General features: G+C 71.0%; 98 protein-coding genes (1 of these 98 only partly in view). 52 read left to right on the top strand and 46 right to left on the bottom strand.

Going from position 1 to position 115,343, the window contains the following annotated elements; all coding sequences use genetic code 11:
- The first annotated feature begins 31 nt into the window (after positions 1–31).
- Both ACZ6TB_RS23245 and ACZ6TB_RS23240 read left to right on the top strand, forming a co-directional pair.
- A complete protein-coding gene (locus ACZ6TB_RS23245; RefSeq protein ID WP_465556826.1) occupies positions 32–430 on the top strand; it encodes a winged helix-turn-helix transcriptional regulator in 399 nt (132 codons plus the stop codon).
- Positions 431–470: 40 nt separating this feature from the next.
- On the top strand, positions 471–1,220 hold the full coding sequence (locus tag ACZ6TB_RS23240) for a hypothetical protein (protein WP_465556824.1): 750 nt from the start codon (positions 471–473) through the stop codon (positions 1,218–1,220).
- 6 nt (positions 1,221–1,226) lie between these two features.
- Here ACZ6TB_RS23240 and ACZ6TB_RS23235 read toward each other — a convergent pair whose 3' ends face one another.
- The gene (locus ACZ6TB_RS23235) at positions 1,227–2,861 is read right to left on the bottom strand and encodes a glycoside hydrolase family 27 protein (protein ID WP_465556822.1); all 1,635 of its coding nucleotides are present in this window, start codon (positions 2,859–2,861) and stop codon (positions 1,227–1,229) included.
- Between the two features lie 155 nt (positions 2,862–3,016).
- Between ACZ6TB_RS23235 and ACZ6TB_RS23230 the strand changes: the two genes are divergently transcribed.
- Complete coding sequence (locus ACZ6TB_RS23230; protein ID WP_465556820.1) at positions 3,017–3,895, top strand: NADP-dependent oxidoreductase; 879 nt, start codon at positions 3,017–3,019, stop codon at positions 3,893–3,895.
- A gap of 6 nt (positions 3,896–3,901) precedes the next feature.
- Here ACZ6TB_RS23230 and ACZ6TB_RS23225 read toward each other — a convergent pair whose 3' ends face one another.
- Positions 3,902–7,354 (bottom strand): PQQ-dependent sugar dehydrogenase, encoded by a 3,453-nt coding sequence (locus tag ACZ6TB_RS23225; RefSeq protein ID WP_465556818.1) that lies wholly within the window; start codon positions 7,352–7,354, stop codon positions 3,902–3,904.
- A 127-nt stretch (positions 7,355–7,481) separates the two neighbouring features.
- On the opposite strand from ACZ6TB_RS23225, the gene ACZ6TB_RS23220 reads away from it, so the two are divergent.
- Both ACZ6TB_RS23220 and ACZ6TB_RS23215 read left to right on the top strand, forming a co-directional pair.
- Entirely contained in the window at positions 7,482–9,593 is a 2,112-nt protein-coding gene (locus tag ACZ6TB_RS23220) for an MMPL family transporter (protein ID WP_465556816.1), read from the top strand.
- Positions 9,594–9,661: 68 nt separating this feature from the next.
- A complete protein-coding gene (locus tag ACZ6TB_RS23215; protein WP_465556814.1) occupies positions 9,662–10,453 on the top strand; it encodes a SigB/SigF/SigG family RNA polymerase sigma factor in 792 nt (263 codons plus the stop codon).
- Here ACZ6TB_RS23215 and ACZ6TB_RS23210 read toward each other — a convergent pair.
- Positions 10,450–11,580, bottom strand: a complete 1,131-nt coding sequence (locus tag ACZ6TB_RS23210; protein ID WP_465556813.1) for an alkane 1-monooxygenase — start codon at positions 11,578–11,580, stop codon at positions 10,450–10,452. The two genes, ACZ6TB_RS23215 and ACZ6TB_RS23210, sit on opposite strands and share 4 nt — an antisense overlap.
- A 163-nt stretch (positions 11,581–11,743) precedes the next feature.
- On the opposite strand from ACZ6TB_RS23210, the gene ACZ6TB_RS23205 reads away from it, so the two are divergent.
- Both ACZ6TB_RS23205 and ACZ6TB_RS23200 read left to right on the top strand, forming a co-directional pair.
- Positions 11,744–12,766 carry a glycoside hydrolase family 5 protein gene (locus ACZ6TB_RS23205; protein WP_465556811.1) on the top strand — a complete coding sequence of 341 codons (1,023 nt, stop codon included), beginning with the start codon at positions 11,744–11,746 and terminating at the stop codon, positions 12,764–12,766.
- Between the two features lie 83 nt (positions 12,767–12,849).
- Positions 12,850–14,589 carry a M28 family peptidase gene (locus ACZ6TB_RS23200; protein WP_465556809.1) on the top strand — a complete coding sequence of 580 codons (1,740 nt, stop codon included), beginning with the start codon at positions 12,850–12,852 and terminating at the stop codon, positions 14,587–14,589.
- A gap of 49 nt (positions 14,590–14,638) precedes the next feature.
- Here the strand turns inward: ACZ6TB_RS23200 and ACZ6TB_RS23195 are convergent, their stop codons facing one another.
- On the bottom strand, positions 14,639–15,049 hold the full coding sequence (locus ACZ6TB_RS23195) for a GlcG/HbpS family heme-binding protein (protein ID WP_465556807.1): 411 nt from the start codon (positions 15,047–15,049) through the stop codon (positions 14,639–14,641).
- Between the two features lie 98 nt (positions 15,050–15,147).
- Here ACZ6TB_RS23195 and ACZ6TB_RS23190 point away from each other — a divergent pair, with 98 nt between their 5' ends.
- Both ACZ6TB_RS23190 and ACZ6TB_RS23185 read left to right on the top strand, forming a co-directional pair.
- On the top strand, positions 15,148–15,762 hold the full coding sequence (locus ACZ6TB_RS23190; protein ID WP_465557241.1) for a TetR/AcrR family transcriptional regulator: 615 nt from the start codon (positions 15,148–15,150) through the stop codon (positions 15,760–15,762).
- Between the two features lie 10 nt (positions 15,763–15,772).
- Positions 15,773–16,234, top strand: a complete 462-nt coding sequence (locus ACZ6TB_RS23185; protein ID WP_465556805.1) for a BON domain-containing protein — start codon at positions 15,773–15,775, stop codon at positions 16,232–16,234.
- Between the two features lie 39 nt (positions 16,235–16,273).
- On the opposite strand, the gene ACZ6TB_RS23180 is transcribed toward ACZ6TB_RS23185, so the two are convergent.
- Positions 16,274–16,774, bottom strand: coding sequence for a hypothetical protein (locus tag ACZ6TB_RS23180; RefSeq protein ID WP_465556803.1), 501 nt, complete (start codon positions 16,772–16,774; stop codon positions 16,274–16,276).
- 265 nt (positions 16,775–17,039) lie between these two features.
- On the opposite strand from ACZ6TB_RS23180, the gene ACZ6TB_RS23175 reads away from it, so the two are divergent.
- Positions 17,040–25,283 carry a DUF7507 domain-containing protein gene (locus ACZ6TB_RS23175; protein ID WP_465556801.1) on the top strand — a complete coding sequence of 2,748 codons (8,244 nt, stop codon included), beginning with the start codon at positions 17,040–17,042 and terminating at the stop codon, positions 25,281–25,283.
- Positions 25,284–25,356: 73 nt separating this feature from the next.
- Here the strand turns inward: ACZ6TB_RS23175 and ACZ6TB_RS23170 are convergent, their stop codons facing one another.
- The 3 genes from ACZ6TB_RS23170 to ACZ6TB_RS23160 form a co-directional block, all read right to left on the bottom strand.
- Entirely contained in the window at positions 25,357–27,270 is a 1,914-nt protein-coding gene (locus ACZ6TB_RS23170) for a DUF4153 domain-containing protein (RefSeq protein WP_465556799.1), read from the bottom strand.
- Positions 27,271–27,563: 293 nt separating this feature from the next.
- Entirely contained in the window at positions 27,564–28,763 is a 1,200-nt protein-coding gene (locus tag ACZ6TB_RS23165) for a pectate lyase (RefSeq protein WP_465556797.1), read from the bottom strand.
- Between the two features lie 121 nt (positions 28,764–28,884).
- Positions 28,885–30,081, bottom strand: coding sequence for a M20 metallopeptidase family protein (locus tag ACZ6TB_RS23160; protein WP_465556795.1), 1,197 nt, complete (start codon positions 30,079–30,081; stop codon positions 28,885–28,887).
- A gap of 171 nt (positions 30,082–30,252) precedes the next feature.
- Between ACZ6TB_RS23160 and ACZ6TB_RS23155 the strand changes: the two genes are divergently transcribed.
- The 8 genes from ACZ6TB_RS23155 to ACZ6TB_RS23120 all read left to right on the top strand — a co-directional run bounded on the left by ACZ6TB_RS23155 (position 30,253) and on the right by ACZ6TB_RS23120 (position 37,437).
- Positions 30,253–30,825, top strand: a complete 573-nt coding sequence (locus tag ACZ6TB_RS23155) for a hypothetical protein (RefSeq protein WP_465556794.1) — start codon at positions 30,253–30,255, stop codon at positions 30,823–30,825.
- Positions 30,826–30,843: 18 nt separating this feature from the next.
- Positions 30,844–31,425, top strand: coding sequence for an RNA polymerase sigma factor (locus tag ACZ6TB_RS23150; RefSeq protein WP_465556792.1), 582 nt, complete (start codon positions 30,844–30,846; stop codon positions 31,423–31,425).
- A gap of 4 nt (positions 31,426–31,429) precedes the next feature.
- A complete protein-coding gene (locus ACZ6TB_RS23145; RefSeq protein ID WP_465556790.1) occupies positions 31,430–32,200 on the top strand; it encodes a hypothetical protein in 771 nt (256 codons plus the stop codon).
- Positions 32,197–32,583 carry a hypothetical protein gene (locus ACZ6TB_RS23140; RefSeq protein ID WP_465556788.1) on the top strand — a complete coding sequence of 129 codons (387 nt, stop codon included), beginning with the start codon at positions 32,197–32,199 and terminating at the stop codon, positions 32,581–32,583. Before ACZ6TB_RS23145 ends, ACZ6TB_RS23140 begins: the two co-directional genes overlap by 4 nt.
- Before the next feature lie 2 nt (positions 32,584–32,585).
- Complete coding sequence (locus ACZ6TB_RS23135; protein ID WP_465556787.1) at positions 32,586–34,673, top strand: bifunctional polysaccharide deacetylase/glycosyltransferase family 2 protein; 2,088 nt, start codon at positions 32,586–32,588, stop codon at positions 34,671–34,673.
- A 78-nt stretch (positions 34,674–34,751) separates the two neighbouring features.
- Positions 34,752–35,675: a helix-turn-helix domain-containing protein gene (locus tag ACZ6TB_RS23130; RefSeq protein WP_465556785.1), complete on the top strand. Its 924-nt coding sequence runs from the start codon at positions 34,752–34,754 to the stop codon at positions 35,673–35,675.
- A 9-nt stretch (positions 35,676–35,684) separates the two neighbouring features.
- Positions 35,685–36,188, top strand: a complete 504-nt coding sequence (locus tag ACZ6TB_RS23125; RefSeq protein ID WP_465556784.1) for a hypothetical protein — start codon at positions 35,685–35,687, stop codon at positions 36,186–36,188.
- Positions 36,181–37,437 (top strand): APC family permease, encoded by a 1,257-nt coding sequence (locus tag ACZ6TB_RS23120; RefSeq protein WP_465556782.1) that lies wholly within the window; start codon positions 36,181–36,183, stop codon positions 37,435–37,437. The genes ACZ6TB_RS23125 and ACZ6TB_RS23120 overlap by 8 nt, the downstream gene beginning before the upstream one ends.
- A gap of 123 nt (positions 37,438–37,560) precedes the next feature.
- Here the strand turns inward: ACZ6TB_RS23120 and ACZ6TB_RS23115 are convergent, their stop codons facing one another.
- From ACZ6TB_RS23115 to ACZ6TB_RS23080, 8 genes are all read right to left on the bottom strand, one after another.
- Positions 37,561–38,511 carry a hypothetical protein gene (locus ACZ6TB_RS23115; protein ID WP_465556780.1) on the bottom strand — a complete coding sequence of 317 codons (951 nt, stop codon included), beginning with the start codon at positions 38,509–38,511 and terminating at the stop codon, positions 37,561–37,563.
- 93 nt (positions 38,512–38,604) lie between these two features.
- Complete coding sequence (locus ACZ6TB_RS23110) at positions 38,605–39,573, bottom strand: alpha/beta fold hydrolase (RefSeq protein ID WP_465556778.1); 969 nt, start codon at positions 39,571–39,573, stop codon at positions 38,605–38,607.
- An 88-nt stretch (positions 39,574–39,661) separates the two neighbouring features.
- Positions 39,662–40,336 carry a Crp/Fnr family transcriptional regulator gene (locus tag ACZ6TB_RS23105; protein WP_465556776.1) on the bottom strand — a complete coding sequence of 225 codons (675 nt, stop codon included), beginning with the start codon at positions 40,334–40,336 and terminating at the stop codon, positions 39,662–39,664.
- Between the two features lie 220 nt (positions 40,337–40,556).
- On the bottom strand, positions 40,557–41,171 hold the full coding sequence (locus ACZ6TB_RS23100) for a DUF5317 family protein (RefSeq protein WP_465556774.1): 615 nt from the start codon (positions 41,169–41,171) through the stop codon (positions 40,557–40,559).
- Between the two features lie 126 nt (positions 41,172–41,297).
- The gene (locus ACZ6TB_RS23095; protein ID WP_465556772.1) at positions 41,298–42,452 is read right to left on the bottom strand and encodes a zinc-binding dehydrogenase; all 1,155 of its coding nucleotides are present in this window, start codon (positions 42,450–42,452) and stop codon (positions 41,298–41,300) included.
- A gap of 120 nt (positions 42,453–42,572) precedes the next feature.
- Entirely contained in the window at positions 42,573–43,271 is a 699-nt protein-coding gene (locus tag ACZ6TB_RS23090; RefSeq protein ID WP_465556770.1) for a TetR/AcrR family transcriptional regulator, read from the bottom strand.
- Positions 43,258–43,776, bottom strand: coding sequence for a CocE/NonD family hydrolase C-terminal non-catalytic domain-containing protein (locus ACZ6TB_RS23085; RefSeq protein ID WP_465557239.1), 519 nt, complete (start codon positions 43,774–43,776; stop codon positions 43,258–43,260). Before ACZ6TB_RS23085 ends, ACZ6TB_RS23090 begins: the two co-directional genes overlap by 14 nt.
- Entirely contained in the window at positions 43,757–44,251 is a 495-nt protein-coding gene (locus tag ACZ6TB_RS23080; protein ID WP_465556768.1) for a CocE/NonD family hydrolase, read from the bottom strand. The genes ACZ6TB_RS23085 and ACZ6TB_RS23080 overlap by 20 nt, the downstream gene beginning before the upstream one ends.
- Between ACZ6TB_RS23080 and ACZ6TB_RS23075 the strand changes: the two genes are divergently transcribed.
- The gene (locus ACZ6TB_RS23075; protein ID WP_465556766.1) at positions 44,222–44,935 is read left to right on the top strand and encodes a TetR/AcrR family transcriptional regulator; all 714 of its coding nucleotides are present in this window, start codon (positions 44,222–44,224) and stop codon (positions 44,933–44,935) included. The genes ACZ6TB_RS23080 and ACZ6TB_RS23075 overlap by 30 nt on opposite strands.
- 165 nt (positions 44,936–45,100) lie before the next feature.
- On the opposite strand, the gene ACZ6TB_RS23070 is transcribed toward ACZ6TB_RS23075, so the two are convergent.
- From ACZ6TB_RS23070 to ACZ6TB_RS23050, 5 genes are all read right to left on the bottom strand, one after another.
- The gene (locus ACZ6TB_RS23070) at positions 45,101–45,544 is read right to left on the bottom strand and encodes a nuclear transport factor 2 family protein (RefSeq protein ID WP_465556764.1); all 444 of its coding nucleotides are present in this window, start codon (positions 45,542–45,544) and stop codon (positions 45,101–45,103) included.
- Between the two features lie 70 nt (positions 45,545–45,614).
- A complete protein-coding gene (locus ACZ6TB_RS23065) occupies positions 45,615–46,118 on the bottom strand; it encodes an NUDIX hydrolase (RefSeq protein ID WP_465556762.1) in 504 nt (167 codons plus the stop codon).
- Positions 46,119–46,140: 22 nt separating this feature from the next.
- Positions 46,141–47,118 (bottom strand): ArsR/SmtB family transcription factor, encoded by a 978-nt coding sequence (locus ACZ6TB_RS23060; RefSeq protein ID WP_465556760.1) that lies wholly within the window; start codon positions 47,116–47,118, stop codon positions 46,141–46,143.
- Between the two features lie 150 nt (positions 47,119–47,268).
- Entirely contained in the window at positions 47,269–48,345 is a 1,077-nt protein-coding gene (locus ACZ6TB_RS23055) for an N-acetylmuramoyl-L-alanine amidase (RefSeq protein ID WP_465556759.1), read from the bottom strand.
- Between the two features lie 18 nt (positions 48,346–48,363).
- Positions 48,364–48,810 carry a DUF2690 domain-containing protein gene (locus ACZ6TB_RS23050; RefSeq protein WP_465556757.1) on the bottom strand — a complete coding sequence of 149 codons (447 nt, stop codon included), beginning with the start codon at positions 48,808–48,810 and terminating at the stop codon, positions 48,364–48,366.
- Positions 48,811–48,984: 174 nt separating this feature from the next.
- Between ACZ6TB_RS23050 and ACZ6TB_RS23045 the strand changes: the two genes are divergently transcribed.
- Positions 48,985–52,905 carry an endonuclease/exonuclease/phosphatase family protein gene (locus ACZ6TB_RS23045; RefSeq protein WP_465556755.1) on the top strand — a complete coding sequence of 1,307 codons (3,921 nt, stop codon included), beginning with the start codon at positions 48,985–48,987 and terminating at the stop codon, positions 52,903–52,905.
- Here ACZ6TB_RS23045 and ACZ6TB_RS23040 read toward each other — a convergent pair.
- Entirely contained in the window at positions 52,872–53,573 is a 702-nt protein-coding gene (locus ACZ6TB_RS23040; protein ID WP_465556753.1) for a DedA family protein, read from the bottom strand. The two genes, ACZ6TB_RS23045 and ACZ6TB_RS23040, sit on opposite strands and share 34 nt — an antisense overlap.
- A gap of 133 nt (positions 53,574–53,706) precedes the next feature.
- Here ACZ6TB_RS23040 and ACZ6TB_RS23035 point away from each other — a divergent pair, with 133 nt between their 5' ends.
- A complete protein-coding gene (locus ACZ6TB_RS23035) occupies positions 53,707–54,999 on the top strand; it encodes a sensor histidine kinase (RefSeq protein WP_465556751.1) in 1,293 nt (430 codons plus the stop codon).
- Positions 54,996–55,670 carry a response regulator gene (locus tag ACZ6TB_RS23030; protein ID WP_465556749.1) on the top strand — a complete coding sequence of 225 codons (675 nt, stop codon included), beginning with the start codon at positions 54,996–54,998 and terminating at the stop codon, positions 55,668–55,670. Before ACZ6TB_RS23035 ends, ACZ6TB_RS23030 begins: the two co-directional genes overlap by 4 nt.
- 22 nt (positions 55,671–55,692) lie before the next feature.
- Here the strand turns inward: ACZ6TB_RS23030 and ACZ6TB_RS23025 are convergent, their stop codons facing one another.
- Together ACZ6TB_RS23025 and ACZ6TB_RS23020 are read right to left on the bottom strand one after the other, a co-directional pair.
- Entirely contained in the window at positions 55,693–56,238 is a 546-nt protein-coding gene (locus ACZ6TB_RS23025; RefSeq protein ID WP_465556747.1) for a GtrA family protein, read from the bottom strand.
- Positions 56,239–56,251: 13 nt separating this feature from the next.
- Positions 56,252–58,405: a hypothetical protein gene (locus ACZ6TB_RS23020; protein WP_465556746.1), complete on the bottom strand. Its 2,154-nt coding sequence runs from the start codon at positions 58,403–58,405 to the stop codon at positions 56,252–56,254.
- 290 nt (positions 58,406–58,695) lie between these two features.
- Between ACZ6TB_RS23020 and ACZ6TB_RS23015 the strand changes: the two genes are divergently transcribed.
- Complete coding sequence (locus ACZ6TB_RS23015) at positions 58,696–59,412, top strand: class I SAM-dependent methyltransferase (RefSeq protein WP_465556744.1); 717 nt, start codon at positions 58,696–58,698, stop codon at positions 59,410–59,412.
- Between the two features lie 53 nt (positions 59,413–59,465).
- Positions 59,466–60,230: a glycosyltransferase family 2 protein gene (locus tag ACZ6TB_RS23010; protein ID WP_465556742.1), complete on the top strand. Its 765-nt coding sequence runs from the start codon at positions 59,466–59,468 to the stop codon at positions 60,228–60,230.
- A 22-nt stretch (positions 60,231–60,252) separates the two neighbouring features.
- On the opposite strand, the gene ACZ6TB_RS23005 is transcribed toward ACZ6TB_RS23010, so the two are convergent.
- Both ACZ6TB_RS23005 and ACZ6TB_RS23000 read right to left on the bottom strand, forming a co-directional pair.
- The gene (locus ACZ6TB_RS23005; RefSeq protein WP_465556740.1) at positions 60,253–62,988 is read right to left on the bottom strand and encodes a cation-translocating P-type ATPase; all 2,736 of its coding nucleotides are present in this window, start codon (positions 62,986–62,988) and stop codon (positions 60,253–60,255) included.
- Positions 62,989–63,118: 130 nt separating this feature from the next.
- Positions 63,119–64,177 carry a glycoside hydrolase family 26 protein gene (locus tag ACZ6TB_RS23000; protein ID WP_465556738.1) on the bottom strand — a complete coding sequence of 353 codons (1,059 nt, stop codon included), beginning with the start codon at positions 64,175–64,177 and terminating at the stop codon, positions 63,119–63,121.
- Positions 64,178–64,372: 195 nt separating this feature from the next.
- Between ACZ6TB_RS23000 and bglS the strand changes: the two genes are divergently transcribed.
- Together bglS and ACZ6TB_RS22990 are read left to right on the top strand one after the other, a co-directional pair.
- Positions 64,373–65,143 carry a beta-glucanase gene (gene bglS / locus ACZ6TB_RS22995; protein WP_465556736.1) on the top strand — a complete coding sequence of 257 codons (771 nt, stop codon included), beginning with the start codon at positions 64,373–64,375 and terminating at the stop codon, positions 65,141–65,143.
- A 75-nt stretch (positions 65,144–65,218) separates the two neighbouring features.
- Positions 65,219–66,232 carry a LacI family DNA-binding transcriptional regulator gene (locus ACZ6TB_RS22990; RefSeq protein WP_465556734.1) on the top strand — a complete coding sequence of 338 codons (1,014 nt, stop codon included), beginning with the start codon at positions 65,219–65,221 and terminating at the stop codon, positions 66,230–66,232.
- A gap of 85 nt (positions 66,233–66,317) precedes the next feature.
- On the opposite strand, the gene ACZ6TB_RS22985 is transcribed toward ACZ6TB_RS22990, so the two are convergent.
- The 3 genes from ACZ6TB_RS22985 to ACZ6TB_RS22975 are packed head-to-tail and all read right to left on the bottom strand — an operon-like array spanning position 66,318 to position 70,681.
- Positions 66,318–67,937, bottom strand: a complete 1,620-nt coding sequence (locus ACZ6TB_RS22985; RefSeq protein WP_465556732.1) for a glycoside hydrolase family 27 protein — start codon at positions 67,935–67,937, stop codon at positions 66,318–66,320.
- Positions 67,938–67,958: 21 nt separating this feature from the next.
- Complete coding sequence (locus tag ACZ6TB_RS22980; RefSeq protein ID WP_465556730.1) at positions 67,959–69,464, bottom strand: arabinofuranosidase catalytic domain-containing protein; 1,506 nt, start codon at positions 69,462–69,464, stop codon at positions 67,959–67,961.
- Positions 69,465–69,505: 41 nt separating this feature from the next.
- Positions 69,506–70,681, bottom strand: a complete 1,176-nt coding sequence (locus tag ACZ6TB_RS22975) for a cellulose binding domain-containing protein (RefSeq protein ID WP_465556728.1) — start codon at positions 70,679–70,681, stop codon at positions 69,506–69,508.
- Positions 70,682–70,930: 249 nt separating this feature from the next.
- Between ACZ6TB_RS22975 and ACZ6TB_RS22970 the strand changes: the two genes are divergently transcribed.
- Positions 70,931–72,367 carry a glycoside hydrolase family 10 protein gene (locus ACZ6TB_RS22970; protein WP_465556726.1) on the top strand — a complete coding sequence of 479 codons (1,437 nt, stop codon included), beginning with the start codon at positions 70,931–70,933 and terminating at the stop codon, positions 72,365–72,367.
- A 49-nt stretch (positions 72,368–72,416) separates the two neighbouring features.
- Here the strand turns inward: ACZ6TB_RS22970 and ACZ6TB_RS22965 are convergent, their stop codons facing one another.
- Positions 72,417–75,467, bottom strand: coding sequence for a glycoside hydrolase family 9 protein (locus ACZ6TB_RS22965; RefSeq protein WP_465556724.1), 3,051 nt, complete (start codon positions 75,465–75,467; stop codon positions 72,417–72,419).
- A 274-nt stretch (positions 75,468–75,741) separates the two neighbouring features.
- Between ACZ6TB_RS22965 and ACZ6TB_RS22960 the strand changes: the two genes are divergently transcribed.
- The 6 genes from ACZ6TB_RS22960 to ACZ6TB_RS22935 all read left to right on the top strand — a co-directional run bounded on the left by ACZ6TB_RS22960 (position 75,742) and on the right by ACZ6TB_RS22935 (position 82,916).
- Positions 75,742–78,141, top strand: a complete 2,400-nt coding sequence (locus ACZ6TB_RS22960; protein WP_465556722.1) for a non-reducing end alpha-L-arabinofuranosidase family hydrolase — start codon at positions 75,742–75,744, stop codon at positions 78,139–78,141.
- A 436-nt stretch (positions 78,142–78,577) separates the two neighbouring features.
- Positions 78,578–79,867, top strand: a complete 1,290-nt coding sequence (locus ACZ6TB_RS22955; protein ID WP_465556720.1) for a vanadium-dependent haloperoxidase — start codon at positions 78,578–78,580, stop codon at positions 79,865–79,867.
- A 48-nt stretch (positions 79,868–79,915) separates the two neighbouring features.
- On the top strand, positions 79,916–80,509 hold the full coding sequence (locus ACZ6TB_RS22950; protein WP_465556718.1) for an RNA polymerase sigma factor: 594 nt from the start codon (positions 79,916–79,918) through the stop codon (positions 80,507–80,509).
- Complete coding sequence (locus tag ACZ6TB_RS22945; protein WP_465556716.1) at positions 80,506–81,189, top strand: QcrA and Rieske domain-containing protein; 684 nt, start codon at positions 80,506–80,508, stop codon at positions 81,187–81,189. The genes ACZ6TB_RS22950 and ACZ6TB_RS22945 overlap by 4 nt, the downstream gene beginning before the upstream one ends.
- 171 nt (positions 81,190–81,360) lie before the next feature.
- Positions 81,361–82,290 (top strand): SPFH domain-containing protein, encoded by a 930-nt coding sequence (locus ACZ6TB_RS22940; protein ID WP_465556714.1) that lies wholly within the window; start codon positions 81,361–81,363, stop codon positions 82,288–82,290.
- The gene (locus ACZ6TB_RS22935) at positions 82,290–82,916 is read left to right on the top strand and encodes a hypothetical protein (RefSeq protein WP_465556712.1); all 627 of its coding nucleotides are present in this window, start codon (positions 82,290–82,292) and stop codon (positions 82,914–82,916) included. The genes ACZ6TB_RS22940 and ACZ6TB_RS22935 overlap by 1 nt, the downstream gene beginning before the upstream one ends.
- Here the strand turns inward: ACZ6TB_RS22935 and ACZ6TB_RS22930 are convergent.
- A complete protein-coding gene (locus ACZ6TB_RS22930; RefSeq protein ID WP_465556710.1) occupies positions 82,815–83,912 on the bottom strand; it encodes a LacI family DNA-binding transcriptional regulator in 1,098 nt (365 codons plus the stop codon). The two genes, ACZ6TB_RS22935 and ACZ6TB_RS22930, sit on opposite strands and share 102 nt — an antisense overlap.
- Before the next feature lie 167 nt (positions 83,913–84,079).
- Between ACZ6TB_RS22930 and ACZ6TB_RS22925 the strand changes: the two genes are divergently transcribed.
- From ACZ6TB_RS22925 to arfA, 6 genes are read left to right on the top strand one after another with little or no spacing between them, the layout of a single operon-like run.
- Positions 84,080–84,892: an AfsR/SARP family transcriptional regulator gene (locus ACZ6TB_RS22925; RefSeq protein ID WP_465556708.1), complete on the top strand. Its 813-nt coding sequence runs from the start codon at positions 84,080–84,082 to the stop codon at positions 84,890–84,892.
- A gap of 50 nt (positions 84,893–84,942) precedes the next feature.
- Positions 84,943–85,149, top strand: coding sequence for a hypothetical protein (locus ACZ6TB_RS22920; protein WP_465556707.1), 207 nt, complete (start codon positions 84,943–84,945; stop codon positions 85,147–85,149).
- 26 nt (positions 85,150–85,175) lie between these two features.
- Positions 85,176–86,492, top strand: coding sequence for an extracellular solute-binding protein (locus ACZ6TB_RS22915; RefSeq protein ID WP_465556705.1), 1,317 nt, complete (start codon positions 85,176–85,178; stop codon positions 86,490–86,492).
- A 13-nt stretch (positions 86,493–86,505) separates the two neighbouring features.
- Positions 86,506–87,453, top strand: coding sequence for a carbohydrate ABC transporter permease (locus ACZ6TB_RS22910; protein ID WP_465556703.1), 948 nt, complete (start codon positions 86,506–86,508; stop codon positions 87,451–87,453).
- Positions 87,453–88,340: a carbohydrate ABC transporter permease gene (locus ACZ6TB_RS22905; protein WP_465556701.1), complete on the top strand. Its 888-nt coding sequence runs from the start codon at positions 87,453–87,455 to the stop codon at positions 88,338–88,340. The genes ACZ6TB_RS22910 and ACZ6TB_RS22905 overlap by 1 nt, the downstream gene beginning before the upstream one ends.
- Positions 88,341–88,344: 4 nt before the next feature.
- Positions 88,345–89,856 carry an arabinosylfuranosidase ArfA gene (gene arfA, locus ACZ6TB_RS22900; protein ID WP_465556699.1) on the top strand — a complete coding sequence of 504 codons (1,512 nt, stop codon included), beginning with the start codon at positions 88,345–88,347 and terminating at the stop codon, positions 89,854–89,856.
- Here arfA and ACZ6TB_RS22895 read toward each other — a convergent pair.
- From ACZ6TB_RS22895 to ACZ6TB_RS22880, 4 genes are read right to left on the bottom strand one after another with little or no spacing between them, the layout of a single operon-like run.
- Positions 89,836–90,696 carry an RNA polymerase sigma-70 factor gene (locus ACZ6TB_RS22895; protein WP_465556697.1) on the bottom strand — a complete coding sequence of 287 codons (861 nt, stop codon included), beginning with the start codon at positions 90,694–90,696 and terminating at the stop codon, positions 89,836–89,838. The two genes, arfA and ACZ6TB_RS22895, sit on opposite strands and share 21 nt — an antisense overlap.
- Before the next feature lie 9 nt (positions 90,697–90,705).
- Positions 90,706–91,620, bottom strand: coding sequence for an NAD-dependent epimerase/dehydratase family protein (locus tag ACZ6TB_RS22890; protein ID WP_465556695.1), 915 nt, complete (start codon positions 91,618–91,620; stop codon positions 90,706–90,708).
- A gap of 55 nt (positions 91,621–91,675) precedes the next feature.
- Positions 91,676–92,155 (bottom strand): MarR family transcriptional regulator, encoded by a 480-nt coding sequence (locus ACZ6TB_RS22885; protein WP_465556693.1) that lies wholly within the window; start codon positions 92,153–92,155, stop codon positions 91,676–91,678.
- A 7-nt stretch (positions 92,156–92,162) separates the two neighbouring features.
- Positions 92,163–93,410, bottom strand: coding sequence for an FAD-dependent oxidoreductase (locus ACZ6TB_RS22880; RefSeq protein WP_465556691.1), 1,248 nt, complete (start codon positions 93,408–93,410; stop codon positions 92,163–92,165).
- Between the two features lie 75 nt (positions 93,411–93,485).
- Here ACZ6TB_RS22880 and ACZ6TB_RS22875 point away from each other — a divergent pair, with 75 nt between their 5' ends.
- Entirely contained in the window at positions 93,486–93,947 is a 462-nt protein-coding gene (locus ACZ6TB_RS22875; protein ID WP_465556689.1) for a DUF427 domain-containing protein, read from the top strand.
- A 76-nt stretch (positions 93,948–94,023) separates the two neighbouring features.
- A complete protein-coding gene (locus ACZ6TB_RS22870) occupies positions 94,024–95,256 on the top strand; it encodes a low temperature requirement protein A (protein ID WP_465556688.1) in 1,233 nt (410 codons plus the stop codon).
- A 57-nt stretch (positions 95,257–95,313) separates the two neighbouring features.
- On the opposite strand, the gene ACZ6TB_RS22865 is transcribed toward ACZ6TB_RS22870, so the two are convergent.
- Positions 95,314–95,886: an RDD family protein gene (locus ACZ6TB_RS22865; protein ID WP_465556686.1), complete on the bottom strand. Its 573-nt coding sequence runs from the start codon at positions 95,884–95,886 to the stop codon at positions 95,314–95,316.
- 148 nt (positions 95,887–96,034) lie between these two features.
- On the bottom strand, positions 96,035–96,409 hold the full coding sequence (locus ACZ6TB_RS22860; protein WP_465556684.1) for a TetR/AcrR family transcriptional regulator: 375 nt from the start codon (positions 96,407–96,409) through the stop codon (positions 96,035–96,037).
- Between the two features lie 65 nt (positions 96,410–96,474).
- Here ACZ6TB_RS22860 and ACZ6TB_RS22855 point away from each other — a divergent pair, with 65 nt between their 5' ends.
- On the top strand, positions 96,475–96,612 hold the full coding sequence (locus tag ACZ6TB_RS22855) for a hypothetical protein (RefSeq protein WP_465556682.1): 138 nt from the start codon (positions 96,475–96,477) through the stop codon (positions 96,610–96,612).
- Between the two features lie 2 nt (positions 96,613–96,614).
- Entirely contained in the window at positions 96,615–97,019 is a 405-nt protein-coding gene (locus tag ACZ6TB_RS22850; protein ID WP_465556680.1) for a DUF2269 domain-containing protein, read from the top strand.
- Positions 97,020–97,108: 89 nt separating this feature from the next.
- Here the strand turns inward: ACZ6TB_RS22850 and ACZ6TB_RS22845 are convergent, their stop codons facing one another.
- The 3 genes from ACZ6TB_RS22845 to ACZ6TB_RS22835 all read right to left on the bottom strand — a co-directional run bounded on the left by ACZ6TB_RS22845 (position 97,109) and on the right by ACZ6TB_RS22835 (position 100,425).
- Positions 97,109–97,750, bottom strand: a complete 642-nt coding sequence (locus ACZ6TB_RS22845) for a DUF305 domain-containing protein (protein ID WP_465556678.1) — start codon at positions 97,748–97,750, stop codon at positions 97,109–97,111.
- A gap of 88 nt (positions 97,751–97,838) precedes the next feature.
- Positions 97,839–98,261, bottom strand: a complete 423-nt coding sequence (locus ACZ6TB_RS22840) for a DUF6153 family protein (protein ID WP_465557237.1) — start codon at positions 98,259–98,261, stop codon at positions 97,839–97,841.
- A 100-nt stretch (positions 98,262–98,361) separates the two neighbouring features.
- On the bottom strand, positions 98,362–100,425 hold the full coding sequence (locus ACZ6TB_RS22835; RefSeq protein WP_465557235.1) for a heavy metal translocating P-type ATPase: 2,064 nt from the start codon (positions 100,423–100,425) through the stop codon (positions 98,362–98,364).
- 269 nt (positions 100,426–100,694) lie between these two features.
- On the opposite strand from ACZ6TB_RS22835, the gene ACZ6TB_RS22830 reads away from it, so the two are divergent.
- Together ACZ6TB_RS22830 and ACZ6TB_RS22825 are read left to right on the top strand one after the other, a co-directional pair.
- A complete protein-coding gene (locus tag ACZ6TB_RS22830; RefSeq protein WP_465556676.1) occupies positions 100,695–101,105 on the top strand; it encodes a hypothetical protein in 411 nt (136 codons plus the stop codon).
- A 144-nt stretch (positions 101,106–101,249) separates the two neighbouring features.
- Positions 101,250–102,023, top strand: a complete 774-nt coding sequence (locus ACZ6TB_RS22825) for an alpha/beta fold hydrolase (protein ID WP_465556674.1) — start codon at positions 101,250–101,252, stop codon at positions 102,021–102,023.
- A gap of 25 nt (positions 102,024–102,048) precedes the next feature.
- Here ACZ6TB_RS22825 and ACZ6TB_RS22820 read toward each other — a convergent pair whose 3' ends face one another.
- A complete protein-coding gene (locus ACZ6TB_RS22820) occupies positions 102,049–103,089 on the bottom strand; it encodes a methyltransferase (RefSeq protein ID WP_465556672.1) in 1,041 nt (346 codons plus the stop codon).
- 129 nt (positions 103,090–103,218) lie between these two features.
- Positions 103,219–105,159 carry an APC family permease gene (locus ACZ6TB_RS22815; RefSeq protein ID WP_465556670.1) on the bottom strand — a complete coding sequence of 647 codons (1,941 nt, stop codon included), beginning with the start codon at positions 105,157–105,159 and terminating at the stop codon, positions 103,219–103,221.
- Between the two features lie 205 nt (positions 105,160–105,364).
- Between ACZ6TB_RS22815 and ACZ6TB_RS22810 the strand changes: the two genes are divergently transcribed.
- Genes ACZ6TB_RS22810 through ACZ6TB_RS22780 form a run of 7 tightly spaced genes read left to right on the top strand, consistent with a single transcriptional unit; the run spans position 105,365 to position 113,390 of the window.
- Positions 105,365–105,517 (top strand): hypothetical protein, encoded by a 153-nt coding sequence (locus ACZ6TB_RS22810; RefSeq protein ID WP_465556668.1) that lies wholly within the window; start codon positions 105,365–105,367, stop codon positions 105,515–105,517.
- Positions 105,514–105,603: a K(+)-transporting ATPase subunit F gene (gene kdpF / locus ACZ6TB_RS22805; RefSeq protein ID WP_465556667.1), complete on the top strand. Its 90-nt coding sequence runs from the start codon at positions 105,514–105,516 to the stop codon at positions 105,601–105,603. The genes ACZ6TB_RS22810 and kdpF overlap by 4 nt, the downstream gene beginning before the upstream one ends.
- Positions 105,603–107,249: a potassium-transporting ATPase subunit KdpA gene (gene kdpA, locus ACZ6TB_RS22800; protein WP_465556665.1), complete on the top strand. Its 1,647-nt coding sequence runs from the start codon at positions 105,603–105,605 to the stop codon at positions 107,247–107,249. The genes kdpF and kdpA overlap by 1 nt, the downstream gene beginning before the upstream one ends.
- On the top strand, positions 107,246–109,381 hold the full coding sequence (kdpB, locus tag ACZ6TB_RS22795; RefSeq protein ID WP_465556663.1) for a potassium-transporting ATPase subunit KdpB: 2,136 nt from the start codon (positions 107,246–107,248) through the stop codon (positions 109,379–109,381). Before kdpA ends, kdpB begins: the two co-directional genes overlap by 4 nt.
- A gap of 1 nt (position 109,382) precedes the next feature.
- Entirely contained in the window at positions 109,383–110,231 is an 849-nt protein-coding gene (locus ACZ6TB_RS22790; RefSeq protein WP_465556661.1) for a potassium-transporting ATPase subunit C, read from the top strand.
- A gap of 1 nt (position 110,232) precedes the next feature.
- Positions 110,233–112,716 (top strand): DUF4118 domain-containing protein, encoded by a 2,484-nt coding sequence (locus ACZ6TB_RS22785; RefSeq protein ID WP_465556659.1) that lies wholly within the window; start codon positions 110,233–110,235, stop codon positions 112,714–112,716.
- Positions 112,713–113,390, top strand: coding sequence for a response regulator (locus tag ACZ6TB_RS22780; protein ID WP_465556657.1), 678 nt, complete (start codon positions 112,713–112,715; stop codon positions 113,388–113,390). Before ACZ6TB_RS22785 ends, ACZ6TB_RS22780 begins: the two co-directional genes overlap by 4 nt.
- Here the strand turns inward: ACZ6TB_RS22780 and ACZ6TB_RS22775 are convergent.
- The 4 genes from ACZ6TB_RS22775 to ACZ6TB_RS22760 all read right to left on the bottom strand — a co-directional run.
- Positions 113,372–113,779, bottom strand: coding sequence for a hypothetical protein (locus ACZ6TB_RS22775; RefSeq protein ID WP_465556655.1), 408 nt, complete (start codon positions 113,777–113,779; stop codon positions 113,372–113,374). The two genes, ACZ6TB_RS22780 and ACZ6TB_RS22775, sit on opposite strands and share 19 nt — an antisense overlap.
- 164 nt (positions 113,780–113,943) lie before the next feature.
- Entirely contained in the window at positions 113,944–114,249 is a 306-nt protein-coding gene (locus ACZ6TB_RS22770) for a hypothetical protein (RefSeq protein WP_465556653.1), read from the bottom strand.
- Positions 114,250–114,980: 731 nt separating this feature from the next.
- Entirely contained in the window at positions 114,981–115,301 is a 321-nt protein-coding gene (locus ACZ6TB_RS22765) for an STAS domain-containing protein (RefSeq protein WP_465556651.1), read from the bottom strand.
- Positions 115,302–115,338: 37 nt separating this feature from the next.
- A protein-coding gene (locus tag ACZ6TB_RS22760) for an ATP-binding protein (protein WP_465556649.1) crosses the window boundary here: on the bottom strand, positions 115,339–115,343 show its 3' end. Its footprint extends 451 nt past the window's final position; the window shows 5 of its 456 coding nt (coding positions 452–456); the start codon falls outside the window, past its right edge; its stop codon occupies positions 115,339–115,341.

Here is a 115,343-nt window from a genome sequence, read left to right as displayed (position 1 = left end):
AAAGTGCCTAGGGAACCCGAAGGAGGGCGCGATGGCGACAACGACCGCAGCGGAACGCCGTGAGCAGGCCAAACGTGACTACGACGCCTTCCTGAACGGCTGTCCGACCCGTGAGCTGCTGTCCCGGCTCACCGACAAATGGGTCGCCCTGGTGATCCCGGCGCTCGCCGGCGGCCCGCAGCGGCACGGCGAGCTCGCCCACCGGATCGCCGGCGTCAGCCAGAAGATGCTGACCCAGACCCTGCGAACGCTGGAGCGGGACGGCCTGATCACCCGCACGGTGACCGCCTCGGTGCCGGTCCGGGTCGACTACGCGCTCACCCCGCTCGGCCACGAGCTGTTCCCGGTCATGGTGGCGATCAAGGACTGGGCGGAGACGCACATGGACCGCGTCTTCGAGGCCCGCGCGGATTTCGACGCCCGCTCCTGAAAAACGCATCCCGCCGGGCGACCGGCTCGTTGATCACGGCGTGGATCTTCGCCTCGGAACGTCGCTACCCACGCTGCCGGCACCGACGGCCCGGTGGTGGGGGAGTGTGCTCGCGGCGCTGGGCGGCGCGGCGGCCGCTCTTCTCGCCACGCCGGCCAGCTGGAGCGATTACCCCGCGGGCCATCAGGGCCCGGCTCAGCTGACGCCGTACCCGCCGATGTTGCCGGTTCTGATCGCGGTGATCGCCGTTGCCGGGGTGGCCGGCGCCGTAAAGGTGGCCGCGGCGCGCGTCGCGGCGGTGGCGGCCGGGCTCGCCGCCCTCCAGGTGGGCGGCATCGCCGTGGTCGCCCACCGCGACTGGTGGAACTTCGCCGGGGCGGACGGCGCGAGCCACGAACGGGCGGCCACCGGATCGTCGGCGGCCGTGATCCTGGGCGCGGTGGCGGCCGCCGCCGTCGTGGTCAGTGTGCTGCTGTACCGCACCGGACGGGGTGGGCAGCGACCGCGGACGGCTCAGGTCGTCGGCAGCATCCCCGCGAGCGCGGCGGTCGCCGTCCTGGTGCCGGCTCTGCTGTGCGCGCACTGGAACTACACGAGCGCCACGGCCGCCGGCCAGTTCACGCTCTGGTGGTCGCTGCCCTGGGGCGCCGGGATTCTCGCGGCGGGAACGTTGCGGGACTCCGGCGCCCGGCAGGCGGCGATGATGAGCGTGCTGGCTTCCGCCACCCTGGCGCTGCTCTGCGTCGCCGCCCCGATCGTGCACGGATTCGGCGTACGCCTGCCTGATTGATCTTGATTAGGTCAGGGTCCACTTCTGATTGGCCGCGGTTCCGCAGCTCCACAACACGATCTTCGTGCCGTTGGCGGTGGCCGCGCCGCTGGCGTCCACGCACAACCCCGACTGCACACCCCGGATGGTGCCGTCGGTGTTGACGGTCCACTGCTGGTTGGTCTGCCCGTTGCAGTCCCAGATGACTACCTGGGTGCCGTTCGCGGTGCCGTTGTTGTAGGCGTCGAGGCACTTGGTGCCGTAGACCGTGATCGTCCTGGCCGTCGACGAGTACGTCCAGGACTGGTTGCTCTGGCCGTTGCAGTCCCACAGTTGCGCCTGCGTGCCGTTGGTCGTGCTGGAGTTGTTGATGTCGAGGCACCGGCCGGACTGCACGCCCTTGATCGGGCCGGTGTGCGGGGTGGCGCCCTCGGCGCCGGTGACGGTGAGGAGAACGGCCTGCTTGGCCGGGACGCTCGCGGTGTAGCTCGTGGTGAACGAGCCGAGGTTGCTGCCGGCCCACGGATCCCGCACGGCGACCGAGCCGGTCAGTCCCATCGAGGCCCAGTTGGCGGTGATGGAGGCGGTGGCGCTGCCGCGGTTGAGCAGCAGGACGGCGCGTTTGCCCGTACCGGCCAGGGTCTTGCTGTAGACGTTCTCGGCGACCTTGACGCCCTGCTTGCCGAGGGGGTCCTGGTCGACGGCGATGACCTCGCGGTTGGTGAGGATGGCCTTGGTGTCGGCGCTCATCGTGGCCAGGTTGTTGCCGGCCAGCAGCGGCGCGGCCGAGACCGCCCACATGCCGACGTGGCTGCGGTTCTGCGCCGCGGTGAAGCTCGGCATGCCGGCGATGAGCATGTCCGGGTCGTTGTAGTGACCGGCGCTCTGGGCGGTGGGGTGCTGCGCCGAGTCGAAGTTGGCCAGCACCCGGTCCATCGACGCGCTCTCGCCGTAGTAGATGATGTCCGTGCTGGTGCGCCACATCGTCGAGATGCCCGGCGCCCAGTTCCACGGGCTTCCGTTGCCCCAGCTGCAGATCGAGAAGGCCATCGGCCGGCCGGTCTGCGCGGTGGCGCGGGCGATCGAGTCGCTGATCGACGTGTACGCGGTCTGCGGGTTCAGGCCTTCGGCGTTGCCGCCACACCAGTCGACCTTGACGAAGTCGAAGCCCCACTTCGAGAACTGCAGGAAGTCCTGGTCGTAGTGGCCCTCGCTGCCGGAGTTCGGCGCGGCCGGCCGCCCGGTCGGGTAGTAGTAGCCGCATCCGTTCTTGCCGGCGTCGGTGTAGATGCCGGCCTTGAGGCCCTTGCTGTGGATGTACGTGGCGATCGCGGCCATGCCGCCGGGCCACTCGGCGGTGTCGACGGTGGTGTTGCCGGCCGAGTCGCGGGTGCCCTGCCACCAGCCCTCGTCGATGTTGACGTACTGGTACCCGGCGTCCTTGAGGCCGGCCGACACGAGGGCGTCGGTCTGCCCCTTGATCACGCTGTAGTTGATTTTGGCGGCGAACGTGTTCCACGACGCCCAGCCCATCGGGGGCGTGCCGACCACGTTGTTCGGCGCGGCCGTCACCGGCGCCGGGGAGAAGGCGATGGCGATCGCGGTGGCGGCGATCGCGAGCCCGAGAGCGAGCGCGCCCCGGCCGAGCCTACGGAAGATCATGGCGCCGTTCCTCTCGCCCACGTGCATCGACAGCGATGATTGTGAACGTTAACATGGCCGCAATCCCGGGGCAATACGTACGCGCCTGCAGGCTCTATAGTGGACGAATGCTGGGGGTAGTGGCGGCCGCGCTTGGCGGGCCCGAGGTTTTGCAGGTGACGGAGTTGCCCGAGCCCGAGGCCGGGCCCGGGCAGGTGGTCGTCCGAGTCCGCGCGGTGTGTGTGCATCCGGCCGACGTGGCCGCCACCACCGGAGAGATCCCCCGCGGGCCGGTGCCGACACCGTTCCTGCCCGGGTGGGACATCGCCGGCGAGGTGGCCTCGGTCGGCCCCGGCACGGCGGAGTTCCGGGTGGGCGACCGGGTCGCCGGGATGATCCCGTGGTACCTGACCCGGGGCGCCCCCGGCGGCTACGCCGAGCTCGTGGCGGCCGACGCGGGCTGGCTGGTGCCACTGCCGGACGGGCTCGACTTCGTGCCCGCCGCCTCGGTGCCGCTCAACGCCCAGACCGCACACCAGGGGCTGGCCCTGATCTCCCGCGACATGTTTCCGGCCGGCAGCCGGCTCCTGGTCACCGGCGCCAGCGGTGGTGTCGGCGGCTTCGTCACCCAGCTCGCCGTGCAGGGCGGCTACCACGTCCTGGCCCAGGCCGCCGACGGGGACGAGCAGTGGGTGCACAGCCTCGGCGCCCACGAGGTCATTTCTCGCTCCGCCGACCTGGCCGCGGTCGGGCCGGTGGCGGCGGTGTTCGACGCGGTTCCCCTCGGCGCCCCGGCGACGGCCGTCGTCCAGGACCGCGGCGTCGTGGTCGCCACCCGCCCCACGCCGGACGTTCTCCCGCAGCGTGGCGTGCGACAAGACCTGCAGCTCATCCACCTCGACCGCGAGCTGCTGGCCGACCTGGTCGCGCAGGTGGCGGCGGGCCGGCTGCGCACGCGCGTGGCCGGCACCATGCCGCTGACCGAGGCGGCCGACGCCCACCGGCGCGTGCTGGCCGGCGGGCTGCGCGGAAAGCTCGTGCTGACGGTCGGCTGAGCGCCGCTACGAGGCGTAGATGGAGAACTTCGCGGTCCAGCGGGAAGACGTGCCGAAGGTGGCCGGCCAGGTGCCGAACGTCGTCGCGTTGCTCCACGCGCCCTGGTTGGCCGTTCCGGTGTCGAAGCTCAGGTTGTTGTCGCCGTTGGTGTTGTACATCAGCCAGTACGCGGTGTTCGGGGCCAGCGTCGCCGTGATCGGCCGGCTGTTCCACGAGTTGGCGGTCAGCGTGCCCGACGTGCTGGTGGCCACCCGGGCGCCGGGCGAGCCGTTCGCGTCGGCGTAGATCGCCACCTGGTACTGGTTGCCCGGCGCGGCCTGCACCGTCCTGAGGTAGACGGACAGCTGGCTCACCGTGAGCGCGGTCGGGCCGTTGACGAAGCGCGAACCGTTCATGTAGTTCGCGTCGCCGGCGTCCAGCGAGCCGCCCACCTGGTCGTACCCGAACCGCGGGGCGCTCGGGTCGGCGGTGGTGAACGAGAACTGGTGGTCGGCCGCGAGCGCGTTACCCGAGGTGTCGGTCACGCCCGTCCGGACGGTCACCGTGTACGAGCTCGCGGCGGCCAGTGCGGCCGACGGCGTGATGGTCGCCGCCTGGCCGGCCGCGTCGTAGCTGACGGTGCGGTTGACGAGCGTGCCGCCCGGGCCGCGCAGTTCCAGGTTCGCCGGCGTGATGGTCGCCGCCGCCATGGCCTCGCTGAACCGCACGGTGATCGGCGCGTTCGTGGCCACGCCGGTGGCGCCGCCGGCCGGAGTCGTCGAGGTCACCGTCGGCGCGGCGGTGTCCGGGCCGGTGGTCGCGTAGATGGAGAACTTCGCGTTCCACCGGCTCGACGTGCCGAAGGTGGCCGGCCAGGTGCCGAACGTCGTCGCGTTGCTCCACGCGCCCTGGTTGGCCGTGCCCGCGTCGTAGCTCAGGTTGTTGTCGCCGTTGGTGTTGTACATCAGCCAGTACGCGGTGTTGGCGGCCAGCGTCGCGCTGATCGGCCGCGTGTTCCACGAGTTGGCGGTCAGCGTGCCCGACGTGCTGGTGGCCACCCGGGCGCCGGGCGACCCGTTCGCGTCGGCGTAGATGGCGAGCTGGTACTGGTTGTTCGGGGCCGGCTGCACGGCCTTCAGGTACACCGACATGGAGCTGACCGTGGCCGGGCCGGAGCCGGTGACGAACCGCGAGCCGTTCATGTGGTTCGCGTCGCCGGTGTCCAGCGACGCGCCGGCCTGGGTGTAGCCGATCCGTTGCGGCGCCGGGGCGGTCGAGTACGTCGCGGTGTACGTCGTCGCCACCGCCGGCGCGGTGATGACGTGGGTTTGCGGCCCGCCGTCGGACCACGACGCGAACGTCGAGGTGCCCTGCGGCGATGGCGCGGACACCGAGTTGATCGAGCCCTGGATCACCGTACGGGAGAATGGCGTTGATCCCGATGAGGAGCCGACCGTGAGCTGGAGCCCGGACGGCACCGTGGTGAAGGTCAGGTCGACGGTCTTCGGATCGAGCCGGCGGGTCACGGTGTGGGTGAGGCCGCCCTGGTCGGTGGCCACCAGCTTGAGCTCCAAATAGGACGGATACTCGTGGTCGGGCGCCTCGAACGATCCGGACGCCACGCCGGTCCAGCGGCGGATGTCGTGCTCGTGGCAGGTGTCCGGCGCCGAGCAGTGGTGCATGACCAGGTCCCAGTCGAGGCGGGACGCGGGAAGCGTGCCCTCCTGCGGATCGGTGGCGTGGCCGGAGAAGGCGATCGTGTCGCCGACCTTCCAGGTGGTGCTCGCGGCCGGCGTGTCGATGACCGCGGTCGGCGCCTCGTTGCCCGGCGTGATGCCGACCGTGCTGGTGCCGGTCGCGCCCAGTGTGTCGGTCACCGTCAGCCGCGCGGTGTACGAGCCCACCGTGGCGTAGGTGAACGACGCGGTCGGCGACGTCGAGTCGGTCACCCCGTCGCCGGTGAAGTCCCAGGCGTAGCGCAGGCGACCCTCGTCGGCCGGGTCCGGATCGGTGGAGCCGGCGCCGTTGAACGTCACGGTGAGCGGCGCCGGGCCCTGCGTCGGCGTCGCGTCGATGACCGCGCTCGGCGGCTGGTTGCCCGGGTAGTAGCGCACCCGCCGGATGGTGCCGCCGAGGTCGGCGTAGTAGAGCTCGCCGCCGGGGCCGACCTCGAGGTCGACCGGGCCGGCCGCGTCGGAGACGAACGTCTGCAGGTTGGCCGGGTCGGGCAGGCCGCCCGGCGTGGCCGGCAGCGACGCCCAGATGCACCGGCGCGAGTAGTCGGCGAAGAAGACCGCGCCGTTGTACGCGGCCGGGTAGGGGCCGCCGGCCGTCGGGTAGAACGCCACGCCGGTCGACGACGAGCTGCCGGTCGGGCAGGCCTCGCCCGCGACCAGCTTGCCGGCGTGGTTCCAGGCGACGAACGGCGGGGTGTGGGTGCCCGCCGGCGCGGCGTAGAGGGTCTCGCAGATCGGCAGGTCGGCGCTGTCGTAGCCGGACTGCTTCGCGTTGCCCTCCCAGCACGGCCAGCCGAAGTTGGTGACGGCCGCGGTCGGGTTGACCAGCCGCTCGACCTCTTCCCAGGTGTTCCATCCGGTGTCGGAGACCCAGGGCTCGCTGGTGCCCGGCCGCATCGTCATCCGGTACGGGTTGCGCAGCCCGTGGGCGACGATCCGGCGCGTGTCCGGGTCGGCCGACCCGATGTTCGGGTTGCCGGGCGCGGCGGCGCCGGTGGCCGGGTCGAGCCGCAGCATCGCGCCGTCGAGCTGGGTCTCGTCGCCGGTGGTGCGGACGTCCTGCGCGCGCAGCGCCCCGCCCTCGCCGGCCGGGTCGGCACACGGGTTGGTCGGCGCCCCGGCCGGGAACTGGCCGTAGTCGACCGCGTTGAAGCTCGCGCCGTCGCCGGCGGTGACGTAGAGCATCCCGTCGGCGCCGAAGGCGAGGTCACCGATGGAATGGCTCGGGAACTGCTGGCACCAGTCGGTCAGCAGCACCTGCTCGCTGCCGGTCATCGTGTCGCCGTCGGCCCGCAGCCGGGAGAGCCGGCCGGTGACCACGCAGGTGCCGTCGTTCGCGTTGGCGCACACGTCGTTCCAGACCGGAGCGGTCCGGCCGGGCGGGGCGTCGTAGGTGTAGAGCACGTAGATGTACGGGTCGGCCGGGAAATTGGGCGCCAGAGCCATCCCGAGGAGGCCGCGGTCCCACTGGTTGTGCACGTTGGCCGACAGGTCGGCGAACACCGTCGGGGTGGTGTCGGCGAGGTCGTCGAAGACCTTGATCCGGCCGCCCTTCTCGGCGACGAAGACGCGCCCGTCCGGCGAGAACTCGAGATTGGTGGGGGAGCTGAGGCCGCTGAAGACGACCTGTTCCTGGAAGCCGGTCGGCAGCGCGACCGCCGACGCGGATCGCGCACCGACGAACGACGTCATCGTCACCACTGCCGCCAACGCGACGAACCCGCTCAGCGCACGCCGGAACATGTGCGTTCCCCTCCCCGTTTGGCCGAATCCTATGAGGACGCTGTGAATCGGGGCCTCGGCTGTTCGGACCCGACTGTCCATCGATCGGCGTCTGGCGTCGCGCCGGCGAAGGTGCTTGCATTCCCCGGTGACGTTCGCCGCGCTCGGCCGCTGGTGTGCCCGCCGGCGGTGGCCGGTGCTGGGCGTCTGGCTGGTTCTGACCGTCGCCGGCGTCGTCCTCGGCGGTCAGGTCTTCGACCGTCTCACCACGACAAGCAATCTGCGGCCGTACGCCGAGTCGCAGCGCGCGGACCGGCGGGTCGGCCAATTGAAGCCCGAGGGCCCGGTCGTCGTCGCGGTCGTGGGCGGACGCGACGTGTACGACCAGGCGCTGGTCCACGACGTCACGACGGTGACCGGCGAGATCCGCCGGATGGACGGCGTCGCGGGGGTCGACGACCTGTACAGCGCGCCGGGCGGCCGGATCGGCGCCGACAACCGGAGCTCGCTGATCCGGGTCGAGCTCGAGCGCGGCCTGCCGGACGACCGGCGGGAGCGGGTCGAGGACGAGGTCACCGGCGCGCTGCACCGCATCGACGCGCCCGAGGTGCTGGTCGGCGGGGAGAAGCCGGCCGAGCGCGCGTTCGCCGATCTGGCCATCGCGGACGCGGCCCGCGGCGAGACCGTCGCGATCGTCGTCCTGGTGGTCGTGCTGGTGCTGATCCTCGGCGGTTTCGTGGCCGGCCTGATCCCGCTCGCCGCCGCGCTGGCCACCGTGTCGGTGACGCTGCTCGGCCTGTTCGGGCTGACCGCGCTCACCGCGGTCGGCGAGTTCACCGTCAACGTGGTCACCCTGCTCGGCATCGGGCTCGCCGTCGACTACGCGCTGCTGGTGATCGCCCGGTTCCGGGAGGAGCGCGAGGCCGCCCCCGATGCTCCGGTCGCCGACCTGATCGCCCGCACCGCCGCCACCGCCGGCCGCACCGTGCTGATCTCCGGCCTCGCCGTCGGCGCCGCGATGGCCGGGCTGGCCGCGTTCGGCGACCCGCTGCTCGGCGCGATGGCGCTCGGCGGCGCGGTCGCGGTGCTGCTGGCCACCCTGGCCGGGCTGACGGCGGTGCCCGCGCTGATCGCCGTGACGCACCGCCGCATCCCGCGCGCCCGGCCCTCCCGCTTCCGCGCGGCGTTCTTCCTGCGCCTCGCGGACTTCGCGCAGCGGCGGCCCCAACCGGTAGCTCTCGCCGTCACGGCCGGTCTGCTCGTGCTGTCGCTGCCGTTCCTGTTCGGGGTCAACCTGGAGAACTCCGACGCCCGCGCGCTGCCCGCCACGGCCGAGGCCCGCAAGCTGCAGGAGGCGGTGCAGCGCGATTTCGGCGGCGGCCAGGCCGACCCGATCGTCGTGGTGGTCGACGCCGATCCGGCCGCGGCCCGCGACTTCCTCGACACGCTCAACGCGCTGGACGGCGTGCTGCGGATGGAACCGCGCCCCGACATCGCCGGGGCGGCCGTCGTCGACGTCACGCCGGAGGGCGAGACCGCGGGCCGGACCTCCCGCGACGTCGTACGCGCGATCCGGGCGCTGAACCCGCCGTTCCCGGTGCTCGTCGGCGGCGCCGCCGCCGAGCTGGTCGACTACCGCGACGCGGTGGCCGGCCGGTTGCCGCTCGCGCTGCTGGTCGTCCTGCTGTCCACGGCGGTGCTGCTGTTCGTGCTGACCGGCTCGCTGGTGGTGCCGGTCAAGGCGCTGCTGATGAACGCGCTCACCCTGCTCGCCACGCTCGGCGTGCTGGTCGTGGTGTTCCAGTGGGGCGTCGGCGACAGCCTGCTCGGCTTCACCTCGTGGGGCGCCATCGACGTCACCACGCCCGTGCTGCTGTTCGTGTTCGTGTTCGGGCTCTCGATGGACTACGAGGTGTTCCTGCTCGCCCGGATCAAGGAGGAGTGGGACCGGCGCGCCCCGGCCGGCGACGCCGCCGTCCGGGCCGGCCTCGAGAAGTCCGGGCCGGTGGTCACCGCCGCCGCGTTGTGCATCGGCGTGGTGTTCCTCGGCTTCCTGCTCGGCGACCTGATCGCGGTCAAGGAGGTCGGTTTCGCGATGGCGGTCGCGCTGCTGCTGGACGTCACGGTCGTCCGCGGCCTGCTGCTGCCGGCCGTGATGAGCCTGCTCGGCGAGTGGAACTGGTGGGCGCCGGCCCCGATGCGCCGGTTGCGCCGCGGTGACGAACGGCACGCCACGCCCGGGACTCATACTTTCGGCTAGCGTTCGCCTGCCCGAACGGCTATGTTGGCAAGCGGCGGCGGGGACCGCACTGTCAGGGGAGAGCCTTGATGCAGGTTTCGGCTATTTCCGCACGCCGCAGCACCGCCGACTGGAACACCGAGAAGGCGGGCGCGCTGATCCAGGCGCTCGCCGCCATGAATACCGCCGATCGGGCCCGTGCTGATCTGCGGCGCCGGGTCATCGAGGCGTGGCTTCCGCTGGCGCAGCACCTGGCGCGCCGTTATGTCGGCCGGGGTGAGCCCGCCGACGATCTCGTGCAGGTCGCGCTGGTCGGCCTGATCAAGGCGGTCGACCGGTACGACGCGGGTCACGGCGTCGACTTCGCCGCGTTCGCCGTCCCGACGATCCTGGGCGAGGTCAAGCGCCACTTCCGCGACCGGGCGTGGGCCATCCGGGTGCCCCGGCGGCTGCAGGAGATGCGGATGTCGATCACGGCCGCGAACAACGCGCTGAGCCACCGCCTCGGCCGGGCGCCGACCGTCGCCGACATCGCCGTCCACCTCGGCGTCACCGAGGAGGAGGTGCTCGAAGGGCTCGAAGGGGCCCGCGCCTACAGCGCCACCAGCCTGTCGACCCCGATCGGTGACGAGGCCGGGCGGGAGCTCGGCGACACCCTGGGGGCCGAGGATCACGAGTTCGAGCTGGCCGAGCTGCGGATCGCGCTCGGACCGGCGTTGGCCGCCCTGTCCGAGCGCGAGCAGAAGATCCTCTCGCTGCGTTTCTACGGCAACCGCACCCAGGCCGAGATCGCCGAGCAGATCGGCATCTCCCAGATGCATGTCTCCCGGTTGCTGGCCAAGGCCCTGGGGAAGCTGCGCGTGCTGATCGACGGCCGCTAGGCGTTCGTCCGGGCGCGATAGCCGGGGACGGTGTTGGCCAGCGTGGCGTCGCCGCCGTAGTGGGCGATGACCCGCGGGTCCATCACCCGGCGCCACAGCGGCGGGATCAGGGCCAGCAGCAGCATGCCGGCGTAGCCGGCGGGCAGTTGCGGGGAGATGTCGAAGCTGCGCAGCGTCTGGTAGCGGCGCAGCGGGTTGGCGTGATGGTCGCTGTGCCGCTGCAGCTGGAAGAGGAAGACGTTGGTGGTGAGCCGGTCGCTGTTCCAGCTGTGCCGGGGGTCGACCTTCTCGTAGCGGCCGCCGTCGACGCGCTGCCGGCGTAGCCCGTAGTGCTCGAGGTAGTTGACCGCCTCGAGCACCGAGAAGCCGATCACCGCCTGGATCGCCAGGAACGGCAGCGTGACGGGCCCGATGGCGAGCGCGAGCGCGGCCCACAGGACCACGGTGATGGCCCAGGCGTTGAGGATGTCGTTGCGCCAGGTCCAGGGGCTGCGGCCGCGCAGACGGTGCTTCGCGGTCTCGAGGCGCCAGGCGGAGCTCAGGCTGCCGAGCACGGTACGCGGCCAGAATCGCCAGTACGTCTCGCCCAGTCGCGAGCTGGCCGGGTCCTCGGGGGTGGCGACGCGGACGTGGTGCCCTCGGTTGTGCTCGACGAAGAAATGCCCGTACGCGGTGGGCGCCAGTGCGATTTTGGAAAGCCGGCGCTCGGCCGCCTCGCGTTTGTGGCCGAGCTCGTGCGCGGTGTTGATGGCGATGCCGTTGACGACCCCGGCGGTCAGGGCGAGGCCGATGCCGCCGGCGATGCCCGGTCCGTGGGCCCAGGCGAGGCAGGTGAGCACGAGCGCGGCGAACTGGGCCGGCAGGAACAGATAGGTGATCCAGCGGTAGTAGGGCGACGCCTGCAGGGCCGGGACCGCCTCGTCGGGCGGGTTGGCGCGGTCGTCGCCGATCAGCACGTCGATGAGCGGGATGACGCCGAAGACGACCAGCGGCGTCAGCCACCACGACCACGGCGAGCCGGACAGGGTTGCCAGCAGCGCGGACGCGAACGGCAGCACGGGAACGACCAGGGCGAGGGGCCAGAGCGGGCGCTTGGTGTCGCGCCAGGGGAGGACGGCAATCTCCATCCGTCGATGCTTTACACGGAAGGCCTCCGTGTCAAGTTCGGTTGTGTCTGTTTGTGGCCGCATCGGTTCGAGATGTCGCGCCGTCCGTCCCGGGTGCCTTACCAAAGTGGTGCCGGGCACGGGGCCGTCATCCCGGCGCAGACCCGTGGGGAAGGACGAGACATTGACCAGCAAACTTCGCCGAATCCTCGGCGGCGCTGTGGCCGCGGCGACGCTGACCTCGGTCGCCGCCGTCGGTGGCGCCTCGCCGGCGAGCGCCGCCACCAGCCAGTTCAAGGGCATGAACTGGGCGCGGGTGGGCGACAACTTCACCACCGGCACCCACGTCCTCGAGGGACTGAGCAGCACCGACAGCTACGGCACCGTCCAGGCCAAGGCCACCGCCATCTACAACGGCATGGCCGCCCTGGGGGTCAACACCGTCCGGTTGCCGATCAACACCCAGGACACCGGCACCAGCTGGTGGAATGCCTACCGCGGCACGATCGACGCCGCGACCGGCCGCGGCTTCAAGGTCATCCTGGCCTACTGGGAGGACGGCGCGGCCGCCGGCGGCAAGATCACCAACACGGGCGCCTTCACCACGATGTGGAACACGGTGATCGCGGCCTACGGCTCCAACAGCCAGGTCTACTTCGAGCCGATGAACGAGCCGCACGGCTACAGCTCGGCCGACTGGCGCAACTTCGCCGCCTCGTGGCTCGGCGCCCACTCCTCGGTCCCGAAGGGCCGGATCCTGATCGGCGGCACCGGCTACAGCCAGGATCTGCGGGACCTCTGCAACGACAGCCGCTTCAACGGCACCCTGCTGGCCTACCACTACTACGCGTTCTTCTACGGCACGAAGACGTACGACCATTGGCTCGCCGACTTCGGCACCCGGCTCGGCAACTGCGCCTCCCGGGCGGTCATGACCGAGTACGGCGCTCAGATGGACAACGGCCTCAACTACAACAACGCGAGCAGCACCGACAACTTCGTCCGGTACCTTCGCGCCGTCACCGAACGCGAGCGTGCCCTCGGCATGGGCGCCGTCTACTGGCCGGCCATCGGCGGCAAGATCGCGTCCGGGAAGACCTGGGACCCGTACTCGATGTACTCGCGTTCGGGCAGCGGCACCAGCCAGACCCTGACCGTCCGCAACAGCAGCGGCGCGAGCCGGATCCGGTACGGCTGGGGGATATAAGTGTTTCGATATCTTGTGCCTGGTGGCCTCTTGCTGTTCTCCTACGGCCAGCCGTGAATCGGCCTTGACCATAGGAGCCCCTCATGAGACCCAGAACGGTGACGGCAGGACCTGCCGTAGCTGTTTTCGTCGCGGCATCGCTGGCGCTCGGCGCCCCGCCCGCGGCGGCCTCGCCCGGCTCATCCCTGCCGGCTCTCCGCGCTTCCGCGCTGGCCGCTCCGCCGACCGTCAATGTCAACAACGTCAACGCCCACCTGCAGCAGCTGCAGACCTTCGCCACCAGCAACGGCGGCAACCGGGCCACCGGCACCGCCGGTCACACCGCGACGACGACCTATCTGCAGCAGAAGCTGCAGGCGGCCGGCTTCACCGTCACGTTGCAGACATGCACCACGTGCAGCGGCTCGGCGAAGAACGTCATCGCCGACTGGCCGGGCGGCAACACCAGCAACACCTACATGTTCGGCGCCCACTCCGACGGCGTGTCGGCGGGGCCGGGCATCAACGACGACGGCTCCGGTTCGGCCTCGCTGCTCGAGGCCGCGCTCCAGATGGCCGCGAACAACCCGACCATGACCAACCACCTCCGGTTCGGCTGGTGGGCCGGGGAGGAGCAGGGGCTGATCGGCTCCAAGTTCTACGTCAACTCGCTGACCACGGCCCAGAAGACGGCGATCAAGGCGTACGGCACCTTCGACATGGTCGCCTCCACCAACGGCGGCTACTTCGTCACCGGCACCGACGCGATCGCCGTGAAGCTGCGCGAGTACTTCACCTCGATCAACGTGCCCACCGAGACGTCGACCGAATGCTGCAGCGACGACGGCTCGTTCCGCAACGCCGGCATCCCGTCCTCGATCAACTCCACCGGGGCCAGCTTCACGAAGACCAGCGCTCAGGTGACCAAGTGGGGCGGCACCGCCGGGCAGGCGTACGACTCCTGCTACCACAAGGCGTGCGACTCCTACCCATCGAACATCAACGGTACGTCGCTGGGCCGCTGGGCCAACGCCGAGGAGTACGCCCTCTGGACCCTCACCACGGGCACCTCGCCGGCCAACGACTTCTCGGTGTCGCTGAGCCCGAGCGCGGGCGCGGTGAACCCGGGCTCCTCGGCCACGGCCACCGTGAACACCGCCACCACCTCGGGCAGCGCGCAGACCGTCGCGCTGACCAGCTCGGGTGCTCCGGCCGGGGTCTCGGTGGGGTTCAGCCCGGCGTCGGTGACGTCCGGCGGATCGTCGACCATGACCGTCACGACCACGACGGCCGCCGCGCCCGGCTCCTACACCATCACGGTGACCGGGACGGGCTCCGCGACCCACACCGCCTCGTACACGCTGACCGTCAACGGGACCGGCGGCTGCACCGGCGCCGGCCAGAAGCTCGGTAACCCCGGCTTCGAGAGCGGGACGACACCGTGGACCGCCACGACCGGAGTCATCGGCGCGAACACCGGCGACGGGGCGCCGCGAACCGGCACCCGCGACGCGTGGCTGGACGGCTACGGCTCGACCCACACCGACACCCTGTCCCAGTCGGTGACCCTGCCGGCCGGGTGCAGCGCCTACACGCTGTCGTTCTACCTGAAGATCAGCACGGCGGAGACGACCACCACGAGCCAGTACGACAAGCTGACCGTGCAGGCCGGAACCACCACGCTGCAGGTCTTCTCCAACCTCAACGCCGGCGCGTACAGCCTGCGCTCGTACAACCTGGCCGCGTTCGCCGGACAGACCGTCACCCTCAAGTTCACCGGAACCGAGGACTCGTCGCTGAAGACGTCCTTCGTCATCGACGACACCGGGCTCACCGTCAGCTGACCGCGGCCGGACGATGCCGCAGGGCGGGCCCGCCCTGCGGCATCGATCATCAGGGAGCGAGGACGGTGAGCGCGGCCTCGGCGCATTCGTCGTCCTGCCCCGGCGCCATTCCACCGCTCACCGCGAGCGCGCCGAGGACGGTGTCTCCCCGCCGGATGAGCGCCGCGCCGGCGCCCACCAGGATGGGCACCCGCACGGCCTGATCCAGCTGGGCGAAGAAGGCGGGCGAGGTCTCCTGCATCTTGCGCAGGACGGCGCCGTCGCGGCGGAAGAGGGCGACGCTGGCCGCCTTGGTCTCGGCGATCTGAGCCGAGAGCGGCGCGGCGCCGGTCATCCGGCCGAGGGCCTGAAGGTGGCCGCCCTCGTCGACGACGGCGACCGTGACCTGGGCGTCCAGCTTGGTGGCGCGCTCGTGTGCGCCGGCGATGACGGTCAGAGCCTCTTGGAGTGTTAGCGGCATGGCGATCCCCTCGAGTTAGGTGGACAGCTGTCCTTGCATGAACGAGCGTATCGTCATGCGGCCGCGGCGCAAGCCCCCGAAGCTAGGATGATCGTGTGATGGACGACGCCGGCCCTCGCCGCCCCAACGCGCGCGGGCAGGGGGAGCGGCTGCGGGAGGAGATCATTTCCGCCGCCGCGCGGATGCTCGGCGACCTGGCCGACGACGAGACCTTGTCGCTGCGCGCGGTCGCCCGCGCGGTGTCGATCTCCCCGACCTCGGTCTACCTGTACTTTCCCGACCGCGACGCGCTCGTCGCGGCGACCATGCAACGCTGCCACGCGGAGATGGTCGAGGCCGCGGACGAGGCCGAGGCCGCGCATCAGGATCCCGCTCTCGGCTTGCGGGCCCGGATCCTGGCGCAGGCGGCCTGGGTGCAGGAGCATCCCGGCCTCTACAAGGTGATGCACGAGAGCAAGGTCGGCATGCCGTTCAAGGAGGTCCTGTTCACGCGCACCACGGCCGCGGTGCAGCGCTGCATGGACGCCGGTCTTGCCACGCCGGGGGACGCCGCCACCGTCGCCCTCGATCTGCGGACGGCCGTCATCGGCATGCTGTCCCTGCGGATCAACGAGCCCGACCTGCCGTGGCCGCCCTTCCCCGAGCAGGCCGACCGATTCCTGGCCAAGCTCGTCGGGCTCGCGCTGCCCCCACGAGCGCGCGGGATTGAGTAACGTGACCGCCGTGACCGATGAAGAACTGGCCAAGAACGTTGCCGCCGAGCTGTCCGCGGACCCCAAAGTGGACGGCACGCTCATCGACGTCGTCGCCGACGGCGGGGAGGTTCTGCTGCGGGGGACGGTCGGCAGCTTCCGGCAGAAGCGGGAGGCGCAGAAGGCGGCCGAACGCGTCGAGGGGGTCACCGCCGTCGACAACATCATCGACGTACGCCTGCTGACCGAGCACCGGCGGGCCGACGCCGAGCTGCGCGCCGACGTGCTGCACGCGCTGAGCCTGAGCGGGGCGGTGCCGGGCAGCGTCGACGCGTCCGCCGACGAGGGCACCGTGCTGCTGAGCGGCACCGTCGACGCGGAGCATCAGCGCGAAGAGGCGGTCCGCATCGCGGGTGACGTGAGCGGCGTCGTCGACGTGCAGAACGACATCTTCCTGAACCCGCCGCTCACCGACGGCACCCGCCAAAGCTGAGGGGTGCGCCGGCGGCGGCGAGCCGCCGCCGGCCATCGCTCAGCCCGCGTCGGTGACCCGGTAGTTGCCCTTCACGATGAAGAACTCGGGGGTGGCGTCGCCGTTGGGGCCGCAGCCGGGGTCGGCGGCGGTGCCGGTCGAGAAGTTCAGCTTGTCGGCCACGACGGTGCCGTCGCCGTTGTCCTGGACGCCGATGACGACGTAGTTGCCGCGCTGCCAGCTGTTGGTGTCGCGGCGCGGGCCGCCGGAGAGGACGATCTTGCCGGTCAGGTACGCGACCTTGGCGTCGACCACGAGGCAGCTCGACGTGCCGGTCGCGTAGGTGCCGTCCGGGTAGGTGATGGTGAACGCGCCGAGCTGACCACGCTGGTTGCCGGCCGCCGCGAGGTAGGCGGTCGGGGTGCCGAACTGGCCGAGCGTGCCGGCGCCGATCACCGACTCGACCTTGGTGGCGGCCTGGGCGCCCATCGCCGGCATCGCGGCGAACGCGGTCACGGCAGCGGCCGCGGTCAGCAGAATTTTGCGCATCGTCGTCCTCACGGGGTTGATCGTCGTTCCGGCCGAATTTCTATCCCGGGCCGGTGACCGTGCGTAATGGCCCGTACGGACGGGAACGCCACCGGGTCGGTCGACGCCGAAAACTGTTGCGGCGCAAGGGATTTGACGTGCTGCTGGGGCCAATGGTGCGGGGGAGCCGGATGGGCGCCGGCCGGAGCCGCGATCGCGACATCAGCGCCCGTGGCGTCCGCCTTGGCGAATATCGGAGTTAAGGCCGAAATGTGATTATCGAGAATAGTATGCCGATATGGAACGTGAGCCGTCGTCGCGTTGCCGGCTGTCGGCGGGCTCCGAGGTTTCTGCCCGGCGGTTGGTGACGCGCTGGGCGGCCGTTGCCCTGTTGGCGAGCGCGATGCTCCTGGTCGACCCGGCGGGCTGGCGGGCGGCGGTGGCGGCGCAGTCGGTCTGCCCGTCCGCGGTGGCGCTCACCAACGGCGACTTCGAGCAGCCGGTGATCTCCACGGGGGCCGTGTCGATCATGTCGCAGACGAAGGTGCCGGGCTGGCTGACCTCGGCGACCGACAAGATGATCGAGTTATGGCGCAGCTACGGCGGTGTGCCGGAGACCTCCGGTGCTCAGCACGCCGAGCTCAACGCCAACATGGTGTCCACGCTGTATCAGGATCTGACGACGGTGCCGGGGCAGTCCTTGCGCTGGCAGCTGAGCCACCGCGGTCGTACCGGCACCGACACGATGGCGGTGCTGATCGGGCCGCCGTCCGGGGTCCTGGTGCAGCAGGGCGCGAACATCGCCGACGGCAAGACGGCGTGGGGCACCTACTCCGGGCTGTACACGGTGCCGGCCGGCCAGACCACCACCCGGTTCGCGTTCAAGTCGGTGGGCTCGGCGAGCACCGATCCGAGCATCGGCAACTTCCTGGATGCCATCTCGTTCGGATCGGCGGCCTGCCTGACCACCTCGGAGACGGTGAGCGACGCGGCCGGGACCGCCACCGCGAACATCGGTGACACCCTCACCTACACGGTCACCACCCGGAACGACGGCGGCAACCCGGCCCGGCTGGCGGAGATCACCGACACGTTGCCGGCCGGCACGACGTTCGTACCGGGCTCGCTGCGGTCGATCAACGGCTCCACCACGACCAGACCGACGGACGCCGCGGGCGACGACACCGGCGATTACGACGCCGCCACGCGCACCGTGAAGGTGCGGGTGGGCACCGGCGCCGCCGGCGCGACCGGCGGGACCCTCGGGCCCGGCGAGTCGCGTTCGGTCAGCTATCAGGTGACCGTGGACCCGGCGGTCGCCGGCGTCTCGCTCGACGACGACGCCGCCGCCGGCTACACCGACACCCTCACCGGCAACGGCGTCACCTCCATCTCGAACACCGCCGGCATCGCCGTCAACCCGGCCGCCGACCTGGCGGTGACCGCCGCGCTGGCCGGCTCGGCCGTGGTCGCCGGCCAGAACGCGAGCTACACGATCACGGCCGGCAACGCCGGACCGAGCACGGCAACCGCCGTCCAGCTGACCGCCGCCGTGCCGCCCGGGCTCACCGGAGTCACGGCGACGTCGCCCGGCGGCACCTGCACCGTCACCGGCGTCACGGCCGAGTGCGACTACCCGAGCCTGGCCGCGGCCGCCAGCCGCACGATGACGCTCACCGGCGCCGTGCCCTCGGCCTCGACGCCCGGCGCGACGTACACCGTGGCCGCGGCGGTCACCAGCGCCACCTACGAGCCGAACCAGTCCGACAACGCCGACGCCGTCAGCAAGGCCGTCACCACCAGCGCCGACCTCGGCGTCACGATGACCTACGCGCCGGCGGTGCCGGTGGCCGGCGCCACGATCACCTACACGGCGACGATCACGAACCAGGGGCCGTCGACGGCGCGCGGCATCGTGCTGTCCGACCCCATCCCGAGCGGTTCGACCAACGTGAGCGCGTCGACGCCGGGTGGCAGTTGCGCCGGCACGTCGACCGGCACGATCGAGTGCGCAATGGCCGGCCTCGCCGCCGCGGCCTCGACGACGGTGACCGTCACGATGACGCTGTCACCGATGCTCAACGGCGCCGTGAACAACGCCGTCTCGGTCACTTCCGCGACACCGGATCCGGACATCGGCAACAACAACTATTCGGTGCAGTCGGCCGGCACGTCGGTGGCCGACGTCGGCGTCGCCCTGGCCATCGACCGCAACTCGGCGTACGCGGGGGAGACCGCCCACTACACCCTGACCGTCACCAATCACGGGCCGTCGGTGGCCGCGAAGGTCTCGTTCAACACCGTCGTGCCGCCCGGCATCCGGATCGTGCGGCCGGACAGCCCGTACTGCACGCCCACCGCGTGCACCCTGCCGGGCATGGTCCGCGACCAGGTCGTCACCATCTCGGGCGACGCGGTCCTCACCGACGACGCGGCCGCCGGCCTCGGGCGGGCCAGCACCACGGTCATCTCACCCACCACCGACGACAACGCCGCCAACGACACCGACACCGTCACCTTCACCGTTCTGCTCAACAGCGACCTGGCGGTCACCCAGACGCTGGACAACCTGGACCACCCCGGGCAGCACGCCATTGCCGGCGAACGCGTCCGGAACGTGGTCACCGTGACCGACAACGGCCCGACCCGCGCCGAAGGCGTGCTGCTCCAGCAGGCGATCGCCGCCGGTCAGCCGGTGCCCACCGCGTCCACCGCGACCGGCTCGTGCGCCTTCCAGGGCAGCGTCGATGCCGCCGGCATCACCCCCGACGGCGGCCGGTTCGTCTGTTCCCGGCAACTGATGTACCGCGGCAGCGCCTGGCCGATCACCTTCGACGCCCTGCTTCCGCCGGGCTACAGCGGCGCCGCCTTCACCCGCACCGCGACGGTCTCGGCCACCACACCCGACCCCATCGGCGGCAACGACGCCGACACCAGCGCGATCACCGTGGACCACAGTGCCGACGTCGTGCTGAGCCAGAGCACCTCGACGCCGAACGTCGTGGCCAGCGACCCGGTGCAGTTCCAGGTGACGGCCGGCAACACCGGGCCGTCCGAGGCCACGAACGTCGTCATCCAGATCCAGCCGCAGGCCGGCCTGTCGATCGCCGCGGGCACCGCCGGCGCCGGGACCTACGACCCGGCCGCGGGCACCTGGCGTATTCCGGTCATGCCGGTCGGCGCGCAGCTGACGCTGGCTCTGTCCGGCACCGCGCTGGCGGCCGGGACACCGAGCAACGTCGCCCGGCTGCTGTCCGCCGACAGCGTCGACCCGGACGCGACGGACAACAGCGCGAGCAGCGGCGTCGCCATCGTGCCCGCCGCATCGTCGCTGCGGATCACCGGCACGGCGGCGGTGACGCCCGCCGGGCATCAGGGCGGCGCCGCCGTGGGTGACGCCATCACGTACCGGTACGTCGTGACGAACGACGGCAACGTGCCGATGAGCCAGCTGACGGTGAGCGACGCGCTCACCGGCGCCACCGGCTGCCCGTCGGGCTCCCTGGGCGTCGGCGCGACGATGACCTGCACCAGCGGCGCGTACGTCGTCACCCAGTCCGACTTCGACGCCCAGCAGCTGATCTACAACGCCGCGAGCGTCACCGCCCGGCCCCAGGGCAGCAGTACCACGTCGACCTTCGGGCCGGCCGCGGTCACGGTCGCCGTGGCCGCCGGCGTGCCGTCGCTGAGCGCCGCGGTGACGGCCGCCGTGAACCCGGTCTCGCACGCCGGCGCCGCCCGGGTCGGCGACACCATCGGCTACAGCTATCTGGTCACCAACGACGGCAACATCGCCCTCGACCACGTGGCCGTGACCGACACCCGCGGAGGCGCCGCCGTCTGCCCCGGAACGACGCTGGCCGTACGAGCATCGATGACCTGTACGGGTGGCGCCCCGTACCCGGTGTCCCAGGCCGACGTCGACGCGGGCGGACCGGTCGTCGATGCCGCCACCCTCACCGGCCGGACCGCCGGATCGCCCGCCACCCGATCGTTCGGGCCGTTCTCGGCCACCGTCCCGGTGGTCGCGGCCGCACCGTCGCTGACCGCGACCGTCGCCGCCACCGTGTCGCCGCCCAGCCGCCAGGGCGCCGCGGCCCGCGACGACACGATCGGCTACGCGTACACGGTGACCAACAACGGCAACGTCACGATGTCGGGCATCACCGTGAGCGATGCGCTGACCGGCACGGCCGCCTGCCCCGCGCCGTCGCTCGCCGTCGGCGCCTCGATGACCTGCACCGGCAACGCCGTCTACCGGGTCTCCGCGTCCGACATCGATGCCGGGACGGCCGTCGCGGACAGTGCCACCGTCACCGGCCGGCGGCCGGGCGTGACCAGCGCCTCGAGCTTCGGCCCGTTCTCGGCGGCCGTGCCGGTCGCGGTCGCCGCGCCGGCGCTCGTGGTCACGGTCAACCCGGCCGTCAACCCCGCTTCCCACCAGGGCGCCGCCCGCGCCGGGGACACGATCGGCTACACCTTCACCGTCACCAACAGCGGCAACGTGACCATGTCCGCGGTCGCCGTCACCGACACCCTGATCGGCGCGGCCACCTGCCCGGCCACCCCGCTGGCCGCCGGCGCCTCGATGACCTGCGCCGGCGCCGCGGCCTACCCGGTCACCCAGGCGAGCATCGACGCCGGCGTGGTGATCGCCGACAGCGCCACCGTCACCGGCCGTGCCCCCGGCGCATCCAGCACGTCATATGGCCCGTTCACCGCCGCCGTTCCGGTCGTGGCGGCCACCGGTTCGCTGTCGGTGACGGTCGCCGCCGCCGTCAACCCCGCCTCCCATCAGAGCGCCGGGCGGGCCGGCGACACGATCGCCTACAGCTACCGGGTCGTCAACGACGGCAACGTGACCATGTCCGGCATCGTGGTGAGCGACAGCCTCGCCGGCGCCGCCGTCTGCCCGGCGACGTCCCTCGCCGTCGCGGCCGCCATGACCTGCACGGGGGGCGCCGCGTACACCATCGCCCAGGCCCGGATCGATGCCGGCACGCCGATCACCGACAGCGTCACCGCCGCCGGCGCCACCCCCGGCGGCATCGCCGGCAGCTTCGGCCCGTTCACATCGACCGTGACCGTCACCCCGGCCGTGCCGTCGCTGAGCATGGCCGTCACCGGCACGGTCGCGCCCGCCGGGCACCAGAATCGGGCCGCGGCCGGCGACACCGTCGGGTATCAGTACCGGGTCACCAATACCGGCAACGTCACGATGACCTCGATCGGCGTGACCGACAGCCGGGTCGGCGCCGCCACCTGCCCGGCCACCTCGCTGGCGGTGGGCGCCTCGATGACCTGCGGCAGCAACGCCTCGTACCTGGTCGTGCAGCCGGACATCGACGCGGGTACCCCGATCACCGACGCCGCCTCGGTGTCCGCCCGCGCGCCCGGAGCCGCGGCCTCCAGCACGTACGCGACCGGCTCGACCACGGTCGGCCTGGCGGTCGCCACCGCCTCGCTGACCGTCGTGGTCACCCCCGCCGTCAACCCCTCGTCGCGCCAGGTCGCCGCCGCGGCCGGCGACACCATCGCGTACTCCTACCTGGTCACCAACAACGGCAACGTCACCATGACCTCGGTCAGCGTCACCGACGTCCGCACCGGCCCGGGCAGCTGCCCCGGCGCGGTCCTGGCCGCGGGAGCGTCGATGACCTGCACCGGCGGCACCACGTATTCCGTCACCCAGGCCGACATCGACGCCGGCGGACCGGTTACCGACGCGGCCACGGCGTACGGGCAGAGTCCCACCGCTCTCGCCCCGGCGCCGTACGGCCCGGCGTCCGCCGACGTCACCCTCGCACCGGCCAACCCGCTGCTCGGCCTCGGCGTGGCCGCCACCGCCAACGGCACCGGCCGCGGCGACACCATCGCCTACCGGTACACGGTGCAGAACCTCGGCAACGTCACCATGGACCACGTCGCGGTCACCGGGACGACGGCCGGCGCGGCGACGTGCACGCTCACCACCCTGACCGTCGGCCAGTCGACCGCGTGCACCGGCACCCCTTACTCCATCACCCAGAACGACATCGACATCGGCGCTCCGATCACCGACACGGCAACCGCCTACGGCCGCCGCGCCGGCACCGGCGCCGACCTTCCGTTCGGGCCGCAGTCGGCCGTCACCGCGGTGGCCACCGCGGTCCCGTCGATGACGATCGCGAGCACCGCGACGGTGTCGCCGCCCGGGCACCAGAACGGAGCCCTCGCGGGGGACACGATCACCTACGGCTACGCCGTCACCAACACCGGGAACGTCACCGTCGACCACGTCGCGGTGCTCGACCCGGTGGCCGGCGCCGCAACCTGTCCCGCCGCGACCCTCGTGATCGGCGCCACCATGCAATGCGCCGGCGGCCACCCCTACACCGTCACCCAGGCCGATGTCGACGCCGGCGGCCCGATCGTCGCCGACGCCCACGTGCACGCCCAGCGAACAGGGAACGCGGCGCCCCTCTCGTACGGCCCGGCCACCTCGAGCGTCGTCGTCGTCACGGCCGCCCCCTCCCTGACCGCGACCGTGACCACGGCGGTCGGCCCGCCCGGACACGCGGGCCGGGCCGAGGCCGGCGACACCGTCACGTTCAGCTTCCTGGTGCGGAACAACGGCAATCGGACCATCACCGCGATCGCCGTCACCGACACCGTCTCCGGGTCGGCGACCTGCCCGGCCACCACCCTCGCCCCGTCCGCCTCGATGACCTGCACCAGCATCCCGTACACCATCACCCAGGCCGATGTGGACAGCGGCAGCACCGTCGACGGAACGGCAGCCGTCACCGGCCGGCTTCCGGGCGCCATCGGCAGCAACACGCTCGGCTCGTACCCGGTCAGCGTGGCGATCACCCCCGCCGCGCCCGCACTCACCATCGCCGCCGCGGCGTCCGTCACGCCGGCCGGCCATCACAACCTGCTCGCCCTGGGCGACACCGTCGCCTTCCGCTACACCCTGACCAACACCGGAAACGTCACGATGACCGGCATCACGGTCGACGACACCATCGCCGGGCCGGCCACCTGTGCGGCCGGCACCCTCACCGCCGGCGGCACGACCACCTGCACCGCCGCCCACTCGTACCAGCTGACCCAGGCCGATGTGGACGCCGGGCAGCCGATCGTCGACAGCGCCATCGTCTCGGCCACGACACCCCGCTCGGCCGCCACGCTCGTCTTCGGGCCCGCGACCGCGACCGAAGCGGTGGCGGTCGCCACCGACTCGCTGAGCCTCGCCGCCGCCGCCACCGTCTCGCCCGCCGGCCACCAGAGCGGCGCCCACGCCGGCGACACCATCGCCTACCGGTACACCGTCACCAACAACGGCGACACCACCATCTCCGGAATCACCGTGACCGAGGCCGCCAACGCCCGGACCGCGGCCTGCCCCGCCACCGCCCTGGCCGTGGGCGCCGCCATGACCTGCTCCGGCCGGCCCGACAAGGTCACCCAGCAGCACATCGACGCCGGGCAACCGATCGGCAACACCGCGCAGGTGACCGGCCGCAAACCCGGCGCCACCACCGACGCCGGCTATGGCACCGCGACGACCACCGTCCCCGTCGCGGCGGCAAGGGGAGTGCTCACCATCAGCACGACCGCCGCTGCCGAAACCGTCCGGGTAGCGGCCGCGGCACTCGGTGAGCCCGCCCCGGCGGCCGGCACCACGCTGCGCTACACCTACCTGATCACCAACGCCGGCAACGTCACCATGAACGACATCACCGTCGATGACGCCCTGGTCGGCCCCGCCACCTGCCCGCGCGCGAACCTTGCCGTCGGCGAGGTCATGACCTGCAAGGCCACCCAGCTCTACCTGGTGACCCAGGCCGACATCGACGCCGGCCGCACCATCGTCAACTCCGCCACCGCCACCGGCCGCGAACCCGGCGCGCCGAGCCGCTACCTGTCCGCGCCCGCCTCCGTCGACACCCCGGTCACCCCCGCCGCGCCGGCGCTGACCGCCGCGCAGACCGCGGACTGGACCGACATCGATCACGACGGCCGGCTGAGCACCGCCGACACCCTCGCCGCCACCATCGTGGTCACCAACACCGGCAACGTCACCGTCCGGAACGTGCGCATCACCGGGCTGCCCGCCGCCGTCACCTGCCCCGACACCCCCGTGGCGCCCCGCGGGACGATCACCTGCACGTCCACCGCCTTCCACCCCAGCGCCGAGGACGTCGCCACCGGCCACCACACCTACGTGGCCAAGGTGGCGGGATCCACCACCGCGGACAACGCGCCACCGGTCGAGACCGAAGCGCCGCACACCATCGACGCGCACCCCACCCCGAAGCCGTCCCCGCGCCCGACGAAGCCCGGCAGCCCGTCGGCGCCGACGGCCGCACCGAGCACACCGGCGGGCGGCGTCTCGCCCCCGGCGCCGCCCGGCACGCCGCTGTCGAAGACCGGCGGCGACTACGCCCCGCTGCTGCTCCTCGGCGCGCTGCTGGTCGCGGCCGGCACCACGGCGCTCGCCCTGGCCAGGCTCGGTCGCGTGGACCGCACGCCGCGACCACGGAGGCGCGGGCCCTGAGCCTCGGCCCGGGCACTCCTGGGTGGCGCTCGCGGCGGGATGGTGCTCCGGCACGGGGCCGGAGCACCATCGCTCATCGGCGGGTCTTGGGCAGGTCGAACTGGTCGGCGGAGCGGCAGTCCTTCTGGTTGCCGATCGCGGCGGGGCCCAGGTCGGCGAGGGCCTGGCGGGCTTGCTGCCGGCCGAGGTTCCACGCGTACCAGGGGTCGGGCTTCTTGAGATCCTCCGCGATCCAGCTGAGGGTGCACCGGCGTACCGGATCGGGCAGTTTCGTCAGAGCCGGCGTCGCGTCGGCGGAGAGGGCCCGCAGGTACCAGGCGTCGATCTTGCCGGAGCCGGCGTAGCGGGCGGCGTTGCGGCTGGCCACGTAGCCCTCGGGGTCGAGGACGGCGAGACCGAGCAGCATCACCACGGCGAGACCGACGGTGGTCGCGGGGATCCACTTGCCCTGCCACTTGATGCCGGCGACCGCGATCAGCACGAAGATCACGCCGAGCAGCATCTCGGACGACATGACGAAGATCCGCTCGCCGGTGAAGCTGTAGACCCGCTGGTACTCCCACATGCGGGACAGCGCGGACGCCACGATCACGACGCTCAGAGCACACAGCAGACCGAGGAGTACGCGTAGCAGCACCCGTTCCACCGGCCGGTCCCGCTTCGCCCAGCGGGCCAGCGCCGCGATCAGCGCCAGCGACAGCAGGGTGACCGCGACCAGCTGCCAGAAGCCGCTTCGTGCGTATTGCGAGTAGCTGAGCCCGGCCGTCTCCAGCACGTGCCGTCGTCCGCCGAACAGCACGGTGAACTGCACCGCCACGAAGCCGCAGAAGAGCAGCACCAGCGCGGCGCAGGCCGGCGCCCATTCGAGCAGGCCGAGCCGGCCCTTGCCCTCGGTGTCCAGGCTGGAGGTCACCGGCGGTGCGGTCAGCGTGTAGACCCCGGAGACCGCGAGCAGGCCGCCGGCCACGGCCAGGAAGATCCACTGGAAGATCGAGCCGACCGCGAAGTCGGGAATGGCATCGTCGAGCAGCTCGGAGAACGCGCCGTCGGCCGACGACAGCAGCGCGCCGAAGACGAGCAGCACCACGACGGTGAGGGCGACCGAGAAGAAGGCCCGCCGGGCGATTCCCGGGTTGCGGCCGGTCTTCAGGTGACTGCGGACCCACGGGATGCCGGCGAAAGCCGCGTACGGCGCCGCCACCAGGCTGAACAGGATCGACCGGACCTGCCGGCCGCCGACGATCGCCAGCGCGGTGCAGCCGATCGCGCCCAGCACGCTGAACGTCACCAGCCACCACGCGTTGCGGAACGCCAGGATGAGCAGCAGGGCGAGCGCGGCCGCGGCCCAGCCGGAACGGACCAGCCGCTCCCGGCGGGGCAGGTCGGTGGACCTGTGGACGCCGAACGCCACGCCCAGGGTCAGCGCCAGCCAGCCGAGGAACCAGCCGATTCCCACCCGGTCCAGCGGCAGGAAGATCAGGAAGCCGAGGGCGCCGGCGAGCACACCGGCCGGTACGGCCCAGCCCGGCGTCTTCTTCGGCCCGGGCCAGCGCTTCTTGCGGAACGTCTGCCAGGGGGTCGGCGGGCGCTCGTACGTGCCGAACGGGCGCATCGGGTACGGAGGCGCCTGCGGTTGCGGGGGCGCCGGCCGCTGCGGAGGCTGCGCCTGAGGAGCGAGCGCTTGGGGGTTCGGCCGCGGGCCTGCTCCGGGGGCCGGGGTCGCGCTCTCGGCCGGCTTCGAAGCGACCACGGCCGGTGTCGTGGCCGCCGGCGCGGTGACCACGGGTGCGGCGGCCGGCGTGGCTGCGGGTTTCTCCGGTCGAGCGGCCGGCGCGGTGACGGCCGGCACCGGCGCCGGGGCGGGCACCATCGGCACGAAGAGGGCGTACCCCCGCGTACCAGAGGGGATCTGGATCGGAATCGCCCATGCCGTTTCGCCCTCGGTCCCCGGCCAGACCATCGACGGGATCGCGTCGGTCGGCGGCATGACCAGCAATTGTGGCGCCGGCACAGTGACGGCGGGAACGTCTTTGCCGGTCTCCGCGGGGACGGGTCGTGCCGCCTCCGGGGGTTCCGACTGCTCTGGTGGCAGATCGGCCACTGTGCCCTCCTAGGTTGCTCGGTGCGCACACCGTAAACCGTGCGTACGGCATTTTCTACGCCGGGACGGGTCCGTACCGCCGCGACGTTATACCGGATTGGCACGGATGCGGGAGGCCGAGCACGGAGAGGGGCGCCCACCTCACGGTGAGCGCCCCTCCCGGAACAGGCATTCAGGACTTACTGGTACGTGATGTCGCTCTTGTTCACCTTGCAGTTGCTGGTGTTCCAGCCCTCGCCGAGGTAGCTCGGCTCGCTGCCCTTGGCGACGCCCTTGTACATGCCGCAGACCACCGCGCCGGAGTTGACCGTGACGCGGGTGATGGTGGCGGTGTCGCCCCAGTTCGTGTTGATGCCGACGACGTAGTCGACGCCGCGCAGCAGCACGTTGTTGACCACGACATTGCGCTGGTACGAGTTGGTGCAGTTGCCGCACGCGCGGTACAGCTTGCCGGCCCCGTTGAGGTAGAAGCCCGAGATGTTGACGGTGCCGTTGCCGTTGTGCTGGAACGTCTTGTCGCTGCCGGACTTCGCGCCGCCGCCGATGACGTAGCTGGTGCCGCCGTTGGTCTGCAGGAAGGTCGCGGCGTCCTCGCCGATGTCGTTCCACCAGACGTTCCGGATCGTGCAGGTGCCCAGGCAGTGCACGCCGTCGCCGGCGGGGGAGCCGAGGATGACGTTCTGCAGGGTGCCGCCGTTGGCGATCTCGAACATCGGGTCCTGGGACTCGCTCTGCGAGCCGTCACCGATGCAGCAGTAGGTCTTCATGCCGCCGTCGAAAGTCCCGGAGACGGAGACCGTGCCGGAGATCGACACTGAGCCGGCCGAGGACGGCCACGACCCGGTCGGCGTGCCGGGGTTGCTGGTCGGACCGGTGGTGGGGCCGGTCGTGGGGCTCGTGGTGGGGGTCGAGCCGCCGCTGGAGTAGGTCTCGAACTCGGCGATCCGCGGCGCGCTGGAGGCGCTGGTGATGTCGAAGGTGATCTTCTTCAGCGACGTCGAGGAGAAGTTGATGGTGCTCGGGCTGCCGCTACCACTGGCGAGGACGGCGCCGGTGTCGTAGTTGAGCAGCCGCCAGGCGCTGATCGAGCCGCCGCCGGAGGCCTGCCGGATCACGGCGGAGGACACCGTCACGGCGCTGCTCCACTTGACCGAGACGTAGCCGGTCGAGCCGGCCGGCGACCAGTAGGTGCTGGTGCTGCCGTCCTTGACGTTGCCGTAGCTGGTGCCGCTGGCCTTGCTGGAGCCGTCGGCGCCGCCGTTGAGGCTCAGGTTGTCGGCGGCCGAAGCGTAGGACGTGGGCAGCATCAGCGTGATTGCGGCGGCTGCTGCGGCGGTGGCTCCGCAGGCGACCCATCGGAGCGCGATTGGTCTCTTCATCAGTTCTCTCACCTCGTTGTCGAGAGCGCGTCGTGTGGATGGACTGGCCACAGGTAAGCGCTTTCCTGAAGGATAGAGACCAGTCGATGTCAGGACAAGGAGGTGTCCGAGTTGCCCGTTGTTAGCGATGTCGGCGGTCGCCGGCCGCCAGCCGATCGGTCAGCAGGCCGGTCATGGCGCGTACGCCGTGGCCGATCGCTCGCTCGTCGGCGGCGAAGTCGGGGGCATGCGGCGCGCCGTTGATCCCGGTCTCGGTGTCGGCGACGCCGAGATAGAACTGCGCGCCCGGCGCCTCGTCCAGGAACAGCGCGAAATCCTCGCAGTTGAAGGGCCAGGACGCCCGGGCCCAGACGACGGACTCCGGCCCCAGCGCCGCACTCAGATAGTGGCCGGCCGCCGTGCTGAGCTCCGCCGAGTTCACCAGAGCGGGAAAGGGATCGCCGGGGAGCTCGACATGGCCGCCGGCGTCCGCCGCGAGCTGCTTGATCCGCGCGCGCAGCCCGGGAAGCCGTTCGTGCGGCCAGACCCGCAGCAGGACGTTGGCGGCCGGGTGCGCGTCCGGCGTGCGGTCGGTCCACTGGGCGACGGACACGGACTCCTGGATCGTCGCGGCGATCTCCGGCGCCAGCAACGCCTGGAAGCGCGCGTGGTAGTCGTCGATGCTCCGGGGGAATTCGACCGTGCCGAGGCGCGCCACCTCGGCCGCGACGGCGGCGACCGCCGCGTCGCCGGCGCCCGGCAGCACGATCCGGATGTGGTCGAGCCCGGGCAGGCCGTACCCGGGGGAGACGGCGATGGTCCCGGCCGGGAACGGAGCACAGTGCAGCGCGTAGAACTCGCGCGGCGCGAGGCGTTGCACCAGGCCCGTTCCGAGCATCGCCCGTGCGCCCCGCAGCGGCTCCTCGGCCGGCTGGAAGACGAACACCAACCGGCCCCGTACCCGCTCGGAGTCCTGAGCCAGCACCCGCGCGACGCCGACGCCGATCGCGGTGTGCAGGTCGTGCCCGCACAGGTGCGCGACGCCGGGGACGCGGGAGGCGAAGCCCCCGTCGAAGACCCGGCCGGACCGCGGGATCGGCAGCACGTTCGTCCGCGCGTCGACGGCGTCCATGTCCGCCCGGTACGCCACCGTCGGACCGTCCGCCGAACCGTCGAGCACCGCGAGGACGCCGTGACCGCCGACGCCGGTCGTCACCTCGAGCCCGGCCGCCCGCAACTGCTCCGCGACCAGCCCGGCCGTCTCCCGCTCCGCGCCGGCCAGCTCCGGGTGACGGTGGATCTCCCGGCGGAGCTCGATCAGTTCCTCGTCAAGATTCACCGGGGAATCTTGCGCACAACCGCCGATTCTCCGCACCACCAATTCGAAGGCGGGCGTCGGGACCGCCGCCGGTGTTACTGGTGGCGGCCGGTCTGAGCACTATCCGAAGGACTCGCGTCGCCCGTCGCGCTGACCGCCGTGCCACGCCGGTGGCTCGCTACGGTGTGCGCCATGCGACATTTCGCCGCCCTCCTCATCGCGATGCTGGTTGCCCCGCTGTCCTGGCTGCTGATCGCCTTCGGTCAGGACCGCGCGGACCCGGCCACCGCCGGGGCGGCCGGCATCGATGGCGTCGAACGTACGCTGGCGTGCCTGCTCGGCGCCGGGCTTCTGGTCGGCCTGGTCGCGACGGTCCGGCTGTCGCTGCTCGGCGTGGCGGTCCTCGGCGCCGTGTTCGCGGCCGCCCACGTCTCGGCGCTGGTCTTCCCGGCAGCGACTCTGGGACTGTTCCCGCCCGGTGTCTCGGTGGCGGGTCGCGCCGTCGATCCCACCACACCCCTGCGTTCGGGAACCGCTTTGCTCGCTGCCGTGGCCTTGTCGGCCGGGACGGCCGGTCCCGGGCGACGCCGCTCCCTCGGCACGCGGGCGGAAGAACCGGCGCCGGCCGCGCCGGACGTCTCGCGCCACCGCATCGTCAGGTCGGGGCACCCGGCCAACCAGCGATCGAGATCATTCGGACCGGCCGCCAACGAAAGCCGCGACCGCTGGAGACAGAGCCCGCAGCTCACCTGGCTCAACCGGTGACGTTGCCGGGAGTGGGATTTGGCGACGGATGACGAGCTCGCCGACGCGCTGGCCGATGCGCGGGCCGGTGCCGAGGCCGGGTTCGCGGTGCTCTGGCGGGCGCTCCAGCCGCCGGTGTTGCGGTATCTGCGGGTGGTGGCCGGCGATGCGGCGGAGGACGCCGCGTCGGAGACCTGGCTGCAGGTGGCCCGGGATCTGGACCGGTTCACCGGCGACGTGGCCGCGTTCCGTGGCTGGCTGTTCCGCATCGCCCGGCATCGGGGCATCGATGAGCTGCGCCGATCCGGTCGGCGCCGGGAGGATCTGGTCGGCCGGGTCAGCGCGGGGCCGGCCGACCCCGACACGGCCGTCGAGGTGATCGAGGGAGCCGAGACGGCGTGGGCGCTGGGCCGGATCGCGGCTCTGCCGATCGATCAGGCGGAGGCGGTGCTGTTGCGGGTGGTGGCCGGCCTCGACGTCGCCGGAACGGCCCGGGTGCTGGGCAAACGCCGCGGCGCGGTGCGGATCGCGACCATGCGCGGACTACGCCGCCTGGCCGCCGATCCGCAGGTCCGGGGACGGGTGACGAGGCCTCCGGACGAAACCGCCGGGGAGGTGTAACAGGATGCGAAGACGGAGCGCTTTCCTGCATGCGATGTGTACGCGGCGAGTTGAACCGAGCGATGTGGCCGGCCCCCGAAGCCCCGGCCTGGATCACCTGCTCGACGCCCTCCGGGCCCCGGCGACGCCGGAGGAACTGAGCGGCGAGCAGGCGATGGTCGCTGCGCTCGCCACGGAGCATCGCCGCGCCGCGCTGACCGCCGAACCGAAGAGGAGAGATCATGTCCGGTTGCCGATGTTCGCCAGGGAGGTCGTCGTGACCGTCGTGGGGAGCCTCGCCCTCCTGGTCGGCGGCGGCACCGCTGTGGCGGCAGCGACCGGAACCCTCCCCGACGGTGTTCAGCAGCGTGCGCACCACCTGTTCTCGGCGCTGGGCATCCCGGCGCCGGGAACAGGTGCCCCTTCGTCCATTCCGAATCCGGCGCCACACGCCACCAGCGCCCCGGCAACCGCTCACGGCAGCCAGGCGCCCGAGGTGCATGCGGCCTGGTGCGCGGCGTGGACGGCGGCCGCGGCCGGCGGCAGACCGATGAACGGCCGGGACAGCCGCGACCTGATCGCCGCCGCCGGCGGACAGGACAGGGTCGCGGCGTATTGCGCCGCCGTGCTCGCGTCGGTGTCTCCGTCCGCCGATGCCACATCCACCAAGCCGGGCCTCGGAGCATCGCATCGCGCGACACCGGCACACCCGACACCGGCACATCCGACACCGGCCCATTCGACACCGTCCCATCCGACACCGTCCCATCCGACACCGTCCGGACGGAACAAGTGATCGCTGATCCGGTCTTCGTCGACCGGTCCGGCCGGCGCCGGCGGCTGATCGTGGCCGGCGGCGCGGCCGGGACGCTGGTGCTGATGCTGGCCGCGCTCACGCTCGCGGCCGGCTTCACCGGAGCCGGGCCGGCCGCGGTGCCCGGCTGGCCCGGGGCAGCTCCGGACGGCCCGAGGCCGCCGGCCGCTCGCACCAGCGCGACTCGCCGTCCGCCGGCAGCGCGGGATGCCGCCACCACCACCCCGGCCCTGCCCACGGTCGCGGCCACGTCACCCGCGCCGCCGGCGACCGTCACCCCGTCCGCCACCACGAGCGCCGCCGGGTCGGCACACGGCAAGGGTCGCGGCCATTCCCCGAGCGCGCGTCCCTCCCGGACGAAGTGACCGTGGGTAAACGTGTCCGGCGGCGGGAGCCGCGCGCGCACTGGGTGCTGCTCATGCTCGCGATGCTGGTCCTTCTCGCGGAGCTCGGCCTCGACGGCTACGTCACGCACGCCGGCGCGGAGTCCGGCGACCCGCCCGAGCCGTCGGCCGGCGCGGCGCCGGCGGTACCGGGCGGCGCCGCCGTCCGGCGCCTCGAACCCGGCGGCCGGGTCACCAGCCGGGCGGTCCCGGACCGGACCATCGCGCTCACCTTCGACGACGGCCCGGACCCGACCTGGACGCCGCGGATCCTCACGGTCCTCGCCAAGTACCACGCCCACGCGACGTTCTTCGAGGTCGGTTCGCGAGTCAACCAGTACCCGGGCCTCGCCCGGCAGGTCCTCGCGAGCGGCAATGAGATCGGCTCGCACACCTTCACCCACGTGGCCGCGGCCGGTACCCCGACCTGGCGGATGGACCTCGAGCTCACCCTCACCAGCAACGCGATCGCCGCCGCCACCGGTCGGCAACCGGTCCTGCTGCGACTGCCCTACTCCTCCACCACCGACGCCTTCACGGGCGCCGAGTACACCGCCTGGCGTGACGCCGCGCCCGGCTACCTGCTCGTGCTGACCGACCACGACACCGGCGACTGGCGGCGGCCCGGCGCCGGCGTGATCGCCCGGTCCGTACGCCCCGGGGTCGTCATGTTGCACGACAGCGGCGGCGACCGGTCCCAGACGGTGGCCGCGCTCGAGCAGGCCATTCCCCGGCTGCAGGCACAGGGATACCGCTTCGTGACGGTCTCGGAGGCGCTGCGGCTGCCCGCCGCGCCGCCGGCGCCGACCGGCCGGCGCCGGCGGGGGCAGGCACTGCGGGTGGCCCAGCTCGGCGCGACCGGACTGGCGCGCGGCCTGCTCGTCATGATGGCCGTCGCGGTCGTCCTGGGTCTGCTGCGGCTGGCCGTGCAGTTGGCCACGGCCGGCGCGCATGTCCGCCGCGTCCGCCGCCGGCGGCGCCGTCCGCCGCGCTATGTCGGCCCGGTCAGCGTCATCGTGCCGGCCTGCAACGAGGCCGCCAACATCGTCGCGACGGTCCGGTCGCTGGCCGGGAACGACTACCCGGCGATCGAGGTCATCGTGGTGGACGACGGCTCCACCGACGACACCGCCGGCATCGTGGAACGCCTCGGCCTGCCCGGCGTGCACGTCGTGCGTCAGCCGAACGCCGGCAAGCCGGCCGCGCTGAACACCGGCATCCGGCACGCCCGCGGCGACATTTTCGTCCTGGTGGATGGCGACACCGTGTTCGAGCCCGACGCCGTGGGCCGGCTCGTGCAGCCGTTGGCCGACCCGCGCGCCGGCGCCGTCTCGGGCAACACCAAGGTCGCCAACCGCGCCGGACTGCTGGGCCGCTGGCAGCACCTCGAGTACGTCCTCGGCTTCAACCTGGACCGCCGGATGTTCGAGATCGCCCGCTGCATGCCGACCGTGCCCGGCGCGATCGGCGCGTTCCGCCGCGCCGCCGTCCACGACGTCGGCGGCGTCCCGGCGGACACGCTCGCCGAGGACACCGACCTCACCATGGCCGTCCTGCGCGCCGGGTGGCTGGTCGTCTACGAGCCCCGGGCGGTCGCCTGGACGGAGGCGCCCGCCACGGTCCGCCAGCTCTGGCGGCAGCGCTACCGCTGGTGCTACGGGACGATGCAGGCGATGTGGAAGCACCGGCGCACGGTGCGGGAGCGCGGCGCGGCCGGCCGGCTCGGCCGCCGCGGGCTCGGTTACCTGTTGCTGTTCCAGGTGCTGCTGCCGCTGACCGCGCCGATGATCGACGTGTACGGGCTGTACAGCGTCCTGTTCCTTCCGCTGGGGAAGGTCGCCGCGGTCTGGGCCGGCTTCATGACGGTCCAGGTCCTGACGGCCGCGGTCGCCCTGCGCCTGGACGGGGAACGGCTCGGGCCGCTCTGGAGCCTGCCGCTGCAGCAGGTCGTCTACCGCCAGCTGATGTACCTGGTGGTGATCCAGTCCACCGTCATGGCGTTGCTCGGCGGCCGCCTGCGCTGGCACCGCATGATTCGCGTCGGCGCGGCCGCCGTCAACGCCGGCCGATAGGGGTTCGGCCGCCGTCTTGCCCGGGACCTGGTGAAAACGGTCAAGTACCGGCCGCCGCGGCCTGGCAGGCTCGAGCACGTGAGCACGACGGACACCTTCGCAAGCTTCGTCTCCTGCCTGGCGGGAGCCCTCGACGAGCATGGACTGCAGAGCCCGGATCTCGCGGCGAAACTGCACCTGTCCCGGTCGCATTTCGACCGGCTGGTGGCGGGGGCCGCCGGCGAGACGCCGGCCCGCTTCCGTCGCCGGGTGCTGCTCGAGCGGGCCGCGTTCCGGCTGCTCGACCCGCGCGCCCGGGTTATCGACGTGGCGGTCGAGGCCGGCTACGGCTCGCACGAAGCGTTCACCCGTGCGTTCGCCCACGCCTACGGCGCCGCCCCCCGGGTGTGGCGGCGTGAACCGACGACGGTGCTGCTGGACGCGCCGAACGGTGTGCACTTCCACCCGCCGGCCGACCTGCGGCTGCCCTCCCTACGAAAGGTGACATCGATGGATCTGGTGATTCGGATGGTCGAGCATCACGTGTGGCTGGTCGGCGAGATGGTCGATCGGGCCGCCCGGCTCGACGACGCGGTGCTGGACCGGCCGCTCGCGACGGCGAACACCGACGTCGACGACGACCCGACGCTGCGGTCACTGCTGTCGCGGCTGGTCGGGCAGATGGACATGTGGAACCGGGCCATCGCCCAGCAGGACTACGACTGGGCGGTCGAGAACGGGGAAACCGTGTCCGGCATGCGCCGCCGCCTCGACGAAGCCGGGCCGGCGTTCCTCGAGCAGGTGCGTCGCACGGCCGCGGACGGGCGGCTCGACGACACGTTCGTCAGCCTGCAGGACACGCCGGCGAAGGTTTACACGTACGGCGGCCTGATCGCTCATGTTCTGACCTTCGCGGCCTATCGCCGAACGCTCGTCGTGGGCGCGCTGGCGACGGCCGGAATCGATGATCTCCACTTCGGCGACCCCCGGGACTGGGTCGCCGAAGGCACCCACGCCGACTGAGGAGCTGCTATGCGTCTGCCCTACGAAGAGCCGCTGACCGTGCTGACGCCGGCCGAGCCGGTCCTGCCCGAGCCGCCCCGGCGCGGGGAACCCGGCGGGCCCCCCTGCATGATCTGCACCGACCGGAGCCGGCCGGCGATCTGGTCGGACGCGAACTGGACGCTGCACCCGCCGGCCGGAAGCAGCCTGCCGGGCACCGTCTGGCTGGCCAGCCGGGTGCACGCGGACTCGTTCGCCGACCTGCCCGACAACGTGGCCGTCACCTTCGGACCGATCGCGGCCCGGGTGGAACGCGCGATGCTCGGGTGGGGGAAGTTCGCGCGGATCCACCTCTACCGGTGGGGTGACGGCGGGGCACACTTCCACGTCTGGTTCCTGCCGCGCCCGCTCGGGATGCTCGACGCCGAGGGCATGATGCTCCCCCTCTGGGAGGACGTCCTGCCCAACCGGCCCGACGAGGAGCTGGTCGCCGCGGCGACGGCCATCGGCGCCGCGATGGGCGACCGTGACTAGTCAGGCGCTGGCCCGCCGGCTCGGCACCGGGGATGCCGTGCTGATCGGGCTCGGCGCGATGCTCGGGGCGGGGGTGTTCGCCGCCTTCGCCCCGGCCACGGCGGCCACCGGTCGCGGTCTGCTGATCGCGCTCGCCGCGGCGGCCGTGGTGGCCTACTGCAACGCCGTGTCCTCGGCCCAGCTCGCCGCGCAGTACCCGACGTCGGGCGGCACCTACGTCTACGGCCGGGAACAGCTCGGCCCGTGGTGGGGGTTCGCCGCCGGCTGGAGTTTCGTGATCGGCAAGACGGCATCCTGCGCGGCGATGGCGCTGACCTTCGCGGCGTACGCGATGCCCGGCTCCCGCTGGGCCGGCCGGCTCGCCGCCGTCGTGGCCGTCCTCGCCCTGGCCGGCGTGAACCTGCGCGGCATCACCAAGACGGCCGCGCTGAACCGCGTTCTCGTCGCCGTGACCGTGCTCGCGCTCGGCCTGATCGTGACCGCTATCGCCGTGGCCGGGCACCCCCGGTTCGGGTCGTTGGCGGCTGACGGGCTGCACCCCGGCAGCGCACACGGGCTCCTGCAGGGCGCGAGCCTGCTGTTCTTCGCGTTCGCGGGCTACGCGCGGATCGCCACCCTCGGTGAGGAGGTGCGCGACCCGGCCCGGGCGATCCCCCGGGCGATCACGGTGGCGCTGACGATCGTGATCATGCTCTATGTGGCGGTGGCCGTGGTCCTGTTGACGACCGTCGGCCCGGCCTTCGTCGCGGGATCGGTTGCTCCGCTGGCCGACGCCGCGACGGCGGTCGGGGCCGGCTGGGCGGGACCGGTGGTGCGGGTGGCCGCCGCGGTGGCCAGCCTGGGTGCGCTGCTCGCGCTCATTACCGGCATCGGTCGTACGTCGTTGGCGATGGCCCGCAACGGCGACCTGCCCCGGACGCTGGCGCAGGTGTCGCCGGAGCGGAAGGTGCCGCAACACGCGGAGATCGCCGTCGCCTCCGCGGTCATCTGCCTGGTCCTGCTGTTCGACGTCCGGCACGTGATCGCGCTGTCGTCCTTCGGCGTGCTGCTCTACTACGCCGTGGCGAACGCGTCCGCGTGGCGTCAGTCCCCGGAGTTCCGCCGGTGGCCGCGGGCGATCAACGTGTGTGGTCTGCTCGGGTGCCTGGCCCTGGTCGCCTCGCTGCCCGCGACCACGGTGATCAGCGGCGTCGTGGTCCTCGCCATCGGCCTGCTGGGGCGGCTGGTGCGCACGCGACAGCAGGCCTGACCCACCCGGCGCGCGCGGGCATCGGTCAACCTTTCCGGCGGCGCGGTCGTCCTTGCCGGCGAAGCCTCCGGCGACGTGCGCTTCACCCGCCGCGGGGTGAAGCGCACGTCAACGCCGGTCCGGTCAGCAGACCTTGCGGAACTGCGCGCTCTGCACGTTGGCCTTGACCTGGCCCGATCCGGCCGTGCCGCTGTTGGACGCGTACGCGAACAGCTTGATGTGCACCTCGGTCGGCGCGTCCAGGACCAGGAACGTGGAGATCGCCAGCGTCGGGTCCTGGGTCAGGGTGGTGCTGTCCGACTTGGGGATCATCACGCCACCGGCGGTGACGTTGTTGGTGAAGTCCGAGTTGATCGTCGCGCCCTTGACCACGGTCATCGTGCCGGTCAGGAACACGCCGGCCGGCAGCCAGGTGTCGTTGCTGTTGAAGCCCGTGAAGCCACCGATGACGCGAGCGTCGTAGGTGCCCGCCGGCAGGTTCACACTGCCGAAGTCGGTGGCGCCGGCGCGGATGCTGCCGCCGACCTGGGCCAGCGTCTTGACGCTGGGGTCGATCGTCGAGATCGTCGCGGTGCACACCGGCGGCGGCGGGGTGGTGGCCGGCGTGGTGTACGACTGCAACTGCAGGGTGAACCGCGTCCGCGCCGAGCTGTAGACGGCGAGCCGTCCCCGGCTGTCCAGCAGGACGTTCGCCGTGCCGGTCGCGGTCTGACCCCGCCGGTAGCTGACGGTCGCGGCGCCGGTCGGCCGCTTGCCGGAGATGTAGACGGTCAGGCTGCCCGTGGACGCCGGGTTGACGCTGGTGACCTTGACGACCGCGCCGGTGGCGTTCGACGGCACCGCCGTGCCCGAGAAGGTCCGGCCGGCGACCTGGATCGTCGTGGCGTCACCGCTGCCCAGCGACGTGCCGGGAGGGGCGACGATGTACGGGTTCGAGGGCGTGGGCGTGGTGTCCGCGTTCGCGATGCCGACCGCGGCGACACCGCCACCGGCGACGACCGCCACAACGGTCGCGGCCAGGGCGTAACGCCGCGCCCGGGCCCGCTTGACCACGCTTGATGTGCTCTCGTTCATGGGGGATGTTCCTCTTCCAATTTCGCGCGGACCGATCGGCTGATCGGCCGCTCTCCCCTTGAACAACGCTGGGAGGCCCACCCGGACGCGCGGCTATGCGGATCGCATGGGCTCGTCCCTCACCTCCAGAAGCAGTCGGCGGAAGTTGTCGGGCTCGTCGAAATGGGGCGTGTGGGCGGACCTTTCGAACCAGACCAACCGCTTCGCCGGCGCCTTCACCGAATCGAAGAATCGTTGCGCGGCCTCGCCGGGGGCCACGCGGTCATTGCGGCCCTGGGCCAGGACGATCGGAACCTCGAGGCTCGGCACGGTGGACACCAGATCCGTGCCGGCGAGCTCGGGCAGCAAAGCCGCCTGCGACACGCCGATGCCGCGGACCGCACGGATGACCTCGGCGATCGAATAGTCCGGCGAGCGGATCAGGCTGCCCAGCAGCGTACGGCGTACGCCGGCATAGTCTTTCCCGGCCGTGACGCCGCCGTAGTTGAATGCCCAGCGGGCCCGGGTGCTGAACTGTTTCACCGTTACGTGCGGGGGCGGCCCGATCTTCTCCAGCTGGCGGATCGCCCGCCGGTCGCCGTGCTCATGGGCGGTGCGCAGCACGAACTCGTACGTCCGGCGCTCGGCCGCCGGTATGTCGATGTCCATGCCGGTGGCCACGATGGCCGCGACCAGATCCGGCCGGCGTACGGCGGCCTCGGTGGCGAACGTGGCCCCGAAGGAGAACCCGGCGATGAAGACCTTCGTGCCGAAGCGCGTGTGCAGCTGCCGTAGCAGGGACACCGCGTCGTCCACCATCGCCGCCGGACTGATCTCGAAATGGTTCGCGCCCGGGCGCAGCGGCCGGGCCGACCGGCCGGTGCCCCGCTGATCCCAATAGACGACCGTGAAGTGCTCCTCCAGCCGGAGAAGCCGCTCGAAGATCCGGACCTCATTGATGATCGGCAGGCCGGGACCCTGCTGCATCACCAGCAGGATCGGCTGGGAGCCGTCCGTTCCCCGGACACGGATCCACTGCGTCGTGCCGCCGAGACGGACCGGCTCGAGTGAGTCGACGGTCATGGCAGGTTCCTCTCGACACTCACCGCTCCAGAGTGAGGCCACCGCCCGGCCCCGTCAGTGACCTCGGTCGGCGGCCGGCTGACAAAAGTCACCCTTGGGACTCGGCGAACAGCCGGGCGGGGTCGAGGATCCGGATGCCCTCGGGCGCGGTGGCGACGATCCCGGCGAGCCGCAGCTCCCGCAGCGCCCGGGCGACCACCTCGCGTACCGTGCCGGCCGCGTCCGCCAGCTCCTGGTGTGACACGTGGGCCACCAGGACGCCGTCCGGGCGTTGCCGCTCGGAGGCCAGGTCGAGCAGGTGGACCGCGACACGCTGGCGCACCGACCCGAACACGTTGACCGCGGTCTGCTCGAGCACCCCGTACAGGCGGCGGTTGAGCTCCTCGGCGATGGCCCACGAGACCCGGGGATCCTGGCGGGCGGCCGCGGTCAGCGTCCGTGTGCTGATCCGAAACACACTGGACGCCTCCAGCGTCTGGACGCTGGTGGTGGCCGGACCGCCGACCAGCACCGCGATCCCCAGCACGTCACCCGGCCGGGCATAGCGAATGGTGACCTGCCGGGCGCCGGGCGAGCTCAGATAGACCCGGATCAGGCCGCGGACGACCAATGCGGCCCGCGGGTCCTCGCCGGCGCGGTACACGGTCGTCCCGGCCGGGAAGTCGGCGCGCTCGCCCTCTTCCCGCAGCCTTTCCCGCAACTCGGCCGGCAGCCCGGCGAGGAAGCTGCGCGCCAGCGCGTCATCTAATGCCGAGTCGGCCACGCCGACCACGGTAGACGCCCATGTGGTCGCTCACCTTCCCGTCAGCCGCCGCTCACGTGTGGGGCGCCGACCGTGTAGAGCAGCGCCGCGAACGTGGCCAGGGAAATGAGTGCCGGAACGAGCTTTTTCATGGGTCAGCCTCCGCTGAAATGAGGGGCGCCGACCGTGTAGAGCAGCGCCGCTAACGTGGCCAGGGAAATGAGTGCCGGAATGAGCCTTTTCATCGGGTCAGCCTCCGTTGAGGTGAGTAGAGCGCCAAGGTGGTCGGGCCGGCGGTGCGGCGTGATCGGCGCATGGCCAGGACCACCAGTGCGCATGTGCCGCCCGCGATCAGGATGTCGCCGGGGCTGGCGATTTTGTGGAGCAGAGGCACGGGGATGATGTCGCCCAGGGCGGCCAGGCGGGTGCCGGCGTCGGCCGGAACGTTCTTGGGCCCCTGCAGGTCGGGCGGCAGGCCCAGGCGCACGGACGCCCCCGGGTCGTACGGCATGCGGCCGTTCAAGCCGATGACCAGCGCGTTCATCGCGGCCCCCAGCACGATGGCGGCGCCCGCCACGCGGATCGCGGCGGGCCAGGTGCGGAGGTTGACGGCCAGCCAGGCCAGCACGATCGCGAAGACCGGGATGAGCATCGGCACGCCGAGGTCGTCCTCGAGGAAGTGACGCACGCCGGGCGCGAAGTACTGGGTGAACTGGACGCCCGCGGCCAGCCACACCAGCCAGACCGCACGAATGCGAACCGTGCGGAACCCGGAGAGGCGCCCGCCGCTCAGGTAACCGATGATCACACCGGCGGCCGGCGGGAACACCGTGAGCAAGAAGAAACTGAAGGACACTTTGCCTCCCCCCGTCGGCGTGCAGGATCCGGTACGTCGTTCCTAGCCCTGTGCGGGCCGGGGAACTGCCACGTAACCGACAACCTCGCGCTGCGGACACAAGGGACGGATGGTGACCCTGGACGGCTATCCTCCGGCCCGCTGGGGGTCGATCAGCACTTTGGCGTGTGTCTCCGGATCGCCGAGCACCTCGAACGCCTGGGGTACGCCGTCGAGTCCGACCTGCCCGGTCATCAGCGGCGCCGGGTCGAGTTTGCCGTCGGCCAGCGCGTGCAGGGTGTCGCGGAACTCCAGCGGGGTGTAGCCGACGACGAACCGCAGGTCGAGTTCCTTGTTGACGGCCATCGACGGCCGGAACGTGTCGGCGCCCATGCACACGCCCACGACGACCACTCGGGAGTAGAGGGGCGCGCCGGTGAGGACCTGTTCGATCATGCCGGGTATCCCGACGCATTCGAAGACCACCGGGGCCTTGGGTTTGGTGGCGCCCAGTCTTTCGAGCACGCGCCAGGACTGCCACCACGGCACGGGGAGTCTGCCGAGCCGGGTGATGGCGTCGAGGGCCGCGCCGATCGGGGCCTGCATGGTGGTGAGATGCCCCCGACCGGTGCCGCCGGCGAAAGGGGAGGCGTCGCCGGGGTCGACCACGATGTCCGCGCCGCAGGCTCGGGCCAGGGCGCGACGACCGGGCGACGGGTCGCTCGCGAGCACGGTCGCGACGCCGCGGGCCTTGAGGACCAGGATGACGGCGAGACCGACCGGTCCGCAGCCGAGGACGACGGCGGTGTCCTTCCGCTTGACCTCGCCCCGGTTGACCGCGTGCCGGGCGACGGCGATCGGCTCGGTGAGGGCGGCGACGTCCAGGGACAGCCCATTGGGTACGCGCAAGGTGAGCGGTTCTTGGACGATCACGCGTTCGGCGTACGCACCGGGGGCCTTGGGGGACAGGCCGATCGCGTGGATCTCGCCGTTCTGCTGGACCAGCGGCAGCGCGACGACCGGTGTGCCGGCGGGGTGGGCGCCGCGGGTGCCGGGTCCGCGGTCGATGACCACGCCACTGAACTCGTGCCCCATCACGACCGGATCGCTCGTACGCATGTAGTCGTGGTAGCCGATCTCGCCGAGTACGCCGGCGAGGTCGTCCGAGTTCTGCCGGGAGTGCAGGTCCGAGCCGCAGATGCCGCACCGGTGCACCGCCAGCAGCAGCTGGCCCGGACCGGGCACGGGGTCGGGCACGTCGGCGACGGTCAGTTCGTGCTCGCGGCACACGACGGCCTTCATCGGGCCGCCGCCGGCTGTGTGCGTTGCGCGAGCCCGAACCCGCTGTCGACGATGACCATGCGACCTCCTCGCTCACGACGAGGCCAAAAGTACGCTCATGGTTTCTTTGAAGCAACGGGGTCAGTGATCGGCCAGCAGCACCGCCTCGTAGATCGTGACGATGGGGGCCACCAGGTGCTCGAGCCGGGGCGCCCGGCCCGGCGCCGTGGCCCGGATGGCCCGGGTCGCCAGCTCGTCGGCGCCGCCGATCGCGCAGATCGCCTCGAGCTCGCTCGGCCGCCGCACCCGCGGGTCGGCGGTCGCGGCCGTCTCGGCGAGCCGGGTGAAGTTGCGGGCGTGCTGTTCGAGCACCTGGTCGCGCTGGTCGAGCAGGCGCGACCCGGCGGCCCGCAACTCGACCATGAAGCTCACCGCGTAGGACGGTGCGCTCTCGAAGCCGGCCAGGTAGGCCTCGACCCCGGCCCGCATCCGCCGCCGCCAGTCGCCGTCACCGGCCAAGGCCACCTGATGCCTGATCAGGTCGAGCAGCTGGCGGCTGGCTTCCAGGTGGGCGCGGGCGAAGGCGTCCTGCTTGTCGTCGAACTGGTCGTAGAACGCGGTACGCGACACCCGGGCCCGGCCGATCACGTGCTGCACGGTCGTGGCCGCGTAGCCCCGGGCCGCCACCTCCTCGGTCACGGCCTGCAGGATCCGGCCCCGCTGGGAGGCCGCAACCTCCGACCCGGGCAGGGCGGCGCGGCCCCGCGGCAGGCCCAGCCGGTCCGGCATCAGCGTCAGGGCCGGCGCATCGTCCGCGCCGCGCTCGTCAGGTGCGGTCACGGACGAACGATATCCGCGAGTCGCTGGAGAAGTACGGGCAGCCGCAGGTACGAGGCGTGCTCGCCGCCGGTGTGGACACGTCCTCGGTCGACAGCTTCTCGTCCAGGTGGCGCAACGAGACCCGCAGACGCCCGTCGGATCCCTTGTACCGCAGGATCGTGGCGCCCCGCTCGGTGACGTCCTGCACCCGCGCGCCGTGGTTGGGGGTGGTGAACGCCTGCAACGGCGTCCCGTGCACGTCGAGCTTCTGGACCATCACGAAAAGGTCCATGTCGTCGGCGCCGCGCGCCTCGACCCACAGGTGCGCCTTCGGGTAGCCGACCAGCACGGTCTCCCGGTCGAACCGCGTCACGAACGACACCAGGTCCGGGTTCGACCCCACGATGTAGGCCGTCGGCGCCTCGGCTGCCGGCGGCGCGACGACCAAGGTCCGCGAGCCGCCGTCGAGGTAGAACTTCGTCGGCGCGACGCCCGCCGGCGGGAACTCATCCGCGGCGACCCGGATCGCGATCGGCCTCGGCGAGGATGTCCTCCTTCTGGCCCGGGCCGAAGAAGCTGAAGTCGCGCAGTTGCCGGGCGAAGCCGGTGTCCGGCATGCCGCCTCGCATCACCAGGTCGCGGTAGACGTCGCTCACGCCCTCCCATGGGTTGATCGCCGCCAGGTGCGGCGGCTGCTCGGCGGCGGTGAACCACTGCGAGACCGCCAGGTAGGAGGTGCCGCTCATCGCGACCTTGCCGGTGCACCAGTCCTGGACGGCCAGCCACTCGATCAGGTCGTAACAGTCGCGGCCCTCCTGGCGATCCCACAGCCCCGACACGGTCTTGTTGTCCAGCCCGACCAGCCCGAAGATGCCCAGCACGCTGGACGAGGTGCCCTGGCCCTTGCCGTACGGGCTGTAAGCGACGATGACCGGCACCTTGTCCGCCCCGGCCGGCCGGAACACGTCGACATGGATCGTGACGCCGTCGCGCAGGGTCACCGCGACGTCCTTCTCGAACACGACGTCGACCGGGATCGGCCGGAAGGGTGGCGCGATCTGGAAGCCGGCTTCCAAGGTCCTGGTGAAGCTCCTCCGGGCCGACGGCGTGGCCGCCGGCCCGGTCAGACCGGGAGCCGCCGAGCCATCCTCGACGCGGCCCGGGCCCGCTTCGCGGCCGACGGTTTCACCGCGACGACGATCCGCCGGGTCGCCGCCGACGCCGGGGTGGACGCCGCCCTGGTCATGCAGTTCCTCAAGTCCAAGGACGAGCTGTTCGGCGCCGTCATGTCGGTGCCGCCGGAGGCCCTCGCGCGCATGACCGACGCCTGGCAGGGCCCCGAGGACGGCATCGGGGAACGCGTGACGCGCGCCTTCCTCGGTGTCTGGGAGGACGATCCGGCGGCCTCCGAGTCGTTGCTGGCGATGCTCCGCGGCGCCATCGCTCACGAACAGGCCGCCGCCCAGCTCCGCGACTTCATCGAAGCCCGCCTGATGCGGGGCGTCGCCGTGCACATGCCGGACGACTACCACACCCGCCTGCGAGCCGGCCTCGCCGCGGCCATGCTGGTCGGGATCATCGTGGCCCGGCGCATCGTCCGCGTGCCGACCATCGCGAACGAGAGCCTGGATTCGATCGCGGCCACGTCCGGCATCGCGTTGCAGGCACTTCTCGCGCCGGCTTGACCGGTCCGCAGGCTGCGGCCATCGCCGTCAGTAGCCGGTGCCGGCGTCCCCCGCGCCGTGGCCGGCCAGCAGCACCGCCGCGATGATGGCGGCGATCAGGACCGCGGCGATGACGATCCACATGATGACTCGTCGAGGGGTCACGAAGGACATTGTTCATCGTCTTCAACGGTCCTGCTCCGCGAACTCGCCGGGCGGCCGCGGGCCGGCGACGGCGAACAAGCCCGCCGGCGGCAGCAGGCGCCCGTCCTTGACGTGCGAGTAGTCGCGGGCTTCCGCCACCAGGCCGCGGTCGTCGAAGCGCAGCACCGTGCAACCGGAGATGGTGACCGCCCGGCCGTCCGGGTAGGTCACCGCCCAGTACTCCACGGCGGCCACGTCGCCGTCGACCTGCGGCTCACCGAACCAGACCTCGGCCGGGCGGGTCTCCTCGTCGAAGCACTCGTGCAGGTAGGTGCGCAGACCCGCGCGTCCGCGGTACCGGCGGAACATCGACGCCCAATGATCCGCCTCCTCGGCCTGCAGCTCGGCGATCGCGTCCACGTCCTTGGCCGGCCAACTCCGAGCCCACACCGCCGCCCACCGCCGGGCCGCCTCGCGCACCTTCATGGTCACTCCTCCTGCGACAACGTCTCGCCGGAGTTCTAGCACCCGCCTACGACAAGAACGGCGGCGATCTTCAGAGGCCGAGCGTGACCGGGTCGGCGGGTATCCCGTACGCGAGCAGGTCGGTCAGCGTTGTGGCGAGGTCACGGGGCGAGAACAGGTCAGGGCCGGTGTGGTCGGTGATCTCGGAGAGCGGCCACCATCGGAACGCGGCGAGGTGCTCGGCGGCGAGCTGGTCGTCGGTGAACTCGCCCCGGGGCTCGAAATGGGCGGTGCGGACGAGGAAGTAGTCGTTGACGATGCCGTCGAAGCCGGGCGGATGATCTGCGGCGACCACGACTTGATGCCAGACGTGCGGCGGATCGACGGCGGTGACCAGGCCGGTTTCCTCGCGCAGCTCACGCCGCAACGCGGACTGCCGGTCCTCGCCTGGTTCGACGCCGCCGCCGGGAGCGGCCCAGACGGCCGGCGCCCCGTCCGGGACCGCCGGGTGCGGGACGACGAATCGGCACAGCAGGACGCGATCGTCCTCGTCGAGGATGATCGCGCGGACGGAGGCTCGAAGATTCAGCGACATGGCCGACGCAGGGTAACGCGCGTCAGGTCGCCCGTTTCTCCGGCGACTCGAGCAGCGCCGCGCCGAGGGGGGTGATGCTGTGCAGCACGGCCTTGCCGATCCGGCTGGTGTGGATGAGCCCGGCCTCCCGCAGGACGAACGTGTGCTGGCTGACCGCCGCGACGCTGACCCCGACGCGGCGGGCCAGCTCGGATGTGGTGCGCCCCTGCCCGATCGACTCCAGCACCGCCGTGCGGGTCATCCCGATCAGCGCGGCGATCGAGACGTTCGCCTGGCGCGACGAGAGCGAGAGGCCGTGCTCGACGGGATAGACCAGGACGGGCGGGAGCTTGGGGTCGTGCAGCACGTCGGCGGTGTGCCAGGACAGGAACGACGGTTGCAGCAGCAGGCCACGACCTTCCAGGTGCAGCGTCTGGTCGTACGCGACGTCCGGCAGCTCCAGCACCGGCGGATTCCACCGCATCATGGGCCGGTAGCTGCGCAGCAGCCCTTCGCTACCGCCGTCCAGGAACGCCCGCGCCCGCTTGGCGCGGTCGGCCTCCACATGCGCGCGCACCTCCGGCCAGATCGGCGCGACCACCGCCTCGTGGTGGGAGCCGATGGCTTCGGTGAGCCGTTGCAGCGCCTCCGAGTCCCCGTCGGCGAGCGCGGTGGCCCACGACGGCAGCGGTGAGCCCTGCCGGGCCAGCAGGGCGATGTCGTGGCGCAACCGGGACCGGGGTGTGTGCAGCAGCGCGTCGAGTCCGGCCGCCAAGCCGGACGCGCCCTCGGGCGGGGTGAGGAAGTCGGGGAAGAATCCGCCGGGTACCAGAGGCATCAACTGGTCCAGATCGGGGCGGCGGCACGCGCGAAGGGCGTGCTGCCGCCAGCGTCCGAAGACCAGCGGGGGGCCCGCGTAGCGAAGCCTGAACAGGCTGAACACCGTCTCCCACATGGGATCGGGCTGGTGTGCCAGCCGGACCCGGCCGACGTCCTCGGCGGTGAAGTGGATACGCAGCACGAGACCCCCGTCGACTCGTCGCTCGATCGACTCCTATCAGTGGGAGGGTATCAAGGCGAGTCGACCGCTCGCTGCCGCGAAGAGTGCCAAAAACGCACATACCAGCAGGTCGCGGGTGTACGGGTGAGCCGGGGTCACCGCCGATCGGGATCATGACCCGGCTCCGGGCACCGGCACGAGCGACGGCGCCGAACCGGTCGCCAGCAGCTCGGCGACCCGCTGCCTGACCGCCGGGAGCTGGGCGTACAGGATGCCGCCCGGGCACTCGGTCGCTCCCCAGTCGCGATGGCCGGGGATCACCGGCACGGTACGGGCGGCGCCGCTGATCGGGTTGACGTAGCTCGCGGTGGCCAGCGGGTCCAGCCCGGCCCACCCGGCGATCGCGGCGAGCAGCCGGATCAGCGCGTCCCCGGCCGCGGTCGTCGGCGCGCGGTCGACGAACGTCCCGAGCAGCACGACCCCCACGTTGCCGGCGTTGAAGCCGCCGACGTGCGAGGCGTTGACCATCCGCCGCTGTGGGTCGAACCCGGGAACGCCGTCGTCGCCGGAATGGCGGCCCTCGTAGACCGTGCCGGCTTCGTCGATCAGGAAGTGGTACCCGAAGTCCCCGTACGCGCGGTCGATGGTCTGGTAGCGGTAGATCGACCGCATCCGCGCGGCCGGGTCCGGGTCGTTGTTCGCGGTGGCCGTGTGGTGCACGGTCACGGTCTGGACCGGCCAGTATGTCTGCGGGTAGCGCTCGGCCCCGGTCGCGTCGAAGCGCAGCGATTCGTCGGCTCCCCAAGCGGCGCGGTCCAGGTAACGGCAGCCGGCCAGCTCGGCCGCCTCCTCGGCCGAGGCCGGCGGGCCGTCCCCGGGGGTCAGCGCCACCGCCTGGCCGCCCGGCGGCAGCTGGAGCTGGAGACGCTCGCCGCCGGCGACCGGTATCCAGGCCGTCTGCTCGGCCGGCGCGCCGGCGGCGTCTCCGCGACCGCCGCCGCACCCGGCTCGGATCCCACGCCACCCGCCGAACCGGCCGGCCCGGTCGGCGAACCTGATCCGGCCGGGCCGGGCGCCGGCGGGCCAGCGCACGGCCACGTACCGCACCGGACCGGCCGGCGGAGTGCCCGGGCCGGCGGCGGCCGCGGGCCGCCCCCGTCCGAGGACCGCCGTCGCCGCTCCGGCGCCGAGCAGACCGAGCACGGCCCGCCGCCCCATTCCCGTTGCATGCTCACCGTGTGCGGTCATCACGATCTCCCGTTCGGCTCAGTACGGGTCCGTGCAGACGGACTGACCGCCCGACGAGAAGACGAAGGCGCAGGCGCGGGCGGTCAGGCCGGCGTCGTTGACGACCGGGGTGTACGTCGACATGCTCCCGTACCCGGGGTAGGTCACCCGCAGCGACCCGTTCGCGTCGTAGCCGCGGATCTCGACGTACGAGCCACGCGCCCAGGCCATCCGGCACTGCCGGCTGTACCGCAGCTCCACGGTGCCTCCGCCGGGGACCGGAGCCGACTTCACCGTCGTGAAGCCGCCGCACAGCACGAAGGCGCCCTGCGCGTTCTCGTAGCGCGCCTGGGTCGGATCGACTCCGTCACAGACGATGTAGCAGCTCCGCACCAGCGCGGCCGAGGCCGGCTGAGCGGGCAGGATCGCCGCCGCGACCAGTGTCAACGCGCTCGCGGCCACCGCGGTGTATCGACGCCATCTCATCGTGGTTTCTCCTTTGTGGAAGCGAATCCTTCGGACAAGCGACGTAGTGATGGTGGGAATCCGCGCGCCGGCCTCGCCGCACTGTTAAGCCAGCGCTGAAAGGTTCGCCGCGTCCTTTCACCTCTCGCTTAATGCTGCGGTGGTCGTGCCGGCCCGGCTCGAAGCATGGCGCTCATGAGAATCGATCGCATCCTGGCCCCCATGCTGGCCGCCACCATGGTCACCAGCCTGATGGCGCCGGCCGGCGCCGCACCGCCGGCCGAGCGCGAACCTGTCCGCGCGAGCACGTCCGCCGTTCCGGAGGCAAGCCGCGACGCGCTGCTGGGCGAGCGATGGCGGTCCTCCGAGGACCGCGCGTGGACCGTCTCCGGTGACGGCGACGGGCTGCACGTCCTGGTCGCCGACGCCCGGCAGGGCTACGCCTGGCGGACGGTGGCGACGCTGTCCGAGCCCGGGGTCGAGACCGACAGCTGGATCGGCAACGCCTGTGTGACGGCTTCCGGGCGGCGGGCGGTCGTCGTCTACGCGCCCCGCACCTTCACCAACCAGGAGGACCTGTTCGACCGGGGCGCCTTTGCGGCGGTGGTGGACCTGCGCACGGGCGCCGCCCGCAAGCTGCCGCACCGGGTCAGCCTCGCCTACTTCGATCCGGGCTGCGGCGCCGGCGAGACGGCCGTGCTCACTCAGGCCGGCGACCAGGACCTCGGCCGAACCCGTCTGCTGCGGCTCGACACCGCGACGGCGAAGGTCGGCGCCCCGATCGAGGTGCCTGGCCAGCTGACCTCGGCCGTACCGACCCCGTCCGGCATCGTCGGCGCCGACCGTGGAGCGATCGTGAAGGTCGAGCCGTCGGGCCGGCGACGGGTGCTGGCCCGTACCGCCGCGGTGCCGTTCCGGCTGGCGGCGGACGCCGGCGGCGGCGTCGTGTACCTCGATCGCGACGGCGCCGCCCGGGCGAAGGCCTGGCGGCTGGACGGGGCGGCCGTGCGCGGCGGCGGCCGGCCGGCCGAGCTTGCGGCCGGCGCTCTTCCCACCTTGGACGTGACGAGCGGCCGCGGCGGGCGGGTGTACGTCACCGGGGCCGCTCGGACCGCTCGCGTGCCGGGCACGGCCGGCGTCGAGCTGCTCGACATACCGGCCGGCGCGAGAATCTCCACCGACGGCGGCCTCGCGGTCACCGCCGTCCAGCCCGCCGGATCGGCCGACCCGCGCCGGCCCGCCGACCCCACGGTCCCGTCGCGGATGACCATCCGCGCCACGGCGCTGGAGACCGGCCGGGCGGTGTCGTTCGCCGACGTGCCGACCCGGGCGACCGGCCCGGCCGCCGCATCCGGCCGCGCCCTGAGCCCGTCGCTCGCCGCCGCGACGGCGTCCATCGACCGGCGTGACATCGCCGCGTCGGCGTCCCCCGACCGGCGTGACACCGCCGCGTCGGCGTCCCCCGACCGGCGGGTGGCAGCCGGCGATCCGGCCGACCCGGCGGACTTCGCCGACCGGTACTGCTCGGTGCCCCGCAACGACCCGCACAACCAGGCCATGCAGCCGAAACCGCGGCAGGTGGAGTGGGCGGTGGACCAGGCGGTGCGCCAGTCGCTGACGCTCACCCGCCCGGCCAACTGGAAGAACCTCGGCATGCCGGCCTACAGCCCCGGCGCGCTGTTCCCGCCGATCCCGCTGGACGGCGGCGGGTACGTCCCCGCCCAGATCATGCTCGGCATCGCCGCCCAGGAGTCGAACCTGTGGCAGGCGTCCCGGTTCGCGCTGCCCGGCATGACCGCCAACCCGCTGATCGGCAACTTCTACGGCCTGGACATCTACAACGGCACTACCGACGACGACTGGACGATCCGGTGGGACCGGGCCGACTGCGGCTACGGCGTCACGCAGGTCACCGACGGCATGCGGCGCGCCGGCCGGGAGAAGCCGGGTGAGACCGCGCTGCCGTACGACACCCAGCGGGCGGTGGCCCTCGACTTCGCCGCGAACGTGGCCGCCGGCGTACGGATCCTGCAGTCCAAATGGAACCAGACCCGGGCGGCCGGCCTGAACGTTCACGACGGTGTCGCCTCGCGGATCGAGAACTGGTACTTCGCGGTGTGGGCGTACAACAGCGGCTTCCATCCGGCGTCGGAGGCGGGCGCGAACGGCGGGGCGTGGGGGGTCGGATGGGCCAACAACCCGGCCAACCCGCGATTCCCGGCCAACCGGGGCTCGTTCCTGGAGACCGACGACTACCACGACGACTACGCCGACGCGGCGCACCCGCAGGACTGGCCGTACCCGGAGAAGGTGATGGGGTGGGCCGGGCACCCGGTCCAGGTGCCCGAGTCGCCCGACGTGACCGTCGTCGGTTACCGCTCCGCGTCGTGGAACGGCGGCGACGTGTGGGGGCCGATCAACCGGCATCACGTGATCCCCGGGCTGGACCAGTTCTGCGACGCCAGCGACAACTGCGAGTGGGGCTCGCACTGGCTGCCCGACGCGCCGGAGGTGACCGGCGAGCCGGCCGGCCCGTGCAACCACCGGGACGCGAGCAACCGGGTCGACCTCAAATGCTGGTACCACCAGCCGGCCGGGTGGAAGCCGGACTGCCCGTCGACATGCGGGCTCGAGCTCGTACGGTTCGACCCCGGTTACCCGTACGAGCCGGACGGCGCCTCGTACCCGCCCCGGTGCGACCTGTCCGGTCTGCCCGGCGGGGCGCTGGTCATCGACAACCTGCCGGACGGCACCCCGTCGGTACGGCCGGACTGCGGCCGGCCGTGGACCAACGCCGGCTCGTTCTCCTTCACCTACCAGGCCGACCAGGACGGCCGTTATCCCGGGAAAATCGACACCCATCAGCTCGGCACCGGTTTCGGCGGCCATTTCTGGATGTCCAACGCCCGCACTCCCGGCGCCGAGGACGGCAAGCTGGAGGTGGTCGGCCGCTGGCGGTTCGGCCAGGCGCAGGTGGGCCTCGGCAAGATCATGGTGCATCTGCCCCAGCTGAACAACGGCAACGAGCGCGCCTGGTACCAGATCCGCACCGCGTACGGCGACCGGGTCGCCGTGCTCAACCAGCGCGGCAGCGGCAACCGATGGGTGACGCTGGGCACGTACCGGTTCAACAACGTGCCCGAGGTGTCGCTGACCACCAGAACGGTCAACGCCACCGGCAACGAGCGGGTCGCCTGGGACGCGGTGGCCTACGTGCCGGTGTCCGGCCATACGCTGCGGGTCCTGCACTGGAACATCGCCGGCGCGGCCCTGAACGACGGCGACACGTTCGTCGTCGACCGGCTGGTGCGGGAGATCCTGGCCCGCCGGCCGGATGTGGTGACCACCGACGAGATGTGCTACAGCCAGTTCGACAACCTGCGCGGCAAGCTGGCACAGGCGGGCTACCGGATGGAGGGCAACTTCCAGACGACCGGCCTGGGAACCAACGTCACCTGCTTCAACGCGGGCGACGTCCGGCTGAACGAGGGGATCGCGGTGTTCGTCAAGGGCACGGTCGTCCGGAACACCAACTACCTGTTCGTCGACGGCAACGAGCTGGTCACCACGCCGACCGTACGACCACCGCAGGGCCGGGGCGTGGCCTGCACGACCGTCCGGTTCAGCGACGTCGGCGAGGACGTCAAGGCCTGCGTCACGCACCTGGAGACCGGCTACCCGGCCGACCAGACCGCGGCGGTGCAGGTCCGCGAGCTGGCCCGGGTGTTCGGGCCGGAGGCGCGGCAGATGCCGTTCATCCTGGCCGGCGACACCAACATCGACACCAACGCCCGCGCGGACGCCAACATGGGCGCGCTGTACAGCTACCCCCTGGGCATCGGCGATTTCAACGAGGTCGAGCAGGAGCGGGCCTGCGTGGTGGACCTGACCTGCGAGGTGTACCAGGGCGGCTCGGACACCTTCCGGGGCAAGGACGACCAGCCGGACGGGTCGTCGCGGAAGCTGGACTACATCTTCGCGGACCGGTGGCATCTGCACGTGCCGGTCGGACGCGCCGGCACGGTCACCGATGTCGGGCAGTGCGGCAGCGACAACGAGCCGTGCTCCGACCATTACATGGTCTACGGCGAGGTGCAGCTGCCCACCGGCACGTGATCGCGAGCGGTGCCGCCGGGCTGCCGAACCGGCGGCCCGGCGGCGCGGCCCGCGTTTCGATGAGGCGGCTCACCCCGGCCGCCGGTCGGGCGGCGCTTCCTGGCGCGGCGGACCAGTTCGGCGGCGCCCCCGAACACGAACGACAGGGCCACGCCGACGGCGAGGCCGAGCAGGGGGTTCTCGGCGAACGCGGCGCCGCCCAGGAAGCCCAGCCCGGCGGTGTACGCGGCCCAGGCCAGCGCCGCGATCGCCGAGGCGGGGCTGAACCGGGACAGCGGCAACCGGGCCGAGCCGCAGGCCAGGTTCATCGCCACGCGGCCGCCCGGCAGGAAGCGGGAGGTCACGATCAGCAGGGCCGGCCGGCGGCCGAGATGCCGGCCCGCCGCGTCCACGGCGCGGCTGACGTGCCGGGAGCGCCTGATCAGGCGGGGACCGGCGACACTGCGGCCGAGGCCGTACGCGAGGTGGTCGCCGACGAAGACGCCCAGGGCGGTGGCGACGACGACGAGCGGCAGGCTCGGCGTGCCGGCATGGGCGAACACCCCCGCGGTCAGGACCGCCGCCTCCGACGGGATCATCGGCAGCACGCCGTCCAGGCTGCTCAGCCCGGTCAGCAGGGGATAGAGCAGCGGCGAGGTCATCAGCGGGTCGACCAGGGTGAGGTCCATGTGCCGAAGCGTGAGCGCGAGGTTCGGGCCCGGGCGTCGGTCCTCGGTACCGTCGCGGGTCACTCTCGGGTAGGGGGCCGGATACCTCTCGCGATGGACGTGCCGCCGGTAGTGATCTTGCTAGTGTCGCCCCGTGACGGGTCGCCCACGATCGAAACAGCGGCTTCGCCGGCTCGTCGGGCGGGTCGCCGCGACGATCCGCGAGCTGACGTCGGTCGCCCCCGCGCCGAGCTCGGCCGGGCGGCCGACGCTCTCGTCGGTGCTGCTGTGGGTGGGCACGAGCCTGGTCGCCCTCGGGCTGATGTTCTTCAACGTGGGGCTGGCCGCCTCGAAGTTCGACGTGTACCCGGCGGTCGCGTTTCTGGCGGGCCTCGGGCAGAGCGGCGCGCTGGTCCTGATCCTGGTCCGGCCGAAGGCGGCGACCGCGCTCCAGTTCGGGGCCGTCACCCTGTTCGCGGTGGCCATCCCGCCCGGCGCCGGACCGACGTGGCCGCTGACGGCGCTGGGGGCGATCACGCTGATCGCGCACGTCGGCCTGATCGCCGCCCGCACCGACCGGCGGACGGCGCTGGCCACCCTCGGGGCGAGCTTATTGCTGCTCCTGTTGGTGATCCTGCTCGATCCGCGTACCCGGTCGGTCGGCGACTGGCTGCCGATCATGATCGTCTACCCGATCTTCGCGGCCCTGACCCTCGGCGCCGTGCTGATGACGCGCCGGTGGCGGGAGGTCCGCCGGGAGCTCGCCGACGCGCGGCGCTCGGTCGAGGTCGAGCAGAGCCAGCGGGCGGTCGCCGAGGAGCGCACCCGGATCGCGCGGGAGCTGCACGACGTCGTGGCGCACAACATGTCGGTGATCCACATGCAGGCGACGTCCGCGTCGTACCGGATCAAAAATCTCGACCCGGAGGTACGGGCGGAGTTCGCCCAGATCGCCGACGGCGCGCGCTCGACGCTGCGGGAGATGCGCCAGCTGCTGGCCGTGTTGCGGGACGAGAGCGCCGACGCCGAGCTGACGCCGGTGCCCGACCTGAGCCGGCTGGCGGAGCTCGTCGAGTCGGCCGGGCGTGCGAGTGTGCCGGTCGAGGTGCGCGAGGCCGAATCGGTCCGGGCGGTCGTGCTCACGGAGGCCGTCGCCGTGGCGGCCTACCGGATCGTCCAGGAGTCGTTGAGCAACGTCATCCGGCACGCGCCCGGCGCCCGTACGGTGATCAATCTTGATGTTGAAGGGTTTGACCTTGTGCTTTCCGTCGTGAACGACGCGTCGGCGCGGCCGGCCCAGCCCATCGAGGCGCCGGGCCGGGCCGGCCATGGGATTTCGGGAATGCGCGAACGGGCGCGGCTGGCGGGAGGATCTTTGGAGGCCGGCGTACGCGACGAGGGCGGCTACCGGGTCGTGGCCCGGTTGCCGATCGGAGGCGCCGGATGATTCGCGCGCTGATCGTGGACGACCAGCCGATGATCCGGGTCGGCATCCGCGCGATCCTGGAGTCGCAGGACGACATCACGGTCGTGGGCGAGGCGGAGAACGGGCAGCTCGGCGTCGAGCGCTGCCGCAGCCTGCGCCCCGATGTCGTCCTGATGGACGTCCGGATGCCGGTGCTCGACGGGCTGGCCGCGACGAGGGCCATGCTCGGTCCGGAGCGCGGCGCGGGCCACACGCCGCGGGTGCTGATGCTGACGACCTTCGACCTGGACGACTACATCTATGCCGCGTTGCAGGCCGGCGCCAGCGGTTTCCTGCTCAAGGACAGCGAGCCCGAGGACCTGCTGCGAGCCGTGCGCGTGGTGGCCGGCGGCGAGGCGTTGCTGGCGCCCAGCATCACCCGTCGCCTGATCGAGAGCTTCGTCCAGGCGAGGCCGCGGCCGTCGACGGCCGCCACGGCGCTCAACGGGCTCACCGACCGCGAACGGGAGGTGCTGCGCCTGATGGCGCTGGGCAAGTCGAACGCCGAGATCGCCGCGGCGCTGTTCATCGCCGAGCAGACCACCAAGACGCACGTGAGCCGGATCTTGCAGAAGCTGGACCTGCGCGACCGCGTCCAGGCCGTGGTCTTCGGCTACGAGACCGGCCTGGTCACGCCCGGCAGCCAGGGGTAGCGCCGCACGATCGCGGGCGCCGTCACCGGGCCTCGGTGATCTCCCCGACGAGTTCTCCGGATTCCTTCGCTCCGGCGGCGCCGGGGGTCGGAATTGACGAGGTCGCTGGTGGGGTGGTGCGCACCTCGGTGAACACCCGGGTGTGCATGGCCCAGTAGCGGAAGGCGGTCGCGAGGCCGAGCCCGAGGATGTTGGCGGAGATGTTGTCCGCCAGCGGGCTGCGCAGTCCCAGCGCATAGTGCGAGATCGCGAGCGGCGCCAACGAGATCGCCAGGCCGATCAGGGAGACCACGACGAACACGACGAACTCGCGGTGAACCTCGGAGCGCCGATTTTCCCGGAAGGTCCAGTACCGGTGACCGAGCCAGGCCACGAGGACACCCATGGCGGTGGAGATGGCCTTCGCGGCCAGCGGCATGTCATAGAGCGGGCCGTGTCCGCCGGCGAAGCGGAGCAGGTTGAAACCGCCCACGTCGACGACGAAGCCGGCGATCCCGACCAGGCCGTACTTGGCCAGGCGCAGGCTGTGCCGGCGCAGCCGGTCGTACCAGCGACGGATCGACGCCACCCTCGGTCCTCCGTTACCCCGTGAATTCATAGACGTCCACACCCGGACTCTGATACCGAAGCGTCGCATACGGCGCGAGCGTCGGCGCGTACGGCCGGGTGTGATCGACGAAGATCCATCGCACGCCCAGTCGCCGCAATTCCTGAGCGGCGCTCTCGGTGGGATCGGCGATGAAGCCGTCGTTCAGCCGCAGCAGGTCCGGCTTCCAGTAGTTGACGGTGATGGAGTCCCGGCCCTCGGGCCCGAGCTTCGCGGACATCGGCGTGGCGGTCCATCCCTCGACCAGGACCTGCCGCTCGCTGAAGGCCGCGACCGTCCAGCGACGGCTGTCGCAGTGGACCGGCTCCACCGGCGAAATGCAGTGGCGGTTGGTCATGACCAGGTCGTCGACATCGGAGTGGTCGCGGATCCACCGGGCCGCGTCGATCTGCCCGCGACTCGTCGCGAGGTGGGCGGTGACCGGCACGGTCGGCAAGGGCGCGGCCGAGGTCGCCTGGCGGATCTGCGAGATCGGCGTCTGCCCGGCCGGGAACAGGACGTACCAGACCGAGGAGAGCACGCCGCCGGCCAGCACGGTCAGCACCATCGCGGCGCCGGCCAGCCGGAGCCGGTTCACCCGCCCGCGAGTCAGCGCCGCGCCGGCGGCGCCGGCGACGACCACCACGGCCACACCGACGGCGATCAAGGACGCGCCCATGCCCCACTCACCCGGCCGCACGGTACCCAGGACGGCGGGTCCGAGCCAGACCAGCGCGACGCCGGCGAGGACGCTCACGGCCAGTGCCCGCGCGAACCGCCGCGGACCGAGCACGTTGACCATGGCGGCCAGGCCCATCGCCGAGCCGAGGACGAGCAGCGGAATGGCGGTTCGTGCGAAATACCACTGACTCGCACCGGGGTGGGCGAACAAGGCGATCGCCCCGCCGCCCGCCAGGCCGCCACCGATGAGCAGCCACGGCGTGGGGCTGCGGCGCGCGGTGGGGGAGAAGGGCAGAACCACGGCCCCGGCGCCGCGGGCGAGGACCGCGGCCGCACCGATCGCCAGGATCAGCGCCATCTGGAGCGTCGTGTCCGGCTTGCCCAGCCATTTCGCCGCGGGGATCTGGTCGGCCGCGTCCGCCGGGCTGAGGTGCAGGCCCGCACCGGAGCCGTGGAACACGACCACGAGCGCGAAGATGAGGCAGCCGACCACCACGGCGAGGTCGCCGGCGACGGACAGGAAGCGCGACCGGTCGAAGACCAGCATCGCGGCCAGGGCGAGCCCGACTCCCGCGACGAGAAGCGGAAGTGTCGACCCCTTCGTGCCCGATGCGCCGAGGCACAGCACGAGGAGCAGGAGCAGGCTGCCACCGCGGGACATCGTTTTGTTCCACCGCATGGCGAGGACGGCGGCGGCGGCCGTCACCATCGGGATCGCGAGCCCGAGGCTCGGCGAGAGCGGCGCGACCGGTGACCCGCCCGAGACCTTGCCGAGCACATTGAGATCGCCGCCGGCGAAGGCCAGCACGGCCGCGACCGGGCCGGCCCAGGCGCGGCCGGTCAGCCGAACGGCCGCCGCGGCGATGGCGAACACCACCACGATCGGCATGAGGACCGCCATGAACCGGAACAGCACCTCGTCGAGCGGGACGCCGGACGCCACCGAGATCTGCGCCACCCAGGCATGGCTGAACCAGTGGTAGGCGAGGGATTCGCTCTGGACCCACGGGAAGGTCGTGGGCCCGCGGTGGGCAAGCTGACCGGCGAGCGCGAGATGAAGGTAGGCGTCGACGTCGATCGCCCGGGAGCCGGTGTTCCAGTGCAGCGGCACGGCGTGGAAGTAGGAGCGCAGCTGCGGCAGCGTGACCAGGGACACCAGGGCGACCGAGGGCGCACACCACCACGGCAGCGGCCGGGTTCGCGCGGTGCGCAGCCGGTTTCGCGTCCCCGGCAGGAGAACGAGGACCGCCGCGACGGCGAGCGGGCTGAAGGCGATCCACCGCTGGGCGGTGAGCCCGGCCACGACCTGAGCCGCGATGGCGAAGACCGAGCCGACCGCGAAGCCCATCGCCAGGTCCTCGAGAAGCCAGCCGTCCCGGGGCCGGGCCGCCCGCCAGGCCAGCGCACCCGGCAGCACCTGCGTCACGAGCACGACGAGAGTCGCCAGCAGCACGTGCGGCACGGGCATCGCACCCACCACCGCGCACGCCAGCAGCCCGGCGACCAGAAGGAACGCGATCGCGGCACCGAGGATCCGAGGTACCGCCGAGGGCCTTGGCGCCGGCGCGGCGGGTACCGGCGTCACGACTGTCGGTGACGCCTCGGTGTCAGCCTTGGGCTGTGCCACACATGCTCCTACCTCGGGCGGCTCGGACGGCACGGAGTATAGACAGCGCGCGACCGATGATTCGTACCCGCGGGGCCAAGATTCGCTGGGCCGATTGCCCTACAAGAGTTCGTGACGAGACGCTATTGTTCGTGCTCGTGCCGCACACCGACCCCGACTCGTCCGACGTTCCGGTGCGAACCGGACTCGAGAGCAACGACCCCGCCGACGAAGGCGTGTACATCAACGGCTACTTCGAGACCCGGCTCACGCACGACGAGAACCGGGCAAAGGTGTGGAAACACCTCTGCGAGTACCTGGCGCGCTGGATAGCTCCCGACGCCGAGGTGCTCGAGCTCGGAGCCGGGTGGTGCGACTTCGCCAACAACGTGCGGGCGCGTCGCGTGGTGGCGATGGACCTCGACGCGACGGTCAAGCGCGCGGCGGCGAGCCATGTGACGCCCGTGGTCGGTGACTGCACGGATCTCAACGCGTTCGAGAACGGCAGCTTCGACGTCGTCTTCGCCTCGAACCTGCTGGAGCACCTGGAGCGCCCGGAGGCGTCCCGGCTGCTCGCCGAGGCCCGCCGGGTGTTGCGCCCGGGCGGCCGGCTGATGCTGCTGCAGCCCAACTTCCGGCTGAACCCGGGCCGGTACTTCGACGACTTCACCCACGTCGCGATCTTCACGGATCAGTCACTCCGGGACTATCTGGTCTCCGAGGGCTTCACGGTCGAAAAGGTACTGCCGCGCTTCCTGCCGTTGACGATGAAGTCCCGCGGGTCCAAGCTCACGTTCCTGGTCCCGTGGTATCTGCGATCGCCGGTCAAGCCCTTCGCGGGCCAGATGTTGCTCGTCGCGGCACGCTAGTCCGACCAACTCATCCGACATCCGACATCCGACATCCGACGGAGGAAACCCCGATGTGGAACGGCAGATCGCTGTCCGTCGTACTGCCGACGTACAACGAGAAGGACAGCATCGCCGAGGTCGTCAACCAGTTCGCGGCCCTGGGGCTTGTCGACGAGATCATCGTCGTCAACAACAACGCCGCCGAGGGGACGTCCGAAGAGGTCGCCAAGACCGTCGCGCGTGAGGTCATCGAGACGCGACAGGGCTACGGCGCGGCGATCAAGCGAGGGCTGCGCGAGGCGAACACCGACCTCGTCGCGATCTGCGAGCCGGACGGCACGTTCAAGCCCGCCGACCTGCACAAGCTGCTCGCCTTCCTGCCCGAGTGCGACTACGTGATCGGGTCCCGGACGGTCTCCAACTTCGTCTGGGAGGGCGCCAACATGGGCTGGTTCCTCCAGTGGGGGAACTGGGCCGTCGCCAAGATGGTCGAGGTGCTGTACAACACCGCGTACCTGAGCGACGTCGGCTGCACCTTCCGGATCATGAGCCGGGAGCAGGCGGACATGATCCTCGACAAGTCCAAGCTGGACGGGTCGGCGTACGGCCTCGAGATGTTGCTGCTGGCCGTCATCATGCGGAGCAAGCTCGTCCAGGTGCCCGTCAACTACCAGCAGCGGGTCGGGGTCTCGTCGGTCACCGGCGACTTCGGCAAGACGGTCAAGCTCGGCTTCGAGATGATCGGGCTGGTGCTCCGGATGTGGGCCGGCCGCCGGAAGATCCGGCGGGGCTCCCCGCTGGGCGGGGCCCGCCCGCGGGTGAAGGTCGGTAGCTAGCCGCGCGCGCGGCGCTCTCCTCTCAGGCCGGCTCCGGGTCGGTTCGGCGTTGTGCCCGGAGCTGGAGGAACTTGTCCCCGGCGACGACGGCGGGGGCGATGAGCGACAGGGCGAGCACGACCACCCATTGCCCGCGCGTGAGCGACGTGGTGTCGAGCAGCCGCTGGAACATGCCCAGTTCCACCGCGGCCCAGGTCATGAACCAGCCGGCGGCGATCCAGCCGAGGTACGGGAACACCGGGGACGACCAGGGCGCCTGGCGTTCGCGGCGCATCACCAGGCCGATGTTCACCGCGGACAGCGAGATGACGGCGAAGGCCATGGTCATGTTGATCGACGGATCGGTGGTGCTCGGTTTGCCGGGGCCCCAGGCGAGCACCGACAGGGCGGTGGCGGCGACCACGAAGCCGAACAGGAGCCAGCGGACGATCCACGGCCTGGTGACGATTCTCGTCCCGGGCTTGCGGGGCGGCCGCTGCATCACGCCGGGGTCGGGAACATCGACGATGAACCCGATCACCACGGTGATGACCACGAAGAACTTGCAGAACAGCAGTTGGAGAGGGAACAGGGCGACGCCGCCGTTGACGTTCAGGATGGTGGCGTAGACCATCAGCTGCAGCACCGAGGACAGGACGGTCAGCTGCAGCCGGATGTAGGTGGAGATCCGGCGGTAGATGTCGCGGCCGAGGTCGACGGCGCGGACCAGGGTGGCGAAGTTGTCGTCGGTCAGCACGATCTTCGCCGCCTGCTTGGACACCTCGGAGCCGCTGCCCATGGCGACCCCGACGTCGGCCTGTTTGAGCGCGGCCGCGTCGTTCACGGCGTCGCCGGTCATCGCGACCACCTGGCCGTCCTGCTGCATGAGCTTGGCCAGCCGCAGCTTGTCCTCGGGCGCCACTCGTCCGAACACGTGCAGCTGAGGCAGTTGGTGCAGAACCTGGTCATCGGAGAGATGCTGCAGATCGGTGCCGGTGATCACGCCGGGTCCGAGGCCGAGCTCGTCGGCGATCGCGCGGGCGGTGACGGTGTGGTCGCCGGTGATCATCCGTACGTCGATCCCGGCCCGCAGGGCGACCTGCACCGCGTCCTTGGCCTCGGTGCGCAGCGGGTCCATGATCCCGACGAGCGCGACCAGGATGAGATCGGTGACCGCGGACATCGGGCCGGCCAGCGCCGCGGCCATCGCGGCGTCGTCCAGTTCCCGGGCGGCGAAGGCGAGGACCCGCAGCCCCTTCTCGGAGAGCTGACGGTTGGCGGCCAGGATCTCGTCCCGCACGTCGGCGATCGGGACGACCTTCCCGTGCCACCACGCGAAGGCGCAGCGCTGCAGGACCACATCCGGCGCGCCCTTCACGCTGGCGAAGTGTGGTTGGGTGATCATCCCGCCGGCCATCGCCTCGGGGAGGTCGTGGAAGGTGGCCATGAACTTGTACTCGGAGTCGAACGGCACCTCGGCCCGGCGGGGCAGGGCTTCGCGGGTCCGCTCGGCGTCGGCGCCGAGCTTCGCGGCGAGCACCACGAACGCCGCCTCGGTCGGATCACCGATGACCGAGCCGTCGTCACCGACGGTGGCGTCGGTGCACAGGATCAGACCCAGCGCGAGGCGGTGGAAGTCCGGCGGCGGCGATCCTGCCACGCCCAGGACCGCGCCGGTCTTCTGATAGCCGGGGCCGTCGATCTTGTACCAGTCGCCGCCGGCCAGCATGGTGGTCGCGGTCATCGCGTTCATCGTCAGCGTGCCGGTCTTGTCGGAGTTGATGACCGTGGTCCCACCCAGGGTCTCCACGTCCGACAGCGACTTGACCACCGCCTTGGCCTCGGCCAACCGGCGGGCTCCGGACGACAGCATGGCCTGTACGAAGGTGGGCAGCCCGGTCGGGATCGACGCGATCGCGGTGGAGATGCACAACAGCACCAGCGTGGTGCTGTCCATGCCGCGCACCAGGCCGAAGATGGCGATGATCGCCACCGCGGCGAAGGCGAGCGCGCCGAAGACCTTGGTCATGCCGTCCAGTTCGCGCTGCAACGGGGACCGGGTGCGCTTGGTGGCGTTGACCATCCCGGCGATCTGCCCCATCTGGGTCGCGACGCCGGTGCCCGTCACCACGAAGATCGTCGTGCCGCGGGTCACCTGGGTGTTCTGGAACACCAGGTTGGTACGGTCGCCCAGCGCCACCTCACCGTCGGGCAACGTCACCGAGTCCTTGGGCACCGGTGCGCTCTCGCCCGTCAGCGCGGCCTCCTGCACCTCCAGCGTCGCCGAGGTGATGATCCGCCCGTCGGCCGGGACCACGTCACCGGCCTCCAGCAGCACGATGTCGCCCGGAACCAGCTTGGTCGAGTCGATCTGCTCGACCTGGCCGGACCGGCGCACCCGGGCGTGCGGCACCTGGAGCTTGGCCAGCGCCTCCACGCTGGCCCGCGCCTTCATCTCCTGGTTCGTTCCCATCACCACGTTGAACAGCACCAGGCCGAGAACCACCAGCGCCGTGGCGATCTGCACGATCGCGAAGCTGGCCGCCACCACGAGCAGCAGCATGATGTTCATCGGATTGGCCAGCTGTCCCCGGGCGATCACCCACATGCTCGGTGGCGGCTCCTGGGGCAGCTCGTTGGGCCCGTACTCGGCCAGCCGCCGGTCCACCTCGGCGACCGTCAGCCCCTGCTCCGCGTCGACACCCCACTGGGCAGTCACGTCCTGTGCCGGCATCGCATATGGGGTGCGGTTCTCGGCGGGATGTTCCTTGATGGTCATCTGAACCCCCGGATATCCGGCTCACTCAGAACGGTGGGCCTGGCGGTGAGATCAGCCGGAGGCGGCGACCACGCCGGCTCCGGGCCGGCCGCCACCGCGTAGCCGTCCGGTTAACAGCATGGAAACCTCGTCATGCCTCGGCATCATCCGGCCGGGATAGTTCGCGACTGCCGTAGGTCGTGGCGACGCGCGCCAGGTCATGGCCGCTTCCGCGCATGTACCGGTGCCGTACCCAGGAGGTGAAGGCGGCGAGCGCGCCCGGCGACGAGGCCGGCGACCAGGGCTCTTCCTTGGTCAGGTCGAAATAGGTGAGCAGCTTGAGGTCGGGGTACGCCCCCGAGCGCAGCGCCGTGTCCATGTCCTGGAACCATCGGGCCTTGTCGCCGCCGTCCTCCGTGGACGCGAACTCGGCGATCATCACCGGGCGGCGCGGCGCGATGGCACGGGCCGTGGCGTACGCGGTGGCGAAGGTCGCGTCGAAGCTGGTCCAGTGGTCGCCCGCCGGGTCCCAGGACGGGCCGAATCCCCAGTTGTATCCGTCGATGCCGACCCAGTCGACGTACGCGTCCCCGGGGTAGGCGCCGGCCGGGTCGTTGTAGGGCGTGTCCGGCGAGGATCCGTTGTTGTACGCCCACACCCATTGCACGTTCCGCGCCCCGGCGGCCCGGACGATGTCATGCACGCGCCGGTACGCCCGCACGTACAGCGAGGGGTCGGCGTTGTTGTTCGCGATGCCCCACGGGTACCAGTTGCCGTTGAACTCGTGGCCCCACCGGACCATGATCGGCAGTCGCACCGCCGCGAACTCTTCGGCGCGTGCCCGGATGTACGTGTCCCAGGCGCCCTCGATCACGTCGGCCAGGTGGATCTGCCCGGGGTCGTTCGGGCCGAGCGCGGTGTTCCAGGGCTCCCAGGTGTAGTGCGGCATGATGCCCCGCCGCCAGAGCGCCTTGGCCTCGTTCACCGGGAACGCCAGGCCGCTCGCCCAGCTGTCGAACCACATGACGCCGGCCGGGCGGACGCCGTAGAGGTCTTCGACGTCCGCCGCGATCGCCGTGGGGGTCTCTTCCCGGAAGACACCCAGGTACCGAGTGGGGGAGGAGTCCCGGTGGGCGGCCGCCCCGGTGGCATCGGACAGGGCCAACGCCACCGCGCCCGCCGTCGTGCCCAGCAGTGTTCGCCTTCGCATTTTGCCTCCTCATGGGCGCCCCAAGTTGGAAGCGCTTCCAGCCAGACGATACGAAGCACTCCCATCGATGTAAAGAGGCGCCAGCCGGTCGGCATCTTGACGAGCTCATAGCGGTACGGTTACAAAGATGTCATAGAGATATCTCGATGAAATGCCTTGGAAGCGCTTCCACTCCCCGTCCCCAGGAGGCCCCAAATGATCTTCACCCGAACTCGCGTCCCGAAGGCGTTCGCCGCCGCGATCCTCGCTACCCTCGTCGTCCTGGCGCCCGGCGCCGCACCGGCCGAAGCCGCGATCGGCCCCAGCTTCGTCGACAACTTCAACGGATTCGACACCGGCCGCTGGTACAAGGCCGACGGCTACAGCAACGGCGGCATGTTCAACGCTGGGTGGCGCGCCGACCACGTCTGGTTCAGCGGCGGCGTGCTGGGCATCAACCTGGACACTCAGTCCTGCCCCGGTGGCTGCTCCGGCAAGCCGTACGCCTCCGGTGAATATCGCACCACCGACCTGTACACGTACGGCCGGTTCGAGGCGCGCCTGAAGGCCGTCAAGAACCCCGGCACCGTGACGTCGTTCTTCAGCTACACCGGCCCCAGCGACGGCCAGCCGTGGGACGAGATCGACGTCGAGATCCTCGGGAAGAACACCAACCAGGTGCAGCTCAACTACTTCACCAACGGCGTCGGCGGTCACGAATCCGTCATCAACCTGGGCTTCGACGCCTCGACCGGCTATCACAGCTACGCCTTCGAGTGGTGGAACGGCGGCACCATCAACTGGTTCGTCGACGGGGCCCTGGTCCACCAGGAGAACGGCTCGCGCGGGCCGCTTCCCACGCACCCGCAACGCATCATGATGAACCTCTGGCCCGGGATCGGCGTGGACGGCTGGCTGCAGCCCTTCAAGTACCCGGGAACCACCCTGACCGCCACCTACGACTGGGCCAAATACACCAAGTACTGATCGGCCCGAGGTCCGTGCCTTGCTGCTCGGTACGCTGAGCAGCAAGGCACTGTTTCGAGCGGAGGAGGGCCCGGTATGTCGTCGCCGGTCCCGTCGCGGCCGCCGACCCTCGACGAGGTCGCCCAGCGGGCTCGGGTGTCGCGTACGGTCGCCTCCCGGGTGATCAACAACGGTCCGCACGTCAGCCGGGCCAAGCGCGACGCGGTGGAGAAGGCGATCCGGGAGCTCGGGTTCACGCCGAACCGGGCCGCGCGGGCGTTGGCGACGCGCCAGACCGGCGTGGTGGTGCTCGGCGTCTCCGGTGACGGGCCGGGAGTGTTCGCGGATCCGTTCTTCGGGCAGGTCATGGTGGGCGCGTCCACCGCGCTGGAGAAGACCGACCTGCACCTGATGCTCAGCCTGGCCACGACCGGTCACGGTCAGCGGCGGCTGGAGAACTTCCTGCAGACCCGGGGAGCCGACGGGGTGATGCTGGTCGCGCTACGCGGTGACGATCCGCTGATCGACATCGCGGCGCGATCCGGACTGCCGACCGTCTTCATCGGGTTGCCGATGCACGGGACGCCGCCGTTCTACGTCGAGACCGACAACGCGGGCGGGGCGCGTGCGGCCACCGAGTACCTGCTGCGCGCCGGCCGCCGCCGGATCGTCATGATCACCGGACCGGACGACACCGCGGTCGGGCGGGAACGGCGCCGCGGCTACACCGAGGCGCTGACGCTGGCGGGACTCCGGCCGTACGCCACCGAGCCCGGAGACTTCATGGAGGCCGGCGGCGCCGCGGCGATGCGTGCGCTGCTGATGACGCACCCGGATCTCGACGCCGTGCTCGCGGCGAACGACAACATGGCGGCCGGGGCGTTGCGCATGTTGCGCGGCGCGGGCCGTTCGGTGCCCGGCGACGTGGCCGTGGTGGGTTTCGACGATCTGCCGATCGCGCTGCACACCGATCCGAAGCTGACCACCGTGCATCAGCCGGTGCAGGCCCTGGGCCGCGAGGCCGCCCGCATGCTGGTCGAGCTGCTGAACGGCGCGCAGCCTCAGCCGTTCATCCTGCCCACGAAGGTGGTGGTCCGGGAGTCGGCCTGACGCGCGAGCCGGCGGGCGAATCAGGGCGGAGCCCGGCCGCGCGTGAAGGTCGGCGGCCGGCCGGGCTCTCACCTCGACGGGACGCTCAGCTCAAGGTCCACTTCTGATTGCCGGCGCCGGTGCAGGTCCACAGCTGGACCGTCGTGTTGTTGGCGGTGCCGGCCCCGGTCACGTCCAGGCAGAGCCCCGACTGGACACCGGTGATGGTGCCGTTGGCGTTGACCGTCCACTGCTGGTTGGTCTGGCCGTTGCAGTCCCAGATCTCCACCTTCGTACCGGGTGCGGTCTGGTTGTTGTAGGCGTCCAGGCACTTGCCGAGCACCTGCAGCTGGTTGCCGCTGCGGGTCCACCGCTGGTTGGTGCCGCCGTTGCAGTCCCAGATGACCGGCACGGTGCCGTTGGTGGTGTTGCTGTTCGGGTCGTCCAGGCAGCGGTTCGAGCCCACCCCGCGGATCGTGGACGTCGTCGTGCCGCCGCCCGGATCGCTGGTGGTGCCGCCGGACACCCGGTACATGACGACGCCGTGGCCCGGGACCGAGGCGCTGATCGTGCCGCTGGTCGTGCTGGTCGTGGTGGCCCACAGGTCGTTGAGCGTGTAGCTGGACGCACCGCTCTTGCCGATCGCCGCCGCCGTGGTGCTGATGGTCGCGGTCGAGGAGCCCTCATTGAACAGAACCACCGAGACGTCACCGTTGGCCAGCGGCTTGGCCAGCACGTCCAGGCCGCCGGCGGAGCTGATCATCCGGCCCTGCTTGCCCGCCGCGTCCTGGTCGACGGCGATGACCGCCTTGTTGCCCAGGATGGACAGCGTGGTCGAGCTGGCGTTGACCAGGTTGTTGCCGGCCAGCAGCGGCGCGGCCATCTCGGCCCAGAGGCTGAAGTGGGCGCGGTCCTCGGTGGCCGACATGCCGTTGCCGACCTCGAGCATGTCCGGGTCGTTCCACTGGCCCGGACCGGCGTACGCGGCCAGTCCGACGTTCTGGTGGAAGATCGACAGCATGCTGTTGTAGTTGTTCTGGATGTCGCCGGTCGTGCGCCACAGGTTGCCGACCGGGGCGGCCCAGGTCCAGGGCGCGTTGACCCCCCACTCGCAGATGCTGTAGACGATCGGCCGGCCGGTGGCGGCGAGCGCGTCCCGCATCGCCGAGTACCGGGCGATGTACGGCTGAGTCGTGCTGCTGCCGTTGTTGTAGCAGTTGTCGTACTTCAGGTAGTCGACGCCCCAGGCCGCAAAGGACCGCGCGTCCTGCGCCTCATGCCCGAGACTGCCCGGGTAACCGGCACAGGTCGAGGTGCCGGCATCCTCGTAGATGCCCAACTTCAAGCCCTTCCCGTGCACGTACGCCGCGGTGCCGGCGATGCCGTCGGGAAACTTGCCGTAGTCGGGCTGCAGGTTGCCGGCGCCGTCCCGGCTGCGCTGCATCCAGCAGTCGTCGATGTTGACGTACTGGTAACCGGCCGCCGCCAGCCCGCTCGAGACGATCTTGTCGGCGGTCTGCTTCACCAGCGTCTCGGAGACGTTGCAGCCGTACGCGTTCCAGTCGTTCCAGCCCATCGGCGGGGTCAGCGCGAGGTTGTTGGCCAGTGCCTGGGCCGGCGCGGCGGTGCGTAGGCCGATGCCCCAGCCGAAGCCGCCGATCGCCAGCGCGAGCACGGCGAACCGGATCAGCCAGCGGCGGACACCGCTGTGGTGTGACGTGTGCATCCGTACATCCCCTTCCAGGGCTCAGCTGCGCGGGTTCCACTTCTGGTTCGAGCCGCCGTTGCACGACCAGAGGATGGCCTTGGTTCCGTTGGCGGTGGCGGCGCCGTTCGCGTCCAGGCACAGACCGGACTGCGCGCCGACCACGGTGCCGTCGGCGTTGAGGCTCCATTGCTGGTTGGTCTGGCCGTTGCAGTCCCAGATGATGACGTTGGTGCCGTTGGTGGTGCCCCGGTTGTACGCGTCGAGGCACTTGTTGCCGTACACCTGCAGTTGCTTGGCCGAGGTGTACGTCCACCGCTGGTTGGTGTTGCCGGAGCAGTCCCACAGCTGGGCCTGCGCGCCGTTGGCCGTGCTCTGCCCGGCGACGTCGAGGCACCGGCCGGACTGCTGGCCCACGAGCTGGACGTTGGTCTGGCCGCCGGTGCCGCCGGTGAACGAGTACCCGGCCGCGGTGATGGTCGCCTGCACCGCGTTCTCGGTGGCGTCCGACGGGTAGCCGGCGGTCACGGCGCCCTCGAAGAAGTAACCGACGCCGGAGTTGCTGTTGTCGCCGCCGGTGCCCAGCAGCAGCGAGCTGTCCGTCTTCATCGGCGAGTACCCGTTGGGCAACGGACCGGAGAAGGTGGTGGTCAGGCCGCCGCTGGTGGCGTTGCCGTACTTGAGCGTGAAGTTGCTGGTGCCGTTGTTCTTCTCCCACGCGCTGACGAACGGGAAGTGCACGCCGGAGTTGTTCGGGTCCTTGTTGGAGCCGGTATTGGTGTGGAACATGCCGTTCTCGAGGTCGGCCTCGACCCACGGCCCGGTGCCGACGCACGGATTGTTGGCCCAGTCACCGAACCAGCAGGCGGTGCCCCATTCGATGGCGTTCATGGTGGCGTTGCCGGTGTCGGTGTGCGAGTTCTCGCCGCTGCCGTAGTCGAAGCAGCACCACTTGTTGACGTAGTCGGACGAGGTGACCATGTAGATGCCTTCCGGCTGAGCCCCGGTCGGCGCGTTGCGGGCGTGGTCGACGCGGTATCCGACGCCCTGGGTGACCTTGATTCCGTACGCCCGGTTGCCGCCGACGGTCAGCGGCAGCGCCTTGGCGTCGGCGCCGATGTCGGCGCCGTTGGGGCCGGGGCCTTTCCAATAGCCGCCCCAGGAGATCGGCAGGTCGTTGTGGTTCGCGGTCTGGTCGTAGATCTTGGTGATCGTGCAGGAGGTGCCGGCGCAGAAGGAGTCCTGGGCGGCCGCGTTGGCGTACCCACCGGCGGAAAGCAGCCCGATGTCGGCGTACGCGTGGTCGGATGCGCGCTGCACCTGGTACAGGGGACCGGTGTACGCCGCGTAGAGCGCCCGGGTGGTGCTGTGCGCGCCGATGCACGGCGTCCCGCCGGCCGCGTAGATGTCGCACACCTGCGAGGTGGCGGCCAGTGCGGTCGCCGAGGCGGCCGTGGCCGGTGCCGCGATCGTCATCGCCAGGCCGGCGAGCAGGACCGGCGCGAACGCGGCGGCGACCGCTCGGAGCTGGTCTTTCACATGGTTCATGGCATCGTCCTTCGGAAGGCGAGGGGGCTCGCGCGGATGATTCAGGTACCTGCGCAGGTGACCGTGGCGCCGCTGCCGGTTCCGGTGCCCTGGAAGCCGAAGGTGGCGGTCTGGCCGGGGGACAGCCGTCCGTTGTAGCTCTGGTTCGTGACCGTGACGGTCCCGCTGTCGCCGCTCCGGACGGCGTTCCACAGGGAGGTGATCGACGCTCCGCCGGGCAGGCCGAGGACGACCCGCCAGCCGTTGAGCGCGGCGGATCCGGCGGTCACGGTGACGGTGGCGACGAACCCGCCGTTCCACTGGTCCTGAACGGCGTACACCGCGGAGCAGGCGGGGCCGGCGTCGCCCGACGGCGAGGGAGAGGGCGTGCCGTCGCCGAGCGTCAGGTTCTTCTGCTGAACCTGCCATTGGCTGTGGCACAGACCGCAGTCGGCGCCGGCGAAGTTCGCCCCGGCGGTGAGGTCGCCCTTCAGCCGCCACTTGAGGTAGAGCACCGCCACCCGGCCGAACTCGCCGCCGTTGGTCTGGTCGTAGGTGCCGCCGTGGCCGACGTTCAGGTTGCCCATGAACGCGGGCAGCCCGGCCGGGAGCTTTCCCCAGTCATCGACGGCGTTCGGGTAGGCGATGTCGCTGGGACCACCGATGAAGTACGCGATCGGCTTGGTCAGCCTCTTGAGCTGGTAGTCGTCGGCGTCGTTCAACAGGCCGCTGGAGAAGATGGTGGTCGTGGTGATCCGCGGATCGTTGGAGACGGCGTACGCCTCCAGGCCCCCGCAGGACCAGCCGCCCACGGCGATCCGGCTGGTGTCGAGCTTGCCGTAGTACTTGCCGCCGGCCCTGGTGTTCTCGGCGACCGCCCAGTCGATCGACTGGGTGAGCATCTGCGACGTCGTCGAGCCGGATCCGTTCGGGGCTCCGCCGGCGATCACGAGGAAGCCGTACGAGGAGATCTCCCGCAGGAAGTTGATCTGCCCGGTGCCGTTGGCCGCGCATCCACCGTTGCCCCACACGAAGATCGGCAGACGCTCGGACGGCAGGCTCTGCGGCCGGTAGATGGTGTGGTTGGGCAGGCTGCTCGCGGTCTCGTAATCGGCGGGGTACGGTCCGGAGCCGCCCGTGGCGGCGCTGGCCGGTGCCGGGCCGAGCACCATCACCACGGCCGTGACCGAGCCGGCGACGGCCGCCGCCACGGCGCTGACCCTCGATCTCGTTCCCATGCCGGTCGCCTCTCATGCCTCGATCGACACCGAGTATTCAGTGAGTTTCGTCGATGTTAACCTTCACAATTCTGCGGTCAAGGGCAGATCGTCATTCGACAAAAAGGCTCACTGAAAAACCGTTATGACCGGCGTTCAGGCTCGGCCGAGTTGGTCACTGAGGGCGCGCACTTTAATTGACTGACATCGATAGTTAGCGTTAACTCCATGACCGCAATCCGCGACTCTTCCGGCAAAGGAAACGGACCGATGAACGAAGCTCCCACCGATCAAGGGCGCCGCACCCGCGGCCGCGTACGGCTGCTCGCCGGTGGCGCGATCGCGCTGGCGACCGCCGTCGCGTCGATGGCCGCGGCCACCCTCGCGCACGCCGATCTCAGCGGCCCACCCGGTACCACCCTGAAAGCGGCCGCCGAGCGCAGCGGGCGGTACTTCGGCGCCGCCATGGGCGGCGACCGCCTCGGCGACTCCGGGTTCCTCACCATCGCGAACCGCGAGTTCGACATGATGACCGCCGTCAACGAGATGAAGCCCGACGCGACCGAGCCCAGCAGTGGCCAGTTCACCTTCGGCGCCGGCGATGCGATCTACAACTGGGCCGTCCAGCACGGCATGCGGGTTCGCGGCCACACCCTCGCGTGGCACGCCCAGCAACCACGGTTCTGGGGCAGCCTGAGCGGCAGCGCGCTGCGGCAGGCGATGATCGAGCACATCAACGGCGTGATGGCCCACTACAAGGGCAAGCTCGCCTACTGGGACGTGGTGAACGAGGCGTTCGCCGAGAACGGCGGCCGCCGGTCGTCGAACCTGCAGAGCACCGGCAACGACTGGATCGAGGTGGCCTTCAGGACCGCCCGGGCGGCCGATCCGTCGGTCAAGCTCTGTTACAACGACTACAACATCGAGAACTGGACGTACGCCAAGACGCAGGGGGTGTACAACATGATCCGCGACTTCAAGTCCCGCGGCGTGCCGATCGACTGCGTCGGCCTCCAGACCCACTTCACCGGCGGCAGCTCGTTGCCGTCCAACTTCCAGACCACCCTGTCCAGCTTCGCCGCCCTGGACGTCGACGTGGCCCTGACCGAGGCCGACGTCACCAACGCCTCGACCAGCCAGTACGCCGGCCTCACCCAAGCCTGCGTGAACGTTCCCCGCTGCGTCGGCATCACGACGTGGGGCATCCGGGACAGCGACTCCTGGCGTGGCAGCGAGAACCCGCTGCTGTTCGACCGCAACAGCAACCCCAAGGCCGCCTACTCGGCCGTCCTCAACGCGCTCAACGCCGCCACCACGACGGTGCCCGGGAGCGGTACGCCGCCCAGCAGTCCCAGCACGCCGATCAGCACCTCGCCGAGCACCCCGCCGGACACCGGGCAGCCGGGCGCCTGCACGGCGACGTACCACACCACCGGCACCTGGAGCGGCGGCTTCCAGGGCGAGGTCACGGTGACCAACAACGGCTCGGCCACCCTCGGCGGCTGGACCGTGCAGCTCACGCTGGCGAGCGGGCAGAGCCTGGTCAACCTGTGGAACGGGGTCAACTCCGGCACCAGCGGGGCGATCAGCGTCCGCAACGCCGCGTACAACGGTTCCCTCGGCGCGGGCGCCTCGACCAGTTTCGGTTTCGTGGCCAACGGCAGCAGCAGCCCGGCGCCAGGCGGCCTCTCCTGCACCAGTCCCTGACCACACGAGAGCGCGGGCCCGGCCGGCACCGGCCGGCCGGGCCCGGCGGTCAGGACCGGTCGCAGGCCGCTCCGTTGAGCGTGATCAGCTCCGGCGCCGGGTTCGGTCCGCCCGGCGTGGTGGCGTTGAAGCCGAAGTAGACCGTCGCCCCCGGTTGGATGCTCCGGTTCGTGGTGGTGTTCCGGGCCGTCACCGTGGCGCCGGACTGCGCCGCCTCGGCCGACCACGCCTCGCGGACGCGCTGGCCGCCGAGGAAGGCGAAGCGCACCGCCCAGCCGTCGATGGTCGTGGTGCCGGTGTTGGTGACCGCCAGTTGCGCGGTGAACCCGGACCCGTCCGACCAGTCACCGTAGTTGGAGTACGAGGCCCGGCAGGACACCGCCGCGGCCGGTTCACCCGCCCCCTGGTCGGCCAGGAAAGATGCGACCCAGGCCAGGGCGGAGTTCCAGTTGATGGCGATCTCGTTGGTGGCATACGACTCGATGTCGTCGACGTAGCAGAACATCGGCTTGCAACCCGAGAGCAGATTCTTCGCGTACGGGTCGTCCAGCCCGGCGTTCGCGCCGCCGGCCAGCGATCCGGCCGGCGGGTGCGGCAGCCCGGCGTCCTTCTCGTGCGCGTAGATCCGGGTGTGCTGGTTCTGTGACGCCTTCTCGCCCCAGCCGGTGACGTAGGACTGGTTCAGCGCGTTGCGGCCGAAGATGTAGTCGACGCCCTGCACCGCGCCGTCGCGGTATTTCGCGGCGCCGGTCAGGTCGAACGCGGTCGCCAGCACCTGGACGTTGTTGAGGATGTTGCTGTTGCCGCCCCAGAAGTAGCTGCCCGCGTTGCCCGGCATCGGCAGACCGTACGCCTGGGCGTCGAGGGTGGCCAGGTAGCTGTCCGCGGCGGTGATCACCGACTGACGTACCCGCTGCCGGTCGGCGGCCGGGAGTGCGCTCGGCACCGTGGCCAGGTCGAGCCGGCCCAGCGCCGCGGTGCTGCCCCAGCCGAAGCCGGTCGCGGCGAAGACGTCGCCGGTGTGGTGCGCGGACGCGGTCACGTCGGTCCGGAACGCCGCTTCGCCGGTGGTCAGGTACAGCTCGGCGGCGGCCCAGTAGAACTCGTCGGAGACGTCGTCGTCGCCGTACGAGCCGCCGCCCCCACCCAGGTCCTGGGCCGGCTTTGCCGGGTTGGCCCTGGCCGCGGCGTACGCGGTGCGGGCCGAGGCCAGCAGCTTGGCCGAGAACGCCGCGTCGTACGGCGCGAACAGGCGCGCGCCCTGGGCGGCGGTGGCCGCCAGGTTCAGCGTGGCCGCCGTCGACGGCGGCTGCAGCTCCCGTTGCTCGGGGTCGTTCTGGGGCTGCATCGGCAGGCCGGTCCAGTTGGCATCGTGGATCTTGTGATGGGCCATGCCGGCGAACGGCCGGCCGGCCGGAACCTGCATGCGCATCAGGAACTCGAGCTCCCAGCGGGCCTCGTCGAGGATGTCCGGGACCTTGTTGCCGCGTTCGGGCACCCGCAGGGTGCTGTCGGCCAGGGCGGCGCCTCCGTTGGCGGTGACGGCGGTCTTGGTGCGTTCGAAGCTGCTCATCAGCTGCTGTACGGCGATACCGCCGTTGACCACGTACTTGCCCTGGTCGCCGGCGTCGTACCAGCCGCCGCGCACATCGAGCCGGTAGTCGCAGGTGCCGGCCCGGCACGGAACGCTGGTGTCGCCCTTGTTCGGGGCCACGCCCAGGTGACCGGCCGGCCGGGCGTACTGCTCGCCGACCAGGCCGCCGTCGATCGCGATGCCGCTGCGCTGAATGTAGAAGAACTGCAGGGCGTCCGAACGCAGCTGCTGGTAGACGGAGCCGGAGATGTCGAACGGATGGCTGGTCTGCCCGTCGGCGACGAGCGTGTAGCCGGTCCCCGCCGTGGTGTAGGCGGAGAAGTCGATGGTGTGGACGTTCTGGCCGGAGGCGGCGTCCACCCCGCGCGGCGTGCTGCGGCCCGACGTGACCACGTCCCCCGCCGCGTTCTTGAGCTGCCAGTCCAGCGCCGCCGTGGCCTCGGTGACCAGGGTGGCGTTCTTCGGTCCGGCCGGCAGGTAGCCGACCTGGTTGACCCGCACCCGCGGCCCGGTCTCCGGCACGTACGGCGGCTTCTCCTCGCCGCCGATCAGCGACACGTTGTCCAGGCACAACCGGTACTCCGCGGCGGCGCCACCGACCTGGAAGGCGACCTGACCCGAGGCGGTGTCCTCGGTGGCGGTGAACGTGTACTCCAGGTGCTGCCGGGCAGCGGTCAGCGCGACGTCGTGGCTGAAGTACGACGTGTACGGGTCGGCGCCGAGCTGGACGGCGGCCCGCACGGTGGCGCCGGGCGTCGCCGTGGCGTCGAACGACAGCGTGTACGACGAGCCGGCCTTCAGCGCGACGTCGTTCTGCCCGATGCCGGCGTCCCAGGGGTTGGCCAGCCCGGCCGGCACGGTGGCGCACAGCTGCCCGTCGCCGGCGCCGGTCGCCGTGGTGCCGTAGGAGTACCAGCCCGCGGTGCCGTCGGCGAAGTCGCCGTTCTTCAGTTGCTCGGGGCCGGCCGGCGGGGCGGCGGCGTCACTGGTCAGCGAGACGTCGTCGAGGCAGAAGGTGAAACCCTCGGCACCGCCGCCGAGCTGGAACGTCAGGGTGCCGTCGGCCGAGTCCAGGGTGGAGGTGAACGCGTACGCGAAGGTCTGCGTCTCGGTCGTCAGCGCCACCGCCCGGGACAGTGCCGTGGTGTAGGGCGCCTCGTTGAGCTGCACGTTCGCCTGGATGGTCACCGGCGCGCTGGCGTGCGCGCGGAAGCTCAGCTGGTAGGCGGCGCCGTTCGTGAGCGGGATGTCGTTGTGGCCGAGGCTGACGTCCCAGGCGTTGGTGGTGCCACCGGGAACCTCGGCGCAGAGCTCCCCGCCGGTGGCGGAGAGCGGGGCGTTGTCGGTGGACCACCAGCCGGCCGTCCCCGCGGTGAAGTCGCCGTTGGGGATGTGCTGCGTCGGGTCGGCCGACGCCGGTTGCGCCGACCAGGAAGTCAGCGCCACGGTGGCCGCGACGGCGGCCGCGGTCAGCGCGGTGACCCGCTTACGCAGGTGTGGAGTCACGGAGGTTCCTTCCAGGCTTCGCGGAGCGGTGAGGACGATATGGGAGCGCTCCCATGGATTTCCATTGTGACCAGCGGGTTTCCGCACGTCAATTGATCGGGGTGAATCACCAAGACCATCGTAAGTTCCAAAATATAACGGTAGTTTCGGCCCGAGTTTTTCTGAGGGCTGCAACATCGGTCAATGCGTCAAGGCTCCCGTGCTCCTCTCTCCTCGGGTACCGTCGCCGAAAGTTGCCGGAATGTCTCGGAATTCTCTCGGCCCAGGGAGTGTCATGAATCGCTTGAAGAGATCCAGCCGATTCCGGCTGACGCTGGCGGCCGCGATGGGCCTGCTGGTGGCGGCCGGCACGACGGTCCTCATGCCGTCCGCCGAAGCAGCGGCCGGCACGCTCGGTGCGGCGGCCGCTCAGTCGGGCCGCTACTTCGGAACGGCGATCGCCGCGGGCCGGCTCGGCGATTCCACCTACAGCACGATCGCCGGCCGTGAGTTCACCATGGTGACGGCCGAGAACGAGATGAAGCCGGACGCCACCGAGCCGCAGCGGGGGCAGTTCAACTTCAGCGCGGGCGACCAGATCTACAACTGGGCGACCCAGCGCGGCATGAAGGTCCGCGGCCACACCCTGGCCTGGCACGCGCAGCAGCCGAGCTGGTGGGGCGGGCTCAGCGGCAGCGGCCTGCGCCAGGCGATGATCGACCACATCAACGGCGTGATGGGCCACTACAAGGGCAAGCTCACGGCCTGGGACGTCGTGAACGAGGCGTTCAACGAGGACGGCAGCCGCCGCCAGTCCAACCTGCAGGCGACCGGCAACGACTGGATCGAGGTGGCGTTCCGCACCGCCCGGGCCGCCGATCCGTCGGTGCGGTTGTGCTACAACGACTACAACATCGAGAACTGGTCGTACGCGAAGACGCAGGGCGTCTACCGCATGATCCAGGACTTCAAGTCGCGGGGCGTGCCGATCGACTGCGTCGGCCTGCAAACTCACTTCACCGGCGGGAGCTCGCTGCCGTCCAACTTCCAGACGACGCTGTCGAGCTTCGCGGCGCTCGGTGTGGATGTGGCGTTGACCGAGGCCGACGTCACCAACGCGTCGACGTCGCAGTACGCCGGGCTGACCCAGGCCTGCATGAACGTGCCGCGGTGCATCGGCATCACGGTGTGGGGTGTGCGGGACAGCGATTCCTGGCGTTCGAGTGAGAGCCCGCTGCTGTTCGACGGCAACGGCAACAAGAAGGCCGCGTACACCTCGGTCCTCAACGCCCTCAACGCCGCCACGCCGACCCCCACCCCGACCGACCCCACGCCCACCGGCTCGACGCCCACCCCGCCGAGCGGCGCGAACGAGATCAAGGGCACGCAGTCGGGCCGGTGCATCGACGTGCCGAACTCCTCGCAGAGCAACGGCACCCGGGTACAGCTCTACGACTGCCATGGCCAGGCGAACCAGCAGTGGACGTACACGTCCGGCAAGCAACTGACGGTCTACGGCTCGATGTGCCTCGACGCCAACGGCAGGGGCACCGCCAACGGCACCGCGGTCATCATCTACAGCTGCAACGGTCAGGCCAACCAGCAGTGGAACGTGAACTCGAACGGCACCATCACCGGGGTGCAGTCCGGCCGCTGCCTCGACGTCTGGGGCACCGGCAACGGCCAGCAGGTCCAGCTCTACGACTGCAACGGACAGGCCAACCAGCAGTTCCAGCTCGTCTCCCTCGGCGGCGGCACCACGTCGCCCACCCCGACGCCGACTGGCGACTCGTGCACGCTCCCGTCGTCGTACCGGTGGAGCTCGACCGGGGCACTGGCCGGCCCGAAGAACGGCTGGACGTCGCTGAAGGACTTCACCAACGTCGTCTACAACGGCAAGCACCTGGTGTACGCGTCGAACGTCAGCAACGGGTCGTACGGCTCGATGAACTTCACCCCGTTCACCAACTGGTCGGACATGGCCTCCGCCGGCCAGAACGGCATGAGCCAGGGCACCGTGGCGCCCACGCTGCTCTACTTCGCCCCGAAGAACATCTGGGTGCTGGCCTACCAGTGGGGCCCGACGTCGTTCAGTTACAAGACGTCGTCCGATCCGACGAACGCCAACGGCTGGTCCAGCGCGCAGACCCTGTTCACCGGGACCATCTCCGACGCCCCGTACGGCGTCATCGACCAGACGCTCATCGGTGACGGGCAGAACATGTACCTGTTCTTCGCCGGGGACAACGGCAAGATCTACCGGGCCAGCATGCCGATCGGGAACTTCCCGGGCAGCTTCGGCTCCTCGTACACCACGGTGATGAGCGACTCGACGAACAACCTGTTCGAGGCGGTCGAGGTGTACAAGGTCCAGGGCCAGAACCAGTACCTGATGCTCGTCGAGGCGATCGGCAGCCAGGGCCGCTACTTCCGGTCGTTCACCGCCTCCAGCCTGAGCGGCTCGTGGACCCCGAACGCCGCCAGCGAGAGCAACCCGTTCGCGGGCAAGGCCAACAGCGGCGCCACCTGGACCAACGACATCAGCCACGGCGACCTGGTCCGCAACAACCCCGACCAGACCAAGACCGTCGACCCCTGCAACCTGCAACTCCTCTACCAGGGCAAGAACCCCAACGCCGGCGGCGACTACAACAACCTGCCGTGGCGCCCGGGCCTGCTCACCCTCCAGCGCTAGCGAGGGCGCCCCGACCCCAGGGCGGCCGGCGGCTCGACCAGCCGCCGGCCGTCTTGTACCGGGACACCTCGCGTGCTCACGCTCGTCGGCCGTAGCCACGTCCCACCATCGGCGGCAGCACCCGACGGGTCACGTTGACACAGGTCGTCAGGGTCACCGTCCACCTCGCCCACCACCGCGCCGGGCGTCCTGCACCCGCTCGGTGGTCGCGGTGATCACCAGCCGGAAGCCCGCCGCCAGCAGTTCCGTCGCTATCGCGAATCCGATGCCCGCCGTGCTGCCGACGCCGTCACCAGTGCCGCGGGCGCGCTGTCATCCGTTCCCATCACCATCACCGTTTCGCCCGGCGGTGTAACCCGCGGCCGTATCTCCCGGTGTGAACCCAACACCCAATGAGGACTTCCGGCCGATCGTGAGGGGAATTCTGATGGAGGGCATGTCGCGCAGGAGCGTGCTGGTGTTCGCCGGCAGCGGTGTCGGGATACTGGCCACCGGGGCGTGGTCACCGGCATCGCCGGCGTCGGCCGTCCGCCCGGACTCCGGCGACGTGATCCTGGAGTGGAACGCGGCCCTGCTGCGGCTCGTGCGCACCGCCGGTGCGCAGCCCGCGACGATCCACCCGACGCGGAGTTTCGCCATGCTGCACGCCGCGATGTACGACGCCGTCGTCGCGGTCGCCGGCGGCCGGCCGTACCGCTTCGTGGTCGCGGCGCCCCGCGGGGCGTCGGCGGTCGCGGCCGCCGCCGCTGCCGGTCATGGCGTGCTCGTCGCGCTGTACCCGGCGCGCCGGGCGCAGTGGGACGGCCTGCTCGACGACCAGGTGGCCGTGCTGCCGGACACGGCGGGCCGGGCCGCCGGCCTGCGGGTCGGCCGGGCGATCGCGCTGGCCATGGTCCGGTGGCGGGCCACCGACGGTTCCGGCGTGACCCCGCCGGTGCTGCCACCCGGTACGGCGCCGGGCCAGTACCGCCCGACCCCGCCCGGCTTCGCGCCGCCGGTGTTCACCCACTGGTCCGGCGTGAAACCGTTCGTGGTGCGCTCCGCGGACCAGTTCGGCGTCGCTCCCTATCCCCGGCTGACCACGGAACCGTACGCGAAGGCGCTGGCGGAGGTGCGGACCGCCGGTCGGGACGCCGGATCGGCACGCACGGCAGACCAGACCGAGACGGCGCGGTTCTGGGCCGCGCCGATCTGGAACTACTGGAACGAGATCGCCGCGGAGCTGGTCCGGGACGCCGGTGCGCACCTCGGTCGGGCCGCCACGGTGTTCGCCGAGCTGAACCTCGCGATCGCCGACTCCGTGATCGCCTTCTACGCCGCGAAGTACACACACCGCATCTGGCGGCCGGTGACGGCGATCCGGCTCGCCGACACCGATCACAATCCGGCGACGCGGTCCGATCCGGCCTGGAATCCGCTGGGCGGCACGCCCGCCGACCCGTCGTATCCCGGTGCGCACAGCGTCGTCTCGCAGACCGCGGCCCTGGTGATCCGGCGGGTACTGGGCGACCGGCCGGCGGTCGTGACGTCGGAGGCGCTTCCCGGGGTGACCCGGTCGTTCCGGAACCTGCAGGACGTCGCCGACGAGGCCGGCCTCAGCCGCATCTTCGCCGGGGTGCACACTCGCATCGACCACCGGGCGGGCGAGCGGCTGGGGTTCAACATCGCCCGTTATGTCGTGGAGCACGCCACCGGCTACTCCCAGCGGCCCCTGATCGCTGCGTGACCGGTGTAACCCCGGCGCGTATCCGGTAGGGGGGTGAAAGAGTTGGCGATGCCGCGGCGAAAACGGCACAGCGAGCGTACGGACTCCGCGCGGGCCGGCGAGGAGACGGAACCGGTGCTGCGGGCGGTGCCGGCCGACGCGTACGCCTCCTGGGAGGCCATCTACGACGACAACGTCGGACGGTTGTACCGGTTGATGTTCGCCAAGGTCGGCAACCGGGCCGACGCCGAGGACCTGACGGCCGAGGTGTTCCTGGCCGCGGTGCCGCGCATACGGGCCGCCGCGAGCGTCGGCGAGGTCCGGGCGTACCTGCTCGCGGTCGCCCGCACCGTACTGGCCGATCACTGGCGGCGGACGCTGGGCCTGCAGATCACCACGATCGATCCCGAGGAGTTGGACCGGGTACCGGCGACCACGGCGGCGCCGGGGACGGGCGTGGCGGCCCGGCGGGTGGCCCGGCTGCTCGAGGCGCTGCCCGAGCGGTACCGGCGGATCCTGCAGCTGCGGTTCCTGGAGAACGCGACGATCCGGGAGACCGCGACGTCGATGCAGATCACCATCGCCAATGCGAAGGTTCTGCAGTTCCGCGCGCTGCGCCAGGCGGCGGCGATACTCGACGGCGAAGGAGGGGAAGACCGTTGATACGCGAGTTCACCCGCTACGTCGACCGTCTGGTGCGGCACCGGCGTCCGCCCGCGTTCGGGCCGACGCCGGAGGAGGCGGCGGCCGTCCGGGCGGCGATCGCGCTCCGGGCCGCGAGCGCCGAGGAGCAGGATCCCCGGCCGGAGTTCGTCGCCGACCTGCGCGGGCGGCTGGCCGGCGTGGCCGGTGACGCCCACGCCGGCGAACCCCGGTCGGTCGCGGCGCCCGGTGGCCGGCGCGGTCTGCTCATCGGCACGTCCGCGGCCGCGGTGGCCGCCGCCGTCGCCGTTGTCACCGACCGTAGCGTCCGCGGCGAGGAGCAGCCCGCCGGGCCGACCGCTCTCGACCCGGCGGACGGTGGCTCGTGGCACACCGTGATGGCCGGCAGCGACCTGCCGGACGGCGGCGCGGCCGCTTTCGACACGAGCGTCTTGTCGGGATTTGTCATGCGCACCGCGGGTGTGTTGTCGGCCCGCTCCGGCACCTGCACGCATCAGGGCTGCAAGCTCGGACTGCGCCCGGGGGAGAAGCGGCTGGCCTGCCCGTGCCATCGCACCTTCTTCGCGTACGACGGATCGGTCATCCAGTCGCAGCTGCCCGATCCGCCGGCACCGCTGCCGACGATCCACGTCCGCCAGGTCGACGGCCAGATCCAGGTTCTTTTGCCGCGGGTCGGCTGAGGCCGGCGGACAGTGCGACCGCGGCGATATCCGCGCGCGATGTCATCAGTGCGGGATGAGTCGACGAGGTCGAGCGAAAGCGACCATGTCCCCTGTGGGTCCGTCCGTTCCTCTCCGGTCGTGGCGAGGTAACACCCGTCGCCGGCCGGGACGCCGTCTGGAAACTGATCGATGAGCATTGTCGCCTGGATCATTCTGCTGATCTTCCTGCTGTCGGCCCTCGGCCTGCTGGGCTGGGTGGTGCTGGCCAACTCCCTGGTGCGCGTGCCGTCGGGCAGTCTCGGGTTGCTGATGGCCAAGGGGCGGGCGACCGATCAGACGCTGTTGCCGGGGCCGCACTTCGTGTTCGCGTTCCGCCGCCGGATGGTGGAGGAGTATCCGTCGGTGGAGTTGGCCTATCGAGCCGACGGGACCAGCGACGCCACCGGCGCGAGCCTCGGCACCGCCGGGGCCGGGGAAGCCGGCCGGGTGGAGCGGCTTTCGCGCCTGGAGAGCTCGGGGCCACCGCTGAGCGTGACGCTGGGCGACCGGACCGAGGCGACGGTCGCGATGACGGTGCGGTTTCAGCTGGTGGTCGATCGGCTTCGTGAGGTGCACGAGCGATTCGGGCCGTACGGCGTGTTCGGCGTGGTCCGCGATCAGAGCGCACGCGCGGTGCGGGCCACGCTGTGCGACACCGATTTCGGGATCGAGCAGTTCTTCGGCGCCGACCGTACGGCCTGCGAGGACCGGTTGGCGGAGGCGGTGCGCAAGGCGCTCGGGGCCGAGGGGATGAAGGTCACCGGGTTCGTGCTGGGCGCGGTCGAGCTCGGCAAGACCGGCGAGGTCATCCAGGCGACGGTACGGGCGCGGTACGAGCTCGAACGCGAGCGGGCGGAGGCGGAGACCAGGGCGGTGCGGGCCCTCAACGACGCGAGCCTGGAGGAGCGCCTGGGTGCTCCCAGCGATGCGGCGTGGCGGTACCGGGAGACCGACCTGTGGCGTGACCTGGTCGAACGTACCAACGCGTTGCAGGTCGCCTTGCGGGCCGGGCCCGGGCCGACGCTCCCGCCGCGGGGCCCGGACGACCCGGCCGGCGCGACCGGTCAGGGCGCGAGCTGATGGACGAGGGCCCGGCGTTCGGAGACCGGCTGCTGGAGGTCATCGCCGTGGTGCTGCTGGCCGTCAGCACCCTCGGCACGGCGTGGAGCGGTTACCAGGCTTCCCAGTGGAACGGGGTGCAGAGCGAGGACAACCAGCAGGAGACCAACCATCGGCTCGAGGCCAACCGGCAGTTCGCGCGGGCCACCCAGACGTTCACGTACGACTCCAGCGTGATCGCGTTCTACGCGCAGGCGGTGCAGGCGAAGAACACCGGGCTGGCCGCCTTCTACCGCAGCACCATGGCACGCAAGGGCCTGCTGCCGTTCCTGGACAAGTGGGAGGCGACGGTCCGCGCCGGCGGCACCCCGACGCCGCTGCTCGAGGATCCGCAGTACGTCAACGCGCAGAGCAGCGGCTTCACCGCCGAGCAGGACGCCGCCGAGAAGGCGGCCCGCGCCGCGCAGCAGGCGGCCCAGCGGTCGCAGTCCTACACCCTGAACACGATCGTGCTGGCGGTGGCGCTGTTCTTCGCCGGGGTGACGTCATCGTTCCGATTCCGGGCCGTGCGCACCCTGCTCATCATCCTGGCCATCCTGACCCTGTCCTTCGCCGCGACCAGGCTGGCCGACCTGCCGATCGCGTGATCGCGGTCCGGTGCTCTGCCGCGGCAAGATCGTGTACGGGATGGTGACCCGTCGCGGTCGCCGCCGGGGCTCCGCGATCCGCTCGATCAGCAGGTCGATCGCCGCCTCGGCCAGCCGCGCCTTGTCGATGCCGACGGTGGTCAGCGGCGGCACGGCATATCGTCCGTCGGTGATGTCGTCGTAGCCGGCGACCGAGACGTCATCGGGGACTCGGATCCCGCGGCGCCACAGGGCGTTGAGAGCGCCGAGCGCCTGCGAGTCGGTCAGGCAGAAGATCGCGTCGGGCAGCTGCCGGTGGTCGAGGTACTGGTCGAGCGCCGCCGCGGCCGCCGCGGTCGTCCAGGTGGGGTTGGGGATCTCGAGGTCGGCCGAGGGGGTGAGACCCGCGGCCGCCAGCGCCTGCCGATAGCCCTTCCGGCGCAGGCGTGCGCTCTCCGACTCGAACAGGCCCAGCATCGCGATCCGGCGATGACCGAGGCCGATGAGGTGCTCGACCATGTCCCGGCTCGCCGCCACGTTGTCGACCCACACGTGGTCGGTGGTGTCTTGGTACACCTCACCGAGGAACACCATCGGCGGGGTGGCCGGGCTCGGCTGGAGCGCGGCGCTGGTGAGGAGCACCGGACTCATGATCAATCCGTCGATCAGGTGCCGCCGGGCTCGTGACAGCAGGTGGCGCTCCCGCTGGTAGTTGTCGAAACCGGTCTCCTCGATCTGCACGCCGAGATCGCGCCGGGCGGCGGCGAGGGCGAACTCGCGGATCAGCTCCGCCGAGTACGGCGTGCTCAGGTTCGGCAGCGCCAGGCAGATCAGGCCGGTGCGACCGTTGCGCAGGCCGCGCGCCGAGAAGTTCGGAACGTAGTTCAGAGCGGCCACGGCGGACTCGACGCGGGCGCGCACCTCGGGGCTGAAGCGCCCGGTGCCGTTGACGACGTTCGAGACGGTCTTCGCGGAGACCCCGGCACGGAGCGCCACATCCCTCAGCGTCACGCGCATTTTCCGGCCCCCCGCTCAGGAACCAACATGCCGCGAATCCGGGGCTCTTGACCAGAGCTTTCTCGTCATATGGAGGTCTCTTGCCAACGAACCCGGCCGGGCACAATCATGACCTCAACCGCCCGATTCAACGTTGAACCATCCCCGACACCATTGCGGGACTGACCATGACATATGGTACGTCCGCCTGGCTGGTCCCCGGCACTTCGAGACACTCCCCGGTCATCCTGATCTGCCTGCTCGGTCAGTTCCAGGTGTTCAAACAGGGACAGCGACTGCCGCTGCGCCATGGCGGCAAGATGAAGTCGTTGCTGTCGGCGCTGGCGCTGCACGAGCACCAGCAGGCCACCCGGGACGCGCTGCTCGAGACACTGTGGCCCGGGATGGATCTCGACCACGCGAGCCAGTCGCTGAACACCCTGGTGCACGCGCTGCGCCGGCTGCTCGCCGACGCGCTGGCCGGCGATCCGCCGCTGATCCGTACCGACGACGGATATCAGCTGAACCTCGCGGCCGGCATCGATGTGGACACCCTGCGCTTCGACTGCTGTACCGAACTCGGCTCCCGTCAACTGCGGATGGGCGACCGGGCCGCCGCCGCCGCCACGTTCGAGGAGGGACTGAGCATCTACCGGGGCGATCTCTGCCCGGGCGGAACGAGCCTGAACGTGGTGATCGAGCGGGAGCGGTTGCGAGCGCTCTACCTGGGAGCGCTGGCGCACCTGACCGACTACCACTTCGACCTGGGCGACAACGGCAGAGCGCTGCAGTACGCCCACCGCCTTCTGCTGGCCGATCCCTGCCGGGAGGATGCGCACCGCGCGGTCATGCGCTGCTACGCCCGGCTCGGCCAGCGCGCCCAGGCGATGAAGCAGTACCTGCTGTGCCGCGACATCCTGCGCCGGGAGTTCCAGGCCGCGCCCGAACCGGCGACCGACGACCTGTTCGCGCGGCTTCGGCTGGGCCATCCGGCGGTATGACCTCAGTCAAACCTCAGTCACTTCTCACCGCGAGGGCGTAGACCGTCGGGGTGGCCTCGAACGATCACCGGCATGAGGACGCGCTGGCCGACCGGCGGGTGGTCGCGTTGGTGCTCCGGATCGTGCTCGACCGCCGGGGCGTCGTCCTGCAGGGCGAGGTCGTCGATGCCGCCACCCACGACGGTCAGCGCTTCGCCGGGTGGGAGGAACTCGTGGCGACGGTACGGCGGTGTCTCGGGCAAGCCGCGGGTCGATGAGAGGACGGGAGCTCATGAGTGGACCGATGTCACGCCGTACGATCTTGAAAGGTGCGTTCGCCGGCCTCGGCGCCGCCTCCCTCGCCGCCTGCTCCTCCCCGGTGGGCGCCGGGATCGCCGGCAGCCGGCTCGACCCCGGCACCGTCGACTACTGGAATCTCTTCGGTGGCGGCGACGGCGTCCGCATGCAGCAGATGGAGGACGCCTACCGCCAGGCCAACCCCGGCACCCCGTTGCAGGCGGTGACGCTGGCCTGGGGCAATCCGTACTACACCAAGCTCACCCTGGCCACGGTGGGCCGGAAGCCGCCGAACGTGGCGGTCGCGCATCTGACGCGCATGAAGACGCTGCAGGCCGCCGACCTGCTGGAGGAGCTCACGCCGGCGGATCTCGCCCGGCACGGCATGTCGGCCGGGATGTTCAACCAGCGCGCCTGGAACGCCGGCCTGGTCGGCGGCAAGATCTACGCGATCCCGATCGACACGCACCCGTTCGTGCTGTTCTACAACACGGAGATCTGCGGGAAGGCCGGACTGCTGGACGCGGCCGGCAACCTGGCAACCATTCAGGGGCCGGACGCCTTCACGGACGCGCTGACCAAGGTCCAGAAGGTCACCGGCCAGTACGGCGCGACGCACGGGATCAACGCCGACACGGCGACCCCGTGGCGGTTCTTCCAGACGCTCTATTCACAGCTCGGCGGCCAGGTGCTCAGCGACGAGGGCACCAAGGTGGTGCTCGACGATGCGAAAGCCACCCAGGTGCTCAGCTTCATGCGTGCGCTCACGGTCGAGAAGAAGCTGATGCCCGGCAGCATCGACTACCAGGGCGCGATCGCGTTGTTCGCGAACGGCGCGGCCGGCTTCCACCTCAACGGCGAGTGGGAGATCAGCACCTTCCAGACCGCGAAGATGCCGTTCGGCATGACGCTGGTGCCCAACGTCTTCGGCGGCACGTACGCGGTCCAGGCCGACTCGCACACGCTGATCGTCCCGCGCGGCGGCGCCGGCGCCGAGGGGCAGCTCGACCTGTCGCTGGGCTTCATCAAGTCGATGCTGGACCAGAGCATGACGTGGGCACAGGGCGGTCACATCCCGGCCTGGCTGCCGGTCGCCCAGAGCGACGCGTTCAAGAAGCTCACCCCGCAGTCGAACTACGCGGCGGCCGCCGACGCCGCGGTGTACGACCCACCCGGCTGGTATTCCGGCTCCGGTTCGGACTTCGAAATCATCATGGGCTCGGCCATCGGCGCCGTCGAAGCCGGCCAGATGGCGCCGGACGCCGCGATCACGCAGATCCGGTCCAAGCTGTCCGCGCTCGCGAGCGCGGCGTCGCCGGTCTGAGGAGGTACGCGTCGTGACCATCACCGCCGACTACGAGACTCGCGATCGGCCGGTCCGTCCGGTCGACCCCGACACCACCCGCGTGACCGAGCACGGCCACGCCAAGCCCGCCTGGCTCCTCATGGCGCCGTTCCTGGTGCTGTACCTGCTGTTCATCATCGGGCCGTCGATCTACATGGTGGTGATGAGCTTCTTCGACACCAGCCTCACCAAGTCGGGGCTGGGCGGGTTCGCCGGGTTCGGCAACTTCGGCGAGGCGCTGACCAGCCCGGACTTCTGGGCGTCGATGTGGCACACCATCTGGTTCACCATCCTCACCGTGCCGCCGCTGGTCATCCTCGCCTTCGTCTTCGCGCTGCTCGCCGACCGGGCCAGCCGCGGGCGCTGGTTCTTCCGGCTCGCGTTCTTCCTGCCCTACATCCTGCCGTCGGCCGTGATGGCGCTGATCTGGATCTGGCTCTACACCCCGGAGCTCGGCCTCCTCGGCAAGGTCGTCACCAGCCTGGGCTTCGCGGAGCCGAACTGGCTGGGCAGCCCGAGCCTGGCGATGTGGTCGCTGGCCTTCGCCACGGTGTGGTGGACGCTCGGCTTCAACTTCGTGCTCTACCTGGCCGGCCTGCAGGACATCCCGCGGGACCTGTACGAGGCCGCGTCGATGGACGGAGCGAGCCCGTGGCAGCAGATCCGGCGAATCACGATCCCGATGCTCACCCGTACGACGTCATTGGTCATCGTCCTGCAGATCATCGCGTCGCTGAAGATCTTCGACCAGCCCTACATCATGACCGGCGGCGGCCCCAACTACGCCACTCGCCCCGCCCTCGAATACGTGTACGACATGGGCTTCACCGACTTCCGCACCGGTTACGCCGCCGCGGTGTCGACGCTCTTCTTCATCCTCGTGCTCACCGTGTCCGCCGTGTGGGTGTTCCTCACCCGCCGCCAGGAACAGGGGTTGTGATGACCACGCTCGCCAACGAAACCCGGGAGCGGAAGGGCACGCGCCCGGAGGTGACGCAGGCCGCCGTCGATCGCCGGGTGCGGTTGTTCAACGGCGTCTGCGTGGGAGTGCTCATCGCGTTCGCGCTGATCTGGCTGGTCCCCGTCGCGTGGGCGGTCGACACCGCGCTCAAGCCCAACGCCGAGACCACCAAGACCACGTGGTGGATCGACAATCCCACGCTGGACTCGTTCCGCACGATCTTCGCCCAGGGCGACATCTGGAACTGGTACGCCTCGAGCTTCATCACCTCGCTGGCCACCGCGGCCGGCGCCGTGTTCGTCGGGAGCATGGCCGCGTACGCGCTGTCCCGGATGCGATTCAAGTACCGGTGGGTGGTGTTCTGGTTCATCCTGATCGGCATCATGATCCCGCAGCAGGCGCTGATCGTGCCGCAGTTCAAGGAGTTCAGCGCGCTGCATCTGCTGAACACGTACTGGGCGGTGATCCTGCCGCAGATCCCGGCCGCCATCGCGGTGTTCATCTTCAAGCAGTTCTTCGACGGCCTGCCGCGCGACCTCGACGAGGCGGCGCGCGTGGACGGCGCCGGCTTCTTCCGCACGTACTGGCGGATCGTCATGCCGCTGAGCCGGCCGGTGGTCTCCGCCGTGGCGATCTTCACGTTCGTGTGGAGCTGGAACAACCTGCTCTGGCCGCTGCTGGTGTTGTCGAACCCCAAGCTCATGACCATCCCGGTCGGCCTGGCCACCGTCCAGGGCAGCTACGGCATCCGGTACGCGGACACCATGGCATCGGCGATTCTCGGCGCGCTGCCGCTCGTGCTGATCTTCCTGTTCTTCCAGCGCCGCATCGTCGAGGGCATCGCCGGCACCGGTCTCAAGGGGTGATCCCGTGAATCGCGCGTCGCTCACCGTCGACCCGGTCCTGCGGGTCTCCGAGGTGGATCCGCGGCTCTACGGCTCGTTCGTGGAACACATGGGCCGGTGCGTCTACACCGGAATCTACGAGCCCGGCCACCCGCAAGCCGACGAGGCCGGATTCCGGCGGGACGTGGCCGGCCTGATCCGTGAGCTCGGCGTGCCGCTGCTGCGCTACCCCGGCGGGAACTTCGTCTCCGCGTACCACTGGGAGGACGGCATCGGCCCGCGCGAGCAGCGGCCGCGCCGGCTCGACCTGGCGTGGCGGTCGATCGAGACCAACCAGGTCGGTGTGGACGACTTCCTGCACTGGTGCCGGGACGTCGGTAGCGCGCCGATGATGGCGGTCAACCTGGGCACGCGCGGGCTGGACGCCGCGCGCGACCTGGTCGAGTACTGCAACCACCCGTCCGGCACCTACTGGTCCGACCGTCGCCGAGCCAACGGATCACCACAGCCGCACGACGTACGGCTGTGGTGCCTGGGCAATGAGATGGACGGTCCGTGGCAGATCGGCCACAAGACGGCGTACGAGTACGCGCGCCTGGCCGCCGAGACCGCCAGGGCGATGCGCCGCGTCGACCCGACCATCGAGTTGTCCGCGTGCGGAAGCTCCAACCAGGCGATGCCCACGTTCGGCGGGTGGGAGGCGACCGTCCTCGAGGAGACCTACGACCTCGTCGACTACGTGTCCCTGCACACCTACTACGAGCAGGCCGGCGACGACCGGGACAGCTTCCTCGCCCGCGCGGTGGACTTCGGCCACTTCATCGACGCGGTGGTGGCGACCTGCGACCACGTACGCGCGAAGAACGGTCACCGCAAGCACATCGACCTGGCCGTGGACGAGTGGAACGTGTGGTACCAGAGCCGCTTCGCCGGTGAGGAGAACCTGGACTGGGCGGAGGCGCCGCGCCTGATCGAGGACGTCTACTCGGTGACCGACGCGGTCGTGGTCGGCGACCTGCTCATCACGCTGCTGCGCCACGCCGACCGGGTGAAGATCGGCTGTCTCGCCCAGCTGGTCAACGTCATCGCGCCGATCCGCTGCGAGCCGGGCGGCCCGGCGTGGCGGCAGGCCACCTTCCACCCGTTCGCGCTCACCTCGCGGCACGGCCGGGGCACGGTGCTGCGGACCGACGCCGTGGCGCCGACCCACGAGACCGCGGCACAGGGCGAGGTCCCGGTCCTCGCCGCGGTGGCCGTCCGGGACGACGAATCCGGCGAGATCACGCTGTTCGCCGTCAACCGGGACCAGCGGCAGGCGCTGACCCTCGACCTGGATCTGCGAGCCTGCCCCGGCCTGGCGGCCGGGAAGCACCTGGCCGTCCACGACAGCGACCCGGACGCGGTGAACACCGCCGAACGGCCCGACCGGGTCGCCCCGCGCCCGCTCGAGGACCTCAAGGTGTCCGGCGGGCGCGCGACCGTCGTGCTGCCGCCCCTGTCGTGGAACATGATCCGGCTACCGGGTGAGGCCGCGTAGCTTGTCCGGGTTGCCCTGCATGCGTACGCCGGTTATCAGGTCGCGGTCGAAGTCGAAGCAGATCGCGCCGGCCGGTTGACCGTCGACCAGGCCGAGGATGCCCGGGCTGCCGTTGATCTCGGTGATCACCAGGCGCGTGCTCTGCGTCTCGGGCTTGGCGAATACCCCGAGCAGCCAGCGGGCGACCTTGTCGGCGCCTTCCAGCGGCCGGCGAGCCGCGGTCACCTTGCCGCCTCCATCGGACCAGCAGATCACCTCGGGCGCCAGCAGTTCCATCATCGTGTTGAGGTCCCCGCCGGCACAGGCTTCCCGGAACCGGTCCACCGCCTCCCGCCGGATGCCCTGGTCCACGTCGAATCGCGGCCGGCGCGCCGCGACATGGGCCCGCGCCCGGGCCGCGGTCTGCCGCACGGCGGCCTCGGAGCGGTCCAGAATCGTGGCGATCTCGGCGTGGTTGTAGCCGAAGACGTCGTGGAGCAGGAAGATCGCGCGTTCGGCGGGGGTGAGCGTCTCCAGGACCACGAGCATCGCCATCGAGATCGACTCGGCCATCTCTGCCTCCTGACCCGCGTCGGGCGAGGTGAGCACCGGCTCGGGCAGCCAGGGCCCGACATAGGCCTCGCGACGGGCGCGAGCCGAGGTGAGCTGGTTGAGCGAGAGGTTGGTGACGGTCTTGACCAGGTACGCCCGGGGGTGGGCGAGCTGGTCACCGTCGACCTCGCGGCACCGCAGCCAGGCCTCCTGGAGGATGTCCTCGGCGTCGGCGACGCTGCCGGTCATCCGGTAGGCGACGTCGAACAGCAGCCGCCGATGCTGAGCGAAGACCTGGGTGTCGATCATGGCGACAGGCTAGAGCGCCGCGAGCGCTTGCGCTCGCAGGCCCTCCAGCACGGTGGGGTACGCCGGGTGCCATCCGAGCTCGCGGCGGGCCTTGTCGCTCGAGACCCGCATCGAGACGGAGAGCATCAGGTGCATGTACGGCGCGGGCACCATCGTCCAGGTGGGCACGGTGAACGGCTTCGGGGTGCCGAAGGTCGTGGCGATCGCCCGGATCATCGCCCCGAAGCCGATGTGGTCGTCGACGACGTTGTACGCCTCGCCGGGGCGGCCTCGGTCGATCGCCGCGACCACGGCGGCGGCCGCGTCCGCCAGGTGCGTCCACGGCGAGAGGCGGCCGTGGTCGTTGAACGCCGGGAGTTGCCGCTTGCGCAGCATGTCCACCATCGTCTCGGTGCCGCCCGGCCCGTAGAAGAGGCCGAAGCGCAACGAGATCGCCTCCAGGCCCGACTCCTGGGCGAGGCGCTCCTTCTCCCGCATGCCCGCCAGGTGCCGGTTGATGTTGCGGTCGGTCACCGGAGCCGCGAACTGGTCGGCCTCGGTCAGGACGCGGTCGCCGAAGTCGCGGTAGCCGTAGCCGATGGCGATGTTCTCGCCGATGAAGCGGCGTACGCCCACCCGCCGGGCCGCCTCGATCAGGTTGGCGGTCCCGGCGACCCGCAGGTCGTCGGTGCCGAACATGCCCTTGTGCGTCATCGGCGGTTTGCGCAGTGCGGTCGAGGCGTGCACCACGACGTCGGCCTCGATCCCGTCGAACGCACGCAGCAGTCCATCCCGGTCGAGCAGGTCGGCGCGGATGTCGTTGCCCTCGCCCCGGCCCAGGCCGAGCACCGTGTGCCCGGCTTCGGTCAGCGCTGTGCGGATGTGCCGGCCGAAAACGCCACTGGCCCCGGCCACGATCACGGTCTGGTTCTTCGTCTCCGTCATGGCCATGGAACAAGGCAGCGCCGCGGTACGTGACAATACCTGGATGTGACCCCGCTCACGGCCTCGCGGCGCCGCTGCGGAGGCCGTCCAGCTCGGCGAGGTACATCCTCTGCAGGTGGCCGAAGTGCTGGACCAGCAGCGTGAGTTCCTCGACGCTGTAGCCCTCGATGAGCCGCCTCGCCCGCTCGGCGAACCGCTCGTACGGCTGCTCCAGCTCGGCGATCCGTTCCGGCCGCATGGTGACGATCATCCGCCGCCGGTCACCCGGATCGCGTTCGGCGGTGACGTAACCGGCGCGCTGAAGCCGGCGGAGCATGCTGGTCACGGCCCCGGTGGTGAGGTTGGTCCGCTCGGCGATCTGCCCCGCGCTGGCGGATCCGACGTCCGCCAGGAAGTCCAGGCACTCCAGGTCGCTCACGGCGAGGCCCAGCCGGTCGGCGATGGCGTACCGGAACACCATGGACAGCCGCGAGTTCTCGCGCCCGGCGCGCATCAGGTCGGCGATCGCGGACGCACGGGCCGGGTCGTGGGACATGCCGCCATCATGCCTCCGGCACGGTGACCCGGTGCAGCCGAGGTAACACGCGGGTCAGCACCCAGTGCGGTGCGGCCGCGCTTCCGGTGAGGCGGCGCATCAGCCCGGCGGCGGTGTCGACGGCGCGGAAGGCGTACGGCACCATCTCGTCCTGGTAGGCAGCGATCGCCTCCTCCGCCGGCGTGCCGCTCGCGCGGGCCTCGACGAGCCTGCGGCCGAGCAGGGCGGCGTCGCGCAGCGCGGTGTTGCCGCCGTGCGCCCCGAACGGCGGCATGACGTGCACGGCGTCGCCCATCATCGTGGCCCGGGGCACCGCCCACTGCCGGGGCCGCCGGCCGGTGGCGAAGGGGTTGAGCACCGTGGCGTCCAGCTCGGCCGTGTCGACCAACCGTCGGATGAGGGGGTGGAAGTCCGAGCTCATCCGGGCGGCGAGCTCCCGCAGCGCCAGCAGGTCCCCGCGGACACCGATGGGCACCTCCTCCGGCCGCAGCAGCAGCCCCCACATGACGTAGTCGTCGCCGGTGGGCGGATAGCTGCCCGGCGCCAGGCGCGCGAACGCCTCCCGCGGGCTTTCGCCGAACCGCATCGAGGTGAAGAAGAAGGCGCGGCCCGGCCGGTCCGCGATGGCCAGAACCCCGCTGGTCCGCAGCGCGTCCGGGATGATGCTCTCGCCGTTGCGCCGCAGGGGCGACCGGCCGTAGACGCCCGCCATCGAGGTGTCCACCGGGTCTGCGTCCGGCATGAGCTGCGCGCGCAGGGCCGAGCCTGCACCGTCGGCGCCCACGACCACGGTCGCCGTGACGGCCGAACCGTCGGCGAACCGCAGCCGCAGCCCGGCCGGGCCGCCGCCGTCCACCGCGACGGCGGCCTTGCCGTAGTGGATGCGTCCGTCCAGGCCGGACGTCAGGATCGACCGCAGGGTCAGCCGGTCGACCTGGCGCGTCGCCTGCGGCTCGTCCTTGAAGGTGATGGTGAAGGCGTTCCGCAACCGGCGGTCGGTGAAGCGCAGGTGCCCGCCGGGCTCGTCGCCGGTGACCAGCGCCAGGCGGTACAGCGGGCGGGGCAGGCTCTCGCGCAGCGCCTCCAGCCCGTGCCGGTCGAGAATGATCCGGTAGCCCTGCCGCCGGACGAACGGGCCGGAATCCCGCTCGTAGACGTGTACGTCGATGCCGGCGCGCGTCAGGTACTGGGCGAGGCAGAGGCCCGAGAGGCCGGCGCCGGCGATCGCCACCGAGAAGTCGGTCGATGTGCCCATGCGATTATCTTAATGAATAAGATGATTTCGGCAAGGTCGCCACCTCCCTCGGAAGCGCGATGGCATGCTGGATCGATGGAGTCGGTCTGGGACTACCCGCGTCCGCCACGGGCGGAGCGCAGCGCGGCCCGGGTGACGGTCGTGCACGCCGGGAAGACCATCGTCGACAGCGACCGCTGCTGGCGTGTCCTGGAGACCTCGCATCCGCCCGTCTACTACGTCCCCCGCGACGACATCGCCGCCGGCGTGCTGCGGCCGGCGACGGGTCGCTCCTACTGCGAGTTCAAGGGTCTTGCGAGCTACTGGGACCTGATCGTGGGGGACAGCCGGGTCACGGACGCCGGCTGGTCCTACGAGCGGCCTTCACCCGCGTACGGGGAAATTGCCGGAGCCGTTGCCTTCTATCCGAGCCGGGTCGACGAATGCCGGGTCGCCGGCGAGCTGGTCCGGCCGCAGGAGGGCGACTTCTACGGCGGCTGGATCACCGCCGGCATCACCGGCCCGTTCAAGGGCGGCCCGGGCACCGCGGGGTGGTGAACGCCGGCCGGCCCCTCGTGTGAGGCCGGCCCGCCGCGGGTAGTGCGAAGTGGTTCGCCGCGGAGCTGGAGGCACCATGACGTACGCGCACGAGCGGCTCGACGACGATGACCGGGCGCTGGACGAGCAGGAGGCCGAGCAGCTCGAGCCGGTCCGGCCGCCCGACCTCAACCGGGAGTCGAACCGGTCGGCGACCCGGCTCGAGCTGTTCTTCGACCTGGCGTTCGTGCTGTTCGTGGCCCGGTGCGCCGACGTGCTGGCGAAGGATGTGAGCGGGCACGGCGCGCTCGTCTTCGTCGCGGTGCTGACGGTCGGCTGGTGGGTCTGGGCCTCCATGACCCTGTACGCCAACCGGTTCGACACCGACGACGCCGTGTTCCGCCTGCTCACCCTGACCGCCATGGCCGGCGTGGTGGCGATGGCGGCCGCCGTGGACCACCTCGACGGGCCGGCCGCGAGCGGGTTCGTCATCGGCTATGTCGTGATTCGCGGGGCGCTGATCGCGGGGTACCTCCGGGCGTGGTGGCACGTGCCGGATGCCCGCTCCACGGTCCGGCTGTACCTGATCGGGCACACGCTGGGCGCCGCTTTCTGGCTGGTGTCGCTGGCCGTGCCGGCGCCGGGACGGTACTGGCTGTGGGGCGCGGGGGTCCTGCTGGACATGGTGTGGCCGACCGCCGCGGCCCGGCTGAAGAACGCGGTCCCGCTGCATCTGGAACATCTGCCGGAACGCTTCGCGTTGTTCGTGATCCTGGTGCTGGGCGAGTCCGTCGCCGCGGTGGTGACCGGCCTGCACGGCGGCGGCTGGGAGTCGTCCGTGGTCGTCGCGGCGGTGCTGGGCTTCGTGGTGGCCGCGGCGCTGTGGTGGATCTACTTCGACCTGTCCGGCGGGGCCGCCAAGCGACGGCTCGCGATGGAGGACGGCGAGGTCACCAAGCACGGCGTGCACGACTTCTACGTGTACGTGCACCTGCCGCTGGCCATCGCGCTGGCCGCCACCGCGGTCGGGCTGGAACACGTCGTCCTGCACGGCGCGGACCCGCACGTCGACGCCGGTCCGCGGTGGGTGCTGGGCCTCGCGATCAGCGGTTACCTGCTCAGCGCGGCCGTGATGCAGGCGCACCTGAGTGGGCGCGTGCGCGGGGCGGTGCTGTGGCCCGGTGCCGGCATACCGCTGGCGCTGATCATCACGCTGCTCGACCTGTCCCCGACCGTCACCATGGGCATGCTCGCCGCCGTGCTGGTCGCCGGCGTGCTGACCGGATTTCTGCTGCACCGCTCGGGCGAGGTGCGGACCGCGAAGGTGTGACCGCCGCTCCGCAGCGAATGGTGCTCCGGTTCGACCGGAGCACCATTCCGTTGCTGGTCAGCCGACCTTGAGGACCTGGGTGCCGCCGGCGAACTTGTCGAACCAGTGCTGACGGTGCGGATCGCTGTTGATGTTCATGGCGATCACGATCACCGCCGCCAGCGTGGCCAGTCCACCGATCAGGCTGCCGATGATCGGAACGACGCCGGCGACGCTGAACCCCATGTAGATGTTCCGGCGGACGGCCTGCTCCAGCGTCGGGTTGCCGGCGTGGCCGGGGCCGACGACCTTGAGCTTCAGCGCCTGCTTGCCGATCGTCTGTCCCCGGCTGGACTCGAAGTAGGCGAAGTAGCCGAGGTACAGCGCGGCGGTCAGCACCGCGGAGACGAACCCGCTGATGAACCAGGAGTTCGAGATGAGCCCGATCACGATGTTGAGGATCACGCCCACGACACCGACGATGACGCCGTCGATCAACCGCGCCAGGAACCGGTCGGTCAGGTTGCCGGGTTGGCCCACCGCGTTCCCGGGCGGCGGTGCATACCCGTACCCGGGCGGCGGAGCGTTGTAGGGAGGCGGCGGTGCCGGCTCATCGCCGGGCGGCGGTGGGTAGGATCCGGGGTTGCTCATGCTATGTCCCATTCAGATAGGTACAGCAGGGTATGGGCGCATTCCACCTTGGGGTGAATACGCCTCGTCACCTCTCAGAAGTGCAAGGAGTGTAGACACTTTCCGGCACGGTGGAACCCTTGTGACCGGCGGAGATTTCGAGTGACGCTCATCGACTCGGGTTGGCCGCGCTCTCACCGCGCAGGGCGCCGAGGGTAATCGCGACAAGGCGCTTCTCGGCGGCGGGTGAACGTGCCGCCTCGGCGGCGCCGAGTGCGTGGAGACAGAAGGTGGCCAGCTCACCGGCGAGCATGTCGGTACGCGCGGCGCCGGCTCGGGCCGCTGCTTGCACGACGTCGGTCACGAGGGCGTGCAACTGCTGGCGTGCTCGCCGGACGTGGTCGATGATCGTGTCCACGTCCGGGAAGTACTTGTAGAGCGTGGCCCGGCCGATGCCGGCCTGCTGGGCAACCTGCGACATCGTCACGCCGACGCCATGTTCGGCGACCAGCGCCGCGGTGGCGTCCAGGATCGCGACCTGCACGGTGCGGCGGTGCTCGTCGATCGGGCAGGGACGACCGGCGTCATGGCGGGTCGTGGTGGGCGCAGATGCCACGGTGGGGGCGGGTGTTCCTGATCGTGGCCGCGGTGGTGCTGGTCGCCGTGGTGGCGATGCTGTTGTCCGGGCACGGCCCGGGCGATCACATGCACCATGGCCTGCGCCGGCTCGGGCCGGGCGGGTGGTGAGCATGCGGGCGCCGGCGCTGGTTCGCGCGGTGTATTTGGTGCTGGAGCCGGTCGGCTGGTGGACCCTGGTTCCGTTGAGCGTTGCCAGCTTGCTGACCGGGCTGGTCCAGGGGTGGGGAACGCGGTGGGGTCTGGTGCGGCACTACTGGGTGCTGGTCAAGCTGCTGATGAATCTGTTCGCCACCGCGATCCTGCTGCTCTACATGCAGACCCTGGACCATCTGGCCGGTCTGGCCCGGACGGCGCCGTTGAGTGAGGTACGGACGGCGTCGCCGGTGGCGCACTCGGCCGCGGCGGTCGTGCTGCTGCTGGTCGCCTTGGTGCTGTCGGTCTACAAACCGCGCGGTGAGACGCCGTGGGCTCGTCCGGCCCGGCGGCAGCCGGCCCGGGCGGGCGTGCCCGGATAGCCCGCCTCGTCCGCGGCGGCGACCGACGTGGTGGTCGTGGTGGGGATGGTGCGCGCCGGCGTCCGCCGCCGGCGCGCACCGGCTGCGGTTTACGACTGGTCGAGCAGGTCCTTCATGGTGGAGATCTCGGCCTGTTGAGCATTGATGATGTTCTGCGCGAGGGCCTTGGCCTCCGGGTTGGCCCCGGCGGCGACCTCGTGCTGGGCCATGGTGATCGCCCCTTGGTGGTGGCTGATCATCATGGTGAGGAACATCCGGTCGAACACCGTGCCGCCGACCCCGCTGAGCTTGGTCATGTCGGCGTCGCCCATCATGCCGGGCATGGAGCCGTGGTCCATGCCCGGCATGGCGGACTGCGTATCCGCGGTGGGCTGTCCCCAGGCGGTCAGCCACTGATTCATAGTGTCGATCTCGGGCTGCTGAGCCTGCTTGATCGTGGCGGCGAGCTCTTTGACCTTGGCGTTGCCGGCGTGGCCGGCGGCCATCGCCGCCATCTGCACGGCCTGCTGGTGGTGCGGGATCATCTGCTGGACGAACGCCACGTCGGCGTCGTTGAAGTCTTTGCTGGCAGTGGCCGCGACGGTCGGCATCATGCTGCCGTGGTTCATGCCGCTGCCGGCGGGCTGGTCGGTGTCGCCGCAGGCGGAGAGCAGCAGGACGGTGCCGACCGCCGCGCCGGCGAGCAGGCCGGCGCGGCGCACGGCCGAGGGCAGGGCAGTAGAACGCTTCATGGCGGGTTTCGACCTTCCGGAAAGAGATGACAACGGGTACGCGCGAGAGCCTCGGCGCTGCCCTGGGAGGGGCGCCGAGCTGGGCGTGCTATATGCGCAGAACCGTTGTCGCCGTAAGGGTCGAACCCGGCGGTCGCCCGGGTGGCGCCCGGGACGACAACAGCGGGACCAGGTGTGTCCCGACAGCGGCCATCCGGGTGGCGACCGCGAACAGGGCCACCGCCAGCAGGATCGCGGCCGCCAGCCCGGTCAGGATGGCCAGGCACACGCTCCACCCGTCGGCCATGCCGTGCCCGGGCATGGCCGGACAGTGATCCGTGGAGCACACGTGCGCATCGGTCAGCGACGGGGCCATGTCAGCGGCGCTGTCCATCGAGGTGGCCGCGGTAGCGGTGTGCTGTCCGTGGGAGGCCATCCCGGCATGACCGAGGGTGTGCATGGCGGCCAGGCCGAGGACGGTGCAAGCCAGCAACAACCAGCGCGCTGTGCGCGCCGATGCGGTCGCGGCCATGGCGGTCACGGCACCACGCTAGCGCGGCCGGTCCGGTCCCGGCCGGTGGCCCCGGCGGCCGGCGCCCGCCCGGCTTCCCGGGCAGACGCCGGTCGGTGCGTCACTGCCGGTCGGGTGACAGGTGCACCCGGCGCAGCAGCTGGGCGTTGAGGGCGACCACGATGGTCGAGGCGCTCATCAGCACCGCGCCGATCGCCGGGCTCAGCGTGATGCCGGCCCACGCGAACACGCCGGCGGCGAGGGGGATGGCGATGATGTTGTAGCCGGCCGCCCACGACAGGTTCTGGATCATCTTGCGGTAGGACGCCTTGGACAGGGTGATCACACCGGTCACGCCGCGCGGGTCGGAGGAAGCGAGCACGACGCCGGCGGACTCGATCGCCACGTCGGTGCCGGCGCCGATCGCGATACCGACGTCCGCACGGGCCAGCGCGGGAGCGTCGTTGACGCCGTCGCCGACCATTGCCACGGTCAGGCCGCGGGCTTGCAGGTCCGCGACCGCGCGGTCCTTGTCGGCGGGCAGCACCTCGGCGAAGACCTCGTCGACCCCGGGCCGGAAGCCCAGGTCGGCGGCGACCGCTTCGGCCACCGGGCGGGCGTCGCCGGTGATCATCACGATCTTGCCGATGCCGTGCGCGCGGAGCTGCTCGATCGCCTGGCGGGCCTCGGGACGTACCTCGTCCTCGAGGGCGAACGTGGCGACGGCCTCGGCCGTGTCGGCGAGCCGGATCAGGTGCAGCACGGCCGCACCGCGCCGCGACCACTCCTCGGCCGGCTTGGCGAGGTCGTCCGGCACGGTGGCGGTCAGCTCGCGCAGCAGGGCCGGGCCGCCGACCGCGTAGGTGACGCCGTCGACCACGGCCTGCACGCCGCGTCCGGTCAGCGACCGGAACTGCGACGCCGTGACGGCCAGGTCCCGGTCGCGCGCCACCGCGACGAGCGCCCGGGCGAGGGGGTGTTCGCTGTCGGCCTCGACGGCGGCGGCGATGCCCAGCGCCTCGTTCTCGTCCCGGCCGGCAGTTGTCGCGAGCGCGGTGACGGTGTGCGCGCCCTTGGTGAGGGTGCCGGTCTTGTCGAACAGGACCGCGTCGACCGTACGCATGCGCTCGAGGGCCAGCCGGTCCTTGACCAGGATTCCGGATCGGGCCGCCAGCGCGGTGGAGAGGGCGATGACCAGGGGGATGGCCAGGCCGAGCGCGTGCGGGCAGGCGATCACGAGCACCGTCACGGTACGGACCACGGCCTGGTCCAGGTTGCCGAGCGCCCACCAGGCGATGAAGGTCAGCAGGCCCGCGGCGGTGGCGATGTAGAACAGCCAGGCGGCGAACCGGTCGGCCAGAACCTGAGCGCGGCCGCTGGACGCCTGCGCCTGTGCGACGAGGCGGCCGATGCCCGCGAGGGCGGTGTTCTCGCCGACGGCGTCGACCTCGACCCGGATCGCCGAGTCGGTGGCCACGGTGCCGGCCACGACCCGGTCGCCGATGCCGCGGGAGACCGGCCGCGACTCACCGGTGATCATCGACTCGTCGACCTCGGCAGCGCCGTCGACAACCCGCCCGTCGGCCGGCACCCGCGCGCCGGAGCGGACCAGCACGACGTCCCCGACGTCCAGCGCCGACACCGGCACGGTCTCGGTGGTATCGCTGGTGATCCGCTCGGCGTCGTCCGGCAACAGCGCGGCCAGCGCCGCGAGCGCGCCCTGGGCCTGGCCGATGGCCTTCATCTCCTGCCAGTGACCGAGCAGCATGATCGTGACGAGTGCGGCCAGCTCCCACCAGAAGTCCAGGTCGAACCAGCCGGCACTGGTGGCCAGCGACGCCGCGTACGCCACCGTGATCGCCATCGCGATCAGCAGCATCATCCCGGGGGCGCGGTCGCGGACCTCGCTGACCGCGCCGGCCAGGAACGGCCACCCACCGTAGAAGAAGACCGCGGTGCCGAGCACCGGGCCGACCCAGCCGATGCCGGGAAAGTCGAGCGAGTAGCCGAACCAGTCCATGACCATCTCGCTGGACACCACGATCGGCACGGTCAACGCCAGGCTCAGCCAGAACTTGCGGCGGAAGACCTCCGGGTCGTGCCCGGCGTGCTTGTCGTGCCCGGCGTGCCCGCCGTGCTGGTCATGACCACCGGCAGAAGCGGCATGGCCGTGATGAGCGTCCATGGCGGCGCCGGCCGGCCCGTGCGGGTGCTCGTGCATCGTCGTCGCCTCGCCGGCGGCTCCGGGCGTCGCGGCTGATCCGAATCGTTGCTCCATGAGGTCCACCTCCACCCCGAACATATACCCCTAGGGGGTATCTGCCAAGGAGTCGTCCGGCATCACCTACGGCGATGAGCGTCACTGATCCACCGCCGCCGAGGCCGCCCGACGGCTGACGCCGGGCGCGGCGGCCGTCGGCGGCGTTCGGCGTCGCGATGGCGTAGCCTGGCGCGGTGCATCGTCAGCCGCCACTTGCCGCCGCCGTCCGGCGGCCGCTGTGGTTGCTGCTGGCGCTGGCGGTCGCCGCGCTGGGCCTCTGGTCGGGCGGGCATTGCGCCGGCGACCATCAGGAACACCCCGGCGCCGCCCTGGTCGCCTACGCCGGCCCGATCCCGGCCGTCCACACGAGCGGGCTCGGGCAGGACACCGAGCACGCGTCGGCCATCCACGAAACGCCGAGCGCGGCGGCCGGCGACTGCCACGTGGAGACCGCCCGTTCGGTGGGCGTCGCACCGACCACGGTCACCGCGGTGATTCCGCTGGTCCGTGGCCAGGGCCGGATCAATCACGACGGCAGGCCGCGCCCGATCCAACCGCCGCCGCTCAGGCTCACCCTGAGCGCCATCGGCGTCAGCCGCACGTAGGAATAAACGGGACACCACCCGCGTCACCCGGCCGCCACCGCGGCCCGCCCTGAGGTGTGACCTCTTCCTGTTGCTGCTGCGTTCGGAAGTTCTCGACGTCATGAATACGAATTCCAGGCTGCCCATCGGGCGCCGCATACTGCCGTGCGCCCACTGCGGGCGGTGGTCATGATCGACCCGGTGCCGTTCCTGCCGCCGATACGCTCGACCGAAAGATTCAACGCGCCGGGCGGTGTGTGGGCCTACGACACGTGGGGCCGTAACGGCCGTCCCGTGCTGCTCATCCCGCCGGTGCTGTTCGACCGGGCCACGTGGTGGCCCGTCGCCGCCGACCTGCGGCCGTACGCCACCGTGATCGCGGTGGACCTGCCCGGCCACGGCGGCTCCGAGTCTCGGCTGCGCTACGACCCGGACGAACTGGTCGAAGACCTCGCCCGCCTGCTCGCCGTCATCGGCATTGCGCAGGCCCCCGTCGTGGTCGGCCACGGCTCGGCCGCCGGGCTGGCGACACTGTTCGCCGCCCGGTACGCCGTCCACGCGCTGGTCACGGTCGACGCCGACCGGCAGGCGCCGATCGACCGGCGCCGCTACCTGCGCCACTTGGCTCTGGACGCCGTGCCGGCCCGCTATCGCGACCTCGCCGTGGTGGCCGACGACCCGCGGCTGTTGCGTGACTACGCCGGCTGCGTCCGCGCCCGGCCCGGCCCGGAGCCGGCGCCGGCCTTCTCACACGCGCGCCTGGCCATCCACAGCCGGCCCCCGGCCCGGCGCGACCCCGCCGGCGGCCGAGTGCACGTGTACGACGTGCCCGGCCGATTCGCACACCTGACCGACGTGGAGCGGTTCGTCCACGACCTCACCACTCTGCTCCGTGGTCCGGGAGAAGAAGCTCGCCGCGCAACTTCAGGAGACGCCTGATTCCTGACGAGGTGGCCGCCCCCACTTATCCGGTGGGCCTCGCTTCCAGAACTGCCAGACCGGTGGGGGAGCCGGTCGCGACGACCCGCCGCAGGCTGAATCCGGACGCCGTGAGCAGGCGGTCGAACTCTTCGCGTGTGCGTTCGCGGCTGCCGAACAGCAGCAGCATCAGCAGATCCATCCGGATCGTGGCGGGTTCGTCACGGGCTCGCTCCGGCATGACCGCGTCGACCACCAGCAGGCGAGCACGCGCCGGCATGGCCGCCCGGCAGCGCTTCAGGATGTGGATGGCTTCCTGGTCCGGCCAGTCGTGCAGGACCCTGGACAGCAGGTACGCGTCACCGCCGCCGGGCACCGACTCGAAGAAGTCCGCCGCCACGAACGTACACCGCTCGGTGAGGTCCGCATCGGCCATCTCGGCCAGTGCGCGATTCAGGGTGGCCGGCCGATCGACCAGCGTCGCGGTCATCGACGGGACCGCCCGGAGCGCGGCACGGGCCATCAGGCCGGGACCGGCGCCGACGTCGACCAGGCGGCCGATCCCGTTCATGTCGTAGGCGGCCACCACCGCGTCGGCCTCGTGCCGGGCGCGACCGGCCATGGACGCCTCGAACGCCAGCCGGTGCGCCGCGACCCGCTGCAAATGGGTGAAGAACGACTCGCCGTACGCCTGCTCGAAGGCGTTCTCGCCGGTCCTGGCCGCGTCGAGCAAACCGCCGGCCGCGGCGTAGTAGAGGGCGCCGCGGGCCAGGATCGGTCCGCGCTGCGATCCGGGTACGCCGTCACGCAGATACTCACCCAGTGGGCCGAGCGAGAACCCGCCGCAACCGGTCTCGGCGAACACCTCGGCCGCGCACAGCCCGCGCAGGATGCGAGTGACGGTCTCCGGGTCGGCGCCGACCGCCCGGGCAACGGCCGGCCCGTCCGCCGGACCGGCCGCCAGCACGTCGGCCAGCCGGAGCTCGGCCGCGGCATAGAGCAGCTGAGTGACGAGAAAGCCGTCGGCCAGCTCCACCAGCCGCCACGAGCCGGCGGCGAGAGGGGCGGTGTTCGTCGGCAGGGCCACCGTCGCATGGTGCCGCCGACGCGGCGCCACAAAGGCTCTTGCGTTGGAGATCCGACAGCATCCACCACCCCGCCGAGCCCCGGCCGCGGCGGGCGTCAGACGACGCCGACGCTCATCGGCGGCCGGTGGTCAGCCGACGTGCACGTGGGGGCGGCGGCTGCGGTCGGGTTCGGCCTGGCGGAGAATCTCGCGGGTCACCGGGGCCACCTCACCCTGGCCGAAGATGAGGTAGCGGACGATGTTCGCCACCGGGTTGCCCTCGGTCCACTCGAAGTAGATGTGCGGACGCCGGTGAGTGGTGTCGCGGATCCACAGCAGCAGAGCGGCCAGCGCGCTGGGCACCGACGAGCTTTCGATCCGGAGGACGCGGTAGCGGTGGTGCATGACCTCACCGCGTACGTGCAGCTCGGTTTCGAAGTCAGAGGCGTCGACGACGGTGACCTCGACGAAGATGACGTCCGCGTCGTCGGCCATGTCGTTGTCGGCCAGAATCTGGGAGATCTTGTCGCTGTACTCGCGGGTGTCCCGGTCGTCCGGCTCGTTGGCGACCAGCCGGATCTGCCGCCGGCCGCACTCGCGCAGGAAGCCCTCCGCCCGCTCGTCCGCGTCGATGTGGCTCACGCGCACCTCGAACGCGCGGTACAGCCTCGACAGGAAGGAGACCGCGAGGATGGCGGCGATGAAGCAGGCCGCGATCTTGACGCCGTCGGGGCGCTCGTAGACGTTCGCGATGGTCGTGTACACGAAGATCACCGAGATGATCGCGAAGGCGACCATCCGGCCTCGCTGCCGTCTGCGGCGGGCGGAGAGGGTCACGGCCGTGGCGGCCGAGGTGATCAGCACGAGGACGCCGGTGGCGTAGGCGCCGCCCTGCGCGTCCACGTTCGCGTCGAAGATCCAGGTGATCAGGAAGGCGGTGCCGGTGAAGACGAGCACGAGCGGGCGTACGGCGCGGGCCCAGGACGGCGCCATGCCGAACTTGGGCAGGTAGCGGGGCACGAGGTTGAGCAGGCCGGCCATGGCCGAGGCGCCGGCGAACCACAGGATCGTGATGGTCGCGACGTCGTAGATCGTGCCGAACACACTGCCGAGGCTCTGGTGTGCCAGGTAGGCCAGGGCCCGGCCGCTGGCGGCGCCGCCGGGCTCGAACAGCGGCGCGGGGATCAGCACGGTGGTGACGAAGCTGCTGGTGATCAGGAAGACGCTCATGATGCCGGCGGCGGCGGTGAGCAGTTGTTTGGCGCCGTGGATCCGTCCGGGCAGATCGCCCTTGATGTGTGGCATGACCGCGACGCCGGTCTCGAAGCCGGACAGGCCGAGCGCCAGTTTCGGGAAGACGAGCAGGGCGATACCGACGATGACGACGGGGTTGCCGTGCGCGGTGGTCAGGGCCGTGGTCCAGTCGCTGACGGTGTGCGGATGGGTGACGATCTGCCACAGGCCGTCGACGACCACCACGAAGTTGAGGACGAGGTAGACGCCGACGAGGCCGACGGCGATGCCGATCGCCTCGGTGAAGCCCTTCAGGAAGACCGCGCCGAGCAGCGCGACCAGCACCAGGGTGACGATCACCTGGTGGCCCTTCAGCGATTCGGGCCAGAACGGGTTCTCGTCGATGTGCGCGGTGGCGTCGGCCGCCGAGAGGGTGATGGTGATGATGAAGTCGGTGGCGGCGAAGCCCAGCAGCACGAGGACGAACAGCTTGCCCTTCCAGAAGGAGAGCAGCTTGACCAGCATGGCGATCGAGCCCTCGCCGTGCGGGCTGTCCGCCGCGACCCGGCGGTAGACCGGCAGCGCGCCGAGCAGGGTGACCAGGACGAGAACCAGGGTGGCGACGGGGGAGAGGACGCCGGCGGCGAGGGCGGCGATGCCGGGCTGGTAGCCGAGCGTGGAGAAGTAGTCGACGCCGGTGAGGCACATGACCTTCCACCACGAGTGCGGCTTGTCCCCGTGGGGTTGGCCGTGCGGGCCCTCGTGCTGCATCGCCTGCTCGTTGAGGCCCTTCAGCAGCCACTCCCGCAGGGCCGGTGCCGTGCGCGCCGTCTCGGCCTTCTTGGCGACGGCGGTCATCGCGTCTCCTGTTCTGAGCGCGCCACAGGGGGTGCGTGGCGCTTCAGGCCGATCGTTGCACCGCCGCGGCCGGACGTGCCTTCGGCAGGCGTTAACAACGCGTCAATAACTCCGGCGCACACACGGCGTCTGTGACCGGGGTCGCGCCGGCGTTAACGACGCGTATAAAGACCGCCCCGGGGCGTAGGCAACGCGTGAACGAGCGATGACGAAGCCGCGGGCACGCGCTGTGCTGGACCGCGAAAGCATCGTGCCCTTGTCGAGGAGTCCTTCTGTGGCTGATCTGCTGTTCGTCGTGCTCACGGTGGCGCTGTTCGCAGCGCTGACCGTGCTGATCCGGGCGGTCGAACGTTGGTGAGCGCCGTCAATCTCATCGGCGGGATCGTCGCCGTCCTGCTGGCCGTCTTCCTGGTGGCCGCCCTGCTGTTTCCGGAGAAGTTCTGATGGCCGGCTGGCTGTTCGTCATCACGTTGGTGCTCGCGCTGGCCGTCGTGCACAAGCCGTTCGGCGACCACATGTACAAGGTCGTGTCCGGGCGGCGGCACAACGTCGTCGAGCGCGGCATCTATCGGCTCGTCGGGGTCGACGCGAACGCCGAGCAGACCTGGGGCGTTTATGCCCGCAGCGTGCTCGCCTTCTCGGCGATCTCGATCCTGTTCCTCTACCTGTTCCTGCGCGTGCAGGACAAGCTCTGGCTGTCTCTCGGATTCTCCGGGGTGCCCACCCACATCGCCTGGAACACCGCGGTCAGCTTCGTCACCAACACCAACTGGCAGGCGTACTCGGGTGAGTCGACCATGGGTCACCTGGTGCAGATGGCCGGCCTGGCGGTGCAGAACTTCGTCTCGGCGAGCGTCGGCATCGCCGTCGCGGTGGCTCTCGTGCGTGGTTTCGCGGCGCGCAAGTCGGCGACCCTGGGCAACTTCTGGGTCGACCTGACCCGGATCACACTGCGGGTGCTGCTGCCGATCTGTGTCGTGGCGACCCTGGTCTTCATGATCGCCGGGATGGTGCAGAACCTCTCCGGCGGCACCGACGTGACCACGCTGACCGGGGCGGCCCAGCACATCACCGGCGGCCCGGTCGCGTCCCAGGAGGCGATCAAGGAACTCGGGACCAACGGCGGCGGCTTCTACAACGTGAACTCGGCGCACCCGTTCGAGAACCCGACGGCCTGGACGAACTGGCTCCAGATCTTCCTGATCCTCGTGATCCCGTTCAGCCTTCCCCGGGTCTTCGGCCGGATGGTCGGCCAGAACCGGCAGGGCTACGCGATTCTCGCGGTGATGGCGATTCTGGCGCTCGCGAGCGTCGCGCTGACGGTCGGTTTCGAGGTGCACGGCGCGGGGACGGTGCCGCAGGCGGCCGGCGCGGCGATGGAGGGAAAGGAGGTCCGCTTCGGGATTCCGAACTCGGCCACCTTCGCCGCGGCGACGACGCTGACCTCGACCGGCGCGGTGGATTCGTTCCACGACTCGTACACCTCGTTCGGTGGGATGATGCCGATGATCAACATGATGCTCGGCGAGGTTGCCCCGGGCGGTACCGGCTCGGGCCTCTACGGCCTGCTCATCCTCGCGGTCATCACGGTCTTCGTCGCCGGCCTGATGGTCGGTCGCACCCCGGAGTATCTGGGCAAGAAGATCGGCGCTCGGGAGATGAAGCTGGCGTCGCTCTACTTTCTGGTCACCCCCGCGGTCGTGCTGATCGGCACGGCGGCGGCATTCGCCACCGGCAACAACTCCACGGCGCTCAACGTCGGGCCGCACGGCCTTTCCGAGGTGCTGTACGCGTTCACCAGTGCCGGCAACAACAACGGTTCGGCCTTCGCCGGCATCACGGTGAACACGCCGTGGTGGGACACCGCGCTCGGGCTGGCCATGCTGATCGGGCGCTTCCTGCCGCTGGTGCTGGTGCTGGCCCTGGCCGGCTCGCTGGCCCGGCAGAGACCGGTGCCCGAGTCCGAGGGCACACTGCCCACCCATCGACCCTTGTTCGTCGGGATGGTTGCCGGCGTGACGATCGTTCTGGTCGCGCTGACGTTCCTGCCCGCTCTCGCTCTCGGTCCCATCGCGGAGGGCCTGTCATGACCTTGTTGGCGGAAAAATCCGAAACCCAAGAGGCCAAACCCGCGGCCGTACGCGGGGGGCTGCTCGACCCGCAGCAGTTGTGGAGGTCGTTGCCGGGCGCCTTGGTGAAGCTCGACCCCCGTACGCTCTGGCGGAACCCGGTCATGTTCATCGTCGAGGTCGGCGCCGCGTTCACCACGGTGCTGTCGGTGGTGGACCCGAGCGTGTTCGCGTGGACGATCACGGTCTGGCTCTGGCTCACCGTGGTCTTCGCGAACCTGGCCGAGGCGGTGGCCGAGGGCCGGGGCAAGGCGCAGGCCGCCGCGCTGCGGGCGGTCAAGCAGGACACCGTCGCCCGCCTGCTGAGGGACGGCGTGGAGAGCAGCATCCCGGCGACCGATCTCAAGCAGGGTGACGTCGTGGTGGCCGAGGCCGGCGACATCATCCCCGGTGACGGCGATGTGATCGAGGGCATCGCCAGCGTCGACGAGTCGGCGATCACCGGCGAGTCGGCCCCGGTGATCCGGGAGTCGGGCGGCGACCGCTCGGCGGTCACCGGCGGCACCAAGGTGCTCTCCGACCGGATCGTCATCCGGATCACGCAGAAGCCCGGCGAGAGCTTCGTGGACCGGATGATCGCCCTGGTCGAGGGCGCCAACCGGCAGAAGACGCCGAACGAGATCGCACTGAACATCCTGCTGGCCGCGCTGACGATCATCTTCCTGCTGTCGGTGGTGACGCTGCAGCCCCTCGCCATCTTCTCGAAGGCGTACCAGGCCGCGGCCCCGGACACCCTGGCGATCAACGCGCACGGCGTCACCGGGATCGTGCTGGTCTCGCTGATCGTCTGCCTGATCCCGACCACGATCGGCGCGCTGCTGTCCGCGATCGGCATCGCCGGCATGGACCGGCTGGTGCAGCGCAACGTGCTCGCCATGTCCGGCCGCGCGGTCGAGGCGGCCGGCGATGTGAACACTCTGCTGCTCGACAAGACGGGCACGATCACCTTGGGCAATCGGCAGGCGTCCGAGTTCGTACCCGTCGATGGTGTTGATCCCAAGGTTCTGGCGGACGCGGCCCAGTTGTCCAGCCTGGCCGACGAGACGCCGGAAGGCCGCTCGGTCGTGGTGCTCGCCAAGAACGAGTACGGACTGCGCGAGCGCGAGCCGGGGATGATGACGCACGCGACATTCGTGCCGTTCACCGCCCAGACCCGGATGAGCGGCGTCGACCTGACCACCGGCGGCGACGCGCCGGCCCGCGAGGTCCGCAAGGGCGCCGCCTCGGCGGTGATGAAATGGGTCCGCGACAACGGCGGCCACCCCACCGACGAGGTCGGCGAGATCGTCGACACCATCAGCAGCACCGGCGGCACCCCGCTGGTCGTCGCCGAGCACCTCGCCGGGGAGCCCGCCCGGGCCCTGGGCGTCATCCATCTCAAGGACGTCGTCAAGCAGGGCATGCGGGCCCGCTTCGACGAGATGCGCACGATGGGCATCCGCACCGTGATGATCACCGGCGACAACCCGCGTACCGCCAAGGCGATCGCCGACGAGGCCGGCGTCGACGACTTTCTCGCCGAGGCCACCCCCGAGGACAAACTCGCCTACATCCGCCGCGAGCAGGAGGGCGGCCGGCTGGTCGCGATGACCGGCGACGGCACCAACGACGCCCCGGCGCTGGCCCAGGCCGACGTCGGCGTGGCCATGAACACCGGCACGTCGGCCGCCAAGGAGGCCGGCAACATGGTCGACCTCGACTCCGACCCGACCAAGCTGATCGAGATCGTGGAGATCGGCAAGCAGTTGCTGATCACGCGGGGCGCGCTGACCACGTTCTCGATCACCAACGACATCGCCAAGTACTTCGCCATCATCCCGGCGATGTTCGCGGCGGTGTACCCGGGGCTCGACACGCTGAACGTGATGCGGCTGCACTCGCCGGGTTCGGCGATCCTCTCCGCGGTCATCTTCAACGCGCTGATCATCGTGGCGCTGATCCCGCTCGCCCTGCGTGGCGTGCGATACACGCCGTCCAGCGCCTCGGCGCTGCTACGCCGCAACCTGTGGATCTACGGCCTCGGCGGCGCGATCCTGCCGTTCCTCGGCATCAAACTCATCGACCTCCTCGTCCAGTTCATTCCAGGGATCTGAGATGCGCCTCCCTTTGTGGGTTTCCCAGCACGTGGCGGCGCTGCGCGCGCTGCTTGTCATGACCGTCCTGCTTGGACTGGTCTACCCGCTCCTCATGGTCGCGATCGGCCGGATCCCCGGCCTGTCCGGAAAGGCGGACGGCTCCCTCGTCGCGCACGGCAGCACCCTGATCGGCCAGGCCTTCACCGACTCCGACGGCAACCCGGTCGCCAAGTACTTCCAGAGCCGGCCGTCCGCGGCCGGCAAGGGATATGACCCGACCTCCACCTCGGCCAGCAACCTCGGCCCGGAAAGCGTGGTCGACACTCTCGCCGCCAACCCGGACGACGCCAAGCAGAGCCTGCTCACCCAGGTGTGTTCGCGCAGCCTGGCGATCGGCAAGCTCGAGGGGGTGGACGGCAGCCGGCCCTACTGCACCGCCGACGGCGTCGGGGCGGTCCTCGCGGTCTTCTACCGTGACGGGCTGACCGGCCCGATCACCCGGGCCGTCTCGGTCAACCAGACCGGCACCCCGTTCCTGGCCGGCTACCACGGCGTCACCGTCGAGCCGGCCAAGGCGGGCGAGGACTACGTGGCCGAGGGCGGCGTGATCACCCCGATCCGCGGCGACGCGCCCGCGCACCCCGTAGTACCGTCCGACGCGGTCACGGCGAGCGCCTCGGGTCTCGACCCGGACATCAGCGTGGCGTACGCGAACCTGCAGGCCCCCCGCATCGCGCGCGAGCGGGGTCTCACCCTGGGCAAGGTGCACGAGCTGATCCAGCAACACATCGACGGACGGGCGCTCGGCTTCATGGGCGAACCTGGAGTCAACGTGCTCGAGCTCAACCTGGCGCTCGACAGGATCTGACATGCCACGAGGTCAACTGCGCATCTACCTCGGTGCCGCACCCGGCGTCGGCAAGACGTACGCCATGCTCGAGGAGGCGTACCGGCGCGCCGAGCGCGGCACCGACGTGGTCGTGGCCCTGGTCGAGACGCACGGGCGCAAGCACACCGCCGCGATGCTCGGTGACCTCGAGGTCATTCCGCGCAAACGGGTGCAGTACCGCGGCGTCGAGCTCGCCGAGATGGATCTCGACGCCGTGCTGGCCCGCAAGCCCGAGGTGGCGGTGGTCGACGAGTTCGCGCACACCAACGTGCCGGGCTCGCGCCACGAGAAGCGCTGGGAGGACGTGCAGGAGCTGCTGGACGCCGGGATCAGTGTGCTGACCACGGTGAACGTGCAGCACCTGGAGTCGCTCAACGACGTGGTCGCCCAGATCACCGGCGTCGAGCAGCGCGAGACCGTACCCGATGCCGTCGTGCGAAAAGCCGAACAGGTCGAGTTGGTCGACATGACGCCGGAGGCGCTGCGCCGGCGGATGGCGCACGGCAACATCTACCAGCCGGAGAAGATCGACGCGGCGCTCGGGAACTACTTCCGGACCGGGAACCTGACCGCGCTGCGGGAGCTGGCGCTGCTGTGGCTGGCCGACAAGGTCGACGACCAGCTCAAGAAGTACCGCGCCGACCACCGGATCGACACGACCTGGGAGACCCGGGAACGGGTCGTGGTCGCGCTGACCGGCGGCCCCGAGGGCGGCACGCTCATCCGGCGCGCCTTCCGGATCGCCACCCGCACCAAGGGCGCCGACCTCCTCGCCGTGCACGTCGCCCGGAACGACGGGCTGGCCGGCGCCGACCCGGCCGAGCTCGCCAAGCAGCGGATCCTGGTCGAGAGCCTCGGCGGCAGCTACCACCAGGTCGTCGGCTCGGACGTGCCGCAGGCGTTGCTCGAGTTCGCGCGCGGAGTCAACGCCAGTCAGATCGTGCTGGGTGCGAGCAGCCGCGGCAAGTTCGCGCAACTGTTCTCGGCCGGGGTAGGCGTCACCGTGACGGCCATGTCCGGACCCATCGACGTGCACCTGGTGACGCACGAGCGCGCCAGTCAGGGACGGCGTCCCGGTCGCGTGCCTCCGGCGCTGTCGCACCGGCGGCAGGTCGCCGGGTTCGCGCTGGTGCTGCTGGGCCTGCCGGCCCTCACCGCGCTGTTGCGGGTGGGCCCGGCCATCTCCCTCACCAACGACATCCTGCTGTTCCTCGTCGCGGTGGTCGGCGTGGCGCTGATCGGTGGGCTGTGGCCGGCCCTGCTCGCGGCGGTCGCCGGTTCGCTGCTGCTCAACTACTTCTTCATTCCGCCGGTCGGCAAGTTCACGATCGCCGAGCGGGACAACCTGCTCGCGTTGGCGATCTTCGTGGTGGTGGCGCTCGCGGTCAGCTGGGTCGTGGACACCGCGGCGCGCAAAACCCGGCTCGCGGCCCGTGCGTCGGCCGACGCGCAGACACTGGCCACGGTCGCCGGTGGCATTCTCCGCGGAGAACGGCCCTTGCTCGCGCTGCTCGACCGGCTCCGGGAGACGTTCTCGCTCGACTCGGTGACCCTGGTGGAGGACGGCGCCGTCGTGGCCGAGGTGGGCCGGCCCCGCTGCACGCGCCCGGCGGACGCCGACATCGAGGTCACCGTCGACGACCATCTGATCCTGCTGCTCAAGGGGCACACCCTCGAAGCGTCCGACCGGCGGATCGTGGAGGCGTTCGCCGCGCAGGCCGCGGTGGCGTTGCGACAGGAAAGACTCAGCGCGGAAGCGGCCGCGGTCAAGCCGCTGGCGGAGGCGGACAAGATGCGGACGGCCCTGCTGGCCGCCGTCAGCCACGACCTGCGCACCCCGCTGTCGTCCGCCAAGGCTGCCGTGGCCGGGCTGCTGAGCGAGGACGTGCACTTCGACGCGGCCGACCGGCGCGAACTGCTGCAAACCGCGGACGAATCCCTCGAACGGCTCGACCGGCTGGTCGCGAACCTGCTCGACATGAGCCGCCTGCAGGCCGGCGCACTCGGCGTCACCAAAATCGACATCGGTGTCGAAGAGGTCGTCCCCCGCGCCCTGGACGACCTCGGACCGGACGGCCGAAGGATCACCCTCATCCTCCCCGACGAGCTGTCGCCCGTACGCACCGATCCGGCCCTGCTCGAACGGGTCCTGGTCAACCTGGCGGCCAACGCGATGCGCTACAGCCCGCCGGAGCGCCCACCGGCGATCACGGTCAGCTCGCACGGCGACGCGGTCGAACTACGCGTCATCGACCACGGCCCCGGCGTGCCGCCCGGCCGATGGGACGACATCTTCCTGCCCTTCCAGCGTCTCGGCGACCGCGACAACCACACCGGGGTCGGTCTCGGCCTGGCTCTCTCCCGCGGCCTGACCGAGGCGATGGGCGGCACGCTGACTCCCGAAGAGACCCCCGGAGGTGGCCTCACCATGATCCTTACTCTGCCGATGGGCGCCGACCGATGACCCGGGTGCTCGTCGTCGACGACGAACCACAGATCGTCCGCGCCCTGCGCATCAACCTGCGCGCCCGCCAGTACGACGTCGACACCGCCGCCGACGGCACGTCCGCCCTGCACGCCGCGGCCCGCCAGAAGCCCGACCTGATCGTGCTCGACCTCGGCCTGCCCGACATGGAGGGCACCGACGTCATCCGCGGCCTCCGGGGCTGGACGGCCATCCCGATCATCGTCCTGTCCGGACGGATGGGCAGCGCCGACAAGGTCGCCGCGCTCGACGCGGGCGCCGACGACTACGTCACCAAACCGTTCGGGGTCGACGAACTTCTCGCCCGGATCCGGGCCGTCACCCGCCGCGCCCAACCCGCCGGCGAACACAACCCCGTCGTCACGATCGGGCGGCACACCGTCGACTTCGCGGCGCGCACGATCATCGGCGGCGACGCCGACGTCCGGCTCACTCCGCGCGAGTGGGAACTGCTGGAACATCTGGTCCGCCACGCCGGGAAGCTGATGACCCAGCACGCCCTCCTGCAAGAGTTGTGGGGCCCGCAGTACCGCACCGAGACGAACTACCTGCGCCAGTACATGGCCCGGCTACGGCGCAAGCTCGAAGCCGACCCGGCCCATCCCCGCTACCTGCTCACCGAACCCGGCATGGGCTACCGGTTCCAGCCCTGACCGGCGCCGGCGGCGTCCTGGGCGTGATCCGGTCCGTGGGCCGCCGCGGGTGGACACGCGCCGCGTACCGTACGGCCGAGCAACGCCGTGAATCCGATGAGCGACGTGTACCGCCACGCCGCCACGTCACCGGTCAGATCGCCGTACCGGTGGGCCAGGAACCCCACGAACACCAGCGCGCCGAACACCGCCACGCCGGCACAGTGGCGCCAGTCCCGGGTCACCACCGCCGAAACGCCCACGACGACGGCGATCACCAGCACACGGGCAGCTTGCTCGCGTGCGCCGAGAAATTCGGCGTCGATCAGCGCCGAGGCCACCACCGCCGCGCAGCCGGCCGCCAACGCGAACGCCTGCGGCAACGTCGTCTCGTCGCGTCCAGGCACCATGATCAGCCACCGCCCGGGTCCATGCGCCCGGCTTTTCGCCGCTGCGCCCAGCACACATGGCAACGCCCCGGCCGCTCACACGCCAGAGGCATTGACGCGCTGTTCACGCGCGGCCGCCCGATATTGACGCCGCATTGACGCGGCAGCGGCCGCACAGTCCGGTGTCAACGCTGGTCGATGGGTCGCAGGAGCACATGGGCGTCGGCCTCCTCGGCTCCGCCACGAAGCCGCAGGTCGGCGATCGCCCGGCGCAGCAACGGCATGCCCGGGCAGCGAAGCAGCACCATGGCGTCGATGCCGGCGCCGATCCACCAGGCGCCGGCGACACCCGACCGCGTACGCAGATGGTCGAAGACCTGTCGGCCGCGCCGTTGACGGTGTATTCGGCCCGTGAACATCTGCGGCGCGGGCGTCAACGTCCCGTATCCGCCGGTCGTGCACCCCGCCCCGACGGTGCACGGTCTCTTCATGGTTCTTGTTCGGCAAGCCGGGAGGCCGGTCGCATGACGCTCGCGGACGTCATCCCTCGTTGCGGACGTCCCTCCACCCTCGTCTGGACCGGTGGCCTACGCCGCGCGGGCCGGGCGGTTGTCGGGCGGGCCGGAGTCAGCCTGTACCGGGTGGCCGAGGTGAGCCCGTCGGTCGACGGACGGCTCGTCGTCGCGGTGCATGGTGGCCCCGCCTGCTGTCCGCCGTCCGCGAACTGCGGAGCCCGGTGCACGGCCGTCCTGGCGAATCGCGTCTCCGCCGCCGGCGAATGCCCGGCCACGGTGGTCGGCCGGCACCGGGAAGCCGACGACGTGGTGGTGCCATCCATGCCCCTGCCGCGCGACGTCGCGACGGGCGACGTGATCGCCATACCCGCGACGGCGATCAGCGGGGGTGCGGTCGGCGTGCCGAGCGAGCGGTCGCTTCTTGGTCCCGGAGGTAATACACCTGCCTCCGCGGCGCCGAGAACCAGTACTGGAGCGAAACGGTCGCGCACACGCGGGCCGGGACTCAATACCTTTGGCTCGTAAATGGCAAGAGCGGCAAATGCCTCACCGTGAGGAATGCATCGCTCGGCCAGAACGAGCGCTGTTCCTGTTGGCAAACACGTAGCCGTACGCGCTGTCGAAGTCGTGGCGACCCCGCAAGGGAGGGAATCACCCGACCGTTCGACGATCCCTTTGCGGGATTGCCGGCCGTGCCGCGGGTCAGTTCAGGTGCACAGAAGCTCGGACAGGCCGGTGACGTCGAGGATCTGCTGGACTGGGCCGTGGCCGTTGACGACGGTGAAACTGCGTTGTGCGGAGCTGGCCGCCTGGTAGCCGGCGACCAGGCTGGCGACGATGTGCGAGTCGATGAAGCGGGTGTTCTCGAGATCGACGATGACGTGCGTGATGTTCGGTAGGTGCGCCGCCTCGAGGAGGCTGTTGGAGAGGGCGTCGCCGATGCTCATGTCGAAGTCACCGGTCAGGTTCACCCTCAGGACACCGGTGGGTGTCCGGTCTTGGGTGATGGTGAAGGGAGGTCTAGCCACATCCACTGTCTAGCACGGGGGTATGACATCGGGAGTTTCATT

The organism is Actinoplanes sp. NPDC051537, from assembly GCF_055586105.1.
Note: the sequence above shows the minus strand (reverse complement) of the source record. Positions and strands in the feature narration are given on the sequence as shown.

Coding starts and splice junctions, on each gene's coding strand:
- ACZ6TB_RS23040 (WP_465556753.1), bottom strand. CDS start 53,573: ATGGACCTCACCCTGGTCGACCCGCTGATGACCTCGCCGCTGCTCTAT.
- ACZ6TB_RS23070 (WP_465556764.1), bottom strand. CDS start 45,544: ATGAAGGTGCGCGAGGCGGCCCGGCGGTGGGCGGCGGTGTGGGCTCGG.
- ACZ6TB_RS22880 (WP_465556691.1), bottom strand. CDS start 93,410: ATGGGCACATCGACCGACTTCTCGGTGGCGATCGCCGGCGCCGGCCTC.
- ACZ6TB_RS22905 (WP_465556701.1), top strand. CDS start 87,453: ATGACCACGCTCGCCAACGAAACCCGGGAGCGGAAGGGCACGCGCCCG.
- ACZ6TB_RS22855 (WP_465556682.1), top strand. CDS start 96,475: ATGCCACGGTGGGGGCGGGTGTTCCTGATCGTGGCCGCGGTGGTGCTG.
- ACZ6TB_RS22885 (WP_465556693.1), bottom strand. CDS start 92,155: ATGTCCCACGACCCGGCCCGTGCGTCCGCGATCGCCGACCTGATGCGC.
- ACZ6TB_RS23000 (WP_465556738.1), bottom strand. CDS start 64,177: ATGCGAAGGCGAACACTGCTGGGCACGACGGCGGGCGCGGTGGCGTTG.
- ACZ6TB_RS23215 (WP_465556814.1), top strand. CDS start 9,662: ATGCAGGTTTCGGCTATTTCCGCACGCCGCAGCACCGCCGACTGGAAC.
- ACZ6TB_RS22930 (WP_465556710.1), bottom strand. CDS start 83,912: ATGCGCGTGACGCTGAGGGATGTGGCGCTCCGTGCCGGGGTCTCCGCG.
- ACZ6TB_RS22925 (WP_465556708.1), top strand. CDS start 84,080: ATGACATATGGTACGTCCGCCTGGCTGGTCCCCGGCACTTCGAGACAC.
- ACZ6TB_RS22915 (WP_465556705.1), top strand. CDS start 85,176: ATGTCACGCCGTACGATCTTGAAAGGTGCGTTCGCCGGCCTCGGCGCC.
- ACZ6TB_RS22955 (WP_465556720.1), top strand. CDS start 78,578: ATGTCGCGCAGGAGCGTGCTGGTGTTCGCCGGCAGCGGTGTCGGGATA.
- ACZ6TB_RS22890 (WP_465556695.1), bottom strand. CDS start 91,620: ATGACGGAGACGAAGAACCAGACCGTGATCGTGGCCGGGGCCAGTGGC.
- ACZ6TB_RS22850 (WP_465556680.1), top strand. CDS start 96,615: ATGCGGGCGCCGGCGCTGGTTCGCGCGGTGTATTTGGTGCTGGAGCCG.
- ACZ6TB_RS22775 (WP_465556655.1), bottom strand. CDS start 113,779: ATGGTGCCTGGACGCGACGAGACGACGTTGCCGCAGGCGTTCGCGTTG.
- ACZ6TB_RS22845 (WP_465556678.1), bottom strand. CDS start 97,750: ATGAAGCGTTCTACTGCCCTGCCCTCGGCCGTGCGCCGCGCCGGCCTG.
- ACZ6TB_RS22935 (WP_465556712.1), top strand. CDS start 82,290: ATGGACGAGGGCCCGGCGTTCGGAGACCGGCTGCTGGAGGTCATCGCC.
- ACZ6TB_RS23210 (WP_465556813.1), bottom strand. CDS start 11,580: ATGGAGATTGCCGTCCTCCCCTGGCGCGACACCAAGCGCCCGCTCTGG.
- ACZ6TB_RS22950 (WP_465556718.1), top strand. CDS start 79,916: ATGCCGCGGCGAAAACGGCACAGCGAGCGTACGGACTCCGCGCGGGCC.
- ACZ6TB_RS23155 (WP_465556794.1), top strand. CDS start 30,253: ATGCGACATTTCGCCGCCCTCCTCATCGCGATGCTGGTTGCCCCGCTG.
- ACZ6TB_RS23235 (WP_465556822.1), bottom strand. CDS start 2,861: ATGATCTTCCGTAGGCTCGGCCGGGGCGCGCTCGCTCTCGGGCTCGCG.
- ACZ6TB_RS23050 (WP_465556757.1), bottom strand. CDS start 48,810: ATGAGATGGCGTCGATACACCGCGGTGGCCGCGAGCGCGTTGACACTG.
- ACZ6TB_RS23175 (WP_465556801.1), top strand. CDS start 17,040: ATGGAACGTGAGCCGTCGTCGCGTTGCCGGCTGTCGGCGGGCTCCGAG.
- ACZ6TB_RS22810 (WP_465556668.1), top strand. CDS start 105,365: ATGACGAAGCCGCGGGCACGCGCTGTGCTGGACCGCGAAAGCATCGTG.
- ACZ6TB_RS22790 (WP_465556661.1), top strand. CDS start 109,383: ATGCGCCTCCCTTTGTGGGTTTCCCAGCACGTGGCGGCGCTGCGCGCG.
- ACZ6TB_RS23055 (WP_465556759.1), bottom strand. CDS start 48,345: ATGACCGCACACGGTGAGCATGCAACGGGAATGGGGCGGCGGGCCGTG.
- bglS (WP_465556736.1), top strand. CDS start 64,373: ATGATCTTCACCCGAACTCGCGTCCCGAAGGCGTTCGCCGCCGCGATC.
- ACZ6TB_RS22975 (WP_465556728.1), bottom strand. CDS start 70,681: ATGGGAACGAGATCGAGGGTCAGCGCCGTGGCGGCGGCCGTCGCCGGC.
- ACZ6TB_RS23045 (WP_465556755.1), top strand. CDS start 48,985: ATGAGAATCGATCGCATCCTGGCCCCCATGCTGGCCGCCACCATGGTC.
- ACZ6TB_RS23075 (WP_465556766.1), top strand. CDS start 44,222: ATGGATCGTGACGCCGTCGCGCAGGGTCACCGCGACGTCCTTCTCGAA.
- ACZ6TB_RS23170 (WP_465556799.1), bottom strand. CDS start 27,270: ATGCCGCCGACCGACGCGATCCCGTCGATGGTCTGGCCGGGGACCGAG.
- ACZ6TB_RS22780 (WP_465556657.1), top strand. CDS start 112,713: ATGACCCGGGTGCTCGTCGTCGACGACGAACCACAGATCGTCCGCGCC.
- ACZ6TB_RS22980 (WP_465556730.1), bottom strand. CDS start 69,464: ATGAACCATGTGAAAGACCAGCTCCGAGCGGTCGCCGCCGCGTTCGCG.
- ACZ6TB_RS22840 (WP_465557237.1), bottom strand. CDS start 98,261: ATGGCCGCGACCGCATCGGCGCGCACAGCGCGCTGGTTGTTGCTGGCT.
- ACZ6TB_RS23030 (WP_465556749.1), top strand. CDS start 54,996: ATGATTCGCGCGCTGATCGTGGACGACCAGCCGATGATCCGGGTCGGC.
- ACZ6TB_RS22785 (WP_465556659.1), top strand. CDS start 110,233: ATGCCACGAGGTCAACTGCGCATCTACCTCGGTGCCGCACCCGGCGTC.
- ACZ6TB_RS22985 (WP_465556732.1), bottom strand. CDS start 67,937: ATGCACACGTCACACCACAGCGGTGTCCGCCGCTGGCTGATCCGGTTC.
- ACZ6TB_RS23225 (WP_465556818.1), bottom strand. CDS start 7,354: ATGTTCCGGCGTGCGCTGAGCGGGTTCGTCGCGTTGGCGGCAGTGGTG.
- ACZ6TB_RS22895 (WP_465556697.1), bottom strand. CDS start 90,696: ATGATCGACACCCAGGTCTTCGCTCAGCATCGGCGGCTGCTGTTCGAC.
- ACZ6TB_RS23200 (WP_465556809.1), top strand. CDS start 12,850: ATGAGACCCAGAACGGTGACGGCAGGACCTGCCGTAGCTGTTTTCGTC.
- ACZ6TB_RS23115 (WP_465556780.1), bottom strand. CDS start 38,511: ATGAACGAGAGCACATCAAGCGTGGTCAAGCGGGCCCGGGCGCGGCGT.
- ACZ6TB_RS22970 (WP_465556726.1), top strand. CDS start 70,931: ATGAACGAAGCTCCCACCGATCAAGGGCGCCGCACCCGCGGCCGCGTA.
- ACZ6TB_RS23245 (WP_465556826.1), top strand. CDS start 32: ATGGCGACAACGACCGCAGCGGAACGCCGTGAGCAGGCCAAACGTGAC.
- ACZ6TB_RS23190 (WP_465557241.1), top strand. CDS start 15,148: ATGGACGACGCCGGCCCTCGCCGCCCCAACGCGCGCGGGCAGGGGGAG.
- ACZ6TB_RS23145 (WP_465556790.1), top strand. CDS start 31,430: ATGCGAAGACGGAGCGCTTTCCTGCATGCGATGTGTACGCGGCGAGTT.
- ACZ6TB_RS23065 (WP_465556762.1), bottom strand. CDS start 46,118: ATGTCGCTGAATCTTCGAGCCTCCGTCCGCGCGATCATCCTCGACGAG.
- ACZ6TB_RS23165 (WP_465556797.1), bottom strand. CDS start 28,763: ATGAAGAGACCAATCGCGCTCCGATGGGTCGCCTGCGGAGCCACCGCC.
- ACZ6TB_RS23110 (WP_465556778.1), bottom strand. CDS start 39,573: ATGACCGTCGACTCACTCGAGCCGGTCCGTCTCGGCGGCACGACGCAG.
- ACZ6TB_RS22870 (WP_465556688.1), top strand. CDS start 94,024: ATGACGTACGCGCACGAGCGGCTCGACGACGATGACCGGGCGCTGGAC.
- ACZ6TB_RS22875 (WP_465556689.1), top strand. CDS start 93,486: ATGGAGTCGGTCTGGGACTACCCGCGTCCGCCACGGGCGGAGCGCAGC.
- ACZ6TB_RS22940 (WP_465556714.1), top strand. CDS start 81,361: ATGAGCATTGTCGCCTGGATCATTCTGCTGATCTTCCTGCTGTCGGCC.
- ACZ6TB_RS23010 (WP_465556742.1), top strand. CDS start 59,466: ATGTGGAACGGCAGATCGCTGTCCGTCGTACTGCCGACGTACAACGAG.
- ACZ6TB_RS23195 (WP_465556807.1), bottom strand. CDS start 15,049: ATGCCGCTAACACTCCAAGAGGCTCTGACCGTCATCGCCGGCGCACAC.
- ACZ6TB_RS22960 (WP_465556722.1), top strand. CDS start 75,742: ATGAATCGCTTGAAGAGATCCAGCCGATTCCGGCTGACGCTGGCGGCC.
- ACZ6TB_RS22815 (WP_465556670.1), bottom strand. CDS start 105,159: ATGACCGCCGTCGCCAAGAAGGCCGAGACGGCGCGCACGGCACCGGCC.
- ACZ6TB_RS23020 (WP_465556746.1), bottom strand. CDS start 58,405: ATGCCCGTGCCGCACGTGCTGCTGGCGACTCTCGTCGTGCTCGTGACG.
- ACZ6TB_RS23125 (WP_465556784.1), top strand. CDS start 35,685: ATGCGTCTGCCCTACGAAGAGCCGCTGACCGTGCTGACGCCGGCCGAG.
- ACZ6TB_RS22770 (WP_465556653.1), bottom strand. CDS start 114,249: ATGAAGAGACCGTGCACCGTCGGGGCGGGGTGCACGACCGGCGGATAC.
- ACZ6TB_RS23005 (WP_465556740.1), bottom strand. CDS start 62,988: ATGACCATCAAGGAACATCCCGCCGAGAACCGCACCCCATATGCGATG.
- ACZ6TB_RS23095 (WP_465556772.1), bottom strand. CDS start 42,452: ATGAAGGCCGTCGTGTGCCGCGAGCACGAACTGACCGTCGCCGACGTG.
- ACZ6TB_RS22865 (WP_465556686.1), bottom strand. CDS start 95,886: ATGAGCAACCCCGGATCCTACCCACCGCCGCCCGGCGATGAGCCGGCA.
- kdpA (WP_465556665.1), top strand. CDS start 105,603: ATGGCCGGCTGGCTGTTCGTCATCACGTTGGTGCTCGCGCTGGCCGTC.
- ACZ6TB_RS22990 (WP_465556734.1), top strand. CDS start 65,219: ATGTCGTCGCCGGTCCCGTCGCGGCCGCCGACCCTCGACGAGGTCGCC.
- ACZ6TB_RS22835 (WP_465557235.1), bottom strand. CDS start 100,425: ATGGACGCTCATCACGGCCATGCCGCTTCTGCCGGTGGTCATGACCAG.
- kdpB (WP_465556663.1), top strand. CDS start 107,246: ATGACCTTGTTGGCGGAAAAATCCGAAACCCAAGAGGCCAAACCCGCG.